This is a genomic window from Enterobacter sp. Res13-Sevr-PEC09-46, from assembly GCF_015672585.1.
GTDB lineage: Bacteria > Pseudomonadota > Gammaproteobacteria > Enterobacterales > Enterobacteriaceae > Enterobacter > Enterobacter hormaechei_C.
In genome coordinates this window covers 1-109,453 of the sequence record NZ_JADABR010000001.1, presented here as the reverse complement: position 1 = coordinate 109,453, position 109,453 = coordinate 1, and the positions used below count along the sequence as shown (strand labels likewise).

At 54.4% G+C, this 109,453-nt stretch carries 95 protein-coding genes and 1 rRNA gene; 54 read left to right on the top strand and 42 right to left on the bottom strand.

Annotated elements, in window-relative coordinates:
* On the top strand, window positions 1–531 hold a 531-nt coding region (ampD, locus tag IMQ56_RS00480; protein WP_196063543.1), incomplete at its 5' end, for a 1,6-anhydro-N-acetylmuramyl-L-alanine amidase AmpD.
* The gene (gene ampE / locus IMQ56_RS00475) at window positions 528–1,382 is read left to right on the top strand and encodes a beta-lactamase regulator AmpE (RefSeq protein ID WP_003856320.1); all 855 of its coding nucleotides are present in this window, start codon (window positions 528–530) and stop codon (window positions 1,380–1,382) included. The genes ampD and ampE, both read left to right, overlap by 4 nt.
* Before the next feature lie 18 nt (window positions 1,383–1,400).
* Here the strand turns inward: ampE and IMQ56_RS00470 are convergent, their stop codons facing one another.
* From IMQ56_RS00470 to aroP, 3 genes are all read right to left on the bottom strand, one after another.
* Window positions 1,401–2,351, bottom strand: a complete 951-nt coding sequence (locus IMQ56_RS00470; RefSeq protein WP_032647256.1) for a family 43 glycosylhydrolase — start codon at window positions 2,349–2,351, stop codon at window positions 1,401–1,403.
* A 10-nt stretch (window positions 2,352–2,361) separates the two neighbouring features.
* A complete protein-coding gene (locus IMQ56_RS00465; protein ID WP_017383771.1) occupies window positions 2,362–3,759 on the bottom strand; it encodes an MFS transporter in 1,398 nt (465 codons plus the stop codon).
* Between the two features lie 164 nt (window positions 3,760–3,923).
* Window positions 3,924–5,294, bottom strand: a complete 1,371-nt coding sequence (gene aroP, locus IMQ56_RS00460; protein ID WP_015572685.1) for an aromatic amino acid transporter AroP — start codon at window positions 5,292–5,294, stop codon at window positions 3,924–3,926.
* 537 nt (window positions 5,295–5,831) lie between these two features.
* Here aroP and pdhR point away from each other — a divergent pair.
* The 4 genes from pdhR (at window position 5,832) to lpdA (ending at window position 12,893) form a co-directional block, all read left to right on the top strand.
* Complete coding sequence (gene pdhR, locus IMQ56_RS00455) at window positions 5,832–6,596, top strand: pyruvate dehydrogenase complex transcriptional repressor PdhR (protein ID WP_015572686.1); 765 nt, start codon at window positions 5,832–5,834, stop codon at window positions 6,594–6,596.
* A 123-nt stretch (window positions 6,597–6,719) separates the two neighbouring features.
* A complete protein-coding gene (aceE, locus tag IMQ56_RS00450; protein WP_003856315.1) occupies window positions 6,720–9,383 on the top strand; it encodes a pyruvate dehydrogenase (acetyl-transferring), homodimeric type in 2,664 nt (887 codons plus the stop codon).
* Between the two features lie 14 nt (window positions 9,384–9,397).
* Entirely contained in the window at window positions 9,398–11,293 is a 1,896-nt protein-coding gene (aceF, locus tag IMQ56_RS00445) for a pyruvate dehydrogenase complex dihydrolipoyllysine-residue acetyltransferase (RefSeq protein ID WP_017694504.1), read from the top strand.
* A gap of 175 nt (window positions 11,294–11,468) precedes the next feature.
* Window positions 11,469–12,893, top strand: coding sequence for a dihydrolipoyl dehydrogenase (gene lpdA / locus IMQ56_RS00440; protein WP_032647260.1), 1,425 nt, complete (start codon window positions 11,469–11,471; stop codon window positions 12,891–12,893).
* A 52-nt stretch (window positions 12,894–12,945) separates the two neighbouring features.
* Here the strand turns inward: lpdA and IMQ56_RS00435 are convergent, their stop codons facing one another.
* Together IMQ56_RS00435 and IMQ56_RS00430 are read right to left on the bottom strand one after the other, a co-directional pair.
* Window positions 12,946–13,737, bottom strand: a complete 792-nt coding sequence (locus IMQ56_RS00435; RefSeq protein ID WP_017694503.1) for a DUF2950 family protein — start codon at window positions 13,735–13,737, stop codon at window positions 12,946–12,948.
* A gap of 10 nt (window positions 13,738–13,747) precedes the next feature.
* Complete coding sequence (locus IMQ56_RS00430) at window positions 13,748–15,202, bottom strand: DUF3300 domain-containing protein (protein ID WP_047717364.1); 1,455 nt, start codon at window positions 15,200–15,202, stop codon at window positions 13,748–13,750.
* Between the two features lie 892 nt (window positions 15,203–16,094).
* Here IMQ56_RS00430 and acnB point away from each other — a divergent pair.
* Entirely contained in the window at window positions 16,095–18,692 is a 2,598-nt protein-coding gene (gene acnB, locus IMQ56_RS00425) for a bifunctional aconitate hydratase 2/2-methylisocitrate dehydratase (RefSeq protein WP_017383766.1), read from the top strand.
* A 212-nt stretch (window positions 18,693–18,904) separates the two neighbouring features.
* Window positions 18,905–19,267, top strand: coding sequence for a protein YacL (yacL, locus tag IMQ56_RS00420; protein ID WP_015572693.1), 363 nt, complete (start codon window positions 18,905–18,907; stop codon window positions 19,265–19,267).
* Between the two features lie 31 nt (window positions 19,268–19,298).
* Here the strand turns inward: yacL and speD are convergent, their stop codons facing one another.
* The 3 genes from speD to IMQ56_RS00405 form a co-directional block, all read right to left on the bottom strand.
* Window positions 19,299–20,093, bottom strand: coding sequence for an adenosylmethionine decarboxylase (gene speD, locus IMQ56_RS00415; RefSeq protein WP_017694500.1), 795 nt, complete (start codon window positions 20,091–20,093; stop codon window positions 19,299–19,301).
* Window positions 20,094–20,963, bottom strand: coding sequence for a polyamine aminopropyltransferase (gene speE / locus IMQ56_RS00410; RefSeq protein ID WP_015572694.1), 870 nt, complete (start codon window positions 20,961–20,963; stop codon window positions 20,094–20,096).
* Window positions 20,964–21,064: 101 nt separating this feature from the next.
* The gene (locus tag IMQ56_RS00405; protein ID WP_003856306.1) at window positions 21,065–21,412 is read right to left on the bottom strand and encodes a YacC family pilotin-like protein; all 348 of its coding nucleotides are present in this window, start codon (window positions 21,410–21,412) and stop codon (window positions 21,065–21,067) included.
* Window positions 21,413–21,557: 145 nt separating this feature from the next.
* Between IMQ56_RS00405 and cueO the strand changes: the two genes are divergently transcribed.
* Complete coding sequence (gene cueO / locus IMQ56_RS00400; protein ID WP_196063542.1) at window positions 21,558–23,117, top strand: multicopper oxidase CueO; 1,560 nt, start codon at window positions 21,558–21,560, stop codon at window positions 23,115–23,117.
* A gap of 86 nt (window positions 23,118–23,203) precedes the next feature.
* Here the strand turns inward: cueO and IMQ56_RS00395 are convergent, their stop codons facing one another.
* Window positions 23,204–25,594, bottom strand: a complete 2,391-nt coding sequence (locus IMQ56_RS00395; RefSeq protein ID WP_003856304.1) for a glucose/quinate/shikimate family membrane-bound PQQ-dependent dehydrogenase — start codon at window positions 25,592–25,594, stop codon at window positions 23,204–23,206.
* A 206-nt stretch (window positions 25,595–25,800) separates the two neighbouring features.
* Between IMQ56_RS00395 and hpt the strand changes: the two genes are divergently transcribed.
* Window positions 25,801–26,337, top strand: a complete 537-nt coding sequence (gene hpt, locus IMQ56_RS00390) for a hypoxanthine phosphoribosyltransferase (RefSeq protein ID WP_003856303.1) — start codon at window positions 25,801–25,803, stop codon at window positions 26,335–26,337.
* A 64-nt stretch (window positions 26,338–26,401) separates the two neighbouring features.
* On the opposite strand, the gene can is transcribed toward hpt, so the two are convergent.
* Window positions 26,402–27,064 carry a carbonate dehydratase gene (gene can / locus IMQ56_RS00385; protein WP_003856301.1) on the bottom strand — a complete coding sequence of 221 codons (663 nt, stop codon included), beginning with the start codon at window positions 27,062–27,064 and terminating at the stop codon, window positions 26,402–26,404.
* A 107-nt stretch (window positions 27,065–27,171) separates the two neighbouring features.
* On the opposite strand from can, the gene IMQ56_RS00380 reads away from it, so the two are divergent.
* The 4 genes from IMQ56_RS00380 to IMQ56_RS00365 all read left to right on the top strand — a co-directional run bounded on the left by IMQ56_RS00380 (window position 27,172) and on the right by IMQ56_RS00365 (window position 30,722).
* Window positions 27,172–28,098 carry an ABC transporter ATP-binding protein gene (locus tag IMQ56_RS00380; protein ID WP_017383763.1) on the top strand — a complete coding sequence of 309 codons (927 nt, stop codon included), beginning with the start codon at window positions 27,172–27,174 and terminating at the stop codon, window positions 28,096–28,098.
* Window positions 28,095–28,865, top strand: a complete 771-nt coding sequence (locus tag IMQ56_RS00375) for an ABC transporter permease (RefSeq protein ID WP_032652590.1) — start codon at window positions 28,095–28,097, stop codon at window positions 28,863–28,865. Before IMQ56_RS00380 ends, IMQ56_RS00375 begins: the two co-directional genes overlap by 4 nt.
* 105 nt (window positions 28,866–28,970) lie before the next feature.
* Window positions 28,971–29,411 carry a PTS sugar transporter subunit IIA gene (locus IMQ56_RS00370; protein ID WP_015572698.1) on the top strand — a complete coding sequence of 147 codons (441 nt, stop codon included), beginning with the start codon at window positions 28,971–28,973 and terminating at the stop codon, window positions 29,409–29,411.
* Between the two features lie 63 nt (window positions 29,412–29,474).
* Window positions 29,475–30,722 (top strand): polysaccharide deacetylase family protein, encoded by a 1,248-nt coding sequence (locus IMQ56_RS00365; protein WP_015572699.1) that lies wholly within the window; start codon window positions 29,475–29,477, stop codon window positions 30,720–30,722.
* A 1-nt stretch (window position 30,723) separates the two neighbouring features.
* Here IMQ56_RS00365 and IMQ56_RS00360 read toward each other — a convergent pair whose 3' ends face one another.
* From IMQ56_RS00360 to thpR, 16 genes are all read right to left on the bottom strand, one after another.
* The gene (locus IMQ56_RS00360; protein WP_196063541.1) at window positions 30,724–31,800 is read right to left on the bottom strand and encodes a fimbrial protein StkG; all 1,077 of its coding nucleotides are present in this window, start codon (window positions 31,798–31,800) and stop codon (window positions 30,724–30,726) included.
* Between the two features lie 11 nt (window positions 31,801–31,811).
* The gene (locus IMQ56_RS00355; protein ID WP_017383759.1) at window positions 31,812–32,420 is read right to left on the bottom strand and encodes a fimbrial-like protein; all 609 of its coding nucleotides are present in this window, start codon (window positions 32,418–32,420) and stop codon (window positions 31,812–31,814) included.
* Between the two features lie 14 nt (window positions 32,421–32,434).
* Complete coding sequence (locus IMQ56_RS00350) at window positions 32,435–32,998, bottom strand: fimbrial protein (protein ID WP_047056014.1); 564 nt, start codon at window positions 32,996–32,998, stop codon at window positions 32,435–32,437.
* Window positions 32,999–33,024: 26 nt separating this feature from the next.
* Window positions 33,025–33,600 carry a fimbrial protein gene (locus tag IMQ56_RS00345; protein WP_048220362.1) on the bottom strand — a complete coding sequence of 192 codons (576 nt, stop codon included), beginning with the start codon at window positions 33,598–33,600 and terminating at the stop codon, window positions 33,025–33,027.
* A gap of 28 nt (window positions 33,601–33,628) precedes the next feature.
* Window positions 33,629–36,220, bottom strand: coding sequence for an outer membrane usher protein (locus tag IMQ56_RS00340; RefSeq protein WP_023303092.1), 2,592 nt, complete (start codon window positions 36,218–36,220; stop codon window positions 33,629–33,631).
* An 81-nt stretch (window positions 36,221–36,301) separates the two neighbouring features.
* The gene (locus tag IMQ56_RS00335; RefSeq protein ID WP_126805021.1) at window positions 36,302–37,045 is read right to left on the bottom strand and encodes a fimbrial chaperone; all 744 of its coding nucleotides are present in this window, start codon (window positions 37,043–37,045) and stop codon (window positions 36,302–36,304) included.
* An 80-nt stretch (window positions 37,046–37,125) separates the two neighbouring features.
* Window positions 37,126–37,734 (bottom strand): fimbrial protein, encoded by a 609-nt coding sequence (locus IMQ56_RS00330; protein WP_126805022.1) that lies wholly within the window; start codon window positions 37,732–37,734, stop codon window positions 37,126–37,128.
* Window positions 37,735–38,011: 277 nt separating this feature from the next.
* The gene (panD, locus tag IMQ56_RS00325; RefSeq protein WP_003856284.1) at window positions 38,012–38,392 is read right to left on the bottom strand and encodes an aspartate 1-decarboxylase; all 381 of its coding nucleotides are present in this window, start codon (window positions 38,390–38,392) and stop codon (window positions 38,012–38,014) included.
* Between the two features lie 32 nt (window positions 38,393–38,424).
* Window positions 38,425–39,276 carry a pantoate--beta-alanine ligase gene (gene panC, locus IMQ56_RS00320; protein ID WP_003856282.1) on the bottom strand — a complete coding sequence of 284 codons (852 nt, stop codon included), beginning with the start codon at window positions 39,274–39,276 and terminating at the stop codon, window positions 38,425–38,427.
* A gap of 11 nt (window positions 39,277–39,287) precedes the next feature.
* Entirely contained in the window at window positions 39,288–40,079 is a 792-nt protein-coding gene (gene panB, locus IMQ56_RS00315; protein WP_015572705.1) for a 3-methyl-2-oxobutanoate hydroxymethyltransferase, read from the bottom strand.
* A gap of 123 nt (window positions 40,080–40,202) precedes the next feature.
* Window positions 40,203–40,682: a 2-amino-4-hydroxy-6-hydroxymethyldihydropteridine diphosphokinase gene (gene folK / locus IMQ56_RS00310; protein ID WP_196063540.1), complete on the bottom strand. Its 480-nt coding sequence runs from the start codon at window positions 40,680–40,682 to the stop codon at window positions 40,203–40,205.
* The gene (gene pcnB / locus IMQ56_RS00305; RefSeq protein ID WP_026080645.1) at window positions 40,679–42,076 is read right to left on the bottom strand and encodes a polynucleotide adenylyltransferase PcnB; all 1,398 of its coding nucleotides are present in this window, start codon (window positions 42,074–42,076) and stop codon (window positions 40,679–40,681) included. Before pcnB ends, folK begins: the two co-directional genes overlap by 4 nt.
* A gap of 42 nt (window positions 42,077–42,118) precedes the next feature.
* Window positions 42,119–43,009 carry a tRNA glutamyl-Q(34) synthetase GluQRS gene (gene gluQRS / locus IMQ56_RS00300; RefSeq protein ID WP_196063539.1) on the bottom strand — a complete coding sequence of 297 codons (891 nt, stop codon included), beginning with the start codon at window positions 43,007–43,009 and terminating at the stop codon, window positions 42,119–42,121.
* A 59-nt stretch (window positions 43,010–43,068) separates the two neighbouring features.
* Window positions 43,069–43,524, bottom strand: coding sequence for an RNA polymerase-binding protein DksA (gene dksA, locus IMQ56_RS00295; protein ID WP_001155232.1), 456 nt, complete (start codon window positions 43,522–43,524; stop codon window positions 43,069–43,071).
* Window positions 43,525–43,700: 176 nt separating this feature from the next.
* Complete coding sequence (gene sfsA / locus IMQ56_RS00290; RefSeq protein WP_017694492.1) at window positions 43,701–44,405, bottom strand: DNA/RNA nuclease SfsA; 705 nt, start codon at window positions 44,403–44,405, stop codon at window positions 43,701–43,703.
* The gene (gene thpR / locus IMQ56_RS00285; protein ID WP_003856249.1) at window positions 44,395–44,949 is read right to left on the bottom strand and encodes an RNA 2',3'-cyclic phosphodiesterase; all 555 of its coding nucleotides are present in this window, start codon (window positions 44,947–44,949) and stop codon (window positions 44,395–44,397) included. Before thpR ends, sfsA begins: the two co-directional genes overlap by 11 nt.
* Before the next feature lie 73 nt (window positions 44,950–45,022).
* Here thpR and hrpB point away from each other — a divergent pair, with 73 nt between their 5' ends.
* The 10 genes from hrpB (at window position 45,023) to fhuB (ending at window position 61,388) form a co-directional block, all read left to right on the top strand.
* On the top strand, window positions 45,023–47,452 hold the full coding sequence (gene hrpB, locus IMQ56_RS00280; RefSeq protein ID WP_196063538.1) for an ATP-dependent helicase HrpB: 2,430 nt from the start codon (window positions 45,023–45,025) through the stop codon (window positions 47,450–47,452).
* 152 nt (window positions 47,453–47,604) lie between these two features.
* A complete protein-coding gene (mrcB, locus tag IMQ56_RS00275; RefSeq protein WP_196063537.1) occupies window positions 47,605–50,127 on the top strand; it encodes a bifunctional glycosyl transferase/transpeptidase in 2,523 nt (840 codons plus the stop codon).
* A 272-nt stretch (window positions 50,128–50,399) separates the two neighbouring features.
* On the top strand, window positions 50,400–51,008 hold the full coding sequence (locus IMQ56_RS00270) for a fimbrial protein (protein ID WP_017383750.1): 609 nt from the start codon (window positions 50,400–50,402) through the stop codon (window positions 51,006–51,008).
* Window positions 51,009–51,051: 43 nt separating this feature from the next.
* Entirely contained in the window at window positions 51,052–51,765 is a 714-nt protein-coding gene (locus tag IMQ56_RS00265; RefSeq protein ID WP_017383749.1) for a molecular chaperone, read from the top strand.
* A 20-nt stretch (window positions 51,766–51,785) separates the two neighbouring features.
* The gene (locus IMQ56_RS00260; RefSeq protein WP_032620935.1) at window positions 51,786–54,263 is read left to right on the top strand and encodes a fimbria/pilus outer membrane usher protein; all 2,478 of its coding nucleotides are present in this window, start codon (window positions 51,786–51,788) and stop codon (window positions 54,261–54,263) included.
* 44 nt (window positions 54,264–54,307) lie between these two features.
* Window positions 54,308–55,255: a fimbrial protein gene (locus IMQ56_RS00255; RefSeq protein WP_226860823.1), complete on the top strand. Its 948-nt coding sequence runs from the start codon at window positions 54,308–54,310 to the stop codon at window positions 55,253–55,255.
* Between the two features lie 205 nt (window positions 55,256–55,460).
* Window positions 55,461–57,671 (top strand): ferrichrome porin FhuA, encoded by a 2,211-nt coding sequence (fhuA, locus tag IMQ56_RS00250; RefSeq protein ID WP_015572711.1) that lies wholly within the window; start codon window positions 55,461–55,463, stop codon window positions 57,669–57,671.
* A 50-nt stretch (window positions 57,672–57,721) separates the two neighbouring features.
* The gene (fhuC, locus tag IMQ56_RS00245; RefSeq protein WP_017383746.1) at window positions 57,722–58,519 is read left to right on the top strand and encodes a Fe3+-hydroxamate ABC transporter ATP-binding protein FhuC; all 798 of its coding nucleotides are present in this window, start codon (window positions 57,722–57,724) and stop codon (window positions 58,517–58,519) included.
* Window positions 58,519–59,409 carry a Fe(3+)-hydroxamate ABC transporter substrate-binding protein FhuD gene (gene fhuD / locus IMQ56_RS00240; RefSeq protein ID WP_017383745.1) on the top strand — a complete coding sequence of 297 codons (891 nt, stop codon included), beginning with the start codon at window positions 58,519–58,521 and terminating at the stop codon, window positions 59,407–59,409. Before fhuC ends, fhuD begins: the two co-directional genes overlap by 1 nt.
* Window positions 59,406–61,388 (top strand): Fe(3+)-hydroxamate ABC transporter permease FhuB, encoded by a 1,983-nt coding sequence (fhuB, locus tag IMQ56_RS00235; protein WP_017383744.1) that lies wholly within the window; start codon window positions 59,406–59,408, stop codon window positions 61,386–61,388. The genes fhuD and fhuB overlap by 4 nt, the downstream gene beginning before the upstream one ends.
* Window positions 61,389–61,499: 111 nt before the next feature.
* Here the strand turns inward: fhuB and hemL are convergent, their stop codons facing one another.
* A complete protein-coding gene (gene hemL / locus IMQ56_RS00230; RefSeq protein ID WP_015572714.1) occupies window positions 61,500–62,780 on the bottom strand; it encodes a glutamate-1-semialdehyde 2,1-aminomutase in 1,281 nt (426 codons plus the stop codon).
* Between the two features lie 177 nt (window positions 62,781–62,957).
* On the opposite strand from hemL, the gene clcA reads away from it, so the two are divergent.
* Together clcA and erpA are read left to right on the top strand one after the other, a co-directional pair.
* Entirely contained in the window at window positions 62,958–64,358 is a 1,401-nt protein-coding gene (clcA, locus tag IMQ56_RS00225) for a H(+)/Cl(-) exchange transporter ClcA (RefSeq protein WP_017383743.1), read from the top strand.
* An 85-nt stretch (window positions 64,359–64,443) separates the two neighbouring features.
* Window positions 64,444–64,788, top strand: coding sequence for an iron-sulfur cluster insertion protein ErpA (erpA, locus tag IMQ56_RS00220; RefSeq protein ID WP_003856230.1), 345 nt, complete (start codon window positions 64,444–64,446; stop codon window positions 64,786–64,788).
* A gap of 58 nt (window positions 64,789–64,846) precedes the next feature.
* Here erpA and IMQ56_RS00215 read toward each other — a convergent pair whose 3' ends face one another.
* The 3 genes from IMQ56_RS00215 to mtnN are packed head-to-tail and all read right to left on the bottom strand — an operon-like array spanning window position 64,847 to window position 66,994.
* On the bottom strand, window positions 64,847–65,470 hold the full coding sequence (locus tag IMQ56_RS00215) for a TRIC cation channel family protein (RefSeq protein WP_003856227.1): 624 nt from the start codon (window positions 65,468–65,470) through the stop codon (window positions 64,847–64,849).
* Between the two features lie 23 nt (window positions 65,471–65,493).
* Window positions 65,494–66,303, bottom strand: a complete 810-nt coding sequence (gene btuF, locus IMQ56_RS00210; RefSeq protein ID WP_017383741.1) for a vitamin B12 ABC transporter substrate-binding protein BtuF — start codon at window positions 66,301–66,303, stop codon at window positions 65,494–65,496.
* Window positions 66,296–66,994: a 5'-methylthioadenosine/S-adenosylhomocysteine nucleosidase gene (mtnN, locus tag IMQ56_RS00205; protein ID WP_003856223.1), complete on the bottom strand. Its 699-nt coding sequence runs from the start codon at window positions 66,992–66,994 to the stop codon at window positions 66,296–66,298. Before mtnN ends, btuF begins: the two co-directional genes overlap by 8 nt.
* Window positions 66,995–67,076: 82 nt before the next feature.
* Here mtnN and dgt point away from each other — a divergent pair, with 82 nt between their 5' ends.
* The 3 genes from dgt (at window position 67,077) to IMQ56_RS00190 (ending at window position 71,461) form a co-directional block, all read left to right on the top strand.
* Window positions 67,077–68,591 carry a dGTPase gene (dgt, locus tag IMQ56_RS00200; RefSeq protein WP_015572717.1) on the top strand — a complete coding sequence of 505 codons (1,515 nt, stop codon included), beginning with the start codon at window positions 67,077–67,079 and terminating at the stop codon, window positions 68,589–68,591.
* A 132-nt stretch (window positions 68,592–68,723) separates the two neighbouring features.
* Entirely contained in the window at window positions 68,724–70,157 is a 1,434-nt protein-coding gene (degP, locus tag IMQ56_RS00195; RefSeq protein WP_015572718.1) for a serine endoprotease DegP, read from the top strand.
* Window positions 70,158–70,303: 146 nt separating this feature from the next.
* Window positions 70,304–71,461, top strand: a complete 1,158-nt coding sequence (locus IMQ56_RS00190) for a CdaR family transcriptional regulator (protein WP_003856217.1) — start codon at window positions 70,304–70,306, stop codon at window positions 71,459–71,461.
* An 89-nt stretch (window positions 71,462–71,550) separates the two neighbouring features.
* On the opposite strand, the gene IMQ56_RS00185 is transcribed toward IMQ56_RS00190, so the two are convergent.
* The 4 genes from IMQ56_RS00185 to map form a co-directional block, all read right to left on the bottom strand.
* Complete coding sequence (locus IMQ56_RS00185) at window positions 71,551–71,940, bottom strand: DUF3461 family protein (RefSeq protein WP_015572719.1); 390 nt, start codon at window positions 71,938–71,940, stop codon at window positions 71,551–71,553.
* A gap of 111 nt (window positions 71,941–72,051) precedes the next feature.
* Window positions 72,052–72,876 carry a 2,3,4,5-tetrahydropyridine-2,6-dicarboxylate N-succinyltransferase gene (gene dapD, locus IMQ56_RS00180; RefSeq protein WP_196063536.1) on the bottom strand — a complete coding sequence of 275 codons (825 nt, stop codon included), beginning with the start codon at window positions 72,874–72,876 and terminating at the stop codon, window positions 72,052–72,054.
* Window positions 72,877–72,908: 32 nt separating this feature from the next.
* The gene (gene glnD / locus IMQ56_RS00175; protein WP_003856210.1) at window positions 72,909–75,584 is read right to left on the bottom strand and encodes a bifunctional uridylyltransferase/uridylyl-removing protein GlnD; all 2,676 of its coding nucleotides are present in this window, start codon (window positions 75,582–75,584) and stop codon (window positions 72,909–72,911) included.
* Window positions 75,585–75,646: 62 nt separating this feature from the next.
* Window positions 75,647–76,441 carry a type I methionyl aminopeptidase gene (gene map / locus IMQ56_RS00170; protein ID WP_032652626.1) on the bottom strand — a complete coding sequence of 265 codons (795 nt, stop codon included), beginning with the start codon at window positions 76,439–76,441 and terminating at the stop codon, window positions 75,647–75,649.
* A 321-nt stretch (window positions 76,442–76,762) separates the two neighbouring features.
* Here map and rpsB point away from each other — a divergent pair, with 321 nt between their 5' ends.
* The 20 genes from rpsB (at window position 76,763) to tilS (ending at window position 100,244) form a co-directional block, all read left to right on the top strand.
* The gene (gene rpsB, locus IMQ56_RS00165; RefSeq protein ID WP_003856207.1) at window positions 76,763–77,488 is read left to right on the top strand and encodes a 30S ribosomal protein S2; all 726 of its coding nucleotides are present in this window, start codon (window positions 76,763–76,765) and stop codon (window positions 77,486–77,488) included.
* A gap of 117 nt (window positions 77,489–77,605) precedes the next feature.
* Complete coding sequence (gene tsf, locus IMQ56_RS00160; RefSeq protein ID WP_023303106.1) at window positions 77,606–78,457, top strand: translation elongation factor Ts; 852 nt, start codon at window positions 77,606–77,608, stop codon at window positions 78,455–78,457.
* 149 nt (window positions 78,458–78,606) lie between these two features.
* On the top strand, window positions 78,607–79,332 hold the full coding sequence (gene pyrH / locus IMQ56_RS00155) for a UMP kinase (protein WP_002889306.1): 726 nt from the start codon (window positions 78,607–78,609) through the stop codon (window positions 79,330–79,332).
* A gap of 167 nt (window positions 79,333–79,499) precedes the next feature.
* Window positions 79,500–80,057, top strand: coding sequence for a ribosome recycling factor (gene frr, locus IMQ56_RS00150; protein WP_017383739.1), 558 nt, complete (start codon window positions 79,500–79,502; stop codon window positions 80,055–80,057).
* A gap of 92 nt (window positions 80,058–80,149) precedes the next feature.
* Window positions 80,150–81,349, top strand: coding sequence for a 1-deoxy-D-xylulose-5-phosphate reductoisomerase (gene ispC / locus IMQ56_RS00145; RefSeq protein WP_023315432.1), 1,200 nt, complete (start codon window positions 80,150–80,152; stop codon window positions 81,347–81,349).
* Window positions 81,350–81,534: 185 nt separating this feature from the next.
* Window positions 81,535–82,293: a (2E,6E)-farnesyl-diphosphate-specific ditrans,polycis-undecaprenyl-diphosphate synthase gene (gene ispU / locus IMQ56_RS00140; RefSeq protein WP_003856176.1), complete on the top strand. Its 759-nt coding sequence runs from the start codon at window positions 81,535–81,537 to the stop codon at window positions 82,291–82,293.
* 12 nt (window positions 82,294–82,305) lie between these two features.
* A complete protein-coding gene (gene cdsA, locus IMQ56_RS00135) occupies window positions 82,306–83,163 on the top strand; it encodes a phosphatidate cytidylyltransferase (RefSeq protein ID WP_003856175.1) in 858 nt (285 codons plus the stop codon).
* An 11-nt stretch (window positions 83,164–83,174) separates the two neighbouring features.
* A complete protein-coding gene (rseP, locus tag IMQ56_RS00130; RefSeq protein ID WP_003856174.1) occupies window positions 83,175–84,527 on the top strand; it encodes a sigma E protease regulator RseP in 1,353 nt (450 codons plus the stop codon).
* 31 nt (window positions 84,528–84,558) lie between these two features.
* Window positions 84,559–86,976, top strand: coding sequence for an outer membrane protein assembly factor BamA (bamA, locus tag IMQ56_RS00125; RefSeq protein ID WP_003856172.1), 2,418 nt, complete (start codon window positions 84,559–84,561; stop codon window positions 86,974–86,976).
* 123 nt (window positions 86,977–87,099) lie between these two features.
* Window positions 87,100–87,594: a molecular chaperone Skp gene (gene skp, locus IMQ56_RS00120; RefSeq protein ID WP_006810039.1), complete on the top strand. Its 495-nt coding sequence runs from the start codon at window positions 87,100–87,102 to the stop codon at window positions 87,592–87,594.
* Between the two features lie 3 nt (window positions 87,595–87,597).
* Window positions 87,598–88,623: a UDP-3-O-(3-hydroxymyristoyl)glucosamine N-acyltransferase gene (gene lpxD, locus IMQ56_RS00115; RefSeq protein WP_045344483.1), complete on the top strand. Its 1,026-nt coding sequence runs from the start codon at window positions 87,598–87,600 to the stop codon at window positions 88,621–88,623.
* A gap of 104 nt (window positions 88,624–88,727) precedes the next feature.
* Complete coding sequence (fabZ, locus tag IMQ56_RS00110) at window positions 88,728–89,183, top strand: 3-hydroxyacyl-ACP dehydratase FabZ (protein WP_003856165.1); 456 nt, start codon at window positions 88,728–88,730, stop codon at window positions 89,181–89,183.
* Window positions 89,184–89,186: 3 nt separating this feature from the next.
* A complete protein-coding gene (gene lpxA, locus IMQ56_RS00105) occupies window positions 89,187–89,975 on the top strand; it encodes an acyl-ACP--UDP-N-acetylglucosamine O-acyltransferase (RefSeq protein ID WP_003856164.1) in 789 nt (262 codons plus the stop codon).
* Window positions 89,975–91,123 carry a lipid-A-disaccharide synthase gene (gene lpxB / locus IMQ56_RS00100; RefSeq protein ID WP_003856161.1) on the top strand — a complete coding sequence of 383 codons (1,149 nt, stop codon included), beginning with the start codon at window positions 89,975–89,977 and terminating at the stop codon, window positions 91,121–91,123. Before lpxA ends, lpxB begins: the two co-directional genes overlap by 1 nt.
* Entirely contained in the window at window positions 91,120–91,716 is a 597-nt protein-coding gene (rnhB, locus tag IMQ56_RS00095) for a ribonuclease HII (RefSeq protein WP_196063535.1), read from the top strand. The genes lpxB and rnhB overlap by 4 nt, the downstream gene beginning before the upstream one ends.
* A 38-nt stretch (window positions 91,717–91,754) precedes the next feature.
* Window positions 91,755–95,237, top strand: a complete 3,483-nt coding sequence (gene dnaE, locus IMQ56_RS00090) for a DNA polymerase III subunit alpha (RefSeq protein WP_017694479.1) — start codon at window positions 91,755–91,757, stop codon at window positions 95,235–95,237.
* Window positions 95,238–95,249: 12 nt separating this feature from the next.
* On the top strand, window positions 95,250–96,209 hold the full coding sequence (gene accA, locus IMQ56_RS00085; protein WP_003856154.1) for an acetyl-CoA carboxylase carboxyl transferase subunit alpha: 960 nt from the start codon (window positions 95,250–95,252) through the stop codon (window positions 96,207–96,209).
* 100 nt (window positions 96,210–96,309) lie between these two features.
* Window positions 96,310–98,442, top strand: a complete 2,133-nt coding sequence (locus IMQ56_RS00080) for a lysine decarboxylase LdcC (protein ID WP_015572729.1) — start codon at window positions 96,310–96,312, stop codon at window positions 98,440–98,442.
* A gap of 66 nt (window positions 98,443–98,508) precedes the next feature.
* Entirely contained in the window at window positions 98,509–98,898 is a 390-nt protein-coding gene (locus IMQ56_RS00075) for a VOC family protein (RefSeq protein WP_003856151.1), read from the top strand.
* A gap of 59 nt (window positions 98,899–98,957) precedes the next feature.
* Window positions 98,958–100,244, top strand: coding sequence for a tRNA lysidine(34) synthetase TilS (tilS, locus tag IMQ56_RS00070; RefSeq protein WP_040117237.1), 1,287 nt, complete (start codon window positions 98,958–98,960; stop codon window positions 100,242–100,244).
* 26 nt (window positions 100,245–100,270) lie between these two features.
* Here the strand turns inward: tilS and rof are convergent, their stop codons facing one another.
* Both rof and IMQ56_RS00060 read right to left on the bottom strand, forming a co-directional pair.
* Window positions 100,271–100,531: a Rho-binding antiterminator gene (gene rof / locus IMQ56_RS00065; RefSeq protein WP_003856148.1), complete on the bottom strand. Its 261-nt coding sequence runs from the start codon at window positions 100,529–100,531 to the stop codon at window positions 100,271–100,273.
* Window positions 100,518–100,718 (bottom strand): YaeP family protein, encoded by a 201-nt coding sequence (locus tag IMQ56_RS00060; protein WP_003856146.1) that lies wholly within the window; start codon window positions 100,716–100,718, stop codon window positions 100,518–100,520. Before IMQ56_RS00060 ends, rof begins: the two co-directional genes overlap by 14 nt.
* A gap of 195 nt (window positions 100,719–100,913) precedes the next feature.
* On the opposite strand from IMQ56_RS00060, the gene IMQ56_RS00055 reads away from it, so the two are divergent.
* The 3 genes from IMQ56_RS00055 to nlpE are packed head-to-tail and all read left to right on the top strand — an operon-like array spanning window position 100,914 to window position 102,610.
* Window positions 100,914–101,459, top strand: coding sequence for a YaeQ family protein (locus IMQ56_RS00055; RefSeq protein WP_003856144.1), 546 nt, complete (start codon window positions 100,914–100,916; stop codon window positions 101,457–101,459).
* On the top strand, window positions 101,456–101,872 hold the full coding sequence (gene arfB / locus IMQ56_RS00050; RefSeq protein ID WP_006810027.1) for an alternative ribosome rescue aminoacyl-tRNA hydrolase ArfB: 417 nt from the start codon (window positions 101,456–101,458) through the stop codon (window positions 101,870–101,872). The genes IMQ56_RS00055 and arfB overlap by 4 nt, the downstream gene beginning before the upstream one ends.
* Before the next feature lie 39 nt (window positions 101,873–101,911).
* On the top strand, window positions 101,912–102,610 hold the full coding sequence (gene nlpE, locus IMQ56_RS00045; protein ID WP_017383734.1) for an envelope stress response activation lipoprotein NlpE: 699 nt from the start codon (window positions 101,912–101,914) through the stop codon (window positions 102,608–102,610).
* Window positions 102,611–102,655: 45 nt separating this feature from the next.
* Here nlpE and proS read toward each other — a convergent pair whose 3' ends face one another.
* The 6 genes from proS to metN form a co-directional block, all read right to left on the bottom strand.
* Window positions 102,656–104,374 carry a proline--tRNA ligase gene (gene proS, locus IMQ56_RS00040; RefSeq protein ID WP_015572733.1) on the bottom strand — a complete coding sequence of 573 codons (1,719 nt, stop codon included), beginning with the start codon at window positions 104,372–104,374 and terminating at the stop codon, window positions 102,656–102,658.
* Window positions 104,375–104,486: 112 nt separating this feature from the next.
* Complete coding sequence (gene tsaA, locus IMQ56_RS00035) at window positions 104,487–105,194, bottom strand: tRNA (N6-threonylcarbamoyladenosine(37)-N6)-methyltransferase TrmO (protein WP_017694476.1); 708 nt, start codon at window positions 105,192–105,194, stop codon at window positions 104,487–104,489.
* Window positions 105,191–105,595, bottom strand: coding sequence for an Rcs stress response system protein RcsF (rcsF, locus tag IMQ56_RS00030; protein WP_003856133.1), 405 nt, complete (start codon window positions 105,593–105,595; stop codon window positions 105,191–105,193). Before rcsF ends, tsaA begins: the two co-directional genes overlap by 4 nt.
* Before the next feature lie 106 nt (window positions 105,596–105,701).
* The gene (metQ, locus tag IMQ56_RS00025; RefSeq protein WP_003856132.1) at window positions 105,702–106,517 is read right to left on the bottom strand and encodes a methionine ABC transporter substrate-binding lipoprotein MetQ; all 816 of its coding nucleotides are present in this window, start codon (window positions 106,515–106,517) and stop codon (window positions 105,702–105,704) included.
* 40 nt (window positions 106,518–106,557) lie between these two features.
* Window positions 106,558–107,211: a methionine ABC transporter permease MetI gene (locus tag IMQ56_RS00020; protein ID WP_003856130.1), complete on the bottom strand. Its 654-nt coding sequence runs from the start codon at window positions 107,209–107,211 to the stop codon at window positions 106,558–106,560.
* Window positions 107,204–108,235 carry a methionine ABC transporter ATP-binding protein MetN gene (gene metN, locus IMQ56_RS00015; protein WP_032647320.1) on the bottom strand — a complete coding sequence of 344 codons (1,032 nt, stop codon included), beginning with the start codon at window positions 108,233–108,235 and terminating at the stop codon, window positions 107,204–107,206. Before metN ends, IMQ56_RS00020 begins: the two co-directional genes overlap by 8 nt.
* Window positions 108,236–108,423: 188 nt before the next feature.
* Between metN and gmhB the strand changes: the two genes are divergently transcribed.
* Window positions 108,424–108,990 (top strand): D-glycero-beta-D-manno-heptose 1,7-bisphosphate 7-phosphatase, encoded by a 567-nt coding sequence (gene gmhB / locus IMQ56_RS00010; protein ID WP_017383733.1) that lies wholly within the window; start codon window positions 108,424–108,426, stop codon window positions 108,988–108,990.
* Window positions 108,991–109,361: 371 nt separating this feature from the next.
* Window positions 109,362–109,453 (top strand): 16S ribosomal RNA (locus IMQ56_RS00005); the annotation flags it as partial.

Here is a 109,453-nt window from a genome sequence, read left to right as displayed (position 1 = left end):
CGGCATGTACCGTCGCCGCACCACGACTGCCGCCCGGAGGATGAAAAGCCCACACTGCTGGTGGTTCACAATATTAGTCTCCCGCCGGGTGAGTTTGGCGGTCCGTGGATCGATGCGTTATTCACTGGAACGATAGATCCCGATGTCCACCCTTTCTTTGCTGAGATTGCGCATCTGCGCGTATCGGCGCACTGTCTGATCCGTCGTGATGGCGAAGTGGTTCAGTATGTTCCTTTTGATAAGCGTGCCTGGCATGCCGGCGTGTCGATGTATCAGGGACGCGAGCGGTGCAATGATTTCTCCATTGGAATTGAACTGGAAGGAACGGACACCGCGCCTTACACCGATGCGCAATATGAGAAACTGGTTGCTGTAACGCAAACGTTAATCGGGCGCTATCCCGCCATTGCAGACAATATTACAGGGCACAGCGACATCGCCCCGGAAAGAAAAACCGACCCCGGCCCGGCGTTTGACTGGGCCCGGTTTCACGCCATGCTTACCACGTCGTCAGATAAGGAGATAACATGACGTTGTTTACCATGCTGCTGGTTATGATCGCTGAACGCCTGTTTAAGCTCGGCGAGCACTGGCATCTGGATCATCGGCTGGAGGTGTTATTCCGCCGCATCAGGCATTTTTCCATGCTGCGCACGCTGCTGATGGCGGCAGGCGTGATGGCGATTACGTTCCTGTTGCTGCGCTCGCTTTACGGCCTCTTTTTCAACGTGCCGCTGCTGGTGGTGTGGATCCTGCTCGGCGTGCTGTGTATTGGCGCGGGCAAGGTGCGTTTGCACTATCACGCGTATCTGAAAGCCGCTTCCCGGGATGATGCCCACGCGCGCGGCGCGATGGCGAGCGAGCTGACGATGATCCACGGCGTACCGCCGGACTGCGATGAACGCGAGTTTCTGCGGGAGCTGCAAAACGCGCTGCTGTGGATCAACTTCCGTTACTACCTGGCGCCGCTGTTCTGGTTCGTGGTGGGTGGACCCTGGGGGCCGGTACTGCTGATGGGTTATGCGTTCCTGCGCGCCTGGCAGACCTGGCTTGCCCGCTATCTTACGCCGCATGAACGTCTACAGTCCGGCATTGATGCCATCCTGCACGTGCTCGACTGGCTTCCGGTGCGTCTGGTAGGCGTGGTCTATGCCCTCATCGGTCACGGTGAAAAGGCGCTGCCCGCGTGGTTTGTCTCCCTTGCAGACCGCCATACCTCGCAGTATCAGGTTTTAACCCGACTGGCACAGTTCTCGCTGGCGCGTGAGCCGCACACGGACAAAGTCGCAACGCCAAAAGCTGCCGTCTCGATGGCGAAGAAAACATCCTTTGTGGTGGTGGTGATTGTGGCGCTGCTGACGATTTACGGCACGCTGGTCTAAGCCAGCGCGCCGAAGCTGTTACGGCGTATCCGCAGGCGGGATGCCGAAGTCAGGCATCCCGTTTTCGTTCCAGCGGACGAGTTTCAGGCGAGTATGGCGATTGGGATCGTAAAGCGGATCGCCTTCAATTTCAGTGTAGTTTCGCGCGTGGTAGACCAGCATATCTTCGCCTTCCGGCGTCTGCGTAAAGCTGTTATGGCCTGGCCCATACTGACGGTTTTCGTAGCTGGTGACGAACACCGGGCGCGGGGATTTATGCCAGTTAGCCGGGTTTTGCGGATCGGCATTCAGGTCTGCCCACAGTAATCCCATGCAGTAGTTCTCGTCGGTGGCGCTGGCGGAATAGCTGATAAACAGCTTATCGCCATGGAACAGCACCGCCGGGCCTTCGTTGACCCAGAACCCACGGCACTCCCAGTCATATTCCGGTTTACTGAGCATCACCGGCTCGCCTTTCAGCGTCCACGGATTTTCCATTTCACACAGGTAAAGATTGGAGTTACCGGAAATGTCCGGGGCTTTTTGCGCCCACAGATACCAGCGTTTACCCTGATGAACAAAGGTGGTGGCATCCAGCGCGAAGGTGTCAAACGGGGTTTTGATTTGCCCTTTTTCCACCCACGTACCGGTGAGCGGATCGCGATCTGCACATTCAATGGCAAACATGCGATGCTGGAACATCCCGAGCTGATCGAGCGCCTGGGTATGCGTGGCGGCAAAATAGATGTACCACCTGCCGTCGATATGATGCAGCTCCGGTGCCCAGATCAGCTGGCTCATCGGGCCGGTGTCGGGCTTGCGCCAGACAATCACCTCTTCGGCATCGCGTAAACCTTCCAGCGAGTCCGCGCGGCGGATCGCCAGCCGATCGTACTCCGGCACGGAGGCGATAAAGTAATATTGCCCATCGTGACGCAGGATATACGGGTCGGCGCGTTGTTCAATAAACGGGTTTGGCCAGGTTTGCATTCGGCTTTCCTTATTTAGTCTCAGCGGCTTTGAGTTCCTGATAATCGTTCAGCTCGCGATAGTTGGTGCGACGCTTTTCCAGATCGGACTGGATCTGCTTCATGGTCTCACGGTCCACTTTCAGCAGACGTACTACGCCCGCGGTAATTAAGTATCCAATGCCGGGAATGACGGTAAACAGCAGCACGATCCCGTTGATGGCATCCGCGCTCTGCGCTTTTGCGCCCGCGTCGTAGCCGTACCAGGAGAGCAGGAAGCCGACCATTGCCCCGGCAATCGCCAGACCCAGCTTCAGGAAGAAGATGTTGCCGGAGAAGCTGATCCCGGTGATGCGTTTCCCGGTTTTCCATTCACCGTAGTCGTCCACGTCGGCCATCAGCGACCAGTGCAGCGGTGACGGGATCTGGTGCAGGATGTTCAGCAGGACGTAGAGCACGACAATGGTTGTCGTCGCTTTCGGGTCGAAGAAGTAAAAGGCGCAGGAGAAAATCGCCAGCACGATGTTGGTCCAGAAGAAGACCTTCAGCTTACACCAGCGGTCGGTCAGCACTTTCGCAAGCATACTGCCGAACATCATGCCGACCACGCCCAGGCTGATAAACAGCGTGGCGAAATGGGTGCTTTGCCCCATGACCCAGGTGACGTAATACATGGTGGCCGCCATGCGGATAAAGCCAGGGCAGACGTTGCACAGGGTCAGGAGCAGAATGCGCACCCACTGGTCGTTCTTCCACACGTCTTTCAGGTCGTTTTTCAGTTCGTCATGGGTTTGCACCGCCGGACGCACGCGCTCGCGCACCGTGGCGAAGCAGAACAGGAACATGCAGGTACCAATCAGCGCCAGCACGGTCATCGCCATCTGGTAGCCTTTGGCTTTGTTATCCCCACCGAACCAGTCGGCCATCGGCAGGAGCGTCAGCGACAGCAGCAGCGTGGCGATACCAACCATAACAAAACGGTAGGACTGGCAGGCAACGCGCTCTTTCGGGTCGTTGGTGATCACGCCGCCGAGCGAGCAGTACGGAATGTTGATGGCGGTATAGGTCAGCGACAGCAGGAAGTAGGTGACAAAGGCATAGATAACTTTGCTGTTATAGCTCCAGTCAGGCGTGGTAAACATCAGGATGCTGAACAGCGCGTAGGGGAAGGCAATCCACAGCAGCCATGGACGAAACCGGCCATATTTGCTGCGGGTACGGTCGGCAATCGCGCCCATAATTGGGTCCGTGACGGCATCAATGACGCGTACGGACAGGAGTAAAACGCCAACCAGTGCAGGAGCCAGACCAAAAATATCCGTATAAAAGTAGTTAACAAATAACATGATGGCGCCAAAGATAATGTTGCATCCGGCGTCACCCATGCCATAGCCGATCTTTTCTTTTACTGACAGTTTGTTGTTATTCATCGACAGCTCTCCGGGTTTCGGTATGGAGAGAATTATTCGCTGGCAAACGAATATATGCGTTGCAATATAAAGGCGGTGATATGGAGGATTTTGCTGTGGGCGCGAATTTGTGAGGAAGGTAACAAGACGCTGTACCCGCAACCGCGAGTACAGCGAGAAAACACTTAGTGCGCTTTCACCGTTTTGGCATTTTTCTGTTTCACCATATAACCCACGCCGAGGATCGCAATCCAGACCGGGATCAGGTAGACGGAAATCGCCATGCCTGGGGTGATGAGCATGATGACCAGCACAGCTGCCATGAACAGCAGGCAAACCCAGTTCCCCAGCGGATAGAGCAGGGCAGGGAAGCGCGTGGTTACGCCCTGCTGGTGCTTGGCGCGGCGGAACTTGATGTGCGCGAGGCTAATCATCGCCCAGTTAATCACCAGCGCGGAAACCACCAGCGCCATCAGCAGACCGAAGGCAGATTCCGGTGCCAGGTAGTTAATCAGAACGCACAGCGCCGTCACGACCGCCGACACGATGATGGTATTAACCGGTACGCCACGCTTATCAACGGTAAGCAGCGCTTTCGGTGCGTTGCCCTGTTGCGCCAGGCCGAACAGCATACGGCTGTTGCAGTAAACGCAGCTGTTATAAACGGAGAGCGCGGCGGTCAGCACCACGACGTTGAGCGCGTTCGCCACGAAGGTGTCGCCCAGCTCGTGGAAGATGAGCACAAACGGGCTGGTATCCGCCGTCACGCGCGTCCATGGCAGCAGGGAGAGCAGGACCGCCAGGGAGCCCACATAGAAGATCAGAATACGGTAGATAACCTGGTTAGTGGCTTTCGGGATGCTCTGCTCCGGGTTGTCGGCTTCCGCGGCGGTGATGCCCACCAGCTCCAGACCGCCGAAGGAGAACATGATAATTGCCATCATCATCACCAGACCGGTCATGCCGTGCGGCAGGAACCCGCCTTGCTCCCAAAGGTTGCGCACGGTGGCCTGTGGACCGCCGTTGCCGCTGAACAGCAGCCAGCCGCCGAAGATGATCATCGCTACAACGGCAATCACTTTGATGATGGCAAACCAGAACTCCATCTCACCAAACACTTTTACGTTGGTCAGGTTAATGGCATTGATAATGACGAAGAAGGCCGCCGCAGACGCCCAGGTGGGGATCTCCGGGTACCAGAACTGAATGTATTTCCCAACGGCGGTCAGCTCGGCCATGGCAACCAGAACGTACAGAACCCAGTAGTTCCACCCCGAGGCGAAACCTGCGAAGCTGCCCCAGTATTTATAGGCGAAGTGGCTGAATGAGCCTGCGACCGGCTCCTCAACAACCATTTCACCTAACTGGCGCATAATCAGAAATGCAATAAAACCCGCAATCGCGTACCCCAGAATAATGCCCGGACCGGCCGACTGGATAACCGATGCACTGCCCAGAAACAGGCCAGTACCAATAGCACCGCCCAGGGCGATGAGCTGAATATGGCGGTTTTTAAGGCCGCGCTTTAGCTGATCGCCATGCTGTTGAGCTTCCATTTGAAACCTCGTGTGTGGTTGTTATGTTCACGCTGTGCGTGTGTAATTATGAAAGTCCATATTCTGTATTTATTTCTTTACGGTTAACGATACCGAAAAAAGCGGAGATGGCTTCCGTTAGCGCAAGAATAGTGGTAAGCGCCAGCGAATGCACCTGCTTTATGAAGGGATGAAGACGACTTGAATAAAAAGAAACCAATTGTAAATCGGTACGTTAACCCCTCATACCCCAACCTATAGAATAGAAATGCGTCAGAAGAGGGCGAATTTTCATTTTTTGCCTTGTTGAATCGCTTCAGATTGCAAAAACCCTCGTTTCATTATGGTTAAAACTGCCTCTTTGGTAGTAACCATTTCATTTGTGCAAAGTTACATTCCTGAAACGTTAGTTCTGTAAGGTTGTTAAAATGTGCCGGGTTTACTGATTTCAATCAAAACCAATATGGACAGAAGGTGAATACTTTGTTACTTTAGCGATACGAACATGAAATTGGTAAGACCAATTGACTCCGGGCAAAAAGGCGTAAGACAGGGAATATGGCCTACAGCAAAATTCGCCAACCAAAACTTTCCGATGTGATTGAGCAGCAGCTGGAGTTTTTGATTCTCGAAGGGACACTGCGCCCGGGCGAGAAGCTCCCGCCAGAACGCGAGCTGGCAAAACAGTTCGACGTTTCACGCCCCTCTCTGCGTGAGGCGATTCAACGTCTCGAAGCAAAGGGCCTGTTGCTCCGTCGCCAGGGTGGCGGAACCTTTGTGCAAAACAGCCTGTGGCAGAGCTTCAGCGACCCGCTGGTAGAACTTCTCTCTGACCACCCAGAATCCCAGTTTGATCTGCTTGAGACCCGTCACGCGCTGGAAGGTATCGCGGCTTATTACGCCGCCCTTCGCAGCACTGATGAAGACCGCGTACGTATTCGCGAGCTGCATCAGGCCATTGAACGGGCACAGCAGTCCGGCGATTTAGACGCCGAGTCCAATGCCGTCGTCCAGTATCAAATTGCCGTCACCGAAGCGGCGCACAACGTGGTGCTCCTCCATCTGCTACGCTGCATGGAGCCGATGCTGGCCCAGAACGTTCGTCAGAATTTTGAATTGTTGTATGCCCGTCGGGAGATGCTCCCGCTGGTAAGCAACCATCGCACCCGAGTATTCGAGGCGATAATGGCCGGGGAACCGGAGCAGGCGCGCGAAGCGTCGCACCGCCATCTGGCTTTCATTGAGGAAATCTTGCTGGACCGCAGCCGTGAACAATCGCGTCGCGAACGTTCATTACGCCGCATACAGCAACGAAAGGATTAAGCGCCAGGTACTTTTAGAGCGCGGCAACTAAACGCAGAACCTGTCTTATTGTGTTTTCTGGCGAAAATACAATGGGACAGGTTCCAGACAAATCAACGTATTAGATAGATAAGGAATACCCCCATGTCAGAACGTCTCCAAAATGACGTGGATCCGATCGAAACTCGCGACTGGCTACAGGCGATCGAATCGGTCATCCGTGAAGAAGGTGTTGAGCGCGCTCAGTATCTGATTGATCAGCTGCTTTCAGAAGCACGCAAAGGCGGCGTGAAAGTGGCTTCAGGTGCAGGGGCTAGCAACTACGTAAACACGATTGCCGTCGAAGACGAACCGGAATACCCGGGCAATCTGGATCTGGAACGCCGTATCCGTTCTGCTATCCGCTGGAACGCCATCATGACCGTTCTGCGCGCATCCAAGAAGGACCTGGAACTGGGTGGCCACATGGCGTCCTTCCAGTCTTCTGCGACCATTTACGAAGTGTGCTTCAACCACTTCTTCCGTGCAGCTAACGAGAAAGATGGCGGCGATCTGGTGTACTTCCAGGGCCACATCTCTCCGGGCATCTATGCACGTGCCTTCCTGGAAGGTCGTCTGACTGAAGAGCAGATGAACAACTTCCGTCAGGAAGTTCACGGTAAGGGTCTGTCTTCTTACCCGCACCCTAAACTGATGCCTGAGTTCTGGCAGTTCCCGACCGTATCTATGGGTCTGGGTCCAATCGGTGCGATCTATCAGGCTAAATTCCTGAAGTACCTGGAACACCGTGGTCTGAAAGACACCTCTGAGCAGACCGTTTACGCCTTCCTGGGCGACGGTGAAATGGATGAGCCAGAATCTAAAGGCGCGATCACCATCGCGACCCGTGAGAAGCTGGACAACCTGTGCTTCATCATCAACTGTAACCTGCAACGTCTGGATGGTCCGGTAACCGGTAACGGCAAGATCATCAACGAACTGGAAGGCATCTTCGCAGGTGCTGGCTGGAACGTGATCAAAGTGATGTGGGGCGGTCGTTGGGATGAGCTGCTGCGTAAAGACACCAGCGGTAAACTGATCCAGCTGATGAACGAAACCGTTGACGGCGACTACCAGACCTTCAAATCCAAAGACGGTGCCTACGTTCGTGAGCACTTCTTCGGCAAATATCCTGAAACCGCAGCCCTGGTTGCAGACTGGACTGACGAGCAGATCTGGGCGCTGAACCGCGGTGGTCACGATCCGAAGAAAGTTTACGCTGCACTGAAAAAAGCGCGTGAAACCAAAGGTAAAGCGACTGTGATCCTGGCCCACACCATTAAAGGTTACGGCATGGGTGATACCGCAGAAGGTAAAAACATCGCTCACCAGGTTAAGAAAATGAACATGGACGGCGTGCGTTATATCCGCGATCGTTTCAACGTTCCAGTGACCGATGAGCAGGTAGAAAAACTGTCTTACATCACCTTCCCGGAAGGTTCTGAAGAGCACAAGTACCTGCACGAACGTCGTCAGGCGCTGAAAGGCTACCTGCCTGCTCGTCAGCCTAACTTCACCGAGAAGCTGGAACTGCCAGCGCTGGAAGATTTCTCTCAGCTGCTGGAAGAGCAGAACAAAGAGATCTCTACCACTATCGCTTTCGTTCGTGCCCTGAACGTGATGCTGAAGAACAAGTCGATCAAAGATCGTCTGGTTCCAATCATCGCCGACGAAGCGCGTACTTTCGGTATGGAAGGTCTGTTCCGTCAGATCGGTATCTACAGCCCGAACGGTCAGCAGTACACCCCGCAGGACCGTGAGCAGGTTGCATACTACAAAGAAGACGAGAAAGGTCAGATCCTTCAGGAAGGTATCAACGAACTGGGTGCAGGCGCATCCTGGCTGGCTGCTGCGACTTCTTACAGCACCAATAACCTGCCGATGATCCCGTTCTACATCTACTACTCCATGTTCGGGTTCCAGCGTATCGGTGACCTGTGCTGGCAGGCAGGCGACCAGCAGGCTCGCGGCTTCCTGATCGGTGGTACTTCTGGTCGTACGACCCTGAACGGTGAAGGTCTACAGCACGAAGATGGTCACAGCCACATTCAGTCTCTGACTATCCCTAACTGTATCTCTTACGACCCGTCTTACGCGTACGAAGTGGCAGTCATCATGCATGACGGCTTGCAGCGCATGTACGGTGAAGCGCAAGAGAATATTTACTACTACATCACCACCCTGAACGAAAACTACCACATGCCGGCAATGCCAGCAGGTGCCGAGGAAGGTATCCGTAAAGGTATCTACAAACTCGAAACCATCGAAGGTAGCAAAGGTAAAGTTCAGCTGCTGGGCTCCGGTTCTATCCTGCGTCACGTTCGTGAAGCAGCGCAGATCCTGGCGAAAGACTACGGTGTGGGTTCCGATGTGTACTCTGTTACCTCCTTCACTGAACTGGCGCGTGATGGCCAGGATTGTGAGCGCTGGAACATGCTGCACCCAATGGAAACCCCACGCGTTCCGTACATCGCTCAGGTGATGAACGACGCGCCAGCGGTGGCGTCTACTGACTATATGAAACTGTTCGCTGAGCAGGTTCGTACTTACGTTCCAGCTGATGATTATCGCGTACTGGGTACTGACGGCTTCGGTCGTTCTGACAGCCGCGAAAACCTGCGTCACCACTTCGAAGTTGATGCTTCCTACGTGGTGGTAGCAGCACTGGGCGAACTGGCTAAACGTGGCGAAATCGATAAGAAAGTGGTTGCAGACGCAATCACCAAATTCAACATCGATGCAGATAAAGTTAACCCGCGTCTGGCGTAAGAGGTAAAAGAATAATGGCTATCGAAATCAATGTACCGGACATCGGGGCTGATGAAGTTGAAATCACTGAGATCCTGGTCAAAGTGGGCGACAAAGTTGAAGCTGAACAGTCGCTGATCACCGTAGAAGGCGACAAAGCTTCTATGGAAGTCCCGTCTCCTCAGGCTGGCATCGTTAAAGAGATCAAAGTCTCTGTTGGCGATAAAACCGAGACCGGTAAACTGATCATGATTTTCGATTCCGCCGACGGTGCAGCAGCTGCTGCACCTGCGCAGGAAGAGAAGAAAGAAGCCGCTCCTGCTGCTGCTCCAGCAGCGGCCGCGGCAGCGAAAGAAGTGAACGTGCCTGACATCGGCGGTGACGAAGTTGAAGTCACTGAAATCCTGGTGAAAGTGGGCGATACCGTTGCGGCCGAGCAGTCACTGATCACCGTAGAAGGCGACAAAGCCTCTATGGAAGTGCCGGCACCGTTCGCGGGTACCGTTAAAGAGATCAAGATCAACACCGGCGACAAAGTGTCTACGGGTTCCCTGATCATGATTTTCGAAGTGGCGGGCGCTGAAGGTGCTGCGGCTCCAGCGAAAGCGGAAGCTGCTCCGGCTCCGGCTGCTGCACCAGCGGCTGCTGGCGGCGTGAAAGACGTTAACGTACCGGACATCGGCGGTGACGAAGTTGAAGTGACCGAAGTAATGGTAAAAGTGGGCGACAAAGTTGCCGCTGAACAGTCACTGATCACCGTTGAAGGCGACAAAGCTTCTATGGAAGTGCCTGCGCCGTTCGCCGGTACCGTTAAAGAGATCAAAATCAACACCGGCGACAAAGTATCTACCGGCTCTCTGATCATGGTCTTCGAAGTGGAAGGCGCAGCACCTGCCGCCGCTCCAGCTGCCGCGGCTGCTCCGGCACCGGCTGCTGCACCGGCTCAGGCTGCTAAACCGGCTGCTGCCCCTGCTGCTAAAGCAGAAAAATCTGAGTTCGCTGAAAACGACGCTTACGTCCACGCGACTCCGCTGATTCGTCGCCTGGCGCGCGAATTCGGTGTGAACCTGGCGAAAGTGAAGGGCACTGGTCGTAAAGGCCGTATCCTGCGCGAAGACGTTCAGGCTTACGTGAAAGATGCGGTGAAACGCGCCGAAGCTGCACCTGCTGCTGCCGGTGGCGGTATCCCGGGCATGCTGCCATGGCCGAAAGTGGACTTCAGCAAGTTCGGTGAAATCGAAGAAGTGGAACTGGGCCGTATCCAGAAAATCTCGGGTGCTAACCTGAGCCGTAACTGGGTAATGATCCCGCACGTTACCCACTTCGATAAGACCGATATCACCGATCTGGAAGCGTTCCGTAAACAGCAGAACGCCGAAGCTGAGAAGCGTAAGCTGGACGTGAAGTTCACTCCAGTGGTCTTCATCATGAAAGCGGTTGCCGCTGCCCTTGAGCAGATGCCTCGCTTCAACAGCTCCCTGTCCGAAGACGGCCAGAAGCTGACGCTGAAGAAGTACATCAACATCGGTGTTGCGGTTGATACGCCAAATGGTCTGGTTGTTCCGGTCTTCAAAGACGTGAACAAGAAGAGCGTCACTGAGCTGTCCCGTGAACTGACCACCATCTCCAAAAAAGCGCGTGATGGTAAGCTGACTGCCGGCGAAATGCAGGGCGGCTGCTTCACTATCTCCAGCATCGGCGGCCTGGGTACCACCCACTTCGCACCGATTGTGAACGCGCCGGAAGTGGCTATCCTCGGTGTGTCCAAGTCCGCGATGGAGCCGGTGTGGAATGGCAAAGAGTTCGTGCCGCGTCTGATGATGCCAATCTCTCTGTCCTTCGACCACCGCGTGATCGACGGGGCTGATGGTGCGCGTTTCATCACCATCATCAACAACATGCTGAGCGACATTCGCCGCCTGGTGATGTAATCGAAAAGCCGGCCAGTCGGCCGGCTTTTTTCTGATAATCTCATGGGGTTTTTGAGGTTATTGGTGAAAGCGATAATTCGTGAGCCGTTTGTTGTTTCAAAATTGTTAACAATTTTGTAAAATACGGGCGGATAGAACGACCCGGTGGACGACGGGTATACATTAAGAGGTCATGATGAGCACAGAAATCAAAACTCAGGTCGTAGTACTTGGGGCAGGCCCGGCAGGTTACTCCGCAGCATTTCGCGCCGCGGATTTAGGTCTGGAAACCGTCATCGTAGAACGTTACAGCACCCTCGGCGGTGTTTGTCTGAACGTCGGCTGTATCCCTTCTAAAGCGCTGCTGCACGTAGCGAAAGTTATCGAAGAAGCCAAAGCGCTGGCTGAACACGGTATCGTCTTCGGCGAGCCGAAAACCGACATCGACAAAATTCGTACCTGGAAAGAGAAAGTTATCACTCAGCTGACCGGCGGTCTGGCGGGTATGGCCAAAGGCCGTAAAGTGAAAGTGGTAAACGGTCTGGGTAAATTCACCGGTGCGAACACCCTGGAAGTGGAAGGCGAAAACGGTAAAACCGTGATTAACTTCGACAACGCGATCATCGCGGCAGGCTCTCGCCCAATCGAACTGCCATTCATTCCACATGAAGATCCACGCGTGTGGGATTCCACCGATGCGCTGGAGCTGAAAACCGTTCCTGAGCGCCTGCTGGTTATGGGCGGCGGTATCATCGGTCTGGAAATGGGTACCGTGTACCATGCGCTGGGTTCAGAGATCGACGTGGTTGAAATGTTCGACCAGGTTATCCCGGCTGCCGACAAAGACATCGTTAAAGTCTTCACCAAACGCATCAGCAAGAAATTCAACCTGATGCTGGAAACCAAAGTGACTGCCGTTGAAGCGAAAGAAGACGGTATTTACGTTTCCATGGAAGGCAAAAAAGCCCCATCCGAACCACAGCGTTACGACGCCGTGCTGGTGGCTATCGGTCGTGTGCCGAACGGTAAAAACCTCGACGCGGGCAAAGCTGGCGTGGAAGTGGACGACCGTGGCTTCATCCGCGTTGACAAACAGCTTCGCACCAACGTGCCGCACATCTTTGCTATCGGCGATATCGTCGGTCAGCCAATGCTGGCGCACAAAGGTGTTCACGAAGGTCACGTTGCCGCTGAAGTTATCGCCGGCATGAAGCACTACTTCGATCCGAAAGTGATCCCATCTATCGCCTACACCGAGCCAGAAGTTGCATGGGTCGGTCTGACTGAGAAAGAAGCGAAAGAGAAAGGCATCAGCTATGAAACCGCCACCTTCCCGTGGGCTGCTTCTGGCCGTGCTATCGCGTCCGACTGCGCAGACGGTATGACCAAACTGATCTTCGACAAAGAGACTCACCGTGTTATCGGTGGTGCGATTGTCGGTACCAACGGCGGCGAGCTGCTGGGTGAAATCGGTCTGGCTATCGAAATGGGCTGTGACGCGGAAGACATCGCGCTGACCATCCACGCTCACCCGACTCTGCACGAGTCCGTGGGCCTGGCGGCAGAAGTGTTTGAAGGTAGCATTACGGACCTGCCAAACGCGAAAGCGAAGAAGAAATAAATTTCTTCAGATGAAAAAAGCGGCCTGAGGCCGCTTTTTTTATGCGCCGCGTTCAGGGGGTGACAGGCTGCCAGGTTTTATCCGGGTGGTATGCAGCGAGCGCCTGCGCTTTTTGTGCCGAATCGTTGCCGAGATTTGCCTGATGCACCTTGTCATCCTGGTTAACGACAAAGCTCATTACCCCCGTCTGACCATAGCTCACGGGCCAGGCAACCATCGCAAAGCCATTTTTATCCGGCAGAATGCGGAACCGATAGCCGTGATAGCCCATACCCGGCTCCGGCGGGCTGAAGGCGGGACCCAGCGGGCTTGGCGCTTCGCCCGGCGAGATGGGCCAGTACAGGCCGTCTTTTAGCCCTGGCGTGCTGACAATCTTCTGCGCATAGCGGTGGTTCATGGCGTAGTAGCTCTGCTGTGCGTCGACGTAGGCGTGCAGCGCTTCGATAGCCGCGAGTTCGTTGCGGCCGATTTCGCGGGTCAGGATCTCATCAGCCGCTTTCTGCATATCAAATTGCCAGCCCTCTTTTTTCTTCACTACCGGTATGGGGAGTTGCCAGCCGTTATCGCCAACTGACAGATGGGCAATATCGCCGCTGATTTCGGTACGATGGTTAATCTTCCAGTCACGCAGGAATCGAGCTACCGCCTCCGGATCAACCCCTTCAGGTGGCAGATAGTCGCGCCAGTTATCCCCCAGCAGGTCGGCCATCGCGCTCTCATTCTGCTCGCTGATGGCCTTCGTCAGGGTATTGGCCGCCTGCTCAGGCGTGGAGAAAGATTGCTGGGCGCAGGCGAAGGTGGATACCATCAACAACAGCATTCCACCGATCGGTTTCATGTTCATAGCGGCTTCCTTAACGACGATGGAATTCACGGTGTTCGGTATGATGTTCGGACAGCTGCTGGCGGCTTTGCAGCCCGCGCTGGTGCTGGGCCTGCCAGTTGGCCGAGCGGCTGTCGTTGCCGCTCAGGGCGTTTGCCCGCAGCGGCTGATGCTGAACCTGCGTCGGGCGTCTGGTTTGCGCAAGAGTATTATTCATCTGTTGTGCGTGGGGCCGCGCGCTGTCGTAGCCGCGATAGTTGCTGCGCTGAGAGAGCTGCTTCAGCTGCTGCGCGGACGCTGAATGTTGCGGGAAATGCGCGTCGCCATGCTGTAGCTGTGTGAGGGTTTTGCCCGTCGACTGCTGTACCTGCGCCATCGCAGCCTGCCGCTGGCTATCGCGGTTGACCGGCTGCTGCCGGGTAGCGCTCAGCCCGCCCGGCACTGAAGTCTGATGATAGCGGCTGGCAAGCTGGCTATTGGCGTAGGGCACGCCGTTGCGGTAGGTCGGATTATGCTGCCAGACCTGATGATTATCGGTACGGTGCTCGCCGGTGATCTTATTGAAGTTATTAACATTAATATTAATGTTATCGCCGTTATGCGAATAACCGCCGTGGTGATCGTCATCATGATCGTGATGATGTTCGTCGTCATCGTCCCAGTCTATGTTACTGAACAGCGCATAGGTGGTGGCTACGCCGAGGCTATAGCCAAAGCCTCTGACAAAACTATTGGTAAACTGCTGGCCGGGAGACGGGGGCAGATACACAGGCGGATAGCTGGCGTTTGGCCACGTGCCGTAAACGGTGGAAGGGTTGTAGGTAGGGACATAAACCACCTGTGGATCGGCTGGCTCAATTTTAATCACCGTAGGACTAGCCGACGTTGACGTCGCGGCTGTACTGGTGGAGGCTGGCGCAGATTTTTTCACGGTGGTGACGGTCTGCTGCGGGGTGGATTGCAACGTGCCTGTCTGCTGCGCGAGCAGGCGCAGACGCTGCACGGAATCCATCACATCCTTTGGCTGGGCCAGAAAGGCGTCGCCGAGGCTCTGTACCCACGACGGGTTTTCTCCCATCAACGACATTAACTGCGGAAAGGCGACCAGCGATTTCACGCTGGCATCCCATGGCTGCCCGCTGACCGCCTGAATGGCGGTATCGCCCTGCATTTTAGGGTTGTCCTTTGACCACTGGGCGGCCTGAATCACGCTCGCCGGATAGGTTGAGGCCATCAGAATTTGCGACAGCAGCGCGTCGGGATAGAGCGCAATGGGCGCTGTCCACTGATCGATCTGCGCGGCGCTATAGGCCGGAGTCGCCACCGGGGCAGGTTGTGCTGTCGGGGCGGGGAGCTGCGGGGCTACCGGCGCAGGTGCGGGAGCGGGTTCCGTTGCGCGGCTTTTAACGAACATGACGCCTGAGGCGGCAAACAGCCCCGCACTGCAAAGCAGAACAAGAAGATGTGGTTTAAAAGGCAACTTCATAGATTGACTCCAACGAGACGAGTGCAGTGCCGTGAGGCGTTGCTGTTGCCGCGAGTATCATTCACTCGTGTTTTACAGTTTTGACTTTTGTTGGGAAAACCTCCGAAGCATCCGGATAAAGAGTGTGAGTATTTATTACACAATTATATCGGATGGCTGAGCAGGCGACGGACATTCAGAAGGCCGCTCTTGCGAGCGGCCAGCAGCTAGTTGCCGAAGTTGACGACAAACAGCACCATGATGTCGGATATATTCCAGCCACCATGCAGTGCGGTTAGCAGTAAACCGGTCACAACGATCAGCGCAGTGATTCGCATCTCCATTGCGTGCGTTCCTGTACAGGCTACGCGGGTTCATTCTTCACCGGGAAAGGCAGAACCAGGCAAGTTGGTGTTGCCGCGTAGGTTACGGAACTGCTCCCGGGCCCGGTGACTGGTTGCTACACCAGCGAAGCAGGCCGAGAAAAAGAGTAATCGACTCAGTGGGAATTCAGAAGGCGATAAATGAAGTTAACCGTTTTTTCATTCGAAACAGGAAGGCGCCACGCAAAATTGACATAATGGCTTGCAAGCCAGTGGGGCGTGATGCAAAATTCATTGCGTTGGGGTTGCCGCAAATCTGCCAACACGGTGTGCTACCACCGCAAGGCAACAAATAAACCGCTATCAGGCGGTTTTTTTGTGTCTGAAATTCGTCTCGTCTCCCTGCTATACCATGCTTAACGATTCAGCAAATTTTTTAATGTTGCTTTTTTGTAAACAGATTAACACTGTGCAGAAATCCTGCTATGCTGCCCGACGCGGTATCGGGCATTTACCCTACAAACTGCTGTCTCACAGGAGCGTGAAGAGAACGCCCGCCGCATATGACAATGAGAGCGAGGAGAACCGTCGTGCTAGAAGAATACCGTAAGCACGTAGCAGAACGTGCCGCCGAGGGAATTGTACCCAAACCTTTAGATGCAACCCAAATGGCCGCGCTCGTCGAGCTGCTGAAGAACCCGCCTGAGGGCGAAGAAGAATTCCTGTTAGATCTGCTGATCAACCGTGTACCGCCTGGCGTAGATGAAGCTGCCTACGTAAAAGCCGGATTCCTTGCCGCCGTTGCCAAAGGCGAAGCCACCTCCCCACTGGTTACTCCTGAAAAAGCGATTGAACTGCTCGGCACCATGCAGGGCGGCTATAACATTCATCCGCTGATTGACGCGCTGGATAACGACAAGCTGGCGCCAATTGCTGCCAAAGCGCTCTCTTCAACGCTGCTGATGTTCGATAACTTCTACGATGTGGAAGAAAAAGCCAAAGCAGGCAACGTTTACGCGAAGCAGGTGATGCAGTCCTGGGCCGATGCCGAATGGTTCCTGAACCGCCCTCAGCTTGCTGAAAAAATTACCGTTACCGTCTTTAAAGTGACCGGTGAAACCAACACCGATGACCTTTCTCCGGCGCCGGATGCATGGTCTCGCCCGGATATCCCACTGCACGCCCTTGCGATGCTGAAAAACGCCCGTGAAGGCATTGAGCCGGATCAGCCAGGCGTGGTTGGCCCGATCAAACAGATCGAAGCCCTGCAACAAAAAGGTTTCCCGCTGGCTTACGTCGGTGACGTGGTTGGTACCGGTTCTTCCCGTAAATCCGCCACCAACTCCGTGCTGTGGTTCATGGGCGACGACATTCCGCACGTGCCGAACAAGCGCGGCGGCGGCCTGTGCCTCGGCGGCAAAATTGCGCCAATCTTCTTCAACACCATGGAAGATGCGGGCGCGCTGCCAATTGAAGTGGACGTGAGCAACCTGAACATGGGCGACGTGATTGACGTTTACCCGTATAAAGGTGAAGTGCGTAACCACGAAACCAACGAACTGCTGGCCAGCTTCGAACTGAAAACCGACGTGCTGATCGACGAAGTGCGTGCCGGTGGCCGTATCCCGCTGATCATTGGCCGTGGCCTGACCACCAAAGCGCGTGAAGCGCTGGGTCTGCCGCACAGTGACGTATTCCGTCAGGCGAAAGACGTGGCCGAGAGCAACCGCGGTTACTCTCTGGCGCAGAAAATGGTGGGTCGCGCCTGCGGCGTCACTGGTATCCGTCCTGGCGCGTACTGCGAACCGAAAATGACCTCCGTGGGGTCTCAGGACACCACTGGCCCAATGACCCGTGATGAACTGAAAGACCTGGCGTGCCTGGGCTTCTCTTCCGATCTGGTGATGCAATCCTTCTGCCACACCGCGGCGTATCCGAAGCCGGTTGACGTAACCACGCACCACACGCTGCCAGACTTCATTATGAACCGTGGCGGTGTCTCCCTGCGTCCGGGCGACGGCGTTATCCACTCCTGGCTGAACCGCATGCTGCTGCCGGATACCGTCGGTACCGGCGGTGACTCCCATACCCGTTTCCCAATCGGGATCTCCTTCCCGGCGGGTTCCGGTCTGGTGGCGTTTGCCGCAGCGACCGGCGTGATGCCGCTGGATATGCCGGAATCGGTGCTGGTGCGCTTCAAAGGTAAAATGCAGCCGGGCATTACCCTGCGCGATCTGGTGCACGCGATCCCGCTGTATGCCATTAAACAGGGTCTGCTGACCGTCGAGAAGAAAGGCAAGAAAAACATCTTCTCTGGCCGAATTCTGGAAATTGAAGGTCTGCCGGATCTGAAAGTGGAGCAGGCGTTCGAGCTGACCGATGCCTCAGCCGAGCGTTCTGCGGCGGGCTGTACCATCAAGCTGAACAAAGAGCCGATTATTGAGTATCTGACCTCCAACATCGTGCTGCTGAAGTGGATGATAGCGGAAGGCTACGGCGACCGTCGTACGCTGGAGCGTCGTATTCAGGGCATGGAAAAATGGCTGGCGGATCCGCAGCTGCTGGAAGCCGATGCAGACGCAGAGTACGCGGCGGTGATTGAGATCGATCTGGCGGATATCAAAGAGCCAATCCTGTGTGCGCCTAACGATCCGGACGATGCGCGTCTGCTCTCTGACGTACAGGGCGATAAGATCGACGAAGTGTTCATCGGCTCCTGTATGACCAACATCGGCCACTTCCGTGCTGCCGGTAAGCTGCTGGATACCCACAAAGGCCAGCTGCCGACCCGTCTGTGGGTGGCGCCGCCAACCCGTATGGATGCGGCGCAGCTGACCGAAGAGGGCTACTACAGCGTGTTTGGTAAGAGCGGGGCGCGTATCGAAATCCCTGGCTGTTCCCTGTGTATGGGCAACCAGGCGCGCGTGGCCGACGGTGCGACGGTGGTTTCCACCTCAACCCGTAACTTCCCTAACCGTTTAGGAACCGGGGCGAACGTTTACCTGGCCTCTGCGGAGCTGGCGGCGGTTGCGGCGCTGATTGGCAAACTGCCAACGCCGGAAGAGTACCAGACCTTTGTGGCTCAGGTAGATAAGACGGCGGTGGATACTTATCGTTATCTGAACTTCGACCAGCTCTCTCAGTACACCGAGAAGGCTGACGGGGTGATCTTCCAGACCGCAGTATAAATGCTACCCTCTCCCGTGGGAGAGGGGCTGGGGGTGAGGGCACCAGACCGCTCCGCACCTGACCCATTGCCCGGTGGCGCTACGCTTACCGGGCCTACAAAACCCATCGCAACGTCGGTGGGTTTTTTATTTTCATTCCTCCCACCTCTCCCGCTTTTTTTCTTCCTCTCTGCTGCGATAATTACCCTAATGGCTTTGCAGAGGAAAACGCTATGGATTACGAATTTTTGCGCGACATCACCGGCGTGGTGAAAGTGCGAATGTCGATGGGGCACGAAGCCGTTGGACACTGGTTTAACGAAGAGGTGAAAGAGAACCTCGCGCTGCTGGATGAAGTCGAACAGGCGGCGGAAACGGTGAAAGGCAGTGAACGCTCCTGGCAACGCGCCGGGCACGAATACACGCTGTGGATGGATGGCGAAGAGGTGATGGTGCGCGCCAACCAACTTGAGTTCTCGGGTGATGAGATGGAAGAGGGGATGAGCTACTACGACGAAGAGAGCCTGTCGCTGTGCGGCGTGGAAGACTTTCTGAGCGTGTTGAACGCCTACCGCGATTTTATGCAACAGAAGTAACTCCCCGAAGCGTCCCTGCTCCGGATCACGTTTACACGGTCGGAATGTTACGGCCGTAGTAAATTTCGCGCATCTCTTTCCAGAGCAGGTCGGTAATGACCTTACGCTCTTCGTCACTTAAATCTTCCGGCCTGGTATGGAACATATAGTGCTTAAGATCGAACTCTTTAAGCATCATCTTGGTATGGAAGATATTCTCCTGATAGACGTTCACATCCATCATGTCGTACAGCGACTTCATGTCTTCGGACATGAAGTTCTGAATGGAGTTGATCTCATGATCAATGAAGTGCTTCATGCCGTTGATATCACGGGTAAAACCGCGCACGCGATAATCAATAGTGACGATATCGGATTCCAGCTGGTGGATTAAATAATTCAACGCATTCAGCGGTGAAATCACGCCGCAGGTCGACACTTCAATATCCGCGCGGAAGGTACACAGCCCGCCTTCCGGGTGGCTTTCCGGGTAGGTGTGCACGCAGATGTGGCTTTTATCCAGGTGGGCGACTACCACTTCCGGCAGCGGGCCGGGGTGCTCGGTTTTGTCGATAAGCTTCGGGTCAACCGGCTCTTCACTCACCAGAATGGTGACGCTCGCACCCTGAGGCTCATAATCCTGGCGCGCGATATTCAGGATGTTCGCGCCGATAATCGAGCAGGTCTCTGTCAGGATCTCGGTCAGACGGTTGGCGTTGTAGAGTTCATCGATATAGGCGATGTAACCATCGCGCTCTTCTGCTGTTTTGGCGTAGCAGATATCGTAAATACAAAAACTCAGGCTTTTGGTCAGATTGTTAAAGCCATGCAGTTTAAGCTTTTTCAATTAGTTCACCTCCTTTGAGGACAGCGCGTCTTGCAGATATTGAGGCAACGCAAAGGCTGCGGTGTGGATCGCCGGGTTGTAGTAGCGGCACTGGAGTCCGGCCTGGTGGAAGCGGGCCTGCACGATCTCGGTAGAGAGATGGCGCAGAACGTCGTTATCCGTCGCCCAGGCAAAGGTCATGATCCCGCCGTAGTAAGTGGGGATCGCCGCCTGGTAGAAGCTGACGTCAGCAAAATAGGTGCTCAGCTTACGGTGGCTATCAAGCGCTTCATCCTGTTGCAGGAAGCAAACGCCGTTTTGCGCCACAAAAATACCGCCAGGCTTCAAGCAGCGTTTGCAGCCTTCGTAAAACGACGAGGTAAACAGCGATGCGCCCGGGCCGATAGGGTCGGTACAGTCAGAGATAATGACATCAAACGTTTGCGTGGTCTGGTTAACAAAATTGACGCCATCGTCGATAACCAGATTAAACCGCGGATCGTCATAGCTGCCGGCATTGTGGTTGGGCAGATACTGGCGGCAGAACGACACCACACCGGCGTCGATTTCCACCATGGTGATGGTTTCGACATTCTGATGGCGAGAGACTTCACGCAGCATCGCGCCGTCGCCGCCGCCGATAATCAGCACGTCCTTCGCGTGGCCGTGGGCCAGCAGCGGGACGTGGGTCATCATTTCGTGATAGATAAACTCGTCGCGCTCGGTGGTTTGCACCACGCCGTCCAGCGCCATCACGCGGCCAAAGGCGGCGTTTTCGAAGATTATCAAATCCTGATGATCGGTTTTCTCATGATAGAGCACGTTATCCACGGCAAAATACTGACCAAACTGGTCATGCAGCGTTTCTTGCCATACCGTTTTTTCGGTCATGGGGAGCACCTCCTTCGTTAACATCCATTACATCCGGCAGATGGGCGCAACACAACACCGCCGTGAGGCGGTAAGCGGGTCAACAAGGGGCGTCGGGAAGGTTACTTCACGTAGGCGAGCAGGCTGAGTGAATCGCGAGCCAGCGCTTTGCATTTTTTAGCAGTGGGAATGCCAATACCGCTTAAATCACGGTAGCTGTCTTCACCGAGCGCCTTCATGTCGAAGCTGTCGTAGTTGCTGAGGTCCCATTGATTCTGCTGGGCAAAAAAGACCAGTGCGCGACGAATTTGCCCATTGGGTAAATTCTGGTAACCACAATCGTTTTTCAGAAAAACAAAAACTGCCGTCAGATCGGCCATATCTTCCGCTTCGTTTTCACTTAGCGCGTAACTGTTCGCACACATCGCCATCAGGCTGGCGAACAAAATTGTTCTGAAAAACGTCTTCATTGCCTTTACCACTGCATCACGGAAAATTAACGTTAGCATACTTGATGCCAGGCCGACGATCTTTATTATTGCCGCCGTGCTTGACCTTCCGGTAAGGGGAGGGTTTATGCTCAAAAGATCGCCTGCTGGAAATAAGGAAATGCACATGCAACGTCGTGATTTTTTAAAATTTTCTGCCGCGCTGGGGGTTGCCAGCGCGTTACCTCTCTGGAGCCGCGCCGTTTTTGCCGCCGACAGACCGGCTTTACCCATTCCTGAATTACTCTCCTCAGATGCCCGCAGCCGCATTCAGCTTGTGGTGCAGGCCGGTAAAACCACGTTCGGTCAGCACGACGCTACGACGTGGGGCTATAACGGCAATCTGCTCGGCCCGGCGTTGCGGTTACGCAAAGGGAAGGCGGTGACGGTAGACATTCATAACACGCTTGCGGAAGAGACCACGCTGCACTGGCACGGGCTGGAAGTCCCGGGCGAAGTGGATGGGGGGCCTCAGGGCATCATCAGGCCTGGTGGTAAACGCAGCGTAACCTTTACCCCGGAACAACGCGCGGCGACCTGCTGGTTCCACCCGCATCAGCATGGCAAAACGGGCCATCAGGTGGCGATGGGGCTGGCCGGCCTGGTGCTGATTGAAGACGATGAAAGCCGCCTGCTGCGCCTGCCGAAACAGTGGGGAATCGACGATGTCCCGGTGATTGTGCAGGACAAAAAATTCAACGCTGACGGGCAAATTGACTATCAGCTGGACGTAATGAGCGCGGCGGTAGGCTGGTTTGGCGATACACTCCTGACCAACGGCGCGATCTACCCGCAGCATGCCGCGCCAAAAGGCTGGCTGCGCTTACGTCTGCTTAACGGCTGTAACGCCCGCTCGCTGAACTTCGCCACCAGCGATAAACGCCCGCTTTACGTGGTGGCAAGCGACGGCGGCCTGCTGCCGGAGCCGGTGAAGGTGAGCGAGCTGCCGATGCTGATGGGGGAGCGCTTCGAGGTGCTGGTGGACATCAGCGATGGCAAAGCGTTTGACCTGGTGACCCTGCCGGTCAGCCAGATGGGGATGGCCGTTGCGCCGTTTGATAAGCCGCATCCGGTCCTGCGCATTCAGCCGCTACAGATCACCGCCTCCGGTACGCTGCCGGAGACCCTCACCACGCTGCCAGCACTCCCGTCGCTGGACGGGCTTACGCAGCGTAAACTTCAGCTTTCTATGGATCCGATGCTAGACATGATGGGCATGCAGGCGCTGATGAAGAAGTACGGCAATCAGGCCATGGCGGGAATGCATCACGGCCAGATGATGGGCCATATGAATATGGACCACGGTAAAATGGGCGGCATGGATCACGGCGGCCATGGTTTCGATTTCCACAACGCCAACCGCATCAACGGCAAAGCGTTCGATATGAACACGCCCATGTTCGCCGCCACGAAAGGGCAGTTTGAACGCTGGGTGATTTCAGGCGAAGGCGACATGATGCTGCACCCGTTCCATATCCACGGCACGCAGTTCCGTATTCTGTCTGAAAATGGTAAAGCACCGGAGGCGCATCGTGCGGGCTGGAAAGATACGGTGAGGGTGGAAGGCGGCGTCAGCGAGGTGCTGGTGAAGTTTGACCACGAGGCGCCGAAAGAGTTTGCCTATATGGCCCACTGTCATCTGCTGGAGCATGAAGATACGGGGATGATGCTCGGTTTTACCGTATAAAAAAAGCCGGGTGGCGGCTTCGCCTTACCCGGCCTACATAGGGCACCCGTAGGCCCGGTAAGCGTTAGCGCCACCGGGCTTTTTCGTTACTTAGCGTCGTCAGGCAGTGCATACGCGACAATATAGTCGCCCATCTTCGTGCCAAACGAACCGTGACCACCCGCAGAGATGACAACGTACTGCTTGCCATTCACTTCATAGGTCATCGGCGTTGCCTGTCCACCGGCTGGCAGACGGCCTTGCCACAGTTTCTCACCGTTGGTCATGTTGTACGCGCGCAGGTAGTTATCTGCGGTTGCCGCGATGAACAGCACGTTACCGGCGGTGGAGATTGGGCCACCCAGCATTGGCATACCCATATTGAAAGGCACTGGAACAGGCATCGGGAACGGCATGCTGTCCTGTGGCGTACCAATACGTTTCTTCCAGACGATCTTGTTGGTCTTCAGATCCAGACCGGAGATGTAACCCCAGGCAGGCTGTTTACACGGCAGACCGAACGGAGAAAGGAACGGATTCAGGGTCACACCATAAGGAACGCCATACTGCGGCTGGATACCGGCTTCGGTACCGCTGCCTTTCGCATCTTTCGGCTGCTCCATTGGGTTACCCGGACCACGAGGGATCAGGCGGGAAACGAACGGCAGCGCCATTGGGTTAGCGATGGCGACCTGACGGTTAGGGTCAACGGAGATCCCACCCCATTCGAACATCCCCAGGTTACCCGGGAAGACCAGCGTACCCTGCTCTGACGGCGGGGTGAAAATCCCTTCGTAGCGCAGCTGGTGGAACATCACGCGGCATACCAGCTGGTCAAACATGGTGGCACCCCACATGTCTGCACCGCTGAGATCTTTCTTCGGACGGAAGCTCAGGTCAGAGAACGGCTGCGTTTTGGTGACGTAGTCGCCTTTGGCCGCACCCTGCGGAACCGGTTTTTCCGGCGCAGGAACAACCAGCTTACCGTTGCTACGATCAAGCACGAAGATGTTACCGGTTTTCGCCGGGGCGTAAATCACCGGTACGGTTTTACCGTTAACGGTAATGTCCGCCAGCGTCGGCTGGGACGGCATATCCATATCCCACAGATCGTGGTGAACGGTCTGGTAGCTCCATGCCAGTTTACCGGTCGTTGCGTTCAGCGCCACGATGGAGCTGGCGTAACGTTCCTGCTCCGGCGTACGGTTACCGCCCCAGATATCCGGCGTGGTCACGCCCATCGGCAGGTAGACCAGGTCCAGCTTCGCGTCATACGCTGCCGGTGCCCAGGAGTTCGGTGAGTTGAAGGTAAAGGTGTGTTCATCCGATGGGATCGCGTTAGGATCTTTCGCGCCCGGGTCGAAGGCCCACAGCAGTTTACCGGTGTTCACGTCGAAACCACGGATAACGCCGGAGGTTTCACGGGTAGAGAAGTTATCCGTTACCGAACCGGCAATCACGATGGTTTTGTCGGTGATGATTGGCGGGGAGGTCGGCTCATACAGGCCCGGCGTGGTGTCCGGCATGTTGGTCTGAAGATTCAGAATGCCTTTATTGGCGAAGGTTTCGCACAGCTTGCCGGTCTCAGCGTTAATGGCAAACAGGCGGCCATCGTTCACCGGCAGCATAATGCGGCGAGGACAGTCGGCAATGACTTCCGGGCTGGCATTATCGGCGCGCGCTTCGTGGTAAGAGACGCCGCGGCAGGTAATGTGCTGGAACGACGGGTTGGAGTTCAGCTGTGGATCAAAGTGCCATTTCTCTTTACCGGTAGCCGCGTCGAGCGCGAACAGACGCTGGTGCGCCGTACACAGGTAGAGCATGTTGCCCACTTTAATCGGGGTCACTTCGTTGGTCAGCTCACCCGGATCGTTTGGCATCTTCAGGTCGCCGGTACGGAATACCCAGGCTTCCTTCAGGTTTTTCACGTTGTCCGCGTTGATCTGCTTCAGCGGGGAGTAGCGTTGACCTTCCTGATTACGACCATAAGCAGGCCAGTCCCCGTCCGCCACCTGCGAAATAGCCGCAGCCGGCGTAGATTCCGCGTTCAGCGTACCGTTGATCTCCTGCGGGTCGTTAAAACCGGCCCAGGTCAGGATGCCGCCACTAATCAGCAGGGCAACGACCAGACCGGCCACGGCGCCACTGGAAGGGACGATCAGACGACGCCAGACAAACGGCAGGATCAGCCAGATACCGAAGAAGACCAGAATGTCGCTGCGCGGCGTCAACGCCCAGAAGTCGAACCCGACTTCCCAGACGCCCCAGATCATGGTTGCGAGCAGTAACGCTGCGTACAGCCACAGAGCAGATTGTTTTCTGCGTAAAAGCAGGACGGTTACGCCAACCATAACCAGACCCGCAATCGGGTAGTACCAGGAGCCGCCAATCGCGACCAGCCATACGCCACCGATTAACAAATACAGCGCGCAGAATGCGGCAAACGCGGCTGTTAATGTCACCAGTAGACGCGGCTGTTTAGTTTTTGTTTCAGCCATAGAAAAGTACTCGTCAGTTTTGTTAATTATTTGCTAGCAATTAATTATAGGTATTAACAACTGTGATCGGAATCACAAATATTGCTTTTTATAACTCATACGCCAGGCTTATCCATTTACTGGTATAATGGCTGGCTTGCGTATCGATGCCGGAGCGAGAGTCATCCGCATTGAGAGATTTTCACTAAAATCATTTGGTTAGTAATATGAAACATACTGTTGAAGTGATGATCCCGGAAGCCGAGATCAAAGCGCGTATCGCCGAACTGGGTCGTCAAATCACCGAACATTACAAGGACAGCGGCAGCGAAATGGTGCTGGTCGGTCTGTTGCGTGGCTCTTTCATGTTCATGGCAGACCTGTGCCGTGAAGTGCAGGTGCCGCACGAGGTCGATTTTATGACCGCCTCCAGCTACGGCAGCGGCATGTCCACAACCCGTGATGTGAAAATCCTGAAAGATCTGGATGAAGATATTCGTGGCAAAGATGTGTTGATTGTTGAGGACATCATCGACTCCGGCAACACGCTCTCTAAAGTGCGTGAGATCCTGAGCCTGCGTGAACCAAAATCACTGGCGATTTGTACTCTGCTGGATAAGCCTGAGCGCCGTGAAGTGCAGGTGCCGGTGGAGTTCGTTGGTTTCTCCATCCCGGACGAATTCGTGGTGGGTTACGGCATTGATTATGCACAGCGTTATCGCCATCTGCCGTATGTTGGGAAAGTAGTGATTCTGGACGAATAATTGCGGGCTGATGCCCTCACCCCAGCCCTCTCCCACAGGGAGAGGGTGAAAACCCCCGGCTTTGTTATTTATGGTTAACGTGCTTAAGCTTGAGGTTGGCAATTCCCGAGCGGTAACGCTGTTCCAGCGTTTCGCGGTTGGTGGCGGTCACTTCCAGATTGCGTAGCAGGCCGTCGTGAATACCGTACGCCCAGCCGTGGATGGAGACCTTCTGTCCGCGTTTCCAGGCAGACTGCATAATCGTCGAGTGGCCCAGGTTATAGACCTGCTCCATCACGTTCAGCTCACACAGCGTGTCGAGACGGCGCTCCTGCGGCATTTCGCCCAGCAGTGAGCTATGTTTGAACCAGATATCACGGATGTGCAGCAGCCAGTTATCGATTAACCCCAGCTCTGTATTTTCGACCGCCGCCTGTACGCCGCCGCAGCCGTAGTGGCCACAAATAATGATGTGCTCAACCTCCAGAACGTCAACGGCATACTGAACAACCGAAAGGCAGTTGAGATCGGTATGAATAACGAGGTTAGCCACATTGCGGTGAACAAACAGTTCGCCCGGTTCAAGACCGGTCAGACGTTCGGCGGGGACGCGGCTGTCGGAACATCCAATCCAGAGAAAGCGCGGGTTCTGCGCCTGTGCCAGTTTTCCAAAAAATCCGGGGTCTTCCTCCACCAGCATTTTTGACCATAGTGCATTGTTGCTGATGAGTGTATCTATGTCGTTCATGGAGGTTAGCGACCTGTAACCAAGTGATTGCGTTGCGCTACTATAGGGTAACCCGACTTTTAATGAAACCACACAACGTGTGTCAGAACTTAAGGTAAGTTGAATTCATGGCGATTGCACTGGAGCTTGAACAGCTCAAAAAAACCTACCCGGGGGGCGTCCAGGCGCTGCGCGGGATAGATCTTAAAGTCGAAGCGGGAGATTTCTACGCGCTTCTGGGGCCGAACGGGGCGGGAAAATCGACCACCATCGGGATTATCAGCTCGCTGGTCAATAAAACGTCTGGCCGCGTTAGCGTGTTTGGCTACGACCTGCAAAAAGACGTGGTCAACGCCAAGCGCCAGCTGGGGCTGGTGCCGCAGGAGTTCAACTTCAACCCGTTTGAGACGGTACAGCAGATTGTTGTTAACCAGGCGGGTTACTATGGCGTTGAGCGCAAAGAAGCGCTGGAGCGCAGCGAAAAGTATCTCAAACAGCTTGACCTGTGGGAGAAGCGTAACGAGCGCGCGCGGATGTTGTCCGGGGGGATGAAGCGCCGCCTGATGATTGCTCGCGCGCTGATGCACGAGCCAAAGCTGCTCATTCTTGATGAACCGACCGCTGGCGTGGATATTGAACTGCGCCGTTCCATGTGGGGCTTCCTGAAGGATCTGAACGACAAAGGCACCACCATCATTCTGACCACGCACTACCTTGAAGAGGCAGAGATGCTGTGCCGCAACATCGGCATCATTCAGCACGGCGAGCTGGTGGAAAACACCTCGATGAAGAACCTGCTCTCCAAGCTAAAATCAGAGACCTTTATCCTCGATCTGGCGGCGAAAAGCGCCCTGCCGAAGCTGGAGGGGTATAACTATCGCCTGGTCGATACCTCGACGCTGGAGGTAGAAGTGCTGCGCGAGCAGGGAATCAACAGCGTGTTCTCCCAGCTGAGCGCGCAGGGCGTTCAGGTATTAAGCATGCGTAACAAAGCGAACCGACTGGAAGAGCTGTTTGTCTCTCTGGTGCACGATAAACAAGGAGACAAGGCATGACGCATCTTTACTGGGTCGCGCTGAAAAGCATCTGGGCGAAAGAGATTAACCGCTTTATGCGCATCTGGGTGCAAACCCTGGTGCCGCCGGTGATCACCATGACGCTCTACTTCATCATTTTCGGCAACCTGATTGGCTCCCGCATTGGTGAGATGCACGGCTTTACCTATATGCAGTTTATCGTGCCGGGCCTGATCATGATGGCAGTGATCACCAACGCTTACGCGAACGTGGCATCCTCATTCTTCAGCGCCAAGTTCCAGCGCAACATTGAAGAGCTGCTGGTGGCGCCAGTGCCGACGCACGTCATTATCGCCGGTTACGTGGGCGGCGGCGTGGCGCGCGGGCTGTGCGTGGGTATTCTGGTGACGGCGATTTCGCTGTTCTTCGTGCCGTTCCAGGTGCACTCGTGGCTATTCGTCGCGCTCACGTTATTGCTTACTGCGATCCTGTTCTCACTGGCTGGCTTGCTGAATGCCGTGTTCGCCAAAACGTTTGATGACATCAGCCTGATCCCGACCTTCGTGCTGACGCCGCTGACCTATCTGGGCGGGGTGTTCTACTCCCTGACGCTGCTGCCGCCGTTCTGGCAGGCGCTGTCGCACCTGAACCCGATTGTCTATATGATCAGCGGCTTCCGCTTTGGTTTCCTCGGCATTAACGATGTCCCGCTGTTCACCACCGTTGTGGTGCTGGCGGTATTTATCGTGGCGTTCTATCTGCTGTGCTGGTATTTGATCCAGCGTGGACGTGGGCTGCGTAGCTAATCTTCTGCCCGGCGACGTTCTGTTTGCCGGGCACTTTCTTTGACAGTTATCACCGTAAACTAACCTTCACCTGGATAAACTACTCGCCTGCTAAGGAGAGACGATATGCTGGGATGGGTTATCACCTGCCACGATGAAGAGGCACAGGAAATGCTCCTGAAGCTGGAGGCCCGATTTGGCCCTCTGGCGCAATGTCGTGCGGTAAATTACTGGCGAGGGCTGAGCACCAATATGCTAAGCCGGATGATGTGCGACGCGCTGCATGAAACCGACACCGGTGATGGCGTGATTTTTCTCACCGACAGATCGGGCGCGGCGCCTTACCGTTCAGCGGCGTTAATGAGCCATAAGCATGATAACTGTGAAGTGATCTCCGGTATCAGCCTGCCTTTACTCGAAGCGATGTATCCGCTGCGCGCAACGTTGAGTAGCGCTGAGTTTCGTCACGCCATTGTGGCGCAGGGCTCGCCGGGCGTGAGCAGCCTGTGGCACCAGCAGCAGAAGAATCCGCCTTTCGTTCTGCTTCACGATCTGTATAAGCATTAAACATTGGTATTGATGTCGCTTTTGCTACAATGGCGACTGATTTTCCGTATCGATTTATATCCCATGCTCATGCGCGTTATCTTTATCCTTCTGCTACTGGTCTCCGGTGGTGCGTCTGCCAGCCTGACCAGTCAGCAAGGCCTTCCTGCCCAATATATGCAAACCACCGAAGATGCGGCCATCTGGGCGCAGGTGGGAAATGCCGTCGTGAACGTGGGCAATGTCCGCGCCGGGCAGATCCTCGCCGTCTTTCCGGCCGCGGCGGATTACTATGAATTTCGTTTCGGATTCGGTACGGGGTTTATTGATAAAGAGCACCTGGAAAAAGTGCAGGGTAAGCAACGCGTTGAGGATAGTCTGGGCGATCTGAACAAGCCGCTCAGCAATCAAAACCTCATCACCTGGAAAGACACGCCGGTGTATAACGCCCCCAGCAGCGGAAGCGCGCCCTTTGGCACCTTAAGCGCCAATCTTCGCTATCCGATTCTGAATAAGCTGAAAGATCGCCTGAACCAGACCTGGTTTCAGATCCGCATCGGCAATCGTCTGGCGTGGATCAGCAGCCTGGATGCACAGGAAGATAACGGACTGCCGGTTCTGACCTACCACCATATCCTGCGTGATGAAGAGAACACCCGTTTTCGACATACCTCCACGACAACCAGCGTACGTGCGTTTAATAATCAGATGGCCTGGTTACGCGATCAAGGCTATACCACGCTGACAATGTACCAGCTTGAAGGGTACGTGCGTAACAAGATGAACCTCCCCGCGAAAGCGGTGGTGATCACTTTTGATGATGGCCTGAAATCGGTGAGCCGCTACGCGTATCCGGTGCTGAAAGAGTATGGCTTCAACGCGACGGCGTTTATTATTTCATCCCGAATCAAAGGTCACCCGCAGAAGTGGGATCCCCGATCGCTACAGTTCATGAGCGTTCAGGAAATCAAGGGCATCCAGGATGTGTTCGACATTCAGTCTCACACCCACTTCCTGCATCGCGTTGATGGGTATAAACACCCCATCTTATTGAGCCGCAGCTATCACGTGATCCTGTTCGATTTTGAACGCTCACGTCGTGCACTGGCGCAGTTCAACCCGCGCGTGCTGTATGTTTCGTACCCGTTTGGCGGGTATGACAATAAAGCGATTAAAGCCGCGAATGATGCCGGTTTTCATCTGGCGGTGACAACGGTGAAAGGGAAGGTGAAGCCGGGGGATAATCCGTTCTTACTGAAGCGACTGTATATTCTGAGAACGGATTCGCTGGAGACGATGTCGCGGCTGATCAGCAATCAGCCGCAGGGGTAGGTTATTCGTACGTGGTCTGAATGGTCACGGTGGTACCGAAAACACCGACGGTTACCGGATCGCTGCCGGTTTTGACCAACCTGGCCCAAAGTGATCTGTCAATAATACTAACAGGATCCCCAACAACCTCTCCTATAGCAATGACACGTTGGGAACTGTCTGCCGGCACGGGGTAATGATCATTTTCAGAATCCGTAATCATGACGCCGACGCCTCCTGCCGCAGTAACACCACCAGTATTCTCGACGGTATTGGTAAAATATTTTTTATCTGCGGTGGTATGTGTGGAGGATAACGTATAGTAAACAGCGGTTGTATTTACACATGTACCCGTAACATGGAACTCGACTTTGCTGGTATTCCCGTTTTCGACTTCTGCGGGATACCAGTCACCAAGATTTACCGTTGTGGGCGCACGTAAGACACAGGTCGGGCGATTTAAAGGCATGCTGAATGACATTTCGCTCATGTTCACATGGGGACGAGGGTGATCGGATGTATCCGGATTGCTTGGATCACCCAGAATGATCTGACCAATGGGGCCTGCACCGGCCGTTAAAAAATTAACATCCGAAGGAACACCCTGGAATCCGTTGGTTTGATAGATTTCCATGCGCACATGCCAGGTTTTTTCGTCAAGCAGCTCTTCGTGATCGTCATTAGGTGCGGTCATATACCAGGAGCCCGCGTTGGGCGGGAACCACGCGGTGACGCCGTTACCATCAGGATACATCGCCAGGGTATAGACAATACCCGTAATATTCGTCCGGAAGGTGGCTTTGTTGTCAATGTAGCCTGCCAGCATTGAGTTGTCGGTAATCTGATAGGTGTTTTCACCGTCCTTCCCGCCTGCACAATGGGATTTTAACGCAGGCGTTGTTTCCATTATGATCGTATTACTGATCTGTATGGGAGTTGTTACTGTGCCCACAGGCAGAGGAGTGATAATCGGTTGTGCGCCCGGAGACATAATCAGCAGGTCATCATGACCGTAAAATTTGCACTCTTCTAAATTAGCCTTTGCTGCGCCAGACATTCCGAGCGCCGCGAACGCTAATATGCTGAGATATTTTTTCATTCTAAATCCCTTTATTCGTAGCTGACATTAACCAGAACATTACTCATAACCACACCGCTGGTGATCGTTCCAATATTCTGATAACGTGCGTAAAAGCCATAATCCTTTATATAGTTCTCACTACTTCCACCGACATCGTAAATAACGTTTGATGTCCCGTCGCTGTTCAGGACGTTAGTTTTGAACGTATCTGAAAAAATAACGATACCCACATTTTCAGCCGCACCGGCTGTGGCATCGTTTTTAAACACCTGGTTGTGATTACTCCAGAAACCATTTTGCGGAGCAAAACTAAATTTTAGTTTGTTAATCGTTGCGCCTTCTGTACTGCTCGCATAGCAGTCATCTACGTGGATCGTAAAAGGCGTTCCAGCTTCATCATCGTTTGGCGATAAACGATCGCTCTTGTCGCTGTTATAAAACCAGTCTCGTGACACGGTCGGCAAAGCGATCTCTCCGCCGTTTTCGACGCTTAGCCGACAGGTATTATTAACGATGTTTGCTGTCAGGTTTACATCCATACCTGAACCTGCCTGGCTTACGCCAGGCAGAGTGCTACCAGCCAGACCGATAAGCAACACAAGACCGGGCTGGTGTAAATTAAACGGTGATTGTTGCATAATGGTTCCTGGAATTATTGATAGGTGACTGTGAAGGTTACTGGCGCAGTAACGGCACCTGTGCCAACATCGGCAATATTTCTGTCTTTCGCAATCACAATGCGTGAGTTCATCGGGAATTCCCCTACACCGTCAGCAATGGTGACCTCCTGTGCCGCCGGAGGCCTTTTGCAACTCAACATTACGCCAGTATCTACAACTCCTGACCAGATTTCGAAGCCTGTTGCTAACCCAGCAGAATAAGAATCTCCGTCAGTTTTCGGACCCGAGCATCCCCCACCTGCACCACTCGCTGCGGCTACCGTTGCCTTAGTTACACCAGAGCAGTTTGTAAAGGCAATTTTTAACGGCTCGACGCGAGTCTTATTCACCAGATCGGTTTTATATACGTCGCCAAACGCAATTTCAGTGGACGCAGTTCCTGCACCGTTAAGCACTTTTGCTGTACACGTGCCCGAGACTATATTTGATTTGATCGTTAATTTGACACTGTCAGTACCTGTAATTGCTGCGTTTGCCATTCCCGAATACAGAAGTGCAGAAACGGACAGGGCGATAAAAGTAGATTTAAATTTCATAATGTTGCTCCGTTTTCCTGCACCAATTACTCGTAGCTAAATTCAAAAGTCGCCGCGGCCTCAAAATCACCAACTGTCATGCTATTAACTTTGGTTTCACGTATTGTGGCTACTAAAGGAACTTCTTTATTCTGGATTTCTGTTGCACTCCAGACCAGTCGCTTAGCATCATCGTAAGAGTTGATGATAAAAGGGGCCTCCGGTGCGCTGGCTCTGGCAATTTCAACAGCAGAGAAATCTGCGCCTCCATCGGCTTTTGGTTTTTGATTAACAAGGCCGCTAAGCAAATAACCCGATTGGCTTCCTTTTACCGTGGCTTTCAGTGAGGTCAGAGAGGCCGGGCATTCAACAATCACAATTTTGAAATTGGCATTTGCGGTGCCAGCTTTGACATCGTCGAGACGCACCTGGCCGCCGTTACCAATGAGCAGTGTTTGATCCGTATCGGAACCCGTACCGCCCATCAGTTTCATATCACAAGTGGTTTCACGGATATTGGCCGTAAAGTTAACATCGAGATTCGTGCCCTCGGCGAGCGCCGAACCTGATAACGCCAGCATCGTTACGGCAACGACTGACAGGCTATAAAGATTTTTTTTCATACAAACTCTCGTCTATTTTCCCGAATAATTACATCTGGCACACTTGATTGCTGAGCACCGTTGTAAGTCCTACTTTTTGAGCATGTGATGAGACGTTATAATGCACGTCACATTTACTGTCTTTATCGCTTCCCCAGACAACATGAAGCGTGCCTTCATCCTCAACGCCGCGGACATAGGCTTGCCCCGCCTGTCCCACGGTGCCAATAGATTCATTTTTTTCATTTAAAACATCAGCGCCTAAAGGAATAAATCCGTTATCGGTGCGCTTAAGTTCTAAAATTAATGAACGACCTTCATCGGTTGCAAAATCAACCAGCACAACGGAACCACTGCGGGGAACCGTAATTTCACTGGTGTTTTTAATTTCAACGTCGTTTTCCAGCGTGCTGATATCAAGGTATACGCGGTTTTCACGGTAGGCAGACATATAAGGCAGAATGCCATAGCCGGAACTGCCTATTTCGCTGTTACCAAAGCCGATACCGGCGCCTTTCGCACCACTCGCTTTGACCAGTGCCAGCGCATCGTTGTCACCAATACTCCCTGGCGCAAATGCAATACCTCCTGAATGGATGACCATGCCACCGTTATAGGAGGCAGAATATTGTTTACTGTTGTCATCACCAAAAGAGGCAGATAACCCCAGCGGGCCATATTCACTGTTATAGGACCCGTAGCCGCTTATCTGATTCAGGTCACCATAATTACCACTGTTTGACGAGGCGCTAACGGAATAACTCACCTTATTATCTTGCGTATTTCCACCCGCGGACGTGTTAAAGCTTGTGCCGCCTTTAAGGTCGGAACGTAATCCCATATTGATGTTGGAGAATCCACCGGCATTCCCTCTATCTTTTGAGAATACACTTAATGGAATGCTTAGGCTTAAATAAACGCTATCGTCTTTCTTGCCGTTCTGATCATAGGTTCGCTGTAATGACAAGCTGTAGCTGCCGTAGGTGAAGCTATTGTTATACCCAATATTGTAATTGGAAGTAGAGCCCGTCGCGTTCCAGTAATCCTGCCAGGTGCCGCTTACATACAGGGAGCCAAAATTGTCTTCTCCGGAGGTTAGCGGTTGGTTAAGACTAATTTGCACCTGGTTTTTGGTGCGCTGATAGTCTGCATATAGCGCTTCGTTTGAGTCATAGCTACGGTTTGAGTACTTCTGGTGCCTAATACTGTCCTGAAGTTGCGCCGCATCGTTAAGCGTCAGGTAGTCTTCCGTCGAGAAACGATAAGCCGCAACGTTAAAGGAAGTATTCGTCGACTCAATCATTTTGCTGTAGGTTAAACGATAACTTTGCCCGCTTAATTTATCCAGCCCCTCAATATCTGCATAAGATTGCGTAACGTCGAATGCAAACGCACCAACAGGGGTGTTCATTGCCACGCCGAGAATACCGGCATAAAAATCCATGTCGGTATATTGCGCGCCAATATAACCCGTGAACGTATTATTCAGGCCATAGTAAAGCGTACCGTAACCCACTTTAGGCGCATCAATCAGTGAATCGTCATTTAATTCACCTAAACCGACGTCCCAGCGAGAGGCTCCCGGACGGAGCATCTGCGTGACGGATGAAAAGGGTACGGTAAAGGAGCGTTTGCTGCCATCCGCTTCTTCAATCGTTACCAGTAAATCATTTCCGTAACCTGTGGTACTCAGGTCGTTTATTTCAAACGCGCCTGGTGGCACCGAGGTTTCATAAATCTTATTGCCGCTCTGCGTGACGCTGACCTTCGCGTTACTGTTCGCGACACCCCGAATGACAGGCGCGTAGCCTGTGGACCCCATTGGCAACATGCGATCGTCACTGTACATGCGTGCGCCGCGAAGGCTCATAGAGTTAAATGCCTCGCCACGCGTGTAAGAGTCGCCGATGACAAACTGGGCACTCAATGGTGTGATATCGCGCTGCAAATAGACATCCTGACTGGAGTATTTTGTGCCGCTATCTTTGTCCCAGTTAAAATTGCCACGCGAGCGCAGGCGCCATGGCCCCATATTCAGACCATAGCGTAACCCTACATATGCACTTTCTGATGTACTGCCGTTGTTCTCGCTACGCCAGCCGTTCATGTCATAAGAGAGCAGAGCGGCAGGAATCCCGTTATCCCACAACGATGGATCGACATAGCCCGCCGGGCGTTTCAGCACATAAATCTGGGGAAAATTAAAATCCATAGCCTGCTTGCCACTGTCATAGCTAACCGTAGCGCCAGCGAAAGATTTTTTAATATCGACGCAGGTTTCATCGTCTTCCGGTCCGTCAGGCAATGTGCTGGTGTCGACACCCGATTGTGACAGCAGCAGTTTTGTTATGCACGGGGTCGCACGAGGTGTTCCGTTATCTTTAAACGTGACCTCCACGGTGGACTTCAGTTTACCGTTCAGGTTGATCTTAGTGCGATAGGTCCCCGGTAAAACCGGGTTGCCATGTGAAAAACGATTAATATCAATATTAGCGCTGCCATTTAAAAGAAATTGATCGTTAAACTCGACCTCTTCTTCATTATCAGGCAGATCTTTTGCTGGCGTGATATTTTCTGCACAGGCATAAAAAGGCAATGCTGCACTTATCGTAAGACATAAAAGAGAACGTTTAAATAACATGGCACATCCACTTAATCAGTGCAGAGAGGGTCCTCTCCACAGAGTTAATGCTATTAATTATTATATGTATTAAAGGGTGCTCTATTTTAGTCCCGCTTCGTGATGGTCTGTGCCGCCATAGTCATTAATAGAATCAAACTCTACTTTACCATTTATGGCAGAAGCTAAACCTTTAACCGTCATTGTGGTATCACTGAACGGTGGAACGGCCTTATGATCAACGTCGTATGTTTTTTGACTGGCTTTAATGGTTACCGCCGAAACGGAGACGTTATACGGTGAATTATTATGGGCAACAAGCTTAACCGCGTTTCCTTCTTTTTTCTGCGTCCATGTCAAATGCTCAGCTGCTTCACCTGCCGAGCCTTTTAACCCGTCAGGACGGTAAAAGAATTTAATACGTGTTCTGAATGCCAGCTGAAGCTGGTTAAGATTCTCTTTATCCGCAGCTTTTGATTTTGGTGGAATCTCCAGGACATTGAACCAGAAAAGCGATTCACGATCCTGTGGTAAAGGTGTACCTGTGTAGGTAATACGTACGGATTGGCCTTTTTTCGGGTCAATACGGGATACTGGAGGGGTAATGATAAAAGGAAGCTTTAACTCTTCCGGATTTACGCCATCACGCCCATCATCAAGCCAGGTTTGAACCAAAAGCGGTTTGGTTCCATGGTTATCGAGATTAACAACAACATCCTTCGATGACTGTGGATAGATAATACGGGTGCCGGAAATAACAATATCCGCACTTGCATTCGATGTGGCCAAAACGGCAGTTGCGAGCAATACGGCTTGAAAACTTTTAATGCAGACTGAATGAGACATTTTTCCACTTCCTTTTGGAATTACACAAGCAATCCCTCACTCACCATGAAGGATTGCTTAATTTAAAGTTTACGAATCTCTTATTCGTAAATCATGGTGAAGGCAACCTGTGCCTGCACGGTACCAGCAGAAACTGGATTACTTGTTGCATCCCAACCCTGACCCTGCGTGTACGCTACGCGGTAGTACAGGTTTCCTGCGCCAGAAGTTCCATCGATGGTTGCTTTCTGGGAGTTGTTAGTCTGGTCAATTTTGATCTGATCGGTAGCTGAGTTACCGTCGTTTGACAGCACCAGGTTAACGTTCTTAGCTGAACCCTGAGCATTGCTTGGTGGAACCAGCAGACCGCCTTCGGTAGAAGAGGAGCCAGCCCAGGAAGAGAACTGTGCAGATGCTTTCTTCACAGTTGCGGTATCACAACCGGTCAGTGAAAGGCTGAATTTCTTTTCACCCAGGGTGCTGGTGCTACCCAGTGCGTTTGCGAAATCACGCACAAATACGGTGTCCAGCGTTACGTCAAAATCGTTACCGTCTTGGTTGATTTTCTGGTCAAGGGAGACCTGGCAAGTGTTGTTAGAAACCATGCCGTGGAAAGTAATAGTGCCGGTGTCAGGATCTGCTGCTACCGCTGAACCCGCAGCCAATACGCTTGCCATAGCAATTGCCAAACCATATTTTTTAGAAATCATTTAAATATCCATATTCGTTGAGTGAATAATAAGTGCCCGTAAATCTTTTATTTGAAATTAAATTTCGTGGCGAATTATATTGTTAATCTCAATGAAATATAGATGTTGTGCGTGATTTAAACTAAATGAATAGTTTAGTAAATTTAAAATTATTTGTTATCAATGTGATGGGATTGTCTGGTTGTGCGGGGAGAGTTTGAATATTAATTCTATAAATGCTTTTTAAAGACCCATTCATTTAATAAATGCGCAGGAATGGGTCGTGGGATAAATATTATCAGGCAACCTGTACCGGAATCGCCTTCGCGGTACGTTTCATCTCATTGTCGCCTTCAAAGTAGGCTACTTTTGGCTGCCAGCGACGCGCTTCTTCGTCAGACATCATGACAAAGCTGGCGATAATCACGATATCGCCTACGTCCGCGCAGTGCGCCGCCGCCCCGTTGACGGAGATGATTTTGGACCCGCGCTCAGCGGCAATGGCGTAGGTAGAGAAGCGTTTGCCGTTATTTACGTTCCAGATATCAATGGCTTCGTTTTCGAGAATACCCGCCGCGTCGAGAAAATCCTGGTCGATCGCGCAGGAGCCTTCATAATGCAGGTCGGCCTGAGTGACTTTCACACGGTGAAGTTTACCTTGCAGCATTTTGCGAATCATTACGTTTACCTTTCATCTTCCGGGTAGAAAAACTACGCCAGCTCAACCACTTTGTTATCGATAAGGCGGGCCTGGCCGAGCCATGCCGCCACCAGAATTACCGCACGTTTGCTGGTCTCTGTAAGTGCCAGAAGCGTATCGGCATCCCGAATTTGAACGTCGTCAGCACGAAGACCTTTCTCGTTCAGCGCCTGTTCAGCCAGGGCGATGATCTCTTCTGCTGTTAACTCTTTTGCCAGCAGTTGCTCTGCCATGGTATTCATGACTTTGCTTAAGCCCGGCGCAATTTTACGTTGTTCGGCGGTCAGATAGCCGTTACGGGAACTGAGCGCCAGGCCATCTTTCGCGCGTACAATCGGCACGCCGACGATCTCGATGTCGTAGCCCATGTCGGCAACCATTTTGCGGATCAGCGCCAGCTGCTGGAAATCTTTCTCGCCAAAGCAGGCGATGTCCGGCTGCACCAGGTTAAACAGCTTGCTGACGATGGTGGAGACACCACGGAAATGGCCCGGGCGGCTGGCGCCCTCCAGCATAGTCGAAATACCCGGCACGTCGACGTAGGTCGATTCAGTGGTGCCCTGGGGATACACATCTGCGGGTGCCGGTGCGAAGACGATATCCGCATGACGTTTTTTGAGCTTCTCGCAATCTTCCTGCAAGGTACGTGGGTAGCGCGCCAGATCGTCTTCGCGATCGAACTGCATCGGGTTAACGAAGATACTAACTACCACGATATCTGCCCGGGCTCTCGCTTCATCGACCAGCTTCATATGCCCGTCGTGCAGATTGCCCATGGTCGGGACCAGTGCAATACGTTTACCTTCCTGACGTGCGCGGCGGATATGCTGACGTAGCAGCGGCAGAGTTTCTATGATTAGCACACCTGGACTCCTTAATGGAAACTGTGTTCTTCGCCCGGATAAACGCCGGACTCAACCTCGGCAATATACTGCCGCACAGCAGCACGCATGTCGCCTGCTTCTGACAGGAAATTTTTAGCAAATTTTGGAATATGGCCGCCGGTGATCCCGAAGGCGTCGTGCATGACCAGAATCTGGCCATCGGTGACGTTACCCGCACCGATGCCGATCACCGGAATCGACAGCGCCTCAGTGATACGCTTAGCCAGCTCAACCGGCACACACTCCAGCACCAGCAGCTGCGCGCCCGCGGCTTCCAGCGCCACGGCATCATCAAACAGCGTCTGCGCCGCATCGCCTCGGCCCTGCACCTTATATCCGCCAAAGATGTTGACCGACTGCGGCGTCAGCCCCAAATGACCACAAACCGGCACGGCGCGGTCGGTGAGCATTTTCACCGTATCGACCAGCCAGGCGCCGCCTTCGATTTTGACCATATTGGCGCCGGCGCGCATCACTGTCGCCGCATTTTCGAAGGCCTGCTCCGGGGTGGCATACGCCATAAACGGCAGATCGGAAAGCAGCAGGCAGGCGGGGGCACCCCGGCGCACGGCGCGGGTATGGTAAGCAATATCCTCGACCGTGACCGGCAGAGTGGAATCATGTCCTTGTACCGTCATCCCTAACGAGTCTCCGACCAGCATGACGTTGATCCCTTCTTCGGCAAACAGTTTTGCGAAGCTGTAGTCATACGCGGTGATAGTGGCGAAGCGTTTTTTTTCCTGTTTGCATTTCTGCAATAAGGAGATGGTGGTTGGTTTCATACTGTTTCCTGATGGCCCAAAAGCGAATCTTTGCGCATTCTAACAGTAACATTTGAGGGAACAATGATTTTAGGCAATCGATTAACCGCAAATAATGAATGGTTAATCGATGCGGAGGCGGGATTACCAGCGGGCCGGTTTATCCGCGTTGAGATTTTGCAGAACGGCTTGCAGCGAGGAGCCGTCAGGGAAGGTGAGATCGGGCGCGACTTCAAACAGCGGCCAGAGCATAAACCCGCGGTTTTTCATGTCGTAATGCGGAACGGTGAGGCGTTCGGTGTTAATCACCTCGTGAGCGAAAAGCATAATATCGAGATCGAGCGTGCGCGGTCCCCAGCGTTCGGCTTTGCGGACACGACCCTGCTGTAGCTCAATACGCTGGGTATTATCCAGCAGCGTTTCTGCGTCAAGGGTCGTTTCCAGCACCACGGCGGCGTTCAGATAATCAGGTTGATCCTGCGGGCCGAGCGGCGGCGTACGGTAAAATGAGGACAGCGCGACAATGCGGCTTTGGGGGATCTCTCCCAGGGCCTGCACGGCAGCGTTAACCTGCTCCAGCGGAGAGGCCAGATTGCTGCCGATGGCGATATACGCAAGGGTCATGCCGTGCCTTCACGACGCGGTGCGCGTTTGCGCGGGCGACGGTGACGACGGCGCGGTGCCGGTTCATCATCCAGATCCGTAAGCATATCTTTTTGCTCCGGTGGCGCAGAAACCTGAAACTCGCCCCACCACTGCGCCAGGCGCTGTAGTTCCGGGTTCCTTTCAACTTCAGCACGCAGAGAGAGCAGATCGAACGCGGCGCGGAACTTAGGATGCTCCATCAGCTTCCAGGCGCGTTTACCCTGACGGCGGGACATACGCAGCTGAAGCTGCCAGATATCACGCACCAGCGTGGTAATACGTTTCGGGATCGCCAGCGTGCGACAGCCTTCGTCCAGCACGTCGTTTGCCGCCAGCGCGAACGCATCATAATAGGCGAGACCGCTCTCCTGGGTAATGCGCTGCGCCGTTTCCAGCAGCGGATACCAGAACATGGCCGCGAACAGGAACGCCGGATTCACGCGCATATCGTTATGAATACGGGTATCGGTGTTCTTCAGCACCTGCGCAATTATCCGCTCCATTGCGCTGTCACCGTTTTCGGTGAAGTAGCGGGTAATGGTCGGGAACAGCGGCTGGAACAGGTTGTACTCACGCAGCAGGTTGTAGGTTTCAAACCCGTAGCCTGCCTGGAGCAGCTTTAACGACTCCTCAAACAGACGGGCAGGGGGCACGTCGTTGATCAGCGTCGCCAGGCGCGGGATCGGCTCTGCGGTTTCCGGGCTGATACGCATGTTCAGTTTGGCGGCGAAACGCACGGCGCGCAGCATTCGGACCGGATCTTCGCGATAGCGTGTTTCCGGCGTGCCGATCAGGCGAATCAGACCGTCTTTCAGATCCTGCATACCGCCGACGTAATCGCGCACGGTAAAATCCGCCACGCTGTAGTAAAGGCTGTTGATGGTGAAATCGCGACGCTGAGCATCTTCTTCAATAGAGCCGAAGATGTTGTCACGCAGCAGCATGCCGTTTTGGCCGCGCTGGGAAGTCGTGCGATCGTTAACGCCCGCTTCGTGGTGACCGCGGAAGGTCGCCACTTCAATAATTTCCGGTCCAAACATCACGTGCGCCAGACGGAAACGGCGGCCAACCAGACGGCAGTTGCGGAATAATTTACGCACCTGCTCAGGCGTGGCGCTGGTCGTCACGTCGAAATCTTTTGGTTTTTTGCCCAGCAGTAAATCGCGCACCCCGCCGCCGACGAGATAGGCCTCGTAGCCTGCTTTATTCAGACGATAGAGCACCTTGAGGGCATTTTCACTGATATCTTTGCGGGAAATATTGTGCTGCTCACGCGGAATGACCGACATGTGTGGCTGTGCAATAGCGTCGTTCGCCATGCTCTCTTCGCGGCTCAGCACTTTACGGCAAAAATTAGCGACTCGGGTAAAAATAGTACACCTCGTAGTGTGTTTTGTTATCAAAAAAGCGGCTAATCATAGCTCAGCGCAACGCATTTGAGAATGCTGGATTTTTGGCACGGCCATAAGCGCCCAGTCAGCAATGGCCGTTTTCAGCAATTCATCCAGACTCAGATCCTGCCATTCCTGCGTTACATTCTGGTTGAGAAATCGCAGCGCGTCGATCAAAACCGGGCGCGGATCGCCCTCAGGCAGCGCCGGGGCATGATTCTGTTTCGATAGCTTATTTCCCCGTTCATTGACTGCCAGCGGCAGATGGATGTAATCCGGCACCGCCCAGCCAAACTGCTGGTAAAGCGATATTTGCCGCACGGTAGGCTCAACCAGATCCGCCCCGCGTACGATTTCCGTGACGCCCTGGAAATGGTCATCGACAACCACCGCCAGGTTATAGGCAAACAAACCATCACGACGGTGAATAATAAAATCTTCACGCGCCAGGCGTTCATCCGCCTGAATTGTTCCTGAGAGAACGTCGGTAAACTGCGTCACCGGAGAACGCTGTATTAGCCGTACGGCGGCATTCTCAGGACCGTTGTGCCGCGTGCGGCAGTGGCCGTTATAAACGCCACCTACGCTCTGAATACGCGCCCGCGTGCAGGTGCAGTTATAGGAAAGGCCCTGTTCAGCAAGCCACGCCAGACGTTCACGGTAGGCATCATGGCGTTGAGACTGCCAGAGTACGTCGTCGTCCCAGTGAAGACCGTAATGTTCCAGCTGACGCAGAATAGTTTCTGCTGCACCGGGAACTTCACGCGGAGGATCGATATCTTCAATGCGGACCAGCCATTTACCCTGACGGGCGCGAGCCTGTAGGTAGCTGCCAAGCGCGGCAATTAATGAGCCGAAGTGTAATTCACCGGAGGGAGATGGCGCAAAGCGCCCGATATAGTGAGATTCAGACATATCAACGGTAACAAGGCGGGAGAGACTCCCGCCTTAGCTGAGTAGTGAGAGGGCAGGCGTTAGCCGGCCATCTGTTTTTCGCGGATTTCTGCCAGCGTTTTACAGTCGATGCACAGATCGGCTGTTGGACGCGCTTCCAGGCGACGAATACCGATTTCAACACCGCAGGATTCGCAGTAGCCAAAATCTTCGTCCTCGACCTTCTTCAGCGTTTTTTCGATCTTTTTGATCAGTTTGCGCTCGCGGTCACGGTTACGCAGTTCGAGGCTGAACTCTTCTTCCTGAGCGGCACGGTCGACCGGGTCCGGGAAGTTAGCAGCTTCATCCTGCATATGTGTAACGGTGCGATCGACTTCATCCCTGAGTTGATTACGCCATGCTTCAAGAATACGCTTGAAGTGCGACAGCTGGGCTTCGTTCATATACTCTTCGCCCGGCTTCTCTTGATACGGCTCCACCCCAGCGATGGCGAGAATACTCAGGGACGATGTTTTACGGTTTTGCCCTTCTTGCATGTTGCTTCTCCTTAACACGCACTATCGATCCCCGTGTTGGGGGAAAAATCAGGTCGCTATAAATAGCAGATGCTTTTCCGTATGGCAATTATCTAAACGTAACACTTGACAACCCTGTGAGGAAAAGCGTATTTGCGCACGCGGCCAGAACACTTATTAGTCAATCGTCTAATCCCTTATAAGACAATGGGAAGAGAGGATCTCAGAGTCATATTATCGGCAGAAAGTTCCGCTTTATAAGCGAAAATCTCTACCCCCTGCTTTTGTGCCTCATTCAACAATTGCGCGTATTTAGGATCAATATGACGGGCCGGGGAAAACCGTTCAATGGCTGAATGCAGAACCGCAAACAGCAACACGGCGCGCTTGCCCGCCGCCGCTACACTCATTAGCTCTCGCAGATGCTTCTGGCCACGTAGCGTTACCGCATCCGGAAAGAAGCCGTTTTCCTGTTCCGCTAACGTCACTGATTTCACTTCAATATAGCACTCAGGGCGGTCTTCCGCCTGTAACATAAAATCAATTCTGCTGCCTTCATCGCCATATTTCACTTCGCTTTTTTGCGTGCCGTAACCCACCAGTTCAGGAAGCATTCCATTTGTCAGGGCTTCCTTAACCAGCTGATTTGCGCGCAGGGTATTCACGCAAATAAATGCCCCGCTTTGCGTCTCGGTCATTTCCCAGGTATGAGGATATTTGCGTTTAGTATTTTCTGATGTGGAATACCAGACCGTGTCACCCGGCGTGGCGCAACCGGTCATGGCGCCGGTGTTAGGGCAGTGCAGCGTGAGCGTTTCGCCCTCAGGGGTGATCACATCAGCGAGAAAGCGTTTGTAACGCTGGATCAGCGTGGCGGGCTGGAGTGCAGGGCTAAACTTCATCAGGATTCCTTAACGTGTCGCCCAGCGTCCAGCGCTGAAGCGGAGTATAGCGGGTGCGTCCTTGTACAAAGGCAGATTCGTACAGCGCAAATTCATTCACCTGAAAGGACCAGTGAAAGCCCGGTGGCGGGATGGCAACGGCCTGACCCGCATCGCGCAGCAGGGTAATGTGGGGATGAAACGGCTGCGGGCTCTGATAACAGCCGCTGCGCGCGGCCTGCGCCCGCAGCATGTTGGCGAGCTGTAGCAGTCCGCGAGGGGGCTGCCGCGTCCCCAGCCAGACCACCCGAGAGCGCAGCCATTGCCCGGCATCGTCAAGATGCAGCGTAAACCCCGGCTGCGAAATGCGTCCGGCCATTGCGCTTAACGCGCGCTGCTTTTCAGCGCTTACTTCACCAAGAAAGGCTAACGTCAGGTGCATATTGGCGGCGACGACGGGGCGGCCCGCTTCCGCGGGGAAGTGGCTGGCGCGCCAGCGAACAATCTGCCGTTGAAGCGTGGTGGGTAATTCAATGGCGAAGAATAGCCGTTTTGACTCAGACATGCGCAAGACTCGGTAATGATATGCGCCGATGCTACAATGTACGCCGATTAATGTTAACCCTCTGGAGCCGTAAGTGTCCTCTTTGCCCGTCGCCGTCGTCCTTCCTGAGCTTCTCGCAGCCTTAGAACATGCGCCACAGGTTTTGCTCAGCGCGCCCACCGGAGCGGGTAAATCCACCTGGCTGCCCCTGCAAATTCTGCGCGAGGGGAGCATCAGCGGGAAAATTATCCTGCTGGAGCCACGCAGGCTGGCGGCGCGCAATGTGGCGCAGCGCCTGGCGGAACTGCTGAATGAAAAACCGGGCGAGACGGTAGGGTACCGGATGCGCGCCGAAACCTGCGTTGGACCGTCCACGCGGCTGGAGGTGGTCACCGAGGGTATTCTCACCCGTATGCTGCAAAACGATCCGGAGCTGACCGGCGTCGGGCTGGTGATCCTTGATGAATTTCACGAGCGCAGCCTCCAGGCCGATCTGGCCCTTGCGCTGCTGCTCGACGTTCAGCAGGGGCTGCGCGACGACCTTCGGCTGCTGATTATGTCGGCGACGCTGGATAACGAGCGGCTCCGGCAGACGCTCCCTGACGCGCCGATGATCTCCTCTGAAGGGCGTGCGTTCCCGGTCGAGCGCCGCTATCAGCCGCTGCCTGCCCATCAGCGTTTTGACGAAGCGGTTGCCATCGCCACCGCCGAATTGCTCCGCCAGGAGCCCGGCTCGCTGCTGCTGTTTTTACCCGGCGTAGGAGAAATCCAGCGCGTACAGGAGCAGCTGGCATCCCGGGTGAACAGTGACGTTATGCTGTGCCCGCTCTACGGCGCGCTGCCGTTGGCTGACCAGCGCAAGGCGATCTTTCCCGCACCGGCGGGGCAGCGCAAAGTGGTGCTGGCGACTAATATCGCGGAAACCAGTTTGACCATCGAAGGCATTCGCCTGGTGGTGGACAGTACGCAGGAGAGGGTGGCCAGTTTTGATCCGCGTACCGGGCTGACCAGGCTACTGACGCAGCGCATCAGCCAGGCCTCAATGGTGCAGCGCGCAGGGCGAGCAGGGCGTCTTGAGCCGGGTATTTGCCTGCATTTAACCAGCGCCGAGCAGGCGGAGCGTGCGGCGTTGCAGAGCACGCCTGAGATTTTACAAAGCGATCTCTCCGCGCTGGTGATGGATCTGATGCAGTGGGGCTGTCCGGACCCTGACCAGCTCACCTGGCTTAATCCTCCGCCTGTCGTCAACCTTTCCGCCGCGCGCAGCCTGCTGACCCAGCTTGGCGCGCTGGAAGGCGAGCGACTGACGGCGCACGGTCAGAAAATGGCGGCGCTGGGCAACGATCCGCGTCTGGCGGCAATGCTGGTGGCAGCACAGGGCGACGATGAAATTGCCACGGCGGCAAAACTGGCGGCTATTCTTGAGGAGCCGCCGCGCGGTGGCAGCAGCGATCTGGGACAGGCCTTTTCACGCCATCAGGGAAACTGGCAACAGCGCGCGCAGCAGCTGTGTCACCGCCTGAAGAGCCGGGGAGGATCGCCTGACAGCGATAAAGTTATCCCTCTGCTGGCCCAGGCCTTCCCGGACAGAATTGCGCGCCGTCGCGGGCTGGATGGTCGCTATCAGCTGGCAAATGGGATGGGCGCGATGCTGGACAGCGACGATGCGCTGACGCGACATGAATGGCTGATCGCGCCGCACTTACTCCAGGGCAGTCACTCCCCTGACGCGCGTATTTTACTGGCGGTTGCCGTGGATATTGACGCTCTGACGCGTGCCTGCCCGCAACTGCTTCAGCAATCTGACATCGTGGAATGGGATGATGCCCAGGGTACGCTGAAGGCGTTCCGTCGTAGCCAGATTGGCAAACTGACGCTCGGGACGAAACCGCTGGCGAAGCCGTCGGAAGAAGAGTTACACCAGGCGATGCTGAACGGCATTCGGGAAAAAGGGCTGAGCGTACTGAACTGGACGCCGGAGGCCGAACAGTATCGCATTCGCCTGCACTGCGCCGCGAAATGGCTGCCGGAACAGGGGTGGCCAGCGGTGGATGATGAGACGCTGCTCGCGACGCTTGAACAGTGGCTGTTGCCGCAGATGAGCGGCGTACACTCGCTGCGCGCCCTGAAGGCGCTTGATGTTAAGGCTGCGTTACAGAATTTACTGGACTGGTCGTTACGTCAACGTCTGGATAGTGAACTGCCTGGGCATTACACTGTGCCAACCGGAAGCCGGATTGCCATTCGTTATCATGAGGATAATCCACCGGCGCTGGCGGTTCGGATGCAGGAGATGTTTGGTGAGGCTACCACGCCGTCCATCGCTGAAGGGCGTGTGCCGTTAGTGCTTGAGCTGCTTTCGCCTGCGCATCGTCCCTTGCAGATCACCCGCGATCTGGGGGCGTTCTGGGCGGGGAGTTATCGTGAAGTGCAGAAAGAGATGAAGGGGCGATATCCCAAACACGTCTGGCCGGACGATCCGGCGAATACCGCGCCGACACGGCGCACAAAGAAATATTCGTAATGGATCGAAAAGGGGAGTGCGGCCTGATGCCCTCACCCCGGCCCTCTCCCACGGGGAAAGGGAGAAACAAACTTTGAGAGATTTCTTCTTTCACTGACCTGTGCAAGATAAGAAAATCTGGCCTTTGCGCCTGAATGTTGCGGAGAAAAAGCATGGCGGGGAATGACCGCGAGCCAATAGGACGTAAGGGAAAGCCGACGCGTCTGGCGAAAGAAAAGGTAAGCCGTCGTCGCCTCAGAGATGAGGAGTATGACGATGACTATGAAGACGATTATGAGGATGAAGAACCGATGCCACGTAAAGGAAAAGGCAAAGGGCGTAAGCCTCGTGGGAAGCGCGGCTGGTTCTGGTTGCTGCTGAAGCTGTTCATTGTTTTTGTTGTCCTGATCGCGATTTACGGCGTTTATCTGGATCAGAAGATCCGCAGCCGTATCGACGGGAAAGTCTGGCAATTGCCTGCGGCAGTGTACGGCCGCATGGTGAACCTTGAGCCGGACATGTCCATCAGCAAGAACGAGATGGTGAAGCTGCTGCAAGCCACGCAGTATCGTCAGGTCACGAAAATGACCCGTCCGGGTGAATTTACCGTCCAGGCGAAAAGCATTGAGATGATCCGCCGTCCATTCGACTTCCCGGACAGTAAAGAAGGGCAGGTGCGCGCGCGTCTGACCTTTGACGGCGATCGCCTGGAAACCATTGAGAACATGGATAACGATCGCCAGTTCGGTTTCTTCCGTCTCGATCCGCGTCTCATCACCATGCTGTCGTCCGCAAACGGCGAACAGCGCCTGTTCGTGGCGCGTAATGGCTTCCCGGATCTGCTGGTAGATACCCTGCTGGCAACCGAAGACCGCCACTTCTACGAGCACGACGGTATTAGCCTTTACTCCATTGGTCGTGCGGTACTGGCGAACCTGACTGCCGGGCGTACGGTGCAGGGGGCAAGTACCCTGACCCAGCAGCTGGTGAAAAACCTGTTCCTCTCCAGCGAGCGCTCTTACTGGCGTAAAGCCAACGAAGCGTACATGGCCGTGCTGATGGATGCGCGCTACAGCAAGGATCGCATTCTTGAGCTGTACATGAACGAGGTGTACCTCGGTCAGAGCGGTGACAACGAGATCCGCGGCTTCCCGCTGGCGAGCCTGTACTACTTTGGTCGTCCGGTAGAAGAGCTGAGCCTTGACCAGCAGGCGCTGCTGGTGGGCATGGTGAAAGGCGCGTCGATCTACAACCCGTGGCGTAACCCGAAACTGGCGCTGGAGCGACGTAACCTGGTGCTGCGTCTGCTGCAACAACAGCAGGTGATTGACCAGGAGCTGTACGACATGCTGAGCGCGCGTCCGCTGGGCGTTCAGCCGCGCGGTGGGGTGATCTCTCCGCAGCCTGCCTTTATGCAGATGGTGCGTCAGGAGTTGCAGTCTAAGCTCGGGGATAAAGTGAAAGATCTCTCCGGCGTGAAGATCTTTACCACCTTTGACTCCGTGGCACAGGACGCCGCAGAAAAAGCGGCGGTAGAAGGTATTCCGGCGCTGAAAAAGCAGCGTAAGCTGAGCGATCTGGAAACCGCGATGGTAGTGGTTGACCGTAACACCGGCGAAGTTCGTGCCATGGTGGGCGGTGCTGAGCCGCAGTTTGCGGGCTATAACCGTGCCATGCAGGCGCGTCGTTCAATTGGTTCACTGGCAAAACCGGCGACCTATCTGACCGCGCTGAGCCAGCCGAATCTTTATCGCCTGAATACCTGGATTGCCGATGCGCCAATTTCCCTGCGCCAGCCTAACGGCCAGGTTTGGTCACCGCAGAACGATGACAGACAGTTCAGCGGCCAGGTCATGCTGGTGGATGCGTTAACCCGCTCGATGAACGTGCCAACGGTTAACCTCGGAATGGCGCTGGGCCTGCCGGCCATTACCGACACCTGGCAGAAGCTGGGGGTACCGAAAGATCAGCTGCACCCGGTGCCAGCGATGATTCTGGGGGCGCTTAACCTGACGCCAATCGAAGTGGCGCAGGCGTTCCAGACCATCGCCAGCGGCGGTAACCGTGCTCCGCTTTCCGCTCTGCGTTCGGTGATTGCCGAAGATGGCTCCGTGCTGTATCAGAGCTTCCCGCAGGCAGAACGTGCAGTTCCGGCGCAGGCGGCCTATATGACGCTGTGGACCATGCAGCAGGTTGTCCAGCGCGGTACAGGCCGTCAGCTGGGAGCGAAGTATCCGGGCCTGCATCTGGCGGGTAAAACCGGGACCACCAACAACAACGTCGATACCTGGTTCGCCGGTATTGATGGTCGTGAAGTGGTCATCACCTGGGTGGGGCGCGATAACAACCAGCCGACCAAACTGTATGGCGCGAGCGGTGCGATGTCGATTTACCAGCGCTACCTGGCCAACCAGTCTCCGGTGCCGCTGAACCTGGTTGCCCCGGAAGATATCGTTGATATGGGCGTGGACGCATCGGGCAACTTTATCTGCGGTGGCGGGATGCGTACGCTGCCGGTCTGGACGACTAACCCGGATGCGCTGTGTCAGCAAAGTCAGCCAGAAGAACCGACAGGTAACCCGTTCGATCAGTCTTCTCAACCCCAGCAGCCGCAGCAACAGCCGCAGCAGCAGAATGAGAAGAAAGACAGCGACGGTGTCGCCGGCTGGATCAAGGACATGTTTGGCGGAAACTAATTAGTTTCCTGAATAAAAGGCCGCTTAAGGATTAAGCGGCCTTTTTTTATGTTTACATTCATTTATATTTAAAATTATTAAATTTAAAATGTAGAATTATTAATTTTTGCTTTTTTTCATCTAAAACAGAGAGTTGTGTCCGATTATTCGGGCATTATCATTTTGCGATCTAGACGTGATGAAGAATAATCTGATTAAATCCTCCCCAGAAATTTACTGACCTCACAGGATATTCCTTAGAGGACTTCCCAACATTTTTGTATATATCAAGAATGGATATCTTCATCATCACATATAAGGATATTGTTATGAGTAAATATGTTGTTTCAACGGTGCTGGCCAGCACGTTTATGGCTGCACTTTCTCTGCCGGTATTTGCAGCGAATGATTCTGGTACGGTAAATTTCGCCGGAAAAATTGTGGCGGATACCTGTGAAATTGATGTTGATGGCTCGGGGTCCAATACTTCCACCGTCACATTTGCAGATACTTATCCTTCTGATTTTGGTACTGACGGTCAGGTCGGGACGTCGAAGGCCTTTAAGATTGAAGTGAAAAAATGTGATCCGCTGGTTGCCAAACTGAACCTCAAGTTCAGCGGCACCACAACGGATGCGGAATACAAGCGCCTGAAGAACGATCTTTCCGGCGCTGGCAATGCGACCAACGTTGGCATCATTGTCAGTAATGAAAATGGGACTAAGGGGGACGTGGTTTTCAACGGATCAGAACCGGAAGCCGGTACCGATGTTGCGAACGATGCCACTGGCGCCACAGCATCTGTCTTTAATTACACCGCGAAAGTTATTCAGGTTGGTGATAACAAACCAACAGCAGGTCACTACTCCTCATCTGCAACGTTCGAGGTTGTTTATCGCTAAATCTATTTTGGCAGCCTGAAAGGGCTGCCTTCTGGAACGTAGTATGAATTATTTATTAAAATTGTTAGGTGGATGTTTGATTATCTCTTGCTGTTCAGTACAGGCAAGTGTGGTTCTCGGTGGCACGCGAATTATTTATCCATCGAATAAATCCGAAGTACAAATAGCACTCAAAAATAAAGACCCTCATACTCGATATCTGGTGCAAAGCTGGGTGAGTTACCCCAACGATGCAAAAGCACCTTTCATCATTACGCCGCCTGTCTATAAATTACAGGAAAATCGTCAGACCCTTTTGCACATCATTTTTACCGGCGATAAAAAAAATCTGCCCGCAGATCGCGAATCTTTATTTCTGGCGAATGTGAAATCCGTCTCGGCGTTATCACCTGACTTAAAAGACAAGAATACGCTGCAATTCGCGATGAAAACGCGTCTGAAGCTGTTCTGGCGTCCTGCTGATTTGAAAGAAACCGATGCGCTACAAGCCTATGAAAAAATCACCTTCCGCCGCCAGGGGAACAAGCTCATTGCGAAAAACCCAACGCCGTTTTACGTCTCCTTTGGCGAGCTGGCCGTGGGCGGGAAAAGTGTCCCTGTGACTGACACAAGAACAACGCCGGGGGCGATTTCAATGATGGTCGCACCTTTCAGCGAGCAATATTTTTCTGTGCCTCAATCTGCAAACGGGCCCGTGACGTGGACTGCTATTAGCGATTTCGGCGCGCAAACCTCCCAGCGCAAGCAGGCTCTTTAAACACACAATGCTGGTACCCTATGTCGTCATCTCCACTCTACAAACAGGTTCTGAAGGGAATCGCGTTAGCGCTGCTCGCGATGATCCAGCCTGTGAGTGCAGATGACGAATTTAACCTGCGGATCCTCGAGATGGACACTCCGCTGGAAAACACCTCAACGCTAAAAAATTTCATTAATGATAATGGCTTACTGCCCGGAAACTTTCTGACGACCATTATGTGGGATCGGGATGTTCTGGATAAACGCACGGTGAGTTGGATCTTGTCTGACGATAAGCAGCGCCTGTTACCGGAGCTGACCAAAGCGGATCTGCGTGCATTAGGGGTAAAAGTCGACACGATCCCGGACATGAAAGATCTGGATGATGCGGTGATAATCGATGACATCTCCCATTTTATTGATAATGCCCGCTACGATTACGACCAGGATAATCAGACCCTCAAGCTGGTGATCCCGCAAAAATACCGCGATCAGGCTGCGGCCGGGGCTATCGAGCCGAAATTCTGGGATGACGGTGCTCCCGCCGCCTGGACAAGCTACCAGTTTAGCGGCTCTCAGCAGCACTATCGTTCTGGTAAAACGTCATCTGCATGGCTTGGCCTGGAGTCGGGGATCAACCTCGGGGCGTGGCGGTTGCGTAACAACAGCACCTGGAGTGACAACGCCGGTTGGGATGCAATCGCCAGTACACTGCAACGTGATATCAAAACCCTGCAAAGCCAGCTTGAGATAGGCCAGACGTACACTAACGGCGAGCTTTTCGACAGCGTCCAAATGACCGGCGTGAAGCTGGAAACGGATACTTCCATGCTGCCCACCAGCCAGCAGGGGTTTGCCCCCGTGGTGCGTGGTATCGCAAATAGCGATGCAAAGGTCACCATCAGGCAAAACGGCTACACCATTTATCAAAGCAACGTCTCTCCGGGGCCATTTGAGATCCGCGATTTAAGCCAGGTCACATCCGGCCCGGATCTGGAGGTGACGGTGGAAGAGGCCGACGGCAGCGAACACAGCTTCATCCAGGCCAGCGCATCGGTACCGGTGCTACAGCGGGAAGGGGCATTTAAATATTCGCTGGCGGCAGGGCGTTATCGCGGTAATGAAGGTGAGGACGAGCCCCCTTTTCTGCAAGGGACGGTCATTTACGGCCTGCCTTATGGCGTAACAACATACGCCGGCGCGCTCGTTGCATCGTCGTATCAGGCTATGCTGGCGGGAACAGGGGCCGATCTTGGCCGTTTCGGATCGGCATCCGTGGATGTGACCGCCGCCCGTACGGCTTTTGATGATGGACGAGATGATGCCCGCGGGATGTCATGGCGTGCGCAGTATTCCAGGGATATTCCGGATACAGACACCACCGTGACGCTTGCCAGCTACCGTTATTCCACCTCAGGGTTTTATACCTTTCAGGAAGCTGTCGACCAGCGTGACAGCGAGATTGACGATGGGATTTATACCTATCGGCGAACCAATAATCGGCGCAGCCGCATGCAGGTTAATCTTTCCCAACGCGTTTCGGACTGGGGATCGGCTTACCTTAATGGTTATCAGCAGGATTACTGGAACATGGCGGGACACGAGCGCAGCGTCAGTGCGGGGCTAAGCTCCGGCTGGCGCGGTATAACCTGGTCGGTAAGCTACAGCCTGACGCGTACGCCGGACGCCAATACCGATCGGCAAATGGCGTTGATGGTCAACGTACCTCTTTCACGCTGGCTAGCGAACGCATGGTCAACTTACAGCGCCAACACTGCCAGCGGTGGATTCGTTTCGCATCAGGTAGGGATCGGCGGCACGGCACTTGAGAACAATAACCTCAGCTATAACCTCCAGCAGACCTATGCCAGTCAAGATACTGGCTATGGCGGCAGTGTATCCGGGCGCTACCGGGGATCTGCCGGTGATGTCGGGCTGGGGTATAACTACGGGGGCGATAACCGACAGTGGAACTACAGCGCGCAGGGTTCAATTGTTGCGCATGAACATGGAGTAACCCTGGGGCAATCCGTCCGCGACGCCTTTGCCATTGTCCATATCAAAGATGGCGATAACGTCAAAGTACAGAACGGGCGAGGGATCTACACCGATCGCTTTGGTAACGCGATTGTCCCTTCCCTGACGGCCTACCGGAAAAACGGTATTACGGTCAACACCCAGGATCGTGAAGATATTGAAATTGCCGCCGCTACCCAGGATGTTGTCCCAACAAAAGGTGCGGCCATCTCAGCGATTTTTGATGCACGAGTGGGGAAGCGTGCGCTTATCACGCTGCTTTTCCACGGCAAGCCGGTACCTTTCGGCGCCATTGTCACGCAGGAAAGCGCAACGGCTATCGTCGGTGATGAAGGAGAAGTCTGGCTTACCGGTCTGCATGAAGCGGTTTCCCTGAATGTGCAGTGGGGTGACGGGCGCGATCAACGGTGTGCGTGGGCGGGGGATCTCCCTCCCGGGCGCTCAGCAACTATTTTGAAAATGACGGTAAATTGCCAATGAGGCTTAGCAAAGAACTATTCATCAGCGCAATGGCTGGCCTAATCATGCTGTTTTCAGCTCCGGCCTTCGCAACTTGTACATTTACGGGAGGCGGAAGTAGCGGGGGAATTGTTACCTTCAACATTCCCGCTGTCATCCAGCTTGAGCCAGACGTTCAGGTCGGTACCATTATTTATGACGCCAGCGTGGAATCAGGTGAAATTGCGCAAAGATGTGATGGTGATTCCGTTCGGGTACGTAGAGGCTATCTCTCATTGAGTGATGCTGATGCACGTGAAGATGTTTTACCCGGAGTGTATAAAACCAACGTGGCCGGGATTGGCATTCGCGTTGCAGCGTCTACAACCCAGTTCCCCAGCTATACCGAAGAAGACATTATCAGGCCGGAAACTTATCTTGGCACGATCAGAAGCTTTTCAACGAATTACAATTTCCGGGCTACCGCTCAGTTGATCGTTATTGGTGAAGTCGAAGAGGGCGATCTTAATACGTCCCTGTTAACCTCACATGAAACTTACGATAACGACGTGATAGGCGAAATTCGCTTTTCACCAACCAGTGTGCACATTACGACAAACACCTGTAACCTGGCGGATAAAAACATCTACGTGCCGCTGGAAACGGTCAATGCGCACGATTTTAACGGTCAGTATTCTGACATCCTGACCGACAGTCGTTTCAGGATTGATATTACGGACTGCGCCGCCGGGACAAAAATTGATTATCAGTTCACCAGTGCAGGGTCGACTGGCGTAACGGATGGCAATATCCTCAATATTGCTACCGGAGACAACGCTGCAAGCGGCGTAGGCATTCAAATCCTCGACAAGAACGATGCGGTGTTACAGTTCGACCAGAGCTACACGGCAATAACCCGTACCCAGAACAACGTCCCGGTTGAGATCCCACTCAAAGCCCGTTACATCAAAACGGGAGAGGTTAAAGCCGGGAAAGTCGACGCCGTCGCGACTTTCGAACTCTTCTATCGTTAAGCCCTCCGGCCCGTTTCGGCGGGCTTTAGCGATCATTTCGCTAACTTCATTAACCCTCTATTTTCATCTGGTTAATTCTTAAACCCTTAAATCTTGTAGGGCCGCATACTGCTTGCTATGCAGCCAACGTTTCGCATATTATTCTGCGGTCATAATAATAATTCTCGTTTACGTTATCATTCACTTTTTCCATCAGAGATCCATCATGGCGCTTTCCAATACTGCTCAGCCAATTAACACGTCGCTGCGTAAAATCGCGGTCGTCGTAGCCACAGCGGTTGCCGGCATGTCTGCTTATGCTCATGCCGCCGAAACCCCGAAAAAAGAAGAAACCATTACTGTTACTGCCGCACCGGCTGCGCAGGAGAGTGCCTGGGGGCCTGCACCGACGATTGCAGCAAAGCGCACTGCAACGGCGACGAAAACCGATACACCGATCGAGAAAACCCCGCAGTCCATTTCCGTGGTCACACGTGAAGAGATGGACATGAAACAGCCGGGGACGGTTAAACAGGCGCTGGCCTACACGCCGAGCGTTTTCGCAACGCGCGGCGCCTCCACGACCTATGACGTGGTTTCTATTCGTGGTTTTACGACCTCCAGTACAGTGAACACCAACCAGTATCTGGACGGTATGAAGCTGCAAGGGGATAACTACTCTGAAGCGTCGATGGACCCATACTTCCTGGAGCGCGTAGAGCTGCTGCGAGGCCCGACGTCCGTACTGTATGGAAAAAGCCACCCTGGCGGCGTAGTGAGTATGGTCAGCAAGCGTCCAACCACGGAACCGTTAAAAGAAATTCAGTTCAAAATGGGGACGGATAACCTGTGGCAGACTGGGTTTGACTTCAGCGACGCGATTGATGATAACGGCGTGTGGTCCTACCGTCTGACCGGCCTGGGACGCAGTGAAAATGCGCAGCAGGAGATGGTGAAGTCTACTCGTTACGCGATTGCGCCGTCTTTCAGCTGGCGTCCTGATGATAAAACCGATTTCACTTTCCTGAGCAACTTCCAGAGCGATCCGGATGCGGGTTACTACGGCTGGCTGCCGCGTGAAGGTACCGTTGTGCCTTACTATGATGCTAACGGAAAGGCGCACAAACTGCCGACCGATTTCAACGAAGGCGATGAAGACAATAAGATCTCCCGTCGTCAGAAAATGGTGGGTTACAGCTTCGCGCATGAATTCAACGACACCTTCACCGTGCGTCAGAATCTGCGTTATACCAAAATCAATACGCTTTACCGTTCAGTTTACGGTAATGGCTATATCGCTCCGGCCCAGATCAGCCGTGCGTACGTGCGCTCAGATGAAGACCTCAACTCGTTCACGGTTGATACACAGCTCCAGTCGAAATTCGCGACCGGTGCCGTTGACCATACGCTGTTGACGGGGGTGGATTACCTTCGTATGCGCAATGATATTGATGCTGACTACGGTACCGCCGATCCGATCAGCATGAACAATCCGCAGCACGGCAATGCGAACGTCAATGTGAACTTCCCGTATGCCATGCTCAATCGTCAGGAGCAGACCGGGCTCTATGCGCAGGATCAGGCGGAATGGGATAAGTGGGTACTCACCATGGGTGGCCGCTATGACTTTGCAAAAACGTCTGCCTTTAACCGTAATAACGGGACCACCGCGGAAATTAACGATCAGGCATTTACCTGGCGCGGGGGGATTAACTACCTGTTCGACAACGGGATTACCCCATACTTCAGCTACAGTGAATCCTTTGAACCGCTCTCTGGCACCACCCAGGGCGGCAAACCGTTCGATCCGGCGCGCGGCAAGCAGTATGAAGCGGGCGTGAAGTATGTTCCGAAAGATCTGCCTGTTGTGGTGACGGCCGCGGTCTATCAGCTGACCAAGAACAACAACCTGACCGCCGATCCGGCGAACCCGACCAGCGGCTTTAGCGTGCAGGGCGGTGAAATTCGCTCCCGTGGCTTTGAACTGGAAGCGAAAGCGGCAGTGTCGGCTAACGTGAACGTGACGGCGGCCTACAGCTACACCGATGCGGAATATACCCACGATACCTGGTATGAAGGTCGTCGTCCGGCAGAAGTACCGCGCAACATGGCATCCCTGTGGGCGGATTACACCTTCCACGAGACGGCGCTGAGTGGCCTGACCGTCGGTGCGGGCGCGCGTTACATCGGTAACACGGTGACGTACTACTCCTCAGCGTCGCCTAAAGCCTATGAGTCCTTTAACGTCGCGGGTTATGCCCTGGCGGATGCGACCGTGAAATACGATCTGGCGCGCTTCGGTCTGCCGGGATCTTCCGTCGGCGTCAACGTGAACAACATCTTTGACCGTGAATACGTCTCCAGCTGCTACAGCGAGTATGCATGCTACTGGGGAGCAGGACGCCAGGTTGTTGCCACCGCGACCTTCCGCTTCTAACCTCTTTATGGGCACGGTTCGCCGTGCCCTTTTTATTTAAGTTGGCTGACATGCAGGATAATAAAACGCAATCCGACTCCACCTTCACGCTTAACAATCTCTCCTTTCGCGTACCCGGGCGCACCTTGCTGCATCCGCTCTCTTTGACGTTTCCCGCAGGTAAAGTGACCGGTTTAATCGGGCACAATGGTTCCGGTAAATCGACGCTGCTGAAGATGCTGGGTCGTCATCAGCCGCCGTCCGAGGGCGACATATTGCTGGATGACCAGCCGCTGGCGAGCTGGAGCAGTAAGGCCTTTGCCCGCAAGGTGGCCTATCTGCCGCAGCAGTTGCCGCAGGCGGAGGGGATGACGGTGCGCGAGCTGGTGGCGATTGGACGTTATCCGTGGCACGGTGCGCTCGGGCGTTTTGGCGTCGCTGACAGAGAGAAAGTGGAAGAGGCGATCGCGCTGGTTGGGTTAAAACCGCTGGCGCACCGTCTGGTGGATAGCCTGTCCGGTGGCGAGCGTCAGCGCGCATGGATCGCGATGCTGGTGGCGCAGGACAGCCGCTGCCTGCTGCTCGACGAACCCACTTCGGCGCTGGATATTGCTCATCAGGTTGACGTCCTGGCGCTGGTGCATCGCTTAAGTCAGCAGCGCGGCCTGACGGTGATTGCCGTTCTGCATGATATCAACATGGCGGCACGCTATTGCGACTACCTGGTAGCGCTGCGCGGCGGTGAAATGATCGCTCAGGGTACCCCTGCCGAACTGATGCGCAGCGAAACGCTGGAACATATCTACGGTATTCCTATGGGCATCCTGTCTCACCCAGCCGGGGCTGCACCCGTGAGCTTTGTCTACTGATGCTGGATTTAACATTCATTAGCCGCCGTCGCCTGCTGACGGCCATGGCGCTCTCACCGCTGCTGTTAAAGATGGGCCCGGCCCGCGCTGCGGCTATCGATCCGCACCGCATCGTGGCGCTGGAGTGGTTGCCCGTCGAACTGATGATGGCGCTTGGCGTGACGCCTTACGGCGTGGCCGATATTCCCAACTACACCCTGTGGGTGAATGAGCCAAAACTGCCGGACTCCGTCATCGACATTGGCCTGCGTACGGAGCCGAACCTTGAGCTTCTCACCCAGATGAAACCGTCTTATTTATTCTGGTCTGCGGGGTATGGCCCGTCGGAAGAGACCATGGCGAAGATTGCGCCCGGACGGGGCTTTTCCTTTAGCGACGGCAAAAAGCCGCTGACCATGGCAAAAAATTCCATCCACGAGATGGCGCAGTTTCTCAACCGTGAGGCTCAGGCGAAAAAACATCTCGATGAATTTGATGCGCTGATTGATTCCCTCAAGCCGCGCTTTGCCCACCGTGGCGATCGGCCTTTGCTGATGGTAACCCTGCTGGATGCCCGCCATATGCTTGTCTTTGGAAATAACTGTCTGTTCCAGGAAGTGCTCGACAGCTTTGGCATTCGCAATGCCTGGGAAGGCGAGATGACATTCTGGGGCAGTACCGCCGTGGGTATTGACCGTCTGGCGGCGTTTCGTGATGTGGACGTGCTGTGCTTCGATCACGGGAACGAGCGCGAGATGCAAACCCTGATGGCGACCCCGCTCTGGCAGGCAATGCCGTTCGTCCGCGAGCAGCGCTTCCTGCGCGCGCCAGCGGTATGGTTCTACGGCGCGACGCTGTCGGCAATGCATTTTGCCCGCGTGCTGGACAATGCACTGGGAGGCAAGGCATGAGCACGCGTATGGCTCGTTTCCCAATGTTGCTGTTAGCGCTCATTTTTCTGGCTGCCCTGATGTTAACCGGCTTTAACCTGAGCACGGCGTTACCGCGCGATCAATGGGCAGCCGCGTTTGCCGCACCGGATATCGATAATATTCAGCAAATGCTGTTCCACTACAGCCTGCTGCCGCGTCTGGCTATCTCCCTGCTGGTCGGGGCGGGACTGGGACTGGTGGGCGTACTGTTTCAGCAGGTGCTGCGTAACCCGCTGGCAGAGCCGACCACGCTGGGCGTGGCGACGGGGGCTCAGCTGGGGATCACCATCACCACTCTCTGGACCCTGCCGGGAGCGTTAACCTCGCAGTTTGCCGCGCTGGCAGGCGCATGTGTGGTCGGTGCGCTGGTCTTTGGCGTGGCCTGGGGAAAACGTCTCTCGCCGGTCACGCTGATCCTCGCGGGGCTGGTCGTCAGCCTCTACTGTGGGGCGATCAACCAGCTGCTGGTGCTGTTTCACCACGACCAGCTGCAAAGCATGTTTATGTGGAGTACCGGCACGCTCACCCAGACCGACTGGAGTATCGTCCAGCGCCTGTGGCCGCAGCTGTTCGGCGGCGTGGTGCTGACGCTGCTGCTGCTGCGTCCGCTGACGTTGATGGGCCTCGATGACGGCGTGGCGCGCAATCTGGGGCTGGCGCTGTCGCTGGCGCGTCTGGCGGCCCTGACCCTGGCGATTGTGCTGAGTGCGTTACTGGTTAACGCCGTCGGCATCATCGGTTTTATCGGCCTGTTTGCGCCGTTGCTGGCAAAAATGCTCGGCGCACGCCGTCTGCTGGCGCGGCTGATGCTGGCTCCGCTGATTGGCGCGCTGATCCTCTGGCTTTCCGACCAACTCATTCTCTGGCTGGCGCGCGTCTGGATGGAAGTTTCCACGGGCTCGGTGACGGCCCTGATCGGCGCGCCGCTGCTGCTGTGGCTGTTGCCGCGCCTGCGCAGCATTAGCGCCCCGGCAATGGATGCCGGCGATAAAGTACATGCCGAACGTCAGTCGGTGGTGTGGTTCAGCCTTGCCGGGCTGGCGGTGCTGGTTATCGCCTCGTTTGCCGCACTCTCGCTGGGACGTGACGCCACGGGCTGGCACTGGGCGACGGGGGATTTGCTGCATGAACTCATGCAGTGGCGCTGGCCGCGGATCTTCTCCGCGCTGATTGCGGGCGTCATGCTGGCGGTGGCCGGCTGTATTATCCAGCGTCTCACCGGCAACCCGATGGCAAGCCCGGAAGTATTAGGGATCAGCTCCGGAGCCGCGTTTGGCGTAGTGTTAATGTTGTTCCTCGTGCCGGGAAATGCGTTCGGCTGGCTGATGCCTGCCGGGAGTATCGGCGCGGCAGTCACGCTGATGATTATCCTGATCGCCTCCGGGCGAGGGGGGTTCTCACCTCACCGCATGCTGCTGGCCGGGATGGCGCTCAGCACCGCGTTTACTATGCTGCTGATGATGTTGCAGGCGAGCGGCGATCCGCGCATGGCGCAGATCCTGACCTGGATTTCCGGTTCAACGTACAACGCCACCGGCAGTCAGGTGGTGCATACCGGGATTGTGATGATCGTGCTGCTGGCGATTGTGCCGCTGTGCCGTCGCTGGATGACCATTCTGCCGCTGGGTGGAGATACCGCCCGCGCGGTCGGGGTGGCGCTGACGCCAACGCGTATCGCCCTGTTGCTGCTGGCCGCGTGCCTGACGGCGACGGCCACCATGACTATCGGCCCGCTCAGTTTTGTCGGATTAATGGCGCCGCACATCGCCCGTATGATGGGCTTCCGCAGGACTTTGCCGCATATCGTGATCTCTGCGCTGACGGGCGGAGCGATCCTGGTTTTTGCTGACTGGTGCGGAAGGATGGTGCTGTTCCCGTATCAGATCCCGGCGGGCCTGCTGTCGACCTTTATCGGCGCGCCGTACTTTATATATCTGTTGAGAAAGCAGAGTCGGTAATAAAAGTAAACGGCAATCCTTAGATTGCCGTTTTCGTGTTTGCTCCCTCTCCCAAGGGAAGATGGAGAACATCGTAGGCCGGGTAAGCGTTAGCGCCACCCGGCAATGCCCTTAGAGCTTCGCAAACACCTTACGCGCTGCGTCGATGGTGTTATTGATATCTTCTTCGCTGTGCGCCACGGACATAAAGCCCGCTTCAAACGCTGACGGCGCAAGATACACGCCTTCTTCCAGCATCAGATGGAAGAAGCGTTTGAAGCGTTCCACGTCGCATTTCACCACGTCCTGATAGCAGGTCACGGTTTTCGCATCGGTGAAGAAAATCCCGAACATCCCGCCGACGTGGTTTACCACCAGCGGAATACCCGCGTCTTCTGCGGCTTCCAGCAGGCCGTTTGCCAGCTGCGTCGTCCGGTCCGTCAGGGTTTCGTGGATACCCGGCTGCGCCACTTCGGTCAGACAGGCAAAGCCCGCCGCCATCGCAATCGGGTTACCGGAGAGCGTACCCGCCTGGTAAACCGGACCGGTTGGCGCCAGCGCGTCCATCACGTCCTTACGGCCGCCAAACGCGCCGACAGGCATGCCGCCGCCAATGATTTTGCCGAGGCAGGTCAGATCCGGCTCAACGCCGTAGTATGACTGCGCCCCCGCCAGCGCGACGCGGAAACCGGTCATCACTTCGTCGATGATCAGCAGCGCGCCGAACTCATCGCACAGCGCGCGCAGGCCCGGCAGGAAATCCGGCTGCGGTGGAATACAGTTCATGTTGCCCGCCACCGGTTCAACGATGATGCAGGCGATCTCCTGCGGATACTGCTCGAACGCGGCGCGAACGGTGTTCAGATCGTTATAGGTGCAGGTCAGCGTGTGTTTCGCGAAATCAGCCGGCACCCCCGGGGAGTTCGGTTGACCGAGCGTCAGCGCGCCGGAACCGGCTTTTACCAGCAGGCAGTCGGCGTGGCCGTGATAACAACCTTCGAACTTGATGATCTTGTCACGACCGGTAAAACCGCGCGCCAGACGGATAGCGCTCATGGTCGCTTCGGTACCGGAGTTCACCATACGCACCATGTCCATCGTTGGCACCAGCTCGGTGACCAACTCCGCCATTTTGACTTCCATCTCGGTTGGCGCGCCGAAGCTCAGGCCGCGCTGAGCGGCTTCAATCACCGCGTTGCGGATCGCCGGGTGGTTGTGCCCCAGTACCATCGGGCCCCAGGAGCCGACGTAATCGACATAGGCTTTACCATCCACATCATACAGATATGCCCCATCCGCACGTTCGATAAACAGCGGGGTGCCACCCACGCCGGTAAAGGCGCGCACGGGTGAATTCACGCCGCCTGGGATAAGCTCGCGGGCTGCGCTGTAGAGGTTTTCAGACTTGCTCATGGCGTCGTTCCTGGTTCGTAGAAATAAGTTAAGGCAACTATTCTAAGTGATTCGGAAGAGGTTATAAAATTTTTGCCCCTCAGAAGGCTTAACAATTGTTAAGTATTTTTCAGGGGACGAGGGGATTGTCTCTGGTAGAATCCCTGCGGCCTTTTGTATGACGAAACAGAACAGGTAATGAACGAGAACACACCTTCTTTTGAACAACAACAGTTTACGCGCGCGAAGCACCGGGTCAGTATCCGGCGGCTGCTCAACCGTGACAAAACCCCGTTAGCCATTCTGCTGGCAGCCGCCGTGGTCGGTACGCTGGCCGGGCTGGTGGGGGTCGCATTCGAGAAAGCGGTCAACGCGGTGCTCAACTGGCGCATAGGTACCGTCGCCAGCTTTGCCGATCGGGAATGGCTGGTCTGGGTGTGGGCCTTTGGCCTTTCGGCGCTGTTTGCCATGGTGGGGTATTTTCTGGTGCGTAAATTCGCACCTGAAGCAGGTGGCTCGGGGATCCCTGAAATTGAGGGGGCGCTGGAGGAACTACGCCCGGTTCGCTGGTGGCGGGTGCTTCCTGTGAAATTTATCGGCGGGATGGGAACCCTCGGGGCGGGCATGGTGCTCGGTCGGGAAGGGCCAACGGTACAGCTGGGCGGTAACGTCGGGCGCATGGTCGGCGATCTGTTCCGTATGCGCAGCGCCGAAGCACGACATACACTGCTGGCGACGGGGGCCGCAGCGGGGCTGTCTGCGGCGTTTAACGCGCCGCTGGCGGGTATCCTGTTTATCATTGAAGAGATGCGCGCCCAGTTCCGCTACAACCTGATCTCCATTAAAGCGGTGTTTACCGGCGTGATTATGTCGAGCATTGTCTTTCGCGTCTTTAACGGCGAAGGAGCGGTGATTGAAGTTGGCAAGCTGACCAATGCGCCGGTCAATACTTTATGGCTGTATCTGGTTCTTGGGATGATTTTTGGCGTCGTCGGCCCGCTTTTTAACACCCTGATTTTACGGGCGCAGGATATGTTTCAGCGCATCCATGGCGGAAATACCACGAAATGGGTGCTGGTGGGAGGCCTGCTTGGCGGCGTGTGCGGGATCCTCGGTTTCATCGAACCGAATGCGGCGGGCGGCGGTTTCGGCCTGATTCCCATTGCCGCGGCGGGGAATTTCAGCGTAGGCCTGCTGCTGTTTATGTTTATTTCTCGCGTCATCACTACGGTATTGTGCTTCTCCTCCGGCGCACCGGGCGGCATTTTCGCTCCGATGCTGGCACTGGGAACGCTGCTGGGTACGGCGTTCGGGATGGCGGCGGCGGCAGGTTTCCCGGCCTACCATCTGGATGCGGGGACGTTTGCGGTTGCGGGAATGGGGGCGCTGCTGGCGGCCTCCCTGCGCGCGCCGCTGACCGGGATCGTACTGGTGCTGGAAATGACCGACAATTACCAGCTCATTTTGCCAATGATCATTACCTGTCTCGGCGCGACACTATTAGCCCAATTCCTGGGTGGAAAACCGCTATACTCCACCATTCTTGCCCGTACCCTGGCGAAACAGGAAGCTGAACAGGCCCTGAAGCAGAATACTTGAATGAATTACCAGGGTATTAGATAATGACAAAAAGAATTGGGTGATTTTTGCCCAATAGCAGTCGCAGTATTCATGGGAGCATAAGATGAGTGATGACGTAGCGTTGCCGCTGGAATTTACCGAAGCAGCAGCGAAAAAAGTGAAAACCCTGATTGCCGACGAGGACAATCCGGATCTGAAACTGCGTGTTTATATTACCGGCGGCGGCTGTAGTGGCTTCCAGTATGGTTTTACCTTTGACGATCAGGTTAACGATGGTGATATGACTATCGAGAAACAGGGCGTCGCGCTGGTGGTTGACCCGATGAGCCTGCAATATCTGGTGGGCGGTTCAGTGGACTACACTGAAGGTCTGGAAGGTTCGCGCTTTGTGGTGACTAACCCGAATGCGACCAGCACCTGCGGGTGTGGTTCTTCGTTCAGTATTTAAGCCTGAACGCAGATTGTAGGCCCGGTAAGCGAAGCGCTACCGGGCTTATAAACGACGCCTATCTTGAATTTTCATCCAGCGCAAACGTCGGCAGCTTCAGGTGCCAGCGTATCGCCGCTAAACGGATCACCAGCGTGACCACCATCCCCAGCATCGCCGCATTCTCCAGCGGGACAGCAAAGGTGTAATACGCCGTGGCGTGAACAATCCCCCCGATGATACAGGCCGTCGCGTAGATTTCCGTTCGCAGGATCATCGGGACTTCTCGCGCCAGTATGTCGCGAATAATCCCTCCGCCCACGCCGGTTAACACGCCCATACAGATCGCCACCAGCGGGCCAGTCCCGGCAATAAAGGCTTTATTCACGCCTATTCCCACAAAGACCGCCAGACCGACGGCATCCAGCACCGGCAATATCCATTTTGGCAGTCTGCGAGGCTGACGAACCAGCACGATGGTTAACAGGCAGGTGACCATCGCCACCACCAGATCCGTGGGATCTTTTACCCAAAATACCGGGCCATTTGCCAGCGCCATATCGCGGATCGTTCCGCCTCCCACCGCCGTAACAACGCCGAGTACCAGTACGCCAAAAGGGTCCATGCGCAGTTTTCCGGCAAGCAAAACGCCGGAGATAGCAAAAACGGCTGTGCCAAGAATATCCAGCCAATACACGAGCATCGTTAAATCCTCGAAGGGGGTATTTATCTGTTTGAGTGACTCTCTGCCAGTTCGGCGCAGAGTTGTTTTGCGGCGAGGATAATACGCGGGCTGGCGCGTTCAAACCAGTCGCTGTTGAGTGCGATGACCGGAATTTTAAGCTGCCGATGCCAGAATTGTTCTATTTTAGGAATCTCGCTCGCATTTCCGACCACCACAATGGCCTGCGGTTGTCGCGCAAGAACCTGCTCACGACTGACCTGGGGCCAGGGAACCCGGCTTTCGGCAAAGATATTTTCACCTCCACAGGTTTCAAGCACCTGGTTCTGGATCGAGCCTTTCCCGGTAGTGAACAGCGGCTGGCTGCCAAATTGCAGAAAAACGCGTTGTTTCGGTTGCGTGCCGTATCGGGCTTTTAGCGCGGCATAGTCGTTGAGCATCTGCTGTGCAGCCTGCCCGGCGCGTTGGGGGGTAGGGCTGAAAGGCGCGAGGTCACGGAGGGTTTGCGCCACCTGTTCGATGCTCACCGCGTCCACCCATTTCACCGTTATTCCCAGCGAAGAGAGCTGGTTCACCTGCCGTTCGGCATTACCGCCGCGCCAGGCGAGGACCAGATCGGGCTTTAGCGCCACGATGCGTTCCAGGTTCATTCCCTGCCAGGTGGCAACCTGTTCGATATGGGCGGCCTGCGGTGGATAATCGGAAAAGCTGCTCACCGCAACGGGCGTGATCCCGGCGGCAAACGCCAGTTCCGTATTGGCAGGAGAGAGAGTGATCACCCGCGGCGCGGCGATGAGCCAGGCCGGAGCGAGCAGAAGCAGGGCGACCAGCGCCCTGAATGACACCTTACCCACGCGCCAGTTTCTGCACCAGGGTTTCCACCATCACGGTGGACTGTTTCGCCGCAACGGCCAGGAATTCGTCGAAGCTGATGTGGGACTGCTGGTCCGCCACGTCAGAGATAGCGCGAACGACCACGAACGGCACGCTGAAGTTATGGCATACGTGCGCGATGGCCGTGGCTTCCATCTCAACGGCCACAGCCTGCGGGAAGTTATGACGGATTTTCGCCAGACCGACAGAGCCGTTGATAAAGGCATCGCCGCTGACGATCAGGCCACGCACCGCATTGAGGTTCAGCTCGTTAATGCAGCTTTCAGCGGCGGCAATCAGCTTATCATCCGCTTTAAACCCGGCCGGGCAGCCCGGAAGCTGACCATATTCGTAGCCGAATGCGGTGACATCTGCATCGTGGTAACGCGCTTCGTCGGAAACCACGATATCGCCCACTTTCAGCGTCGGCGCCAGACCGCCCGCAGAACCCGTATTAATGATAACGTCAGGCTTGCAGCGCTCAAGCAGCAGGGTCGCGCCCAGTGCCGCTGCAACTTTACCGATGCCTGATTTCAGCAGAGCCACGTCAACACCGTTCAGCTGGCCGGTGTAGATCTCACAGCCACCGAGGGAGAGGGTCTGACGGTTCTCAATTTTGTCACGCAGCAGCGTAACTTCTTCTTCCATTGCACCAATAATGCCGATTTTCATAGATTTACTCGCGATGTGCCTTGTTAAGATGCATAGTCTATCATGCGGTTAAGGGGAAACGCATTCTCACGCGGGGGAGCACATGGCACCAATCGATTTTCGCACCAAAATTAACTGGCACCGACGTTTCCGTTCGCCACAGGGCGATAAGAGCGAACATGAGATCCTGCGCATTTTCGAAAGCGATCGCGGACGCATCATCAACTCGCCCGCCATCCGTCGGTTACAGCAAAAAACCCAGGTGTTCCCGCTGGAGCGTAACGCTGCGGTGCGTACGCGGTTAACGCACTCCATGGAAGTGCAGCAGGTGGGGCGCTACATTGCGAAAGAGATCCTCAGCCGCCTTAAAGAGCAACGTCTGCTGGAAACCTACGGACTGGATGAACTGACCGGGCCGTTCGAAAGCATCGTTGAGATGGCCTGCCTGATGCACGATATCGGCAATCCTCCCTTTGGTCATTTCGGCGAGGCCGCCATCAATGACTGGTTTAAACAGCGGCTTTTTCCCTCTGACGCCATAAGCCAGCCGCTCAGCGATGACCGCTGTGTGGTACGCGATTTATGCCTGCGTGAAGGCGAAGATAGCCTGAACGATCTGCGCCGTAAGGTGCGCCAGGATCTGTGTCATTTCGAAGGTAACGCGCAGGGGATCCGTCTGGTGCACTCCCTGATGCGGATGAATCTGACCTGGGCCCAGGTGGGCTGTATTCTTAAATACACGCGTCCCGCATGGTGGACCGGAGAAACGCCCGCCACGCATAGCTACCTGATGAAAAAACCGGGCTATTACTTATCGGAAGAAGCATACATCGCGCGGTTGCGTAAAGAACTGTCTCTGACCCCTAATGGCCGTTTTCCATTGACATGGATTATGGAAGCGGCTGATGACATTTCTTATTGCGTGGCCGATCTGGAAGACGCGGTGGAAAAAAGAATATTCAGCGTCGAGGAGCTGTATCAGCATCTTCATGATGCCTGGGGAGAGCATGAAAAAGGTTCTCTGTTTGCGCAGGTCGTCGAGAATGCCTGGGATAAATCGCGTTCAAATTCGCTGAGCCGCAGTACCGAAGATCAGTTCTTTATGTATTTGCGGGTGAACACGCTGAATAAACTGGTGCCGTATGCGGCCGCCCGTTTCATTGATAATTTGCCGATGATATTTAGCGGGGAATTTAATCACGCCCTGCTGGAAGATGAGAGCAGTTTTAGTCAGCTTCTTGAATTATATAAAAACGTGGCTGTTCGCCATGTTTTCAGCCACCCGGATGTCGAGCAGCTGGAGCTGCAAGGATACCGGGTTATCAGCGGGTTGCTGGAGATTTATGGCCCGCTGCTCCAGCTGACGGTCGATGAGTTTAGCGAGCTGGCAAATAATGAACGTGTTCGCCGCCTGCCGATTGAATCTCGTCTCTATCAGAAGCTTTCAACCCGCCACCGGCTGGCATACATTGAAGCCGTCAGTAAAATAGATCGCCATTCTTCCCAATGGCCAGTCATGGAATATTATTATCGCTGTCGTCTTATCCAGGACTATATCAGCGGGATGACAGATTTGTATGCCTGGGATGAATACCGCAAGCTTATGGCCGTTGAATAAGCCATGAGTTTTGTAAAGACGACCAATAAATTTTTACTTTTTCCATAAACTTAATCCCGGAACTAAGCGGTATAAAACGAATCTGAGTTACACAGCAATTTTGCGTTATCTGGTAAATCGAGATTGAGAAACATGAAAAAAACCACATTAGCAATGAGTGCACTGGCTCTGAGTTTAGGTTTAGCGCTGTCCCCTCTGGCGATGGCGGCCGAGACAGCTTCCTCGGCAGCGACTGCGCAGCAGATGCCAAGCCTGGCCCCGATGCTCGAAAAAGTGATGCCATCGGTGGTGAGTATTAACGTTGAGGGCAGCACGACCGTCAATACGCCGCGTATGCCGCGTAATTTCCAGCAGTTCTTCGGCGATAATTCGCCATTCTGCCAGGACGGCTCGCCATTCCAGAGTTCTCCGTTCTGTCAGGGCGGCGGCGCAGGGGATGACGGTCAGGGCGGCGGCCAGCAGCAGAAATTCATGGCACTCGGCTCGGGCGTTATTATTGATGCAGCGAAAGGCTACGTGGTGACCAATAACCACGTGGTAGATAATGCTAACACCATTAAGGTGCAGATGAGCGATGGCCGTAAATTCGATGCCAAAGTGGTCGGTAAAGATCCGCGCTCTGATATCGCGCTGATTCAGATTCAGGATCCGAAGAACCTGACGGCGATTAAGCTTGCCGACTCTGACGCGCTGCGCGTGGGTGACTACACCGTCGCCATCGGTAACCCATTTGGTCTGGGCGAAACCGTGACCTCGGGTATCGTCTCTGCGCTGGGACGTAGCGGCCTGAATGCGGAAAACTATGAAAACTTCATTCAGACGGATGCGGCCATTAACCGTGGTAACTCCGGCGGTGCGCTGGTTAACCTGAACGGTGAGCTGATCGGTATCAACACCGCTATCCTGGCACCGGACGGTGGCAACATCGGTATTGGCTTTGCTATCCCGAGCAACATGGTGAAAAACCTGACTGCGCAGATGGTGCAATATGGACAGGTGAAACGCGGTGAGCTGGGGATCATGGGTACCGAACTGAACTCCGAGCTGGCGAAAGCGATGAAAGTGGACGCTCAGCGCGGCGCATTCGTAAGCCAGGTCATGCCGAACTCTTCGGCGGCGAAAGCCGGCATTAAAGCGGGTGACGTGATCACCTCGCTGAACGGTAAGCCGATCAGCAGCTTTGCCGCCCTGCGTGCGGAAGTGGGTTCTATGCCAATCGGCAGTAAAGTGACCCTCGGCCTGCTGCGTGAAGGTAAGCCGGTTAACGTGAGCCTGGAACTGCAACAGAGCAGTCAGAATCAGGTCGATTCCAGCACCATCTTCAGCGGTATTGAAGGTGCCGAGATGAGCAACAAAGGGGCAGATAAAGGCGTGGTGGTGAACAACGTGAAAGCGAACTCACCTGCTGCCCGTATCGGCCTGAAAAAAGGTGATGTGATCATGGGGGCTAACCAGCAGCCGGTGAAAAACATCGCTGAACTGCGCAAAATTCTCGACAGCAAGCCGTCCGTGCTGGCACTGAATATTCAGCGTGGTGATACCTCTATTTATCTCCTGATGCAGTAATCTTCTTAAGCCCCTGTTCGCAGGGGCTTTCTCGTTTCTGTGACCTTTCCCACAACTCCATACATCTCTCTCTGCCTTTGGGCATCTGCACAATGCAGCCTTAGCTGAATTTCCCTATTCTTGAGCTCTGCTCACGGGAGGGTTATATGGCTGGCTGGCATCTTGATACCAAAATGGCGCAGGATATCGTGGCGCGAACCATGCGCATCATTGATACCAATATCAACGTAATGGATGCCCGCGGGCGCATTATCGGCAGCGGCGATCGTGAGCGTATTGGGGAATTGCACGAAGGGGCGTTGCTGGTGCTCTCTCAGGGGCGCGTGGTCGATATCGATGACGCCGTGGCGAAACATCTCCACGGGGTCCGTCAGGGGATCAACCTGCCGCTGCGTCTGGAAGGAGAGATTGTTGGCGTTATCGGTCTGACCGGCGATCCTGAATCGCTGCGTAAATACGGCGAGCTGGTCTGCATGACGGCGGAGATGATGCTGGAGCAGTCGCGTCTGATGCATCTGCTCGCCCAGGACAGCCGCTTGCGTGAAGAGCTGGTGATGAATTTGATTCAGGCTGAGGAGCACACGCCTGCCCTGAGCGAATGGGCGCAGCGTCTGGGTATCGACCTGAATCAGCCGCGCGTAGTCGCCGTTATTGAGGTGGATAGCGGCCAGCTTGGTGTGGACAGCGCCATGGTGGAGCTACAGCAGCTGCAAAACATGCTGGCGACGCCGGAGCGTAACAACCTGGTGGCGATTGTCTCTTTGACGGAAATGGTGGTGCTCAAGCCTGCGCTTAATCAGTTTGGTCGCTGGGACGCGGAAGATCATCGTCGCCGCGTTGAGCTGCTCATCGAGCGTATGAAGGAGAACGGACAGCTCCGTTTTCGCGTCGCGCTGGGAAATTATTTTACCGGGCCGGGAAGTATTGCCCGTTCATGGCGAACGGCGCGCACCACCATGATGGTGGGTAAACAGCGCATGCCGGAGAGCCGCAGTTATTTCTATCAGGATCTGATGCTGCCGGTCCTGCTCGACAGCCTGCGCGGCGGCTGGCAGGCCAACGAGCTGGCGCGTCCGCTGGTGCGTCTGAAAGCAATGGACAACAACGGGCTGCTGCGCCGCACGTTGCAGGCGTGGTTCCGGCATAACGTGCAGCCGCTGGCAACGTCAAAAGCGCTGTTTATTCACCGTAATACGCTGGAGTATCGGCTAAACCGGATCTCGGAACTGACGGGGCTGGATTTAGGGAATTTTGACGACCGGCTACTGCTGTATGTGGCGTTGCAGCTGGATGAACAGAGATGATGCTGTTTGCCGGGTGGCGGCTTCGCCTTACCCGGCCTACATGTGTTCGTAGGCCCGGTAAGCGAAGCGCCACCGGGCAATAAAACGGCTCATTTGTTACGCGTCAATTTCTCAAGATCCGCTTCAATCTCGCTGATCTTATTGGTGACTACGCTTTCCAGGTGACGCAGGTCGTCAAGGATCTTACGTTTCAGATCGACTTCGCTGCGATCGCGCTGGCAGATTTGATCGAGTTCGTCGATCACGTAGCGCAGGTTAGGGCTGATTTCCTGTACTTCTTTATATCCCTGACCGATACCGTCAGCGACAACGGTCTTACGCTGGCGAGGGTATTTAAACTTCACGCTTTTGGCGAAGAACTCTCCTTTGTCCTTGTGAAAATAGATTTTCAAAATATCGTTATTGGCTTCCTGGCGGAGACTATAACGATCAATTTCATCAGGATTGGTAATGCCCAGACTTTTCAGATTATCGTACATAGCGGTACCCTTGATCTCAACATAACCTATGAATAATTAACGAAAAAATCTATTTTCGCCACCTTCGGATATAAAAAAAGCGGGGTTGCCCCCGCTTTTTGTTATACCCGATTAATCGATGGTTCGCAGCAGTTCATTGATGCCCACTTTACCGCGCGTTTTTGCGTCCACTTTTTTCACGATGGCCGCGCAATACAGGCTGTATTTGCCATCTTTAGACGGCAGGTTGCCGGAAACCACAACGGAACCAGCTGGAACGCGGCCGTAGTGAATTTCACCGGTTTCGCGATCGTAAATACGGGTGCTCTGGCCAATATAAACGCCCATGGAGATCACAGAACCTTCTTCGACGATCACGCCTTCAACCACTTCGGAACGTGCGCCGATGAAGCAGTTGTCTTCGATGATGGTTGGGTTAGCCTGAAGTGGCTCAAGAACGCCACCGATGCCCACACCGCCGGACAGGTGAACGTTTTTACCGATCTGCGCGCAGGAGCCGACGGTAGCCCAGGTGTCCACCATGGTGCCTTCGTCAACGTAGGCGCCGATGTTCACGTAGGATGGCATCAGCACGGTGTTGCGTGCGATGAAGGCACCCTGACGAACGGCCGCCGGTGGTACTACGCGGAAGCCCTCTTTCTGGAAGCGCGCTTCGTCGTAATCCGCAAATTTCATTGGCACTTTATCGAAGTAGCGGCTTTCTGCTCCGTCGATAACCTGGTTATCGTTGATGCGGAAAGAGAGCAGCACAGCTTTCTTCAGCCATTGATGAGTAACCCACTGACCGTCGATTTTTTCTGCCACGCGCAGCGCGCCGGAATCCAGCAGGGAAATAACCTGGTTTACCGCTTCACGGGTCACGGTATCCACATTTGCCGGAGTGATGTCGGCGCGACGCTCAAAAGCGGACTCAATAACGTTCTGTAACTGCTGCATTGTTTACTCTTTCCATTTCACTAAAAAACACGTCACCCTTTATCGTTTGGATTGAGGGCTGCTGTCAACCGTTGTTGCACTTCAAGTTGCAGGTCATTATTAAGGGCACGCCGGTCGGCCGTCGCGATTATAAATAAATCTTCTACTCGTTCGCCAATGGTTGTAATTCGGGCGCCGTGAAGCGAAATTCCCAGATCGGCAAAAACCTGACCGACGCGGGCGAGCAGCCCTGGCTGGTCGAGCGCAATCAGCTCAAGGAACGATTTACGGTCGGTATGGGTCGGCAGGAAATTGACCTCGGTATCGACGGTAAAGTGGCGCAGTTTTGCCGCCTGACGACGCGGCTGCGGAGGTTGCCAGCTGCGCTGGGTAATCGCCTGCTCGAGGCCAAAGCGTATCCCCTCATGCCTGTCCGACGACAGCGGGCTGCCGTCCGGCTCCAGCACAATAAAGGTGTCCATCGCCATGCCGTCGCGGGTGGTAAAAATCTGCGCGTCGTGCACGCTCAGGTTACGCCTGTCCAGCTCGGCACAGACCGCTGCAAACAAATAAGGCCGGTCCGGACTCCAGATAAAGATCTCTGTCCCGCCGCGCGTGGCCTGCGGGCTGAGCAGAATCATCGGTTTTGTCAGGTCGTGCTTCAGCAGATGCCGGGCGTGCCAGGCAAGCTGGTTTGGGCTGTGGCGCACAAAGTAGTTGGCGCGACAGCGCGCCCAAATCTGATGCAGCGCCTCTTCGTTGATGTTATCCATGCGCAGCAGGGCCAGCGCCTGCAACTGATGGTGGCGCACACGCTCGCGCATGTCGGGGGTGTTCTGCATCCCGCGACGCAGCTGTTTTTCGGTGGCGAAGTAGAGTTCGCGCAGCAGGCTCTGCTTCCAGCTGTTCCACAGGGTTTCGTTGGTGGCGCAGATATCGGCTACCGTCAGGCAGACCAGGTAGCGCAGGCGGTTCTCCGTTTGCACTTCCTCGGCGAACTGCTTGATCACTTCCGGATCCTGAATATCACGACGCTGAGCAGTAACTGACATCAGCAGATGATGGCGAACCAGCCAGGCGATAAGCTGCGTTTCACGCGAGTTCAGGCCGTGCAGCTCGGCAAATTTCAGCACGTCCTGCGCACCGAGTACGGAGTGGTCGCCGCCGCGACCTTTGGCGATATCATGGAACAGGGCGGCGATCAGGATCAGCTCCGGGTGCGCCAGACGTGGCCACAGATCAACGCACAGCGGATGGCGGGATCGCGTCTCTTCTTTAGCGAAGCTTTCCAGCTTCAGCATGACGCGGATTGTGTGCTCATCTACCGTATAGGCGTGAAACAGGTCGAACTGCATCTGCCCGACAATATGCGACCACTGGGGCATATAGGCCCACAATACGCTGTGACGGTGCATCGGCAGCAGACCGCGGCTGACGGCGCCCGGATGACGAAGCATGCTCAGGAACAGCGAGCGCGCCTCCGGGATGTAACACAGCGGCTGCTTCAGATGGCGTCGTGCATGGCGCAGATGACGCAGGGTGGTGGAGTAGATCCCGGTGATCGTGCTGTTGCGCACCATGGTGTAGAACATTCGCAGGATCGCTTCCGGTTCGCGGATGAACAGCGTTTCGTCGCGCAGATCGATAAGCGTGCCGCGCAGCTGAAATTCGTCATCAATCGGACGCGGTTTTTCGTCTGCCGTCAGCGCGAGGATCGCCTCATCGAACAGCTGTAACAGCATCTGGTTTAGCTCAGAGACGCGGCGGGTGACGCGGAAGAAATCCTTCATCATTTGCTCGACCGGCTCGTTGCCCTCGCCCTGGTAATTCAGGCGCTGCGCCACGCTGAGCTGTCGGTCAAACAGCAGGCGGTTATCGTAGCGGGTGACTTCCAGGTGCAGGGCAAAACGGATGCGCCACAGCAGATGCAGACACTCATTGAGTTCGTTACGTTCGGCTTCGGTCAGAAAACCAAACCCGACCATTTCGTCCAGTGATGTTGCTCCAAAATGTCGACGGGCGACCCATTGCAGCGTGTGGATATCGCGCAGGCCACCGGGGCTGCTTTTAATATCCGGTTCGAGATTATAGCTGGTACCGTGATAACGCTGGTGGCGCTGGTTTTGTTCTTCGACTTTCGCGGCGAAGAATTTTTCCGAAGGCCAGAAGCCGTCGCTAAAGATGTGCTTTTGCAGTTCGAGGAACAGCGCAACGTCGCCAATCAGCAGGCGGGTTTCAATCAGGTTGGTGGCGACGGTCAGGTCAGATAACCCTTCCAGCAGACACTCTTCCAGCGTGCGTACGCTGTGGCCCACTTCCAGCTTTACGTCCCAGAGCAGGGTCAACAGTTCACCGATTTTCTGCGCCCGATCGTCCGGCAGTTTTTTACGGCTTAAGATCAGCAGGTCGATATCAGAGAGTGGATGCAGTTCACCCCGGCCATAGCCGCCGACCGCAACCAGCGCGACGTCGCTCACCTGTCCGAAACCGTAGTCGATCCACAGACGTTGCAGGAGCTGGTCGATAAATTCGGTGCGCGCTTCAATGAGCTGCTCGGCCGAAACGCCTGCGTCAAATGCGCTACCCAGCCAGCGATGGAAAACCTCCATGTGGGCTTTGATATGCGCGCAGGTCAGCTCATGCGGTGGCCAGACGCCCGGGTTATCAGGCTGGTCGGGGAGGGTGGGAAGTGCTGTGTTAGCATACTGTTCGGGTAAGAGATTACTCATCGTGCGCCACCCATAAGAAAAAGCTATCGCCATTAAAAAAGCCGGCATTCGCCGGCTTCTTATCACTCAATGTTCGTCAGTATCGCCGGGATGGTGTCATCCTTGCGCAACGTCATAATTTCGCAGCCGTTGTCTGTAACCACAATAGTATGCTCGTACTGGGCAGACAAGCTTCTGTCTTTGGTTTTTACCGTCCAGCCATCTTTCATGGTACGGATGCGGTAATCACCCGCGTTGACCATTGGTTCGATAGTGAAGGTCATGCCCTTTTGCAGCACTACGCCGCCGTCGTCTGCATCGTAGTGCAGAACCTGCGGTTCTTCATGGAACACACGACCAATACCGTGACCGCAATATTCGCGCACCACGGAGAAACCTTCCGCTTCCACAAATTTCTGGATTGCGGCGCCGATGGTGCGCAGGCGGATGCCCGGCTTCACCATTTTCAGCGCCAGGTAGAGGCTCTCTTGCGTCACTTTGCACAGACGCTCGCCCAGAATCGTTGGCTTGCCAACGATGAACATCTTAGAAGTGTCGCCGTGGTACTCGTCTTTAATCACGGTCACGTCGATGTTGACGATGTCGCCATCTTTCAGCAGTTTTTCGTTGTCCGGAATACCGTGGCAAACCACTTCATTAATAGAGATGCAGACGGATTTCGGGAAACCGTGATAGCCAAGGCAGGCGGAGACCGCGTGCTGCTCGTTGACGATATAGTCGTTACAGATGCGATCCAGTTCGCCAGTGCTGACGCCCGGTTTCACAAACGGCTCGATCATTTCCAGCACGTCCGCGGCCAGACGACCGGCGACGCGCATCTTTTCAATTTCTTCAGGTGTCTTAATAGAGATAGCCATGTAATCTGTCCATCGGTGTCGATTTTTTCGACAATACTAGTGTAAGTGTTGTCAATGGTATCAGTCAGGCGCACCCCGTGCCAAATTGAGAATCATTAACAGCACACTCCGCCAACAATTATTGGTTTCTGGCCGTGTTTTGTGATATAAAGCGCGCCGGACTTCCGATCCATCTCAGATACACAGGCTGGACGGGAGCGACAAATCTCACTTTGTGTAACAACACACACGTATCGGCACATATTCCGGGGTGCCCTTCGGGGTCGGTAATATGGGATACGTGGAGGCATAACCCCAACTTTCAATATAGAGGTTTTAAACATGGCAACTGTTTCCATGCGCGACATGCTCAAGGCTGGTGTTCACTTCGGTCACCAGACCCGTTACTGGAACCCGAAAATGAAGCCTTTCATCTTCGGCGCACGTAACAAAGTTCACATCATCAACCTTGAGAAGACTGTACCAATGTTCAACGAAGCCCTGGCTGAGCTGAACAAGATCTCTTCCCGTAAAGGTAAGATTCTGTTCGTTGGTACTAAGCGCGCTGCAAGCGAAGCTGTGAAAGATGCTGCTAACAGCTGCGACCAGTTCTTCGTGAACCATCGCTGGTTGGGCGGCATGCTGACCAACTGGAAAACTGTTCGTCAGTCCATCAAGCGCCTGAAAGATCTGGAAACCCAGTCTCAGGACGGTACTTTCGATAAGCTGACTAAGAAAGAAGCGCTGATGCGTACTCGTGAACTGGACAAGCTGGAAAACAGCCTGGGCGGTATCAAAGATATGGGCGGCCTGCCAGACGCGCTGTTCGTAATCGATGCAGACCACGAGCACATCGCAATCAAAGAAGCTAACAACCTGGGTATCCCGGTATTCGCTATCGTTGATACCAACTCCGATCCGGACGGTGTTGACTTCGTTATCCCGGGTAACGACGACGCAATCCGTGCTGTTAGCCTGTACCTGAGCGCTGTAGCTGCTACCGTTCGTGAAGGCCGTTCCCAGGATCTGGCTTCTCAGGCGGAAGAAAGCTTCGTAGAAGCTGAATAATAAGGTTTTACCCCTTATTAGTACCGTGTATGAATAGGGGCCCATTATCGGCCCCTTTTTTCAATTTATACTGTTTGGCTCCCGGCCGGGCAGTTCACATCTCCCGAGGATTTAAGAATGGCTGAAATTACCGCATCCCTGGTAAAAGAGCTGCGTGAGCGTACTGGCGCAGGCATGATGGATTGCAAAAAAGCGCTGACCGAAGCGAACGGCGACATCGAGCTGGCAATCGAAAACATGCGTAAATCCGGTGCGATCAAAGCAGCTAAGAAAGCAGGCAATGTTGCTGCTGACGGCGTGATCATCACCAAAATCGACGGCAACTACGGCATCATTCTGGAAGTTAACTGCCAGACTGACTTCGTTGCTAAAGATGCTGGTTTCCAGGCATTTGCTAACAAAGTTCTGGACGCAGCGGTTGCAGGCAAAATCACTGACGTTGAAATTCTGAAAGCACAGTTCGAAGAAGAGCGTGTAGCGCTGGTTGCTAAAATCGGTGAGAACATCAACATCCGTCGCGTTTCTTCCCTGGAAGGCGATGTTCTGGGCTCTTACCAGCACGGCGCGCGTATCGGTGTTCTGGTTGCGGCTAAAGGCGCTGACGAAGAGCTGGTTAAACAGCTGGCAATGCACATCGCTGCAAGCAAACCAGAATTCGTTAAGCCAGAAGACGTGTCTGCTGAAGTGGTAGAGAAAGAGTACCAGGTTCAGCTGGACATCGCGATGCAGTCTGGTAAGCCAAAAGAAATCGCAGAGAAAATGGTTGAAGGCCGCATGAAGAAATTCACCGGCGAAGTTTCTCTGACTGGCCAGCCTTTCGTAATGGATCCAAGCAAGTCTGTTGCTCAGCTGCTGAAAGAGCACAACGCTGATGTAACTGGCTTCATCCGCTTCGAAGTGGGCGAAGGCATCGAGAAAGTTGAGACTGACTTCGCAGCAGAAGTTGCTGCAATGTCCAAGCAGTCTTAATGATTGAAAAGGAGCCGCCTGAGGGCGGCTTCTTTTTGTCACCCGTCTCACGAAATCAGACAGGCTCCAGTATCGCTGTGCTGATTTGCGACATATCATGTCGCCAGAATTAACCCCATCTTAATCGTTGACAGTCTCAGGAAAGAAACATGGCTACCAATGCAAAACCCGTGTACAAACGCATTCTGCTTAAGCTGAGTGGCGAAGCGCTGCAAGGATCGGAAGGCTTCGGTATTGACGCAAGCATCCTTGATCGCATGGCACAGGAAATCAAAGAACTGGTCGAACTGGGTATTCAGGTTGGCGTGGTCATTGGAGGTGGCAACCTTTTCCGTGGTGCTGGTCTGGCGAAAGCGGGGATGAACCGCGTAGTGGGCGACCACATGGGTATGCTGGCAACCGTGATGAATGGCCTGGCGATGCGTGATGCGCTTCATCGCGCCTATGTGAACGCTCGCCTGATGTCCGCTATTCCTTTGAATGGCGTATGCGATAACTACAGCTGGGCAGAGGCCATCAGCCTGCTGCGCAACAACCGCGTGGTGATCCTCTCCGCCGGTACGGGTAACCCGTTCTTTACCACCGATTCCGCAGCCTGCCTGCGCGGTATCGAAATCGAAGCCGATGTGGTGCTGAAAGCGACCAAAGTAGATGGCGTGTTTACTGCCGACCCGGCAAAAGATCCTTCCGCGACCATGTACGATCAGCTGACCTACAGCGAAGTGCTGGAAAAAGAGCTGAAAGTGATGGATCTTGCCGCCTTTACGCTGGCTCGTGACCACAAACTACCGATCCGTGTCTTCAACATGAACAAGCCTGGCGCGCTGCGTCGCGTTGTTATGGGCGAAAAAGAAGGCACTTTGATCACGGAATAATTTCCGTCGGCGATAAATACAGGTAAGATTCCGCTTTATTTCGACGTGGTATCTTACCCGGGCGCGCCTTTGGCGTTGTCATGAATTAAACGCGACTATACTTAGCACACCTGTAGCGCTGTGCTGGCGGATAGTCTGCCTGAGACAAGTTTTCAAGGATCCGTAACGTGATTAACGACATCAGAAAAGATGCTGAAGTACGCATGGAAAAATGCGTAGAAGCGTTCAAAAACCAAATCAGCAAAATCCGTACTGGCCGTGCTTCCCCAAGCCTGCTGGATGGCATTATCGTAGAATATTACGGTACGCCAACGCCTCTGCGTCAGCTGGCGAGCGTGACGGTAGAAGATACCCGTACCCTGAAAATCAACGTGTTCGACCGCTCAATGAGCCCGGCCGTTGAAAAAGCGATCATGGCATCCGACCTGGGTCTGAACCCAAGCTCAGCCGGCGCGGATATTCGCGTTCCACTGCCTCCGCTGACGGAAGAGCGTCGTAAAGACCTGATCAAAGTAGTTCGTGGTGAAGCTGAGCAGGGTCGTGTTTCCGTACGTAACGTGCGTCGCGATGCGAACGATAAAGTGAAAGCCCTGCTGAAAGAAAAAGAGATCAGCGAAGACGACGATCGTCGTTCTCAGGACGACATTCAGAAAATGACCGACGCGGCCATCAAGAAAATTGATGCGGCGCTGGCAGAAAAAGAAGCGGAACTGATGCAGTTCTGATTTTCGCTGTACACTGATAAACGCCGTTCAGAAGGACATTGAGTCTTGCTGGCGGCGTTTTGCTTTTATCTGGTCTAACTTTTGGGCATCTCATGAAGCATCTCACTCTCCTCGGCTCGACCGGCTCTATCGGTTGCAGCACTCTCGACGTTGTACGTCATAATCCTGACAGCTACACCGTGGCCGCGCTTGTGGCCGGAAAAAACGTGCAGCGAATGGTCGAACAGTGCCTGGAGTTTACCCCCCGTTTTGCGGTGATGGATGACGAAGAGAGCGCCCGCCAGGTGAAAGCGTTGTTGCAGGAGAAGGGCTGCCGTACCGAGGTACTCAGCGGGCAACAGGCGGCTTGCGATATGGCCGCGCTTGATGAAGTTGATCAGGTCATGGCGGCAATCGTCGGGGCGGCGGGTCTTCTGCCAACGCTTGCCGCTATTGATGCGGGGAAAGATGTCCTGCTTGCGAACAAAGAGTCGCTGGTCACCTGCGGACGCCTCTTTATGGAGGCGGTAAAACAGCGTGGGGCGCGTCTTTTGCCGGTCGATAGCGAACACAACGCGATTTTTCAGAGTTTGCCTCAACCTTTTCAACAAAACCTGGGGTACGCTGACCTGGAGCAGAATGGCGTTGTGTCGATTCTGCTTACCGGGTCTGGTGGCCCGTTCCGTGAAACGCCACTGTCTGAATTGAGCGCAATGACGCCGGATCAGGCGTGTCGTCATCCGAACTGGTCAATGGGGCGTAAGATCTCCGTCGATTCGGCCACCATGATGAACAAAGGTCTGGAATACATTGAAGCTCGCTGGCTGTTCAATGCGTCGGCGAAACAGATGGAAGTGCTGATCCACCCGCAGTCGGTGATTCACTCGATGGTGCGCTATCAGGACGGCAGCGTGCTGGCCCAGCTGGGCGAACCGGATATGCGTACGCCTATTGCTCATACGATGGCGTGGCCAAACCGCGTAAAATCGGGCGTTAAGCCTCTCGATTTTTGTAAGCTGAGTTCACTGACGTTTAGCGAGCCTGATTATGACCGTTATCCCTGTCTGAAACTGGCGATGACGGCCTTCGATCAGGGGCAGGCGGCGACAACGGCGCTTAATGCAGCCAATGAAGTGACCGTTGAAGCATTCCTGAATCAGCAGATCCGCTTTACTGACATCGCCGCGTTGAATTTATCCGTGCTGGAGATGATGGATTTGCGTGAGCCGCAGAGCGTCGAAGAGGTGCTGGCCGTGGATGAACAGGCACGCATTGTTGCGCGTAAACAGGTGACACGTCTCGCAAGCTGGTGATAAAGCAAGCACTAGTCGTCGTGCTATTTGTTAGCGTTGGGCTTCAGTGATATAGTCTGCGCCACCTGATCGCAGGTATTTGGCTTTAAGTGGTCAGGTAAGCCGTGGTTTGACACGGCTTTTTTATGTATAGGCTTCAGTATTCCTGTGTACCGTTAAATCCTTTCAGGGACTAAAAACGCGTTATGTTGTCTGCGAATCAACCAATAAGCGAAAACTTGCCAGCACATGGCTGTCGCCATGTTGCAATCATCATGGATGGCAATGGCCGCTGGGCGAAAAGACAAGGGAAGATACGAGCCTTTGGGCATAAAGCTGGGGCGAAATCTGTTCGCCGCGCCGTCTCTTTTGCCGCCAATAACGGCATTGATGCGTTAACGCTCTATGCTTTTAGCAGTGAGAACTGGAATCGACCTGCGCAGGAAGTGACTGCGTTGATGGAACTGTTCGTGTGGGCGCTCGATAGTGAAGTAAAAAGCCTGCACCGCCACAACGTCCGCTTGCGTATTATTGGCGAAACCAGTCGTTTTAACTCACGTTTGCAGGAACGGATTCGCAAAGCAGAAGCGCTGACGGAAAATAATACCGGCCTGACGCTCAATATCGCGGCGAATTACGGCGGACGCTGGGATATTATCCAGGGGGTTCGGCATTTGGCTGAGCAGGTTCAGGAAGGGCTGTTAAGACCCGACCAGATTGATGAAGAGGCGCTGAGTCAGCAAATCTGCATGAATGAACTGGCACCCGTGGATTTGGTTATAAGGACAGGGGGGGAACATCGCATAAGTAACTTTTTGCTGTGGCAAATTGCCTACGCCGAACTTTACTTTACGGATGTTCTTTGGCCAGATTTTGATGAACAAGACTTTGAAGGTGCGCTGCATGCCTTTGCCAATCGAGAGCGTCGTTTCGGCGGCACCGAGCCTGGTGGCGATAACGCCTGATGGGGGTAGCTTTTGCTGAAGTATCGCCTGATTTCCGCTTTTGTATTAATACCCGTCGTCATCGCAGCGCTGTTTTTACTGCCTCCGGTGGGATTCGCTATTGTTACGCTGGTGGTGTGTATGCTCGCCGCGTGGGAATGGGGGCAGCTTAGCGGCTTTACCTCGCGCACTCAGCGGGTATGGCTGGCGGTACTCTGTGGTTTTTTACTGGCCCTGATGCTGTATACCTTGCCTGAATATCATCATGATGTTCACCAGCCGCTGGTTGCCGGATCCTTATGGATATCGCTGGCCTGGTGGATTGCTGCGCTTGTTTTAGTGCTTTTCTATCCGGGCTCTGCGGCGATCTGGCGTAACTCTAAAGTGTTGCGCCTTATTTTTGGTCTGCTCACGATTGTTCCGTTTTTCTGGGGTATGGTTGCGTTGCGCGCCTGGCACTATGACGAAAACCACTACAGCGGCGCGATATGGCTGCTTTATGTGATGATTCTCGTCTGGGGGGCTGACTCCGGGGCCTATATGTTTGGTAAACTGTTCGGTAAACATAAACTGGCGCCAAAGGTTTCTCCGGGTAAAACCTGGCAAGGCTTCATCGGCGGCCTGTTTACGGCAGCGATTATCTCCTGGGGCTATGGCGTCTGGGCGAATCTTGAGGTTGCCCCCTCGACGCTGCTGGTATGTTCGATTTTCGCGGCGCTGGCATCGGTGCTGGGTGATTTAACCGAGAGTATGTTTAAGCGTGAAGCAGGGATTAAGGACAGTGGTCACCTGATTCCAGGACATGGCGGAATACTGGATCGCATTGACAGCCTTACCGCGGCTGTTCCCGTATTTGCTTGCCTGCTTTTACTGGTGTTTGGGACGATATAACGGAAGGTTTTATGCTGAGCATTCTCTGGAATCTGGCGGCGTTCATTGTTGCACTGGGTGTACTGATTACCGTGCATGAATTTGGCCATTTCTGGGTTGCCCGGCGCTGTGGTGTGCGGGTGGAGCGATTCTCGATTGGCTTTGGCAAATCGCTCTGGAAGCGCACCGATAAGCATGGCACCGAGTTTGTCATTGCTCTGATTCCCCTGGGCGGCTATGTCAAAATGCTCGACGAACGCGTTGAGCCTGTCGCCCCGGAACTTCGCCATCGCGCGTTTAACAATAAAACTGTTGGACAACGTGCTGCCATCATCGCTGCCGGCCCGGTAGCCAATTTCATCTTCGCTATCTTCGCCTACTGGCTGGTGTTTATCATCGGCGTGCCTGGCGTGCGCCCGGTTGTGGGCGAAATCACCACGGGTTCTATTGCGGCAACGGCGCAAATTACACCGGGAATGGAACTTAAAGCGATTGATGGTATCGAAACCCCTGATTGGGATGCCGTGAGGTTACAACTGGTTGCCAAAATTGGTGATGAGCAGACAACCGTCAGCGTATCGCCATTTGGTTCCGACCAGCGGCAGGAAAAAGTGCTGGATTTACGCCACTGGCGCTTTGAGCCAGACAAAGAGGACCCTGTCGCTGCACTCGGGATTCGACCGCGCGGCGCGCAGATCGAGCCGGTATTAGCCGAAGTACAGGCCAAATCGGCAGCGAGTAAAGCAGGTTTACAAGCGGGTGACAGGATCGTTAAAGTCGATGGTCAGCCATTAACACAATGGATGACCTTTGTTACTCTGGTGCGCGATAATCCAGGCAAGCCGCTCGCGCTGGAAGTGGAAAGGCAGGGGAGTTCGCTCTCACTGACTCTCACCCCGGATACCAAATCGGGCGGCGGTAAGGCGGAAGGGTTTGCAGGCGTTGTGCCGAAAGTGATCCCACTGCCAGATGAGTACAAGACAATACGCCAGTATGGGCCGTTTAGCGCCATCGTTGAGGCCACGGATAAAACATGGCAGCTGATGAAGCTTACGGTCAACATGTTGGGGAAATTGATAACCGGTGATGTGAAACTGAACAACCTCAGTGGGCCAATTTCGATTGCTCAGGGGGCTGGGATGTCAGCGGAGTTCGGGGTGATTTACTATCTCATGTTCCTTGCGCTGATTAGCGTGAACCTGGGGATAATCAACCTGTTCCCGCTTCCCGTATTAGATGGGGGCCATCTGCTGTTTTTAGCGATTGAAAAGCTAAAAGGCGGACCGGTATCCGAGCGAGTTCAAGACTTTAGTTATCGCATTGGCTCGATTTTGCTGGTGCTGTTAATGGGACTTGCACTTTTCAATGATTTCTCTCGGTTGTAAGAGAGTTAGTTAGGAAGAACGCATAATAACGATGGCGATGAAAAAGTTGCTCATAGCGTCGCTGCTGTTTAGCAGCGCGACCGTATACGGTGCTGACGGGTTCGTAGTGAAAGATATTCATTTCGAAGGCCTTCAGCGTGTCGCCGTTGGTGCGGCCCTCCTCAGTATGCCTGTGCGCCCCGGCGATACGGTTAATGATGAAGATATCAGTAACACCATCCGTGCTCTGTTTGCCACTGGCAACTTTGAGGACGTCCGCGTCCTGCGCGATGGTGATACGCTGGTGGTTCAGGTAAAAGAACGTCCAACGATTGCCAGCATCACTTTCTCCGGTAACAAATCGGTGAAAGATGACATGCTCAAGCAGAACCTTGAGGCATCGGGTGTTCGTGTGGGGGAATCTCTGGACCGCACAACCCTTGCAGACATTGAAAAAGGTCTGGAAGATTTCTACTACAGCGTCGGTAAATACAGCGCGAGCGTTAAAGCGGTTGTTACACCGCTGCCACGTAACCGTGTTGACCTGAAACTGGTCTTCCAGGAAGGTGTTTCTGCGAAGATCCAGCAGATCAACATCGTGGGTAACCACGCGTTCAGCACCGACGAACTGATCTCCAACTTCCAGCTGCGTGACGAAGTGCCGTGGTGGAACGTGGTAGGCGATCGTAAATACCAGAAACAGAAACTGGCGGGTGACCTTGAAACCCTGCGCAGCTACTATCTGGATCGCGGTTACGCCCGTTTCAACATCGATTCAACTCAGGTGAGTCTGACTCCGGACAAGAAAGGTATCTACATTACCGTTAACATCACAGAAGGCGATAAGTACACGCTTTCGGGTGTTGAAGTCAGCGGCAACCTGGCAGGACATTCAGCTGAAATTGAATCTCTGACCAAAATTCAGCCGGGCGATCTGTACAGCGGATCTAAAGTCACCAAAATGGAAGACAGCATTAAGAAGCTGCTCGGCCGTTATGGTTATGCGTATCCGCGTGTGCAAACGCAGCCGGAAATTAACGACACGGATAAAACCGTTAAGCTGCACGTTAACGTTGATGCGGGCAACCGCTTCTACGTGCGTAAGATCCGCTTCGAAGGTAACGATACCTCTAAAGACTCCGTTCTGCGCCGTGAAATGCGCCAGATGGAAGGGGCATGGCTGGGAAGCGATCTGGTAGATCAGGGTAAAGAGCGTCTGAACCGTCTGGGCTACTTCGAAACGGTCGATACCGATACTCAGCGTGTACCAGGTCGTCCGGATCAGGTTGATGTTGTTTATAAAGTTAAAGAACGTAATACCGGTAGCTTCAACTTCGGTATTGGTTACGGTACTGAAAGTGGCGTGAGCTTCCAGGTCGGTGTTCAGCAGGATAACTGGCTGGGTACGGGCTACTCTGTCGGTATCAACGGGACGAAAAACGACTACCAGACCTACTCTGAGTTCTCCGTTACCAACCCATACTTCACCGTTGACGGTGTAAGCCTGGGCGGTCGTATCTTCTATAACGACTTTAAAGCGGACGATGCGGACCTCTCCTCGTATACCAACAAGAGTTACGGTCTGGATGGTACGCTTGGCTTCCCGGTTAACGAATACAACACCTTGCGCGCAGGTTTAGGGTACGTGCATAACGACCTGTCCAACATGCAACCGCAGGTGGCGATGTGGCGTTACCTGGACTCCATCGGTCAGTCGGCGAGTACGTCCAGCGATGACAACGGTTTCGCCGCGGATGACTTCACCTTCAACTACGGTTGGACCTACAACCGTCTTGACCGTGGCTACTTCCCGACGGAAGGTTCACGCGTCAACCTGAACGGTAAAGTGACTATCCCGGGCTCGGATAACGAGTTCTACAAGGTCACGCTGGATACAGCGTCCTACTTCCCAATTGATGAAGATCACAAGTGGGTTGTTCTGGGTCGTACCCGTTGGGGTTATGGTGACGGTATTGGAAGCAAAGAACTGCCGTTCTATGAAAACTTCTACGCCGGTGGTTCAAGCACCGTGCGTGGCTTCCAGTCCAATAACATTGGTCCGAAAGCGGTTTATTACGGCGGTAATGACGAAGATAACTGCGCAAGCCGTGATCCTAAGCAAGTATGTAGCTCTGATGACGCAGTAGGTGGTAACGCTATGGCCGTGGCGAGCCTCGAGTTCATCACGCCTACGCCGTTTATCAGTGATAAGTATGCGAACTCCGTGCGTACCTCCTTCTTTATGGATGCAGGTACGGTGTGGGACACCAACTGGGAGAACACCGCACAGATGCGTGCGGCGGGGGTTCCGGACTACAGCGATCCGAGCAACATTCGCATGTCCGCAGGTATCGCATTACAATGGATGTCACCGCTGGGGCCGTTGGTCTTCTCTTACGCCCAGCCGTTTAAGAAATACGATGGAGACAAAGCGGAGCAGTTCCAGTTTAACATTGGTAAAACCTGGTAATAATCCGCTGCAATGGAATGCGTTGGCAGTGTAGCGCTGACAACCGGCGATCGGTAACACGGTCGCCTTGCCACGCAAAGAACGGTACCCCTCGGGTGCCAATGGGATGGTAAGGAGTTAATTGTGAAAAAGTGGTTATTAGCTGCAGGTCTCGGTTTAGCGATGGCAACTTCTGCTCAGGCAGCGGATAAAATTGCAATCGTCAACATGGGTAATTTGTTCCAGCAGGTTGCACAGAAAACCGGTGTTTCTGCAACGCTGGAAAACGAATTCAAAGGCCGTGCGAGCGAACTGCAACGTATGGAAGGTGATCTTCAGTCCAAGATGCAGCGTCTTCAGCGTGATGGTTCTACCATGAAAGCGAGCGAGCGCAGCAAACTGGAAAAAGACGTCATGTCTCAGCGCCAGACCTTCTCTCAGAAAGCACAGGCTTTCGAGCAGGATCGTCAGCGTCGTTCTAACGAAGAGCGTGGCAAACTGGTGACGCGTATTCAGTCTGCCGTTAAAGCAGTAGCAGCCGATCAGAGCATCGATCTGGTTGTTGATGCGAACGCCGTTGCATTCAACAGCAGCGATGTTAAAGACATCACCGCTGATGTTCTGAAACAGGTTAAATAAGTAATGCCTTCAATTCGACTGGCTGATTTAGCTCAGCAGTTGGATGCAGAATTACACGGTGATGGCGATATCGTCATCACCGCTGTTGCGTCCATGCAATCTGCTAAAGCAGGCACTATTACCTTCATGGTAAGCCCTAAGTACCGTGAACACCTGGCCCAGTGCCAGGCGTCTGCCGTTGTGCTGACGCAGGACGATCTTCCGTTTGCCACTAGCGCTGCACTGGTAGTGAAAAATCCCTACCTGACCTATGCGCGCATGGCCCAAATTCTTGATACCACGCCGCAGCCGGCACAGAACATTGCAGCCAGTGCTGCGATTGATCCGACGGCTCAGCTGGGTAACAACGTATCAGTCGGCGCAAACGCCGTTATCGAATCCGGCGTTGTTTTGGCTGATAACGTGGTGATTGGCCCTGGCTGCTTTGTTGGAAAAAATACGAAAATTGGCGCAGGGACTCGTCTGTGGGCCAATGTCTCTGTCTACCATGAGGTTGAGATTGGCGAGAATTGTCTCGTTCAGTCCAGCACGGTGATTGGTTCTGACGGATTTGGTTACGCCAACGATCGGGGTAACTGGGTTAAGATCCCTCAGCTGGGTCGCGTGATTATCGGCGATCGTGTGGAGATCGGCGCTTGTACAACTATCGACCGCGGTGCGCTTGACGACACCATTATTGGTAACGGTGTTATCATAGACAACCAGTGCCAGATTGCACATAACGTTGTGATTGGCGACAATACCGCAGTTGCGGGTGGTGTTATCATGGCAGGCAGCCTGAAAATTGGCCGTTACTGCATGATTGGCGGTGCCAGCGTGATCAATGGCCATATGGAAATATGCGACAAAGTCACGGTGACGGGGATGGGTATGGTGATGCGTCCAATCACTGAGCCTGGCGTTTATTCCTCAGGTATTCCGCTGCAACCGAACAAGGTCTGGCGTAAAACAGCTGCACTGGTGATGAATATTGATGATATGAGCAAGCGACTCAAAGCGATTGAGCGCAAAATCGATCAACAAGACTAAGCGTTCATCCGTTTAACGCTAAATTTCCCGGCCTGTCGGCTTTGTTTATAAACCGGCAGGCCGTGTTATTATTGCTACTTAGTACATTTGACAGGAAGAGTATTTTGACTACTGACACTCATACTCTGCATATTGAAGAGATTTTAGAACTTCTGCCGCACCGCTATCCGTTTTTACTGGTAGACCGTGTGCTGGATTTTGAAGAAGGTCGTTTTCTGCGCGCAGTGAAAAATGTCTCCGTTAACGAGCCGTTCTTCCAGGGGCACTTCCCTGGTAAGCCTATCTTCCCGGGTGTATTGATCCTGGAAGCGATGGCACAGGCTACCGGTATTCTGGCGTTTAAAAGCGTAGGTAAACTGGAACCGGGTGAACTCTATTACTTCGCGGGTATCGATGAAGCGCGCTTCAAGCGTCCGGTCGTGCCTGGTGATCAAATGATCATGGAAGTCACTTTTGAAAAAACGCGTCGCGGCCTGACTCGCTTCAAAGGCGTAGCTATGGTTGACGGCAAAGTTGTTTGCGAAGCGACAATGATGTGTGCGCGTAGCCGGGAGGCCTGATACGTGATTGATAAATCCGCCTTTATTCATCCTACCGCCATTGTGGAAACGGGTGCCATCATTGGTGCCAACGTCCACATTGGCCCGTTTTGTATTGTTGGACCCCATGTCGAAATTGGTGAGGGTACAGTACTGAAATCTCACGTTGTCGTGAATGGTCATACCACCATTGGCTGCAACAATGAGATCTATCAGTTCGCCTCCATCGGCGAAGTTAACCAGGATCTCAAGTATGCTGGCGAACCGACCCGCGTGGAAATCGGCGATCGTAACCGCATTCGCGAAAGCGTCACCATTCATCGTGGTACAACGCAAGGCGGTGGATTGACGAAGGTGGGCAGCGACAACCTGTTTATGGTTAATGCGCATATTGCGCACGACTGTACCGTGGGTAGCCGCTGTATTCTCGCCAACAACGCAACGCTGGCGGGACACGTATCGGTTGATGATTTCGCCATTATTGGCGGCATGACCGCAGTCCATCAGTTCTGCATCATTGGTGCACACGTGATGGTCGGCGGATGCTCCGGTGTGGCGCAGGACGTCCCACCGTTTGTGATTGCGCAGGGCAACCATGCCACGCCGTTTGGCGTGAACATCGAAGGTCTCAAGCGTCGTGGTTTTAGTCGCGAAGCGATTACTGCCATCCGCAACGCGTACAAACTGCTGTACCGTAGCGGTAAAACGCTGGAAGAGGCTAAGCCGGAAATTGCCGAGCTGGCGAATAAGCACCCTGAAGTGAAAACGTTCATGGAATTCTTTGAACGTTCAACCCGTGGTCTGATTCGTTAATGGTCGACAGTCGTCCGCTTACCATCGCCCTGGTCGCCGGAGAAACCTCCGGCGATATTCTTGGTGCAGGTCTTATCCGCGCGCTTAAAGCCCGTGTACCCAATGCCCGCTTTGTGGGCGTGGCTGGGCCGCTGATGCAGGCCGAAGGCTGTGAAGCCTGGTATGAAATGGAAGAGCTGGCTGTGATGGGCATCGTCGAGGTGCTGGGGCGCTTGCGTCGCCTGCTGCATATTCGCGCCGACCTTACCCGCCGCTTTACCGACCTTAAGCCCGATGTATTTGTCGGCATTGATGCGCCTGATTTCAATATTACCCTTGAAGGGAACCTGAAAAAGCAGGGGATCAAAACTATCCATTACGTCAGTCCGTCCGTGTGGGCGTGGCGACAGAAACGCGTTTTCAAAATCGGACGATCCACTAATCTGGTGCTGGCTTTTCTGCCTTTCGAAAAAGCGTTTTACGACAGATTTAATGTCCCGTGCCGTTTTATCGGTCATACCATGGCGGATGCCATGCCGCTGGATCCGGATAAAAACGCGGCGCGTGACGAACTGGGCATCCCGCATGATGTGCACTGTCTGGCGCTGCTGCCAGGGAGCCGGGGTGCGGAAGTTGAAATGCTCAGTGCCGATTTCCTGAAAACGGCGCAAATTCTTCGCAAGACTTATCCCGATCTTGAAGTGGTCGTGCCGCTGGTGAATGCCAAACGCCGCGAGCAGTTTGAGCGTATCAAAGCCGACGTCGCCCCGGATCTTCACGTCCGCCTGCTGGACGGAAAAGGGCGGCAAGCCATGTTTGCGAGTGATGCCGCACTGCTGGCTTCCGGCACGGCTGCTCTGGAGTGTATGCTGGCAAAATGCCCAATGGTGGTCGGTTATCGCATGAAGCCGTTTACCTTCTGGCTGGCAAAACGTCTGGTAAAAACAGATTACGTATCCCTGCCAAACCTGCTTGCGGGTCGCGAACTGGTGAAAGAGCTCTTGCAGGATGAATGCCAGCCGCAGGCACTGGCTGATGCATTACTGCCGCTGCTGGCCAACGGTAAAACCAGCCACCAGATGCATGATACCTTCCGTGAACTGCATCAACTGATCCGCTGTAATGCTGATGAGCAGGCGGCCGATGCGGTGCTGGAGTTAGCACAATGATGGAATTTATTTATCCCCATACCCACCTCGTTGCAGGTGTGGATGAAGTCGGTCGTGGCCCGTTAGTGGGTGCCGTTGTGACCGCGGCGGTGATCCTCGATCCAGCCCGCCCGATCGTTGGCCTGAACGACTCGAAAAAACTGAGTGAAAAGCGTCGCCTGGCGCTGTTCGATGAAATTAAAGAAAAGGCGCTGGCCTGGAGTCTCGGGCGCGCAGAGCCGGATGAGATCGACGATCTGAACATTCTGCACGCCACCATGCTGGCGATGCAGCGTGCCGTCGCTGGCCTGAAGATTGTGCCTGAGTATGTGCTGATCGACGGTAACCGTTGCCCGGCGCTGCCGATGCCTTCCATGGCTGTTGTTAAAGGCGATAGCCGCGTCGCAGAAATCAGTGCGGCGTCAATCATTGCCAAAGTGACGCGCGATGCCGAAATGGCCGCGCTGGACCTCGCTTATCCCGCGTATGGTTTCGCCCAGCACAAGGGATATCCAACGGCTTTCCATCTGGAAAAGCTGGCTGAACATGGCGCAACTGAACATCATCGGCGCAGCTTTGGCCCGGTGAAACGCGCGCTGGGACTGGTGTCCTGAATCAAGACGCAAGCAATTAAGTAACGCGGGATCTGAAGATGGCTGAACCACGTTTCGTACACCTGCGGGTGCATAGCGACTACTCCATGATCGATGGGCTGGCAAAGACCGGGCCGCTGGTAAAAAAGGCGGCCTCGCTTGGCATGCCTGCGCTGGCGATCACCGATTTTACCAACCTGTGTGGCCTGGTGAAGTTCTACGGAACGGCGCATGGCGCAGGATTAAAGCCCATCGTCGGCGCGGATTTTCATGTGCAGAGCGACCTGCTCGGCGATGAGATGACGCAAATTTCCGTGTTAGCCATGAATAACACGGGTTATCAGAACCTCACTCTGCTTATCTCAAAAGCCTACCAACGCGGTTACGGCGCACTGGGTCCATGGATTGACCGCGACTGGCTGGCGGAGCTGAACGAAGGTCTGCTGCTGATCTCCGGTGGCCGTATGGGGGATGTCGGCAAATGTCTGCTGCGCGGTAACAACGCGCTGGTGGATCAGTGCGTCTCGTTCTACGAAGAGTATTTCCCGGATCGTTATTACCTGGAGCTGATCCGTACCGGGCGTGCGGATGAAGAGAGCTACCTGCATGCGGCCGTCGCCCTCGCGGAAGCGCGTGGCCTGCCTGTGGTGGCCACCAACGATGTGCGCTTCCTTGAGGCGGGTGATTTTGACGCGCATGAAATTCGCGTCGCCATCCACGACGGCTTCACCCTCGACGATCCGAAACGTCCGCGCAACTACTCATCGCAGCAGTACATGCGCAGCGAAGAGGAGATGTGTGAGCTCTTCTCGGACATCCCGGAAGCGCTGGAAAACAGCGTAGAGATTGCCAAGCGCTGTAACGTCACCGTGCGTCTCGGCGAATACTTCCTGCCGCAGTTCCCGACGGGAGACATGACCACCGAAGATTTCCTGGTCATGAAATCGAAAGAGGGTCTGGAAGAGCGTCTGGAATTCCTCTTCCCGGATGAAGCGGTCCGTAAAGAGAAACGTCCTGAATATGACGAGCGCCTGGATATTGAACTCCAGGTGATCAACCAGATGGGGTTCCCAGGCTACTTCCTAATCGTGATGGAGTTCATCCAGTGGTCGAAGGATAACGGCGTGCCGGTAGGTCCGGGCCGTGGTTCTGGTGCTGGCTCGCTGGTGGCGTATGCCCTGAAAATTACCGATCTCGATCCGCTGGAATTTGACCTGCTGTTCGAACGTTTCCTCAACCCGGAACGTGTCTCCATGCCCGACTTTGACGTCGACTTCTGCATGGAAAAACGCGACCAGGTGATTGAACACGTGGCCGATATGTACGGTCGTGATGCGGTTTCGCAGATCATCACCTTCGGTACGATGGCCGCGAAAGCGGTTATCCGCGATGTGGGCCGCGTTCTGGGCCACCCGTACGGTTTTGTCGATCGTATCTCTAAGCTGGTGCCGCCCGATCCGGGCATGACTCTGGCGAAAGCCTTTGAAGCTGAACCTCAGCTGCCGGAAATCTACGAAGCCGACGAAGAGGTCAAAGCGCTGATCGACATGGCGCGCAAGCTGGAAGGCGTCACGCGTAACGCCGGTAAGCATGCGGGGGGTGTGGTTATCGCCCCGACCAAAATCACCGACTTTGCGCCGCTGTACTGCGATGAAGCGGGCCAGCATCCGGTCACCCAGTTCGACAAGAACGACGTAGAATACGCCGGGCTGGTGAAGTTCGACTTCCTCGGCCTGCGTACGCTGACCATCATCAACTGGGCGCTGGAGATGATCAACGCCCGTCGCGAGAAGAACGGCGAGCCGCCGCTGGATATCGCGGCTATCCCGCTTGATGACAAGAAAAGTTTCGACATGCTGCAACGCTCGGAGACGACAGCCGTCTTCCAGCTTGAATCCCGCGGCATGAAAGATTTGATTAAGCGTCTGCAACCAGACTGCTTCGAAGATATGATCGCGCTGGTGGCCCTGTTCCGTCCGGGGCCGTTGCAGTCGGGGATGGTAGATAACTTTATCGACCGTAAACATGGGCGCGAAGAGATTTCCTACCCGGACGTGCAGTGGCAGCATGAAAGCCTGAAACCGGTACTGGAGCCAACCTATGGCATCATCCTGTATCAGGAACAAGTCATGCAGATCGCCCAGGTGCTTTCTGGTTATACCCTTGGCGGCGCAGACATGCTGCGTCGTGCGATGGGTAAGAAAAAGCCGGAAGAGATGGCCAAGCAGCGTTCCATCTTTGAGGATGGGGCGAAGAAAAACGGCGTCGATGGCGAACTGGCGATGAAAATCTTCGACCTGGTGGAGAAATTCGCCGGGTACGGATTTAACAAATCCCACTCCGCCGCCTATGCTTTGGTTTCGTATCAAACGCTGTGGCTGAAGGCTCACTATCCCGCTGAGTTTATGGCGGCGGTAATGACCGCCGATATGGACAACACCGAGAAGGTGGTTGGCCTGGTGGACGAGTGCTGGCGCATGGGGCTGAAGATCCTGCCGCCGGACATTAACTCTGGCCTGTACCATTTCCACGTTAACGATGACGGGGAAATCGTCTATGGGATCGGCGCGATCAAGGGCGTAGGTGAGGGGCCGATCGAGGCGATCATCGAAGCGCGTAACAACGGCGGCTATTTCCGCGAGCTGTTCGATCTGTGCGCCCGCACCGATACCAAAAAACTGAACCGCCGCGTGCTGGAAAAACTGATCATGTCCGGCGCGTTTGATCGGCTGGGGCCACACCGCGCCGCGCTGATGAACTCGCTCGGCGATGCGCTGAAAGCAGCCGATCAGCACGCGAAAGCGGAAGCCATTGGCCAGGCAGATATGTTCGGCGTGCTGGCGGAAGAGCCAGAGCAGATTGAGCAGTCTTATTCCAACTGCCAGCCCTGGCCAGAACAGGTGGTGCTGGATGGGGAGCGTGAGACGTTAGGCCTGTACCTGACGGGGCACCCGATCAACCAGTATCTGAAAGAAATTGAGCGCTATGTCGGCGGCCACAGGCTTAAAGACATGCATCCGACAGAACGTGGTAAAATCACCACGGCTGCGGGGCTCGTGATTGCTGCAAGGGTAATGGTCACCAAGCGCGGCAATCGTATCGGCATCTGTACCCTGGATGACCGTTCCGGGCGTCTGGAGGTGATGTTGTTCACCGACGCGCTGGATAAATACCAGCAATTGCTGGAAAAAGACCGCATACTTATCGTCAGCGGACAGGTCAGCTTTGATGACTTCAGCGGGGGGCTTAAAATGACCGCCCGCGAAGTGATGGACATTGACGAAGCCCGGGAAAAATATGCTCGCGGGCTTGCTATCTCGCTGACGGACAGGCAAATTGATGACCAGCTTTTAAACCGACTCCGTCAGTCTCTGGAACCCCACCGCTCGGGGACCATTCCAGTACATCTCTACTATCAGAGGGCGGATGCACGTGCGCGGTTGCGCTTTGGTGCAACGTGGCGTGTCTCTCCGAGCGATCGTTTACTGAACGATCTCCGTGGCCTCATTGGTTCGGAGCAGGTGGAACTGGAGTTTGACTAATACAGGAATACTATGAGTCTGAATTTCCTTGATTTCGAACAGCCGATTGCAGAGCTGGAAGCGAAAATCGATTCTCTGACAGCCGTGAGCCGTCAGGATGAAAAACTGGATATTAACATCGACGAAGAAGTGCATCGTCTGCGCGAAAAAAGCGTAGAACTGACGCGCAAAATCTTTGCCGATCTCGGCGCATGGCAGATCGCCCAGCTGGCGCGTCATCCACAGCGTCCGTACACCCTGGATTATGTCCGCCTGGCGTTTGACGAATTTGACGAACTGGCAGGCGACCGCGCATACGCTGACGATAAAGCTATCGTCGGCGGTATCGCGCGTCTGGATGGACGTCCGGTGATGATTATTGGTCATCAGAAAGGCCGTGAAACCAAAGAGAAAATCCGTCGTAACTTCGGTATGCCAGCGCCAGAAGGCTACCGTAAGGCCCTGCGTCTGATGGAGATGGCTGAGCGTTTCAATATGCCTATCATCACCTTCATCGACACGCCGGGTGCTTACCCGGGTGTTGGCGCTGAAGAGCGCGGTCAGTCTGAAGCCATCGCACGCAACCTGCGTGAGATGTCTCGCCTGAAAGTGCCGGTCATCTGTACCGTTATCGGTGAAGGTGGGTCCGGCGGTGCGCTGGCAATTGGCGTGGGCGATAAAGTGAATATGCTACAGTACAGTACCTATTCCGTTATCTCTCCGGAAGGCTGTGCCTCCATTCTGTGGAAAAGTGCCGATAAAGCGCCGCTGGCTGCTGAAGCGATGGGCATCATTGCCCCACGTCTGAAAGAGCTGAAGCTGATCGACACCGTTATCCCTGAACCGCTGGGTGGCGCGCATCGTAAGCCGGAAGTGATGGCTGCTTCCCTGAAAGCGCAGCTGCTGGCAGATCTGGCGGACCTGGACGTGCTGAGCACAGAAGATCTGCTCAACCGTCGTTATCAGCGTCTGATGACCTACGGTTACGCGTAAGCCTCACAATTATCCTAAAAGCCGCACATTGTTGCGGCTTTTTTTATACCTGCCGTTTACCTTAACTATGCTTATCTGATGTTTTTCAAGGAGGTAAACCATGAACATCATTGCCATCATGGGGCCACACGGCGTCTTTTATAAAGACGAACCCATCAAGGAGCTGGAGCAAGCCCTTAAAGCACGCGGATACCAGCTGATCTGGCCGCAAAACAGCGCCGACCTGCTGAAATTTATCGAACACAATCCGCGCATCTGTGGCGTGATATTCGACTGGGACGAATACGACATGGAGTTGTGCAGCGATATCAATAAGCTCAACGAATATCTTCCGCTGTACGCGTTTATCAACACTCACTCGACCATGGACGTGAGCGCGCATGATATGCGTATGGCGCTGTGGTTCTTCGAATACTCACTCGGCGTTGCCGAGGACATTGCGACCCGCATTCAGCAGTACACCGGTGAATACCTCGATAACATCACACCGCCGTTCACGCGCGCGCTGTTCACCTATGTGAATGAAGGGAAGTACACCTTTTGTACGCCAGGCCACATGGCGGGAACAGCCTATCAAAAAAGCCCGGTGGGATGTCTGTTCTACGATTTCTTCGGCGGTAACACGCTGAAGGCGGATGTGTCGATTTCGGTCACCGAGTTAGGCTCTCTGCTGGATCATACCGGCCCGCATCTGGAAGCCGAAGAGTACATCGCCCGGACCTTTGGCGCCGAGCAAAGCTACATGGTGACCAACGGTACCTCAACCTCGAACAAAATCGTCGGGATGTACGCCGCGCCTGCCGGCAGTACGCTGCTGATTGACCGCAACTGCCATAAATCACTGGCGCATTTGCTGATGATGAGCGACGTGGTGCCGCTCTGGCTGTCGCCTACGCGTAATGCGCTGGGTATTCTCGGCGGCATTCCTCGCCGTGAATTCGCGCATGAAGCCATTGAAAATAAGATCGCGGCGATCCCCGAGGCAAGCTGGCCTGTGCACGCGGTGATCACCAACTCCACCTATGACGGGCTGCTTTACAACACGAACTGGATCAAGCAGACGCTCGACGTGCCGTCGATCCACTTTGACTCCGCGTGGGTGCCTTACACCAATTTCCACCCGATTTACTCGGGTAAAAGTGGGATGAGCGGCGAGCGGGTGCCGGGCAAGGTGTTCTTCGAAACGCAGTCGACGCACAAAATGCTGGCCGCGTTTTCCCAGGCGTCTCTTATTCACATCAAGGGCGAGTACGACGAGGACACCTTCAACGAAGCCTTTATGATGCACACGACCACGTCGCCGAGCTACCCGCTGGTGGCGTCCATCGAAACGGCGGCGGCGATGCTGCGCGGTAATCCGGGTAAACGCCTGATCAATCGTTCGGTGGAACGGGCGCTGCATTTCCGAAAAGAGGTTCAGCGACTTAAAGATGAAGCGGACGGCTGGTTCTTTGATATCTGGCAGCCGGAAGAGATTGATGAGGCAGAATGCTGGCCCGTCGCGCCGGGGGAGAGCTGGCACGGTTTCCGGGATGCCGATGCGGACCACATGTTCCTCGATCCGGTTAAGGTGACGATCCTGACGCCGGGCATGGATGAGCAGGGCGTGATGGGTGAGGAAGGGATCCCGGCTGCGCTGGTGGCGAAGTTCCTTGATGAGCGCGGCGTGGTGGTGGAGAAAACCGGCCCCTATAATTTGCTGTTCCTGTTCAGCATCGGGATCGATAAAACCCGCGCGATGGGGCTGTTGCGCGGACTGATGGAGTTTAAGCGTGCATATGATCTGAACCTGCGGGTGAAGAATATGCTGCCGGATCTCTACGCGGAAGATCCTGACTTCTATCGCAATATGCGTATTCAGGATCTGGCCCAGGGGATCCACAGGCTGATCCGCCAGCACGATCTGCCGCGCCTGATGTTGCAGGCATTTGATGTTCTGCCTGAAATGAAGCTGACGCCGCACAGGGCGTGGCAGCGCCAGGTGAAAGGGGAGGTTGAAACCGTTGAGCTGGAAAACCTGGTCGGGCGGGTATCGGCCAACATGATCCTGCCTTATCCGCCGGGCGTGCCGCTGCTGATGCCGGGTGAAATGATCACCGAGGAGAGCCGGGCGGTGCTCGATTTCCTGCTGATGCTCTGTTCGGTAGGGCGCCACTATCCGGGCTTTGAAACGGACATTCATGGCGCGAAACGCGATGATAACGGCGTGTACTGGGTGAGAGTCCTAAAATAAAAGGGTCTGCTTGCCAGGGGCGGGTTGTCGGTTGTAACGTTCAGAGCATCATAAAAAGGAGAAACTATGCTGGGTTTAAAAGCGGTTCATCATATTGCGATCATTGCCACCGATTACGCGAAAAGTAAGGCATTCTACTGCGACGTTCTCGGCTTTACGCTGTTGAGCGAGGCTTACCGTGAGGAGCGCGACTCCTGGAAAGGCGATCTGGCGTTAAACGGACAATATGTGATTGAACTGTTCTCTTTTCCTTTCCCGCCAGCGCGTCCTTCACGCCCGGAAGCCTGCGGCCTGCGCCACCTGGCCTTCAGCGTCGATGACCTGGACAGCGCGGTAAAACATCTGGAAGCCCACGGCGTGGCCTGCGAAGCGATTCGTGTCGATCCCTTTACCGATAAACGTTTCACTTTTTTCAACGATCCGGACGGGCTGCCGCTGGAGCTTTACCAGCAGTAATCGCCGTCATGTGTGATAATGCCCGTTCAGTTCGGGCGTTTTTTTATGTGTAATTTCCTATGACCTTACCTGCTATCGCGCACGCCGTTTCACCCTATCGCCAACTGCTGGTGGGGTTCAGCGGTGGCCTGGATTCCACCGTTTTGCTGCACCGCCTTAAGCTCTGGCGCGACCGTGAGCCTGACGTCCAGCTGCGGGCGATGCATATCCATCACGGCTTAAGCCCTCATGCCGACGACTGGGTAGCGCACTGCGAAGCGGTGTGTTCAGAGTGGGCGATTCCGCTGATCGTTGAACGCGTCACGCTTGAGGATGAGGGGCTGGGTATTGAGGCGCAGGCGCGGAAAGCCCGCTACGCCGCGTTTTCCGGCGCATTACAGCAAGGGGAAGCGTTGGTCACCGCGCAGCATCTGGACGACCAGTGCGAGACGTTTTTACTGGCGCTCAAGAGGGGCAGCGGGCCTGCGGGGTTATCTGCCATGCCTGAGCGCGCTGATTTTGCTGAAACAGAGCTCATCCGCCCGCTGCTGGGTGAGACGCGCGCATCACTGGAAGCCTGGGCGCAGCAGCATCATCTGTGCTGGATTGAAGACGAGAGCAATCAGGACGACAGTTACGACCGTAACTTCCTGCGCCTGCGCGTCTTACCGCTGCTGAGTGAGCGCTGGGCGCATTTTTCCGAAGCGGCGGCCAGAAGCGCCATGCTGTGTGCTGAACAGGAAAGCTTGCTGGATGAGTTGCTGAGCGAGGAGCTGGATACGCTGACTACCGCTGACGGTGCCCTGAACATTGCGCCGTTGAAGGTGATGAGCCCCGTGCGCCGGGCTGCTCTGATTCGTCGCTGGCTGGCTTACCACCGTGCGGTTATGCCGTCCCGGGCGATGCTCAACCGTATCTGGGAGGAAGTTGCACAGGCGAGGGAAGATGCCGCCCCGTGTATACACCTGAATGGTTATGACGTCAGGCGCTATAAAGGGCAACTCTGGTGGGTAAAATCTGTGCCGTCGCTGGCTGACGTTGTGCTCGACTGGCCGTCGCCGGAAAAAGCATTAACGCTACCGATGAATGCCGGTGTCGTTGCGTTAAGCCATTCGGGCAATGTGCGTCTACCTGAGCCGGACGAGAACGTTACCATACGCTTCAGGACCAGCGGCATGCTGCATATCGTCGGTCGTAACGGCGGGCGTAAGCTGAAGAAAATCTGGCAGGAACAGAACGTTCCGCCCTGGCGACGTGATACCACGCCGCTTCTGTTTTACGGCGACACGCTCATCGCGGCGGCAGGGGTTTTCATCACTGAAGAGGGGTGGGCTGAAGCGGGTGTTAATTTTGAATGGAAAGCGTAACGGGCAGCCTGGCTGCCCGTTGGTTATCAGGATTCGCTCACCACAACGGTGCCGATTTCCGGATGGCTGAAACTGGCAATTTTGTCGAGGCGTAGCTCACGCGTTGCACCTGCATCTTCCACAACCAGGTATTCCACATTTTTACGGGAAACCAGATCGCTGGCCTTTGCCTTTAGCACTTCGCCATCTTTTAGCTCCAGCGTCAGTATTAAATGATGCTGGCAGGCGAGTTCGAGGTTGTCATAGTCATCACAATTGATGGGTTGATAGGTATCATTCATCGACATAATCGCTCACCAGTAAATTCGCCGCAGCATACGCTGCTTTTTCCCTGACCGATTCAGAAAGGCTCTCATCAGAGGCCACTTCATTTAGCACGTTCAATACACAGCCCAACGCATCCGGAATGTACCCCAGATCTCCGCTGGCGATCTCAGCATACCGTCTGCGAATCAACTCACAATAATTATTCACATCACCTCCTGCCAGCGTACTGACTTACTGTGAGATATCATTAAGCCTACGAAGTTAAACTCGGTTTAGCAAGGTGACTATACCATACTCATTTAAGCATTATCAGCGCCTTGATAAGAGGAAGCCACCACCTCGTAACAGCCTTTTGCCGCGGTTTTCGCTACAATGTATGCCTGATTCGAAAGGAGTTCTCTCATGGCGCTGAAAGCGACAATTTATAAAGCTGTGGTCAATGTGGCGGATCTTGACCGTAACCAGTTTCTGGATGCGTCATTGACGCTGGCGCGTCACCCTTCTGAAACCCAGGAGCGCATGATGCTGCGCCTGCTGGCGTGGATTAAGTATGCCGACGAGCGTCTGCAATTTACCCGTGGTTTAAGCGCGGAAGATGAACCGGAAGCCTGGCTGCGCAACGATCATCTGGGTATCGATTTATGGATTGAGCTTGGCCTGCCGGATGAACGCCGGATCAAAAAGGCCTGCACCCAGTCTGCTGAAGTGGCGTTGTTTGCCTACAACCAGAGAGCGGCGGAGATCTGGTGGCAACAAAATAAAAATAAATGTGCGCAGTTCAAAAATCTTACCGTCTGGTATCTGGATGATGAACAGCTGGCGCAGCTGAGTGCGTTCGCCAGCCGGACGATGGCGCTACAGGCGACGATTCAGGACGGCGCCATCTGGCTTTCCGATTCTCAGAATAATCTGGAAATTCATCTCACGGCCTGGCAGCCCGCATCATGATTGTATTGTCCCGAAACGTCAGCATCCCTGATAACGAGCTGGAGATCACCGCCATCCGGGCCCAGGGAGCAGGGGGACAGCACGTTAACAAGGCCTCAACGGCTATCCATTTGCGCTTTGACATTCGGGCCTCCAGCCTGCCAGAGTATTATAAAGAAAGCCTGCTTGCCGCCAGCCATCACCTGATCACCAGCGAGGGTGTGATGGTGATTAAAGCGCAGGAGTATCGCAGCCAGGAGCTTAACCGGGAAGCGGCAATAGCCCGGCTGGTCGCGGTCATCAAAGAGCTGACGGCTGTACAAAAAAGTCGCCGGGCAACACGTCCAACGCGGGCATCGAAAGAACGTCGGTTGTCATCGAAGGCGCAGAAATCCACTGTAAAATCACTGCGTGGCAAAGTCCGTCACCCATAATGTGACGAAAGGGATACCCTTTTTCATAAGGAAAGTATTGTGAAAAAAGCATTATTATCAGCGCTGGCCGTGACAAGCCTGTTCGCGCTTTTTGGCTGTAATAACCGTTCAGAAACGCAGGTACTACAGCCAACGCAAAATGAAGAATTAAAGCCGATGCAGCAAAGCTGGCGCGGCGTATTACCGTGTGCAGATTGCGAGGGCATCGAAACCTCTCTGTTCCTGCAAAAAGATGGCACCTGGGTCATGAACCAGCGTTACCAGGGGGCGAAAGAACCGTCTTCTTTTGCATCTTACGGAACATGGGCGCGTACGGCTGAGAAGCTGGTATTGACGGATACCACGGGCGATAAAACCTTCTTCCGCGCCAAAGGCGAGGGGATGGAGATGCTCGATCGCGAAGGCAATCCAATTGAATCCCAGTTCAACTACACGTTGGCCCCGGTGAAAGCGACCCTGCCAGCCACCCCAATGGCGATGCGAGGGATGTATTTCTACATGGCGGATGCGGCGATCTTCACTGACTGTGCAACCGGGAAGAAAGTCAGCGTGGCGAACAATGCCCAGCTGGAGCGAGACTATGCCGTCGCGCGCGGCAACGACAGTAAGCCAGTGTTGCTGACGGTTGAAGGGCATTTTACGCTGGAGCCAAACCCGGATAGCGGCGAGCTGGTGAAAACGCTGGTGGCAGATAAAGATGCGAAGTTTGCTGCGGGGAAAGACTGCGAAAGCAAATAAGATATAGCCATTAAAAAACCCCGCACTGGCGGGGTTTTTTGTTTCTTAACCTTTGATGGCTTTCACCAGGTAATCAAGAATATCTCCCGTCTTGATCATCTGTTTTTCGCCGTTGCGACGGTATTTGTATTCAATCTCGTCGCTGTCGAGGTTACGGTCGCCAATGACGATGGTGTGTGGAATACCGATCAGTTCCATGTCAGCAAACATCACGCCAGGACGCTCTTTACGGTCATCCATCAGCACGTCGATACCTTTCGCGCTCAGCTCAGCGTAGAGTTTCTCAGCCAGCTCCTGCACGCGGTAAGACTTGTGCATGTTCATTGGCAGGATCGCCACCTGGAACGGCGCGATGTTATCCGGCCAGACGATTCCGCGTTCGTCATAGTTCTGCTCGATAGCGGCAGCAACAACGCGCGTTACGCCAATGCCGTAGCAGCCCATGGTCAGAACCTGGTTACGGCCATCTTCGCCCTGAACGGCAGCGTTCATTGCGCGCGAGTACTTATCGCCCAGCTGGAAGATGTGGCCTACTTCGATACCGCGTTTGATCATCAGAGTACCCTTGCCGTCCGGGCTTGGATCGCCTGCGACCACGTTACGGATGTCAGCCACTTCCGGCGTCGCCACGTCACGATCCCAGTTGATGCCGAAGAAGTGTTTACCGTCGATGTTTGCGCCCGCAGCGAAGTCGCTCATCGCCGCAACGGTGCGGTCAATGACCACCGGAACAGGCATGTTCACCGGACCCAGAGAACCAGGACCAGCATTCACCACGGCGCGGATCTCTGCTTCCGTTGCGAAGGTCAGCGGGCTGGCAACCTGCGGCAGCTTCTCGGCTTTCACTTCGTTCAGCTCGTGATCGCCTCGTACCAGCAGGGCAACCAGTGGATAAGCGCTACCTTCAGCCGATTTCACCAGCAGGGTTTTCACGGTTTTTTCGATCGGCAGAGTAAACTGCTCAACCAGCTCGGCGATAGTTTTCGCGTTTGGCGTATCAACCAGCGTCATCTCTTGCGTTGCCGCGCCGCGTGGTTCTTTTGGTGCCAGCGCTTCTGCAAATTCGATGTTCGCGGCGTAATCAGAGGAGTCAGAGAAGATCACATCGTCTTCGCCGCTCTGCGCCAGAACCTGGAATTCATGGGAGGCGCTACCGCCGATTGAACCGGTATCAGCCTGTACAGCACGGAAATCCAGCCCCATGCGGGAGAAGATTTTGCTGTAGGCCGCGTACATTTTGTCGTAGGTCTCTTGCAGCGATTCCTGAGAAGTATGGAAAGAGTAAGCATCTTTCATCAGGAACTCGCGAGAACGCATGACGCCAAAGCGTGGACGCACTTCGTCACGGAACTTAGTCTGGATCTGGAAGAAGTTCAGCGGCAGCTGTTTGTAAGAGCTCAGCTCGTTACGGATCAGGTCGGTGATCACTTCTTCATGCGTTGGGCCGAGAACGAATGGACGATCGCCACGATCGGCAATACGCAGCAGTTCAGGACCGTACTGCTCCCAGCGACCGCTCTCCTGCCACAGTTCAGAGGGCTGAACGACCGGCATTAACACCTCGATAGCACCGGCGTTGTTCATCTCTTCACGCACGATGTTTTCGACTTTTTTCAGGACGCGCACGCCGGTCGGCAGCCAGGTGTATAACCCGGAGGCCAGCTTGCGGATCATCCCGGCGCGCAGCATCAGCTGGTGGCTGATCACCTCGGCGTCGGCAGGTGTCTCCTTCAGAGTGGAGAGCAGATATTGGCTAGTACGCATGTTGTTACGGTTCCATTTCGACGATTGGAACAGGCTGAAACACCAGCCTGACACAAAAAAAGTGGTTTAGTTTACCAGTGTGGCAAAGATGCCAAAAGAGAGGAGAACAAAATTACCTGGGTTCCAGGGCAAACACTTCAAAACCCGCCGCAGTCACGCGCCAGCGCACGTTAAAGTCCAGCAGCCAGACGGCGTACGTATTACCGGCTTCCTCTTCTTTGCGGTAGGCGGGACGGGGGTCCTGGGCCAGCACTTCAACGATAAAGTCACGCAGGCGAGGATAACGCTTTTCCAGCTCGCTGATTTGCGTTGTAATTTCAGACGTGAAGTGAACCGCCATATCTGCCTGCGGTGCGTCCTGAGCATAGCTTGCCCGGGCATCCGGCAGCGCTTCGGCGAAGGGCAGGTAAGGCTTAATATCTATGACCGGCGTGCCATCAACCAGGTCAAGGCTACCTAACTCCAGGATCACCTGATCTTTCTGACAACGTATGCCTTTCAGCTCGACCAGCGACATCCCGATGGGGTTGGGACGAAAGGTTGAGCGGGTGGCAAAGACACCCATTCTGGCATTTCCGCCCAGACGAGGCGGACGCACGGTAGGACGCCAGCCGCCTTCCATGGTCTGGTGAAACACAAAGACCACCCATAAATGGCTGAACGCCTCAAGCCCGCGCACTGCATCGGCCTGATTATACGGCGCCACAAGATGAAGCTCGCCGCCGCCGTTAATGACCAGACCCGGCTGACGCGGCACGGCGAACTTTTCTTTATAAGGGGAGCGGATAACGCCTATCTGCTCGAACTGAAATGAACTCATTTCGCCGTAATGTTAAGCGCAGAACCGATACATACCGCCTGGCGATAGCAACCTGGTGTGCCGCTGGTGACTTCGCAGCTGTGCAGCAGCACCGCGTTGGCTTTCATTTTCGACGCGTTGATTTGCATACGCTTGCGGGCTGTCGGAATATTGGGTGGGGAGTCCTGATTCGTTGCCTGGCAGGATTCGCCGCTCACTTCGCCCAGTTCACGGAATGGCTTACCGACCAGCTCGTCGGCTTTGGTAATAATACGTACCGGCGCAGCGCGAGGCGCTTTCGGTTTTGCTGGCTCCGCTTTTGGCGGGGTTGCAGTGCTTTGAACAGGTTCAACAGGAGATCTGCTTAGCATAGAACAGCCGCTCAGCATCAGTGCTAAAAGACAGATCGGTAAAGCACGCATAATAATTCCTCAGTGGATAATCAAAACGTCAGATATTGAAGCAGTTGACCGCACAAATGACAAGACGGGCAAATGCCCGTCTTGATGATATTACACTGCCGGGAGATTACCAGCCTTTAACCGCGCCGCCGTTAAACACCTTATTGGCTTCCTGGTACACTTCTTCAGACTGATATGCCTGTATGAATTTCTTCACATTCTCCGCGTCTTTGTTGTCTTCGCGAGTCACGATCAGGTTGACGTACGGGGAATCTTTATCTTCAACGAAGATGCCATCTTTCGCTGGGGTCAGGCCGATCTGGCTGGCGTAAGTGGTGTTAATCACGGCCAGGGCGATCTGCGCATCGTCCAGAGAACGTGGCAGCTGTGGTGCTTCCAGCTCAACAATTTTCAGATTTTTCGGGTTTTCGGTTACGTCCAGAACGGTCGGTAACAGGCCAACGCCTTCTTTCAGTTTAATCAGGCCCACTTTCTGTAGCAGAAGCAGGGAACGGCCAAGGTTGGTTGGGTCGTTAGGGACGGCAACCTGTGAACCCGGCTGGAGTTCATCCAGAGATTTAATTTTCTTGGAGTAACCGGCAATCGGGTAAACGAAGGTGTTACCGACAGCAACCAGTTTGTAGCCGCGATCTTTGATCTGCTGATCCAGGTACGGTTTATGCTGGAAGGCGTTAGCGTCAATGTCGCCTTTGCTCAGCGCTTCGTTCGGCAGAACGTAATCGTTGAAAGTCACCAGTTCAACGTCCAGGCCATATTTCTCTTTAGCGATTTTCTGCGCGGCCTCAGCAACCTGCTGTTCTGCACCGACGATAACGCCTACTTTGATGTGGTTTGGATCTTTTTCGTCCTGACCGCAACCCACCAGTGCCAGCGAGCCAATCAGTGCGCCTACTGCTGCGAAGGTCTTAAATTTAAACGCCATGTTATATCCTTAACTCGTCGAGTTTGTGTTGTTTGTAACGTTATTTATGCGTAACAGCCCGGACGATACGATCGCCAGAGAATTGAATTAAGTAAACCAGCACAACCAGCAATACCAGAACGGTATTCATTACGGTAGCGTTATAGCCAATATAGCCGTACTGATATCCAATCTGGCCTAAACCGCCAGCACCTACGGCGCCGCCCATTGCGGAATAACCGACCAGGGTGATAAGCGTGATGGTTGCTGCGTTCACCAGCCCAGGCAGCGCCTCTGGCAGCAGAACTTTGCGAACGATCTGCATTGGCGTCGCACCCATAGCGCGGGAAGCTTCGATCAGGCCGGTTGGGATTTCCAGCAGGGCGTTTTCCACCATACGGGCGATAAACGGTGCCGCGCCTACGGTCAGCGGGACAATAGCTGCCTGCAAACCAATCGACGTCCCGACGATCACGCGCGTAAACGGAATCATCCACACCAGCAGAATAATGAACGGAATAGACCGGAAAATGTTCACCAGCGCAGAGAGCGTACGATACAGCTTCGCGTTTTCAATAATTTGACCCGGGCGCGTAACGTACAGCAGCACGCCGACCGGCAGCCCAATCACAAAACCAAAGAAGCCCGATACGAAGGTCATTGCCAGCGTTTCCCAAACGCCGCGAACCAGTAGCCACATCATCGGCTCAGACATAACCCAGTACCTCTACTTTTACGTGATGTTCTTGCAGCCAGGCAATTGCCGCCTGGGTTTCTTCCTGTGTGCCGTGCATTTCCGTCAGCATAATGCCGAACTTCACGCCACCGGCGTAGTCCATCTGCGCGCTAATAATGTTGTTATTCACGTTAAAGCGACGCGCGGTTTCGGACAGCAGCGGTGCGTCAACGGACTGGCCCGTGAACTCCATGCGCAGCATCGGGACGCTGTCAGGTGTTGCGTCTGTTTTTAAACGTTCCAGGTAATCTTCCGGAATATCCAGATGCAGTGTGGACTGAATGAACTGCTGAGCCAGCGGCGTTTTCGGGTGCGAGAAGACTTCACTCACCGTGTCCTGCTCAATCAGCTCACCGTTGCTGATGACCGCCACGCAGTCGCAGATGCGTTTCACTACATCCATTTCATGCGTAATAAGGAGGATAGTCAGGCCCAGACGACGGTTAATGTCTTTTAACAGTTCCAGAATAGAGCGCGTGGTAGCTGGATCTAATGCGCTGGTGGCTTCATCGCACAGCAGCACTTTTGGGTTGCTTGCCAGCGCGCGAGCGATTGCTACACGCTGTTTTTGCCCGCCGGACAGATTTGCCGGGTAGCTATCATGCTTGTCGCCCAGACCAACAAGGTCGAGCAGTTCGGTGACGCGACGCGTAACTTCTTCTTTCGGCGTGTTATCCAGCTCAAGCGGCAGGGCAACGTTGCCGAACACGGTGCGGGATGCCAGCAGGTTAAAGTGCTGGAAAATCATGCCAATCTGGCGACGCGCTTTGGTGAGTTCTTTTTCTGAGAGAGCGGTAAGCTCCTGGCCGCCAACTTCTACGCAGCCCTGGGTTGGGCGCTCAAGCAGGTTAACACAACGGATCAGCGTACTTTTACCCGCACCCGATGCGCCAATGACGCCATAAATCTGACCAGCAGGCACATGCAGGCTGACGTTGTTCAGCGCCTGAATGGTTCGGTTCCCCTGCTGGAACACTTTGGTGATATTGGAAAGTTTAATCATTAGATTATTTTTATCGTAAGTAAGTTAGCCGTGGCATTTTCTTCTGCCAGATACGGGGAATGACCGTAAACAAAATGGATGTTAAGGCATCCAGACGTCTAAATCAATCCACCTCTGTGCGATGAGCACTTTATTGCGCTGCGATTCATGAGATACTAGCTGAACAAGACTTTTTCAGGAGCAAACCGGTGGCAAAATCTGTACCCGCAATTTTTCTCGATCGTGACGGCACTATTAATGTGGATCACGGTTACGTCCATGAGATTGATGAGTTCGAATTTATCGAGGGCGTAATAGATGCCATGCGCCAGTTGAAAGAGATGGGCTATGCGCTGGTGGTGGTAACTAACCAGTCCGGTATCGCCCGGGGTAAATTCACCGAAGCGCAATTCGAGACGCTGACGGAATGGATGGACTGGTCTCTGGCCGATCGTGGCGTCGATCTTGATGGCATCTATTATTGTCCGCATCACCCGCAGGGAAGTGTAGAGGCGTATCGTCAGACCTGTGATTGCCGTAAGCCACACCCGGGCATGTTTATCTCTGCACAGGAATTCCTGCACATTGATATGGCCGCATCTTATATGGTGGGCGATAAACTGGAAGATATGCAGGCAGCAGCGGCGGCAGGTGTAGGTACCAAGGTATTAGTGCGTACCGGTAAACCGGTCACCCCAGAAGCAGAAAATGCAGCCGACTGGGTGATAACGAGTCTGGCAGAACTGCCAAAAGAGATTAAAAAGCACCAAAAATAGGCGTTTTGGCGAAAAGGTGAGCGGTTGAAATAAAAATGCATTTTTCCGCTTGTCATTCCTCGGCGGCTCCCTATAATGCGCCTCCATCGACACGGCGGATGTGAATCACTTCACAGACAACCCGGTCGGTTGAAGAGAAAAAATCCTGAAATAACGGGTTGACTCTGAAAGAGGAAAGCGTAATATACGCCACCTCGCGACAGAGCGCTGAAGCGCGTCGCAACTGCTCTTTAACAATTTATCAGACAATCTGTGTGGGCACTCAAAGTGACATGGATTCTTAATGTCTTCGGACACTAAATGAATACCAAGTCTCAACGAGTGAACACGTAATTCATTACGAAGTTTAATTCATTGAGCATCAAACTTTTAAATTGAAGAGTTTGATCATGGCTCAGATTGAACGCTGGCGGCAGGCCTAACACATGCAAGTCGAACGGTAACAGGAAGCAGCTTGCTGCTT

Bases quoted from the DNA above. Each gene is read 5' to 3' on its own strand.
- aceE (WP_003856315.1), top strand. From the start codon at position 6,720: ATGTCAGAACGTCTCCAAAATGACGTGGATCCGATCGAAACTCGCGAC.
- dgt (WP_015572717.1), top strand. From the start codon at position 67,077: ATGGCACCAATCGATTTTCGCACCAAAATTAACTGGCACCGACGTTTC.
- lpxB (WP_003856161.1), top strand. From the start codon at position 89,975: ATGGTCGACAGTCGTCCGCTTACCATCGCCCTGGTCGCCGGAGAAACC.
- mtnN (WP_003856223.1), bottom strand. From the start codon at position 66,994: ATGAAAATCGGCATTATTGGTGCAATGGAAGAAGAAGTTACGCTGCTG.
- can (WP_003856301.1), bottom strand. From the start codon at position 27,064: ATGAACGACATAGATACACTCATCAGCAACAATGCACTATGGTCAAAA.
- IMQ56_RS00055 (WP_003856144.1), top strand. From the start codon at position 100,914: ATGGCGCTGAAAGCGACAATTTATAAAGCTGTGGTCAATGTGGCGGAT.
- rof (WP_003856148.1), bottom strand. From the start codon at position 100,531: ATGTCGATGAATGATACCTATCAACCCATCAATTGTGATGACTATGAC.
- IMQ56_RS00355 (WP_017383759.1), bottom strand. From the start codon at position 32,420: ATGCAACAATCACCGTTTAATTTACACCAGCCCGGTCTTGTGTTGCTT.
- ampE (WP_003856320.1), top strand. From the start codon at position 528: ATGACGTTGTTTACCATGCTGCTGGTTATGATCGCTGAACGCCTGTTT.
- pyrH (WP_002889306.1), top strand. From the start codon at position 78,607: ATGGCTACCAATGCAAAACCCGTGTACAAACGCATTCTGCTTAAGCTG.
- IMQ56_RS00350 (WP_047056014.1), bottom strand. From the start codon at position 32,998: ATGAAATTTAAATCTACTTTTATCGCCCTGTCCGTTTCTGCACTTCTG.
- sfsA (WP_017694492.1), bottom strand. From the start codon at position 44,405: ATGAAGTTTAGCCCTGCACTCCAGCCCGCCACGCTGATCCAGCGTTAC.
- IMQ56_RS00020 (WP_003856130.1), bottom strand. From the start codon at position 107,211: ATGTCTGAGCCGATGATGTGGCTACTGGTTCGCGGCGTTTGGGAAACG.
- tilS (WP_040117237.1), top strand. From the start codon at position 98,958: ATGACCTTACCTGCTATCGCGCACGCCGTTTCACCCTATCGCCAACTG.
- IMQ56_RS00335 (WP_126805021.1), bottom strand. From the start codon at position 37,045: ATGTCTCATTCAGTCTGCATTAAAAGTTTTCAAGCCGTATTGCTCGCA.
- IMQ56_RS00375 (WP_032652590.1), top strand. From the start codon at position 28,095: ATGACGCATCTTTACTGGGTCGCGCTGAAAAGCATCTGGGCGAAAGAG.
- IMQ56_RS00365 (WP_015572699.1), top strand. From the start codon at position 29,475: ATGCTCATGCGCGTTATCTTTATCCTTCTGCTACTGGTCTCCGGTGGT.
- map (WP_032652626.1), bottom strand. From the start codon at position 76,441: ATGGCTATCTCTATTAAGACACCTGAAGAAATTGAAAAGATGCGCGTC.
- IMQ56_RS00430 (WP_047717364.1), bottom strand. From the start codon at position 15,202: ATGAAGTTGCCTTTTAAACCACATCTTCTTGTTCTGCTTTGCAGTGCG.
- mrcB (WP_196063537.1), top strand. From the start codon at position 47,605: ATGGCGGGGAATGACCGCGAGCCAATAGGACGTAAGGGAAAGCCGACG.
- glnD (WP_003856210.1), bottom strand. From the start codon at position 75,584: ATGAGTAATCTCTTACCCGAACAGTATGCTAACACAGCACTTCCCACC.
- hpt (WP_003856303.1), top strand. From the start codon at position 25,801: ATGAAACATACTGTTGAAGTGATGATCCCGGAAGCCGAGATCAAAGCG.
- IMQ56_RS00075 (WP_003856151.1), top strand. From the start codon at position 98,509: ATGCTGGGTTTAAAAGCGGTTCATCATATTGCGATCATTGCCACCGAT.
- proS (WP_015572733.1), bottom strand. From the start codon at position 104,374: ATGCGTACTAGCCAATATCTGCTCTCCACTCTGAAGGAGACACCTGCC.
- speE (WP_015572694.1), bottom strand. From the start codon at position 20,963: ATGACCGAAAAAACGGTATGGCAAGAAACGCTGCATGACCAGTTTGGT.
- IMQ56_RS00215 (WP_003856227.1), bottom strand. From the start codon at position 65,470: ATGCTCGTGTATTGGCTGGATATTCTTGGCACAGCCGTTTTTGCTATC.
- clcA (WP_017383743.1), top strand. From the start codon at position 62,958: ATGAACGAGAACACACCTTCTTTTGAACAACAACAGTTTACGCGCGCG.
- folK (WP_196063540.1), bottom strand. From the start codon at position 40,682: ATGACCCTTGCGTATATCGCCATCGGCAGCAATCTGGCCTCTCCGCTG.
- metN (WP_032647320.1), bottom strand. From the start codon at position 108,235: ATGATTAAACTTTCCAATATCACCAAAGTGTTCCAGCAGGGGAACCGA.
- tsf (WP_023303106.1), top strand. From the start codon at position 77,606: ATGGCTGAAATTACCGCATCCCTGGTAAAAGAGCTGCGTGAGCGTACT.
- pdhR (WP_015572686.1), top strand. From the start codon at position 5,832: ATGGCCTACAGCAAAATTCGCCAACCAAAACTTTCCGATGTGATTGAG.
- IMQ56_RS00340 (WP_023303092.1), bottom strand. From the start codon at position 36,220: ATGTTATTTAAACGTTCTCTTTTATGTCTTACGATAAGTGCAGCATTG.
- rcsF (WP_003856133.1), bottom strand. From the start codon at position 105,595: ATGCGTGCTTTACCGATCTGTCTTTTAGCACTGATGCTGAGCGGCTGT.
- bamA (WP_003856172.1), top strand. From the start codon at position 84,559: ATGGCGATGAAAAAGTTGCTCATAGCGTCGCTGCTGTTTAGCAGCGCG.
- IMQ56_RS00470 (WP_032647256.1), bottom strand. From the start codon at position 2,351: ATGCAAACCTGGCCAAACCCGTTTATTGAACAACGCGCCGACCCGTAT.
- rpsB (WP_003856207.1), top strand. From the start codon at position 76,763: ATGGCAACTGTTTCCATGCGCGACATGCTCAAGGCTGGTGTTCACTTC.
- IMQ56_RS00270 (WP_017383750.1), top strand. From the start codon at position 50,400: ATGGATATCTTCATCATCACATATAAGGATATTGTTATGAGTAAATAT.
- fhuA (WP_015572711.1), top strand. From the start codon at position 55,461: ATGGCGCTTTCCAATACTGCTCAGCCAATTAACACGTCGCTGCGTAAA.
- IMQ56_RS00360 (WP_196063541.1), bottom strand. From the start codon at position 31,800: ATGAAAAAATATCTCAGCATATTAGCGTTCGCGGCGCTCGGAATGTCT.
- lpxD (WP_045344483.1), top strand. From the start codon at position 87,598: ATGCCTTCAATTCGACTGGCTGATTTAGCTCAGCAGTTGGATGCAGAA.
- rseP (WP_003856174.1), top strand. From the start codon at position 83,175: ATGCTGAGCATTCTCTGGAATCTGGCGGCGTTCATTGTTGCACTGGGT.
- IMQ56_RS00190 (WP_003856217.1), top strand. From the start codon at position 70,304: ATGGCTGGCTGGCATCTTGATACCAAAATGGCGCAGGATATCGTGGCG.
- IMQ56_RS00255 (WP_226860823.1), top strand. From the start codon at position 54,308: ATGCTGTTTTCAGCTCCGGCCTTCGCAACTTGTACATTTACGGGAGGC.
- metQ (WP_003856132.1), bottom strand. From the start codon at position 106,517: ATGGCGTTTAAATTTAAGACCTTCGCAGCAGTAGGCGCACTGATTGGC.
- dnaE (WP_017694479.1), top strand. From the start codon at position 91,755: ATGGCTGAACCACGTTTCGTACACCTGCGGGTGCATAGCGACTACTCC.
- IMQ56_RS00370 (WP_015572698.1), top strand. From the start codon at position 28,971: ATGCTGGGATGGGTTATCACCTGCCACGATGAAGAGGCACAGGAAATG.
- IMQ56_RS00080 (WP_015572729.1), top strand. From the start codon at position 96,310: ATGAACATCATTGCCATCATGGGGCCACACGGCGTCTTTTATAAAGAC.
- accA (WP_003856154.1), top strand. From the start codon at position 95,250: ATGAGTCTGAATTTCCTTGATTTCGAACAGCCGATTGCAGAGCTGGAA.
- fhuD (WP_017383745.1), top strand. From the start codon at position 58,519: ATGCTGGATTTAACATTCATTAGCCGCCGTCGCCTGCTGACGGCCATG.
- cueO (WP_196063542.1), top strand. From the start codon at position 21,558: ATGCAACGTCGTGATTTTTTAAAATTTTCTGCCGCGCTGGGGGTTGCC.
- IMQ56_RS00405 (WP_003856306.1), bottom strand. From the start codon at position 21,412: ATGAAGACGTTTTTCAGAACAATTTTGTTCGCCAGCCTGATGGCGATG.
- IMQ56_RS00435 (WP_017694503.1), bottom strand. From the start codon at position 13,737: ATGAACATGAAACCGATCGGTGGAATGCTGTTGTTGATGGTATCCACC.
- IMQ56_RS00395 (WP_003856304.1), bottom strand. From the start codon at position 25,594: ATGGCTGAAACAAAAACTAAACAGCCGCGTCTACTGGTGACATTAACA.
- degP (WP_015572718.1), top strand. From the start codon at position 68,724: ATGAAAAAAACCACATTAGCAATGAGTGCACTGGCTCTGAGTTTAGGT.
- rnhB (WP_196063535.1), top strand. From the start codon at position 91,120: ATGATGGAATTTATTTATCCCCATACCCACCTCGTTGCAGGTGTGGAT.
- IMQ56_RS00380 (WP_017383763.1), top strand. From the start codon at position 27,172: ATGGCGATTGCACTGGAGCTTGAACAGCTCAAAAAAACCTACCCGGGG.
- lpdA (WP_032647260.1), top strand. From the start codon at position 11,469: ATGAGCACAGAAATCAAAACTCAGGTCGTAGTACTTGGGGCAGGCCCG.
- IMQ56_RS00185 (WP_015572719.1), bottom strand. From the start codon at position 71,940: ATGTACGATAATCTGAAAAGTCTGGGCATTACCAATCCTGATGAAATT.
- IMQ56_RS00465 (WP_017383771.1), bottom strand. From the start codon at position 3,759: ATGAATAACAACAAACTGTCAGTAAAAGAAAAGATCGGCTATGGCATG.
- thpR (WP_003856249.1), bottom strand. From the start codon at position 44,949: ATGTCTGAGTCAAAACGGCTATTCTTCGCCATTGAATTACCCACCACG.
- yacL (WP_015572693.1), top strand. From the start codon at position 18,905: ATGGATTACGAATTTTTGCGCGACATCACCGGCGTGGTGAAAGTGCGA.
- panD (WP_003856284.1), bottom strand. From the start codon at position 38,392: ATGATTCGCAAAATGCTGCAAGGTAAACTTCACCGTGTGAAAGTCACT.
- gluQRS (WP_196063539.1), bottom strand. From the start codon at position 43,009: ATGTCTGAATCTCACTATATCGGGCGCTTTGCGCCATCTCCCTCCGGT.
- ispC (WP_023315432.1), top strand. From the start codon at position 80,150: ATGAAGCATCTCACTCTCCTCGGCTCGACCGGCTCTATCGGTTGCAGC.
- aroP (WP_015572685.1), bottom strand. From the start codon at position 5,294: ATGGAAGCTCAACAGCATGGCGATCAGCTAAAGCGCGGCCTTAAAAAC.
- aceF (WP_017694504.1), top strand. From the start codon at position 9,398: ATGGCTATCGAAATCAATGTACCGGACATCGGGGCTGATGAAGTTGAA.
- erpA (WP_003856230.1), top strand. From the start codon at position 64,444: ATGAGTGATGACGTAGCGTTGCCGCTGGAATTTACCGAAGCAGCAGCG.
- hemL (WP_015572714.1), bottom strand. From the start codon at position 62,780: ATGAGCAAGTCTGAAAACCTCTACAGCGCAGCCCGCGAGCTTATCCCA.
- IMQ56_RS00265 (WP_017383749.1), top strand. From the start codon at position 51,052: ATGAATTATTTATTAAAATTGTTAGGTGGATGTTTGATTATCTCTTGC.
- fhuB (WP_017383744.1), top strand. From the start codon at position 59,406: ATGAGCACGCGTATGGCTCGTTTCCCAATGTTGCTGTTAGCGCTCATT.
- ispU (WP_003856176.1), top strand. From the start codon at position 81,535: ATGTTGTCTGCGAATCAACCAATAAGCGAAAACTTGCCAGCACATGGC.
- fhuC (WP_017383746.1), top strand. From the start codon at position 57,722: ATGCAGGATAATAAAACGCAATCCGACTCCACCTTCACGCTTAACAAT.
- IMQ56_RS00345 (WP_048220362.1), bottom strand. From the start codon at position 33,600: ATGAAAAAAAATCTTTATAGCCTGTCAGTCGTTGCCGTAACGATGCTG.
- IMQ56_RS00330 (WP_126805022.1), bottom strand. From the start codon at position 37,734: ATGATTTCTAAAAAATATGGTTTGGCAATTGCTATGGCAAGCGTATTG.
- dapD (WP_196063536.1), bottom strand. From the start codon at position 72,876: ATGCAGCAGTTACAGAACGTTATTGAGTCCGCTTTTGAGCGTCGCGCC.
- panB (WP_015572705.1), bottom strand. From the start codon at position 40,079: ATGAAACCAACCACCATCTCCTTATTGCAGAAATGCAAACAGGAAAAA.
- dksA (WP_001155232.1), bottom strand. From the start codon at position 43,524: ATGCAAGAAGGGCAAAACCGTAAAACATCGTCCCTGAGTATTCTCGCC.
- arfB (WP_006810027.1), top strand. From the start codon at position 101,456: ATGATTGTATTGTCCCGAAACGTCAGCATCCCTGATAACGAGCTGGAG.
- IMQ56_RS00260 (WP_032620935.1), top strand. From the start codon at position 51,786: ATGTCGTCATCTCCACTCTACAAACAGGTTCTGAAGGGAATCGCGTTA.
- tsaA (WP_017694476.1), bottom strand. From the start codon at position 105,194: ATGAGTTCATTTCAGTTCGAGCAGATAGGCGTTATCCGCTCCCCTTAT.